Source organism: Paenibacillus shirakamiensis (assembly GCF_017874255.1).
GTDB classification, from domain to species: Bacteria; Bacillota; Bacilli; order Paenibacillales; family Paenibacillaceae; genus Fontibacillus; species Fontibacillus shirakamiensis.
In genome coordinates, this window is record NZ_JAGGLD010000005.1 from 230,687 (window position 1) to 323,470 (window position 92,784).

85 protein-coding genes (1 of these 85 running past the window's edge) are annotated in these 92,784 nt (G+C 44.5%); 24 read left to right on the plus strand and 61 right to left on the minus strand.

Annotated elements, in window-relative coordinates; translation table 11 throughout:
- The 6 genes from J2Z69_RS14550 to infC all read right to left on the minus strand — a co-directional run.
- On the minus strand, positions 1-890 hold the 5' portion of the coding sequence (locus tag J2Z69_RS14550; RefSeq protein WP_209864118.1) for a LacI family DNA-binding transcriptional regulator. The gene continues 121 nt to the left of window position 1, outside the view; 890 of the gene's 1,011 nt are visible here — the first part of the coding sequence; its start codon is at positions 888-890; the stop codon falls past the left edge of the window.
- Positions 891-910: 20 nt separating this feature from the next.
- On the minus strand, positions 911-1,729 hold the full coding sequence (locus J2Z69_RS14555; RefSeq protein ID WP_209864120.1) for a carbohydrate ABC transporter permease: 819 nt from the start codon (positions 1,727-1,729) through the stop codon (positions 911-913).
- Positions 1,730-1,776: 47 nt separating this feature from the next.
- Complete coding sequence (locus J2Z69_RS14560) at positions 1,777-2,676, minus strand: carbohydrate ABC transporter permease (RefSeq protein ID WP_209864123.1); 900 nt, start codon at positions 2,674-2,676, stop codon at positions 1,777-1,779.
- A gap of 102 nt (positions 2,677-2,778) precedes the next feature.
- A complete protein-coding gene (locus J2Z69_RS14565; protein ID WP_342591599.1) occupies positions 2,779-4,023 on the minus strand; it encodes an extracellular solute-binding protein in 1,245 nt (414 codons plus the stop codon).
- A 499-nt stretch (positions 4,024-4,522) separates the two neighbouring features.
- Positions 4,523-4,726 carry a cold-shock protein gene (locus tag J2Z69_RS14570; protein WP_209864126.1) on the minus strand — a complete coding sequence of 68 codons (204 nt, stop codon included), beginning with the start codon at positions 4,724-4,726 and terminating at the stop codon, positions 4,523-4,525.
- Between the two features lie 193 nt (positions 4,727-4,919).
- A complete protein-coding gene (gene infC, locus J2Z69_RS14575; RefSeq protein WP_209864369.1) occupies positions 4,920-5,393 on the minus strand; it encodes a translation initiation factor IF-3 in 474 nt (157 codons plus the stop codon).
- 63 nt (positions 5,394-5,456) lie between these two features.
- Between infC and J2Z69_RS14580 the strand changes: the two genes are divergently transcribed.
- Positions 5,457-5,771 carry a hypothetical protein gene (locus J2Z69_RS14580; protein WP_209864128.1) on the plus strand — a complete coding sequence of 105 codons (315 nt, stop codon included), beginning with the start codon at positions 5,457-5,459 and terminating at the stop codon, positions 5,769-5,771.
- Here J2Z69_RS14580 and J2Z69_RS14585 read toward each other — a convergent pair.
- The 4 genes from J2Z69_RS14585 to J2Z69_RS14600 form a co-directional block, all read right to left on the minus strand.
- Positions 5,768-6,244: a hypothetical protein gene (locus J2Z69_RS14585; RefSeq protein ID WP_209864132.1), complete on the minus strand. Its 477-nt coding sequence runs from the start codon at positions 6,242-6,244 to the stop codon at positions 5,768-5,770. The genes J2Z69_RS14580 and J2Z69_RS14585 overlap by 4 nt on opposite strands.
- 166 nt (positions 6,245-6,410) lie before the next feature.
- Positions 6,411-7,592, minus strand: a complete 1,182-nt coding sequence (locus J2Z69_RS14590) for an NAD(P)/FAD-dependent oxidoreductase (RefSeq protein ID WP_209864136.1) — start codon at positions 7,590-7,592, stop codon at positions 6,411-6,413.
- A 27-nt stretch (positions 7,593-7,619) separates the two neighbouring features.
- The gene (locus J2Z69_RS14595) at positions 7,620-8,066 is read right to left on the minus strand and encodes a DUF1641 domain-containing protein (RefSeq protein WP_209864138.1); all 447 of its coding nucleotides are present in this window, start codon (positions 8,064-8,066) and stop codon (positions 7,620-7,622) included.
- Positions 8,067-8,638: 572 nt separating this feature from the next.
- Positions 8,639-8,848 (minus strand): DUF378 domain-containing protein, encoded by a 210-nt coding sequence (locus tag J2Z69_RS14600; protein ID WP_209864140.1) that lies wholly within the window; start codon positions 8,846-8,848, stop codon positions 8,639-8,641.
- Between the two features lie 112 nt (positions 8,849-8,960).
- On the opposite strand from J2Z69_RS14600, the gene J2Z69_RS14605 reads away from it, so the two are divergent.
- The gene (locus tag J2Z69_RS14605; protein ID WP_245339312.1) at positions 8,961-9,473 is read left to right on the plus strand and encodes a cupin domain-containing protein; all 513 of its coding nucleotides are present in this window, start codon (positions 8,961-8,963) and stop codon (positions 9,471-9,473) included.
- A gap of 75 nt (positions 9,474-9,548) precedes the next feature.
- Here J2Z69_RS14605 and J2Z69_RS14610 read toward each other — a convergent pair whose 3' ends face one another.
- The 18 genes from J2Z69_RS14610 to J2Z69_RS14695 form a co-directional block, all read right to left on the minus strand.
- Positions 9,549-10,067, minus strand: a complete 519-nt coding sequence (locus J2Z69_RS14610; protein WP_209864144.1) for a hypothetical protein — start codon at positions 10,065-10,067, stop codon at positions 9,549-9,551.
- 183 nt (positions 10,068-10,250) lie between these two features.
- Positions 10,251-10,955: a Na-translocating system protein MpsC family protein gene (locus J2Z69_RS14615; protein WP_209864146.1), complete on the minus strand. Its 705-nt coding sequence runs from the start codon at positions 10,953-10,955 to the stop codon at positions 10,251-10,253.
- 362 nt (positions 10,956-11,317) lie between these two features.
- Complete coding sequence (locus tag J2Z69_RS14620; protein ID WP_209864149.1) at positions 11,318-12,268, minus strand: NAD-dependent epimerase/dehydratase family protein; 951 nt, start codon at positions 12,266-12,268, stop codon at positions 11,318-11,320.
- An 88-nt stretch (positions 12,269-12,356) separates the two neighbouring features.
- Positions 12,357-13,343 carry an LCP family protein gene (locus tag J2Z69_RS14625; protein WP_245339313.1) on the minus strand — a complete coding sequence of 329 codons (987 nt, stop codon included), beginning with the start codon at positions 13,341-13,343 and terminating at the stop codon, positions 12,357-12,359.
- Positions 13,344-13,388: 45 nt separating this feature from the next.
- Positions 13,389-14,768: a sugar transferase gene (locus J2Z69_RS14630; RefSeq protein ID WP_209864152.1), complete on the minus strand. Its 1,380-nt coding sequence runs from the start codon at positions 14,766-14,768 to the stop codon at positions 13,389-13,391.
- A complete protein-coding gene (locus J2Z69_RS14635) occupies positions 14,765-15,937 on the minus strand; it encodes a glycosyltransferase family 4 protein (RefSeq protein ID WP_209864156.1) in 1,173 nt (390 codons plus the stop codon). Before J2Z69_RS14635 ends, J2Z69_RS14630 begins: the two co-directional genes overlap by 4 nt.
- The gene (locus tag J2Z69_RS14640; RefSeq protein WP_209864159.1) at positions 15,903-17,024 is read right to left on the minus strand and encodes a glycosyltransferase; all 1,122 of its coding nucleotides are present in this window, start codon (positions 17,022-17,024) and stop codon (positions 15,903-15,905) included. Before J2Z69_RS14640 ends, J2Z69_RS14635 begins: the two co-directional genes overlap by 35 nt.
- On the minus strand, positions 16,990-18,267 hold the full coding sequence (locus J2Z69_RS14645; protein WP_209864162.1) for an O-antigen ligase family protein: 1,278 nt from the start codon (positions 18,265-18,267) through the stop codon (positions 16,990-16,992). The genes J2Z69_RS14640 and J2Z69_RS14645 overlap by 35 nt, the downstream gene beginning before the upstream one ends.
- Complete coding sequence (locus J2Z69_RS14650) at positions 18,264-19,508, minus strand: glycosyltransferase (protein WP_209864164.1); 1,245 nt, start codon at positions 19,506-19,508, stop codon at positions 18,264-18,266. Before J2Z69_RS14650 ends, J2Z69_RS14645 begins: the two co-directional genes overlap by 4 nt.
- A complete protein-coding gene (locus tag J2Z69_RS14655; protein ID WP_209864166.1) occupies positions 19,505-20,917 on the minus strand; it encodes a polysaccharide deacetylase family protein in 1,413 nt (470 codons plus the stop codon). The genes J2Z69_RS14650 and J2Z69_RS14655 overlap by 4 nt, the downstream gene beginning before the upstream one ends.
- Positions 20,918-20,924: 7 nt before the next feature.
- The gene (locus J2Z69_RS14660) at positions 20,925-22,271 is read right to left on the minus strand and encodes a lipopolysaccharide biosynthesis protein (protein WP_209864169.1); all 1,347 of its coding nucleotides are present in this window, start codon (positions 22,269-22,271) and stop codon (positions 20,925-20,927) included.
- Positions 22,243-23,364 carry a DegT/DnrJ/EryC1/StrS family aminotransferase gene (locus tag J2Z69_RS14665; protein ID WP_245339314.1) on the minus strand — a complete coding sequence of 374 codons (1,122 nt, stop codon included), beginning with the start codon at positions 23,362-23,364 and terminating at the stop codon, positions 22,243-22,245. The genes J2Z69_RS14660 and J2Z69_RS14665 overlap by 29 nt, the downstream gene beginning before the upstream one ends.
- A 2-nt stretch (positions 23,365-23,366) precedes the next feature.
- Positions 23,367-23,960, minus strand: coding sequence for an acyltransferase (locus J2Z69_RS14670; RefSeq protein WP_209864172.1), 594 nt, complete (start codon positions 23,958-23,960; stop codon positions 23,367-23,369).
- Positions 23,961-23,975: 15 nt separating this feature from the next.
- Positions 23,976-25,313: a nucleotide sugar dehydrogenase gene (locus J2Z69_RS14675; RefSeq protein ID WP_209864175.1), complete on the minus strand. Its 1,338-nt coding sequence runs from the start codon at positions 25,311-25,313 to the stop codon at positions 23,976-23,978.
- Positions 25,314-25,335: 22 nt separating this feature from the next.
- Positions 25,336-26,349 carry a Gfo/Idh/MocA family protein gene (locus tag J2Z69_RS14680; protein ID WP_209864177.1) on the minus strand — a complete coding sequence of 338 codons (1,014 nt, stop codon included), beginning with the start codon at positions 26,347-26,349 and terminating at the stop codon, positions 25,336-25,338.
- 52 nt (positions 26,350-26,401) lie between these two features.
- Entirely contained in the window at positions 26,402-27,034 is a 633-nt protein-coding gene (locus J2Z69_RS14685; RefSeq protein ID WP_209864180.1) for a YveK family protein, read from the minus strand.
- Between the two features lie 7 nt (positions 27,035-27,041).
- A complete protein-coding gene (locus J2Z69_RS14690; RefSeq protein WP_209864182.1) occupies positions 27,042-28,064 on the minus strand; it encodes a polysaccharide deacetylase family protein in 1,023 nt (340 codons plus the stop codon).
- 140 nt (positions 28,065-28,204) lie between these two features.
- The gene (locus J2Z69_RS14695; RefSeq protein ID WP_209864185.1) at positions 28,205-29,584 is read right to left on the minus strand and encodes a glycosyl hydrolase family 28-related protein; all 1,380 of its coding nucleotides are present in this window, start codon (positions 29,582-29,584) and stop codon (positions 28,205-28,207) included.
- A gap of 286 nt (positions 29,585-29,870) precedes the next feature.
- Between J2Z69_RS14695 and J2Z69_RS14700 the strand changes: the two genes are divergently transcribed.
- The gene (locus J2Z69_RS14700; RefSeq protein WP_209864188.1) at positions 29,871-30,812 is read left to right on the plus strand and encodes a hypothetical protein; all 942 of its coding nucleotides are present in this window, start codon (positions 29,871-29,873) and stop codon (positions 30,810-30,812) included.
- Positions 30,813-30,852: 40 nt separating this feature from the next.
- Here J2Z69_RS14700 and J2Z69_RS14705 read toward each other — a convergent pair whose 3' ends face one another.
- On the minus strand, positions 30,853-31,446 hold the full coding sequence (locus J2Z69_RS14705; protein ID WP_245339315.1) for an HNH endonuclease: 594 nt from the start codon (positions 31,444-31,446) through the stop codon (positions 30,853-30,855).
- Positions 31,447-31,882: 436 nt separating this feature from the next.
- Here J2Z69_RS14705 and J2Z69_RS14710 point away from each other — a divergent pair, with 436 nt between their 5' ends.
- Both J2Z69_RS14710 and J2Z69_RS14715 read left to right on the plus strand, forming a co-directional pair.
- A complete protein-coding gene (locus tag J2Z69_RS14710) occupies positions 31,883-33,394 on the plus strand; it encodes an alpha-amylase (RefSeq protein WP_209864194.1) in 1,512 nt (503 codons plus the stop codon).
- Between the two features lie 83 nt (positions 33,395-33,477).
- On the plus strand, positions 33,478-33,669 hold the full coding sequence (locus tag J2Z69_RS14715) for a CsbD family protein (RefSeq protein ID WP_209864197.1): 192 nt from the start codon (positions 33,478-33,480) through the stop codon (positions 33,667-33,669).
- A gap of 273 nt (positions 33,670-33,942) precedes the next feature.
- Here the strand turns inward: J2Z69_RS14715 and J2Z69_RS14720 are convergent, their stop codons facing one another.
- Positions 33,943-34,941, minus strand: a complete 999-nt coding sequence (locus J2Z69_RS14720) for an ABC transporter substrate-binding protein (protein WP_209864200.1) — start codon at positions 34,939-34,941, stop codon at positions 33,943-33,945.
- A gap of 318 nt (positions 34,942-35,259) precedes the next feature.
- Between J2Z69_RS14720 and J2Z69_RS14725 the strand changes: the two genes are divergently transcribed.
- Entirely contained in the window at positions 35,260-35,691 is a 432-nt protein-coding gene (locus J2Z69_RS14725; protein WP_209864203.1) for a hypothetical protein, read from the plus strand.
- A 186-nt stretch (positions 35,692-35,877) separates the two neighbouring features.
- On the opposite strand, the gene J2Z69_RS14730 is transcribed toward J2Z69_RS14725, so the two are convergent.
- The 5 genes from J2Z69_RS14730 to J2Z69_RS14750 form a co-directional block, all read right to left on the minus strand.
- A complete protein-coding gene (locus J2Z69_RS14730) occupies positions 35,878-36,999 on the minus strand; it encodes an ROK family transcriptional regulator (RefSeq protein ID WP_209864206.1) in 1,122 nt (373 codons plus the stop codon).
- On the minus strand, positions 36,968-38,200 hold the full coding sequence (locus J2Z69_RS14735) for an MFS transporter (protein ID WP_209864209.1): 1,233 nt from the start codon (positions 38,198-38,200) through the stop codon (positions 36,968-36,970). The genes J2Z69_RS14730 and J2Z69_RS14735 overlap by 32 nt, the downstream gene beginning before the upstream one ends.
- 42 nt (positions 38,201-38,242) lie before the next feature.
- Positions 38,243-39,370 (minus strand): Gfo/Idh/MocA family protein, encoded by a 1,128-nt coding sequence (locus J2Z69_RS14740; protein WP_209864212.1) that lies wholly within the window; start codon positions 39,368-39,370, stop codon positions 38,243-38,245.
- Positions 39,358-40,197 carry a sugar phosphate isomerase/epimerase family protein gene (locus tag J2Z69_RS14745; protein ID WP_209864214.1) on the minus strand — a complete coding sequence of 280 codons (840 nt, stop codon included), beginning with the start codon at positions 40,195-40,197 and terminating at the stop codon, positions 39,358-39,360. Before J2Z69_RS14745 ends, J2Z69_RS14740 begins: the two co-directional genes overlap by 13 nt.
- 708 nt (positions 40,198-40,905) lie before the next feature.
- Positions 40,906-41,208 carry an MGMT family protein gene (locus J2Z69_RS14750; RefSeq protein ID WP_209864218.1) on the minus strand — a complete coding sequence of 101 codons (303 nt, stop codon included), beginning with the start codon at positions 41,206-41,208 and terminating at the stop codon, positions 40,906-40,908.
- 86 nt (positions 41,209-41,294) lie between these two features.
- Here J2Z69_RS14750 and pepT point away from each other — a divergent pair, with 86 nt between their 5' ends.
- The gene (gene pepT / locus J2Z69_RS14755; protein ID WP_209864221.1) at positions 41,295-42,524 is read left to right on the plus strand and encodes a peptidase T; all 1,230 of its coding nucleotides are present in this window, start codon (positions 41,295-41,297) and stop codon (positions 42,522-42,524) included.
- A 245-nt stretch (positions 42,525-42,769) separates the two neighbouring features.
- On the opposite strand, the gene J2Z69_RS14760 is transcribed toward pepT, so the two are convergent.
- Positions 42,770-43,912, minus strand: coding sequence for a GGDEF domain-containing protein (locus J2Z69_RS14760; RefSeq protein ID WP_209864224.1), 1,143 nt, complete (start codon positions 43,910-43,912; stop codon positions 42,770-42,772).
- 185 nt (positions 43,913-44,097) lie between these two features.
- Between J2Z69_RS14760 and J2Z69_RS14765 the strand changes: the two genes are divergently transcribed.
- From J2Z69_RS14765 to J2Z69_RS14775, 3 genes are all read left to right on the plus strand, one after another.
- Positions 44,098-45,111 (plus strand): LLM class flavin-dependent oxidoreductase, encoded by a 1,014-nt coding sequence (locus J2Z69_RS14765; RefSeq protein ID WP_209864226.1) that lies wholly within the window; start codon positions 44,098-44,100, stop codon positions 45,109-45,111.
- A gap of 97 nt (positions 45,112-45,208) precedes the next feature.
- A complete protein-coding gene (locus J2Z69_RS14770) occupies positions 45,209-45,880 on the plus strand; it encodes a DUF4937 domain-containing protein (RefSeq protein WP_209864228.1) in 672 nt (223 codons plus the stop codon).
- A gap of 134 nt (positions 45,881-46,014) precedes the next feature.
- Positions 46,015-46,758, plus strand: a complete 744-nt coding sequence (locus tag J2Z69_RS14775; RefSeq protein ID WP_209864230.1) for an SDR family NAD(P)-dependent oxidoreductase — start codon at positions 46,015-46,017, stop codon at positions 46,756-46,758.
- 41 nt (positions 46,759-46,799) lie between these two features.
- Here J2Z69_RS14775 and J2Z69_RS14780 read toward each other — a convergent pair whose 3' ends face one another.
- Both J2Z69_RS14780 and J2Z69_RS14785 read right to left on the minus strand, forming a co-directional pair.
- The gene (locus tag J2Z69_RS14780; RefSeq protein ID WP_209864232.1) at positions 46,800-47,354 is read right to left on the minus strand and encodes a hypothetical protein; all 555 of its coding nucleotides are present in this window, start codon (positions 47,352-47,354) and stop codon (positions 46,800-46,802) included.
- An 88-nt stretch (positions 47,355-47,442) separates the two neighbouring features.
- Positions 47,443-47,778, minus strand: a complete 336-nt coding sequence (locus J2Z69_RS14785; protein ID WP_209864234.1) for a hypothetical protein — start codon at positions 47,776-47,778, stop codon at positions 47,443-47,445.
- 190 nt (positions 47,779-47,968) lie between these two features.
- On the opposite strand from J2Z69_RS14785, the gene J2Z69_RS14790 reads away from it, so the two are divergent.
- A complete protein-coding gene (locus J2Z69_RS14790; protein WP_209864237.1) occupies positions 47,969-48,940 on the plus strand; it encodes a TRM11 family SAM-dependent methyltransferase in 972 nt (323 codons plus the stop codon).
- Positions 48,941-49,095: 155 nt separating this feature from the next.
- Here the strand turns inward: J2Z69_RS14790 and J2Z69_RS14795 are convergent, their stop codons facing one another.
- The 3 genes from J2Z69_RS14795 to J2Z69_RS14805 form a co-directional block, all read right to left on the minus strand.
- Positions 49,096-50,874: an ABC transporter ATP-binding protein gene (locus J2Z69_RS14795; protein ID WP_209864240.1), complete on the minus strand. Its 1,779-nt coding sequence runs from the start codon at positions 50,872-50,874 to the stop codon at positions 49,096-49,098.
- Complete coding sequence (locus J2Z69_RS14800; RefSeq protein ID WP_209864380.1) at positions 50,867-52,612, minus strand: ABC transporter ATP-binding protein; 1,746 nt, start codon at positions 52,610-52,612, stop codon at positions 50,867-50,869. The genes J2Z69_RS14795 and J2Z69_RS14800 overlap by 8 nt, the downstream gene beginning before the upstream one ends.
- Positions 52,613-52,772: 160 nt before the next feature.
- On the minus strand, positions 52,773-54,218 hold the full coding sequence (locus tag J2Z69_RS14805) for a DEAD/DEAH box helicase (RefSeq protein ID WP_209864244.1): 1,446 nt from the start codon (positions 54,216-54,218) through the stop codon (positions 52,773-52,775).
- A 188-nt stretch (positions 54,219-54,406) separates the two neighbouring features.
- Between J2Z69_RS14805 and J2Z69_RS14810 the strand changes: the two genes are divergently transcribed.
- Entirely contained in the window at positions 54,407-56,419 is a 2,013-nt protein-coding gene (locus J2Z69_RS14810) for a methyl-accepting chemotaxis protein (protein ID WP_209864247.1), read from the plus strand.
- A gap of 64 nt (positions 56,420-56,483) precedes the next feature.
- On the opposite strand, the gene J2Z69_RS14815 is transcribed toward J2Z69_RS14810, so the two are convergent.
- Positions 56,484-57,323 carry an aminoglycoside adenylyltransferase domain-containing protein gene (locus J2Z69_RS14815; protein ID WP_209864250.1) on the minus strand — a complete coding sequence of 280 codons (840 nt, stop codon included), beginning with the start codon at positions 57,321-57,323 and terminating at the stop codon, positions 56,484-56,486.
- A 172-nt stretch (positions 57,324-57,495) separates the two neighbouring features.
- On the opposite strand from J2Z69_RS14815, the gene J2Z69_RS14820 reads away from it, so the two are divergent.
- Entirely contained in the window at positions 57,496-57,858 is a 363-nt protein-coding gene (locus tag J2Z69_RS14820) for a DUF948 domain-containing protein (RefSeq protein ID WP_209864251.1), read from the plus strand.
- A 92-nt stretch (positions 57,859-57,950) separates the two neighbouring features.
- On the opposite strand, the gene J2Z69_RS14825 is transcribed toward J2Z69_RS14820, so the two are convergent.
- From J2Z69_RS14825 to J2Z69_RS14860, 8 genes are all read right to left on the minus strand, one after another.
- On the minus strand, positions 57,951-59,072 hold the full coding sequence (locus J2Z69_RS14825; protein WP_209864254.1) for an MBL fold metallo-hydrolase: 1,122 nt from the start codon (positions 59,070-59,072) through the stop codon (positions 57,951-57,953).
- A gap of 177 nt (positions 59,073-59,249) precedes the next feature.
- On the minus strand, positions 59,250-60,002 hold the full coding sequence (locus tag J2Z69_RS14830; protein ID WP_209864257.1) for an SDR family NAD(P)-dependent oxidoreductase: 753 nt from the start codon (positions 60,000-60,002) through the stop codon (positions 59,250-59,252).
- Between the two features lie 544 nt (positions 60,003-60,546).
- Positions 60,547-61,017, minus strand: a complete 471-nt coding sequence (gene greA / locus J2Z69_RS14835) for a transcription elongation factor GreA (protein WP_209864259.1) — start codon at positions 61,015-61,017, stop codon at positions 60,547-60,549.
- A gap of 259 nt (positions 61,018-61,276) precedes the next feature.
- Complete coding sequence (rlmN, locus tag J2Z69_RS14840; RefSeq protein ID WP_209864260.1) at positions 61,277-62,368, minus strand: dual-specificity RNA methyltransferase RlmN; 1,092 nt, start codon at positions 62,366-62,368, stop codon at positions 61,277-61,279.
- A gap of 146 nt (positions 62,369-62,514) precedes the next feature.
- On the minus strand, positions 62,515-63,816 hold the full coding sequence (locus J2Z69_RS14845; RefSeq protein WP_209864262.1) for a glycosyltransferase family 2 protein: 1,302 nt from the start codon (positions 63,814-63,816) through the stop codon (positions 62,515-62,517).
- Positions 63,809-63,952, minus strand: coding sequence for a hypothetical protein (locus J2Z69_RS14850; RefSeq protein ID WP_209864264.1), 144 nt, complete (start codon positions 63,950-63,952; stop codon positions 63,809-63,811). The genes J2Z69_RS14845 and J2Z69_RS14850 overlap by 8 nt, the downstream gene beginning before the upstream one ends.
- 29 nt (positions 63,953-63,981) lie before the next feature.
- Positions 63,982-64,857 carry a GGDEF domain-containing protein gene (locus tag J2Z69_RS14855; RefSeq protein WP_209864266.1) on the minus strand — a complete coding sequence of 292 codons (876 nt, stop codon included), beginning with the start codon at positions 64,855-64,857 and terminating at the stop codon, positions 63,982-63,984.
- 414 nt (positions 64,858-65,271) lie between these two features.
- Positions 65,272-66,012 carry a Bax inhibitor-1/YccA family protein gene (locus tag J2Z69_RS14860; RefSeq protein ID WP_209864268.1) on the minus strand — a complete coding sequence of 247 codons (741 nt, stop codon included), beginning with the start codon at positions 66,010-66,012 and terminating at the stop codon, positions 65,272-65,274.
- A 255-nt stretch (positions 66,013-66,267) separates the two neighbouring features.
- Here J2Z69_RS14860 and J2Z69_RS14865 point away from each other — a divergent pair, with 255 nt between their 5' ends.
- Complete coding sequence (locus tag J2Z69_RS14865) at positions 66,268-67,770, plus strand: MDR family MFS transporter (protein WP_209864271.1); 1,503 nt, start codon at positions 66,268-66,270, stop codon at positions 67,768-67,770.
- 68 nt (positions 67,771-67,838) lie between these two features.
- On the plus strand, positions 67,839-68,777 hold the full coding sequence (locus tag J2Z69_RS14870; protein ID WP_209864274.1) for an aldo/keto reductase family protein: 939 nt from the start codon (positions 67,839-67,841) through the stop codon (positions 68,775-68,777).
- Between the two features lie 227 nt (positions 68,778-69,004).
- Here the strand turns inward: J2Z69_RS14870 and J2Z69_RS14875 are convergent, their stop codons facing one another.
- Positions 69,005-70,054 (minus strand): NAD(P)/FAD-dependent oxidoreductase, encoded by a 1,050-nt coding sequence (locus tag J2Z69_RS14875; protein WP_209864277.1) that lies wholly within the window; start codon positions 70,052-70,054, stop codon positions 69,005-69,007.
- A gap of 410 nt (positions 70,055-70,464) precedes the next feature.
- Here J2Z69_RS14875 and J2Z69_RS14880 point away from each other — a divergent pair, with 410 nt between their 5' ends.
- The 6 genes from J2Z69_RS14880 to J2Z69_RS14905 all read left to right on the plus strand — a co-directional run bounded on the left by J2Z69_RS14880 (position 70,465) and on the right by J2Z69_RS14905 (position 75,868).
- Positions 70,465-70,890: a MarR family winged helix-turn-helix transcriptional regulator gene (locus J2Z69_RS14880; RefSeq protein WP_209864280.1), complete on the plus strand. Its 426-nt coding sequence runs from the start codon at positions 70,465-70,467 to the stop codon at positions 70,888-70,890.
- A 29-nt stretch (positions 70,891-70,919) separates the two neighbouring features.
- Entirely contained in the window at positions 70,920-71,729 is an 810-nt protein-coding gene (locus J2Z69_RS14885) for an SDR family NAD(P)-dependent oxidoreductase (RefSeq protein WP_209864283.1), read from the plus strand.
- 226 nt (positions 71,730-71,955) lie between these two features.
- Complete coding sequence (gene udk / locus J2Z69_RS14890) at positions 71,956-72,591, plus strand: uridine kinase (protein ID WP_209864286.1); 636 nt, start codon at positions 71,956-71,958, stop codon at positions 72,589-72,591.
- A gap of 362 nt (positions 72,592-72,953) precedes the next feature.
- Positions 72,954-73,295 carry a DUF485 domain-containing protein gene (locus tag J2Z69_RS14895; RefSeq protein WP_209864289.1) on the plus strand — a complete coding sequence of 114 codons (342 nt, stop codon included), beginning with the start codon at positions 72,954-72,956 and terminating at the stop codon, positions 73,293-73,295.
- Positions 73,296-73,298: 3 nt separating this feature from the next.
- Positions 73,299-74,846: a solute symporter family protein gene (locus tag J2Z69_RS14900; protein WP_209864291.1), complete on the plus strand. Its 1,548-nt coding sequence runs from the start codon at positions 73,299-73,301 to the stop codon at positions 74,844-74,846.
- Positions 74,847-75,130: 284 nt separating this feature from the next.
- Positions 75,131-75,868, plus strand: a complete 738-nt coding sequence (locus J2Z69_RS14905) for a hypothetical protein (protein ID WP_209864293.1) — start codon at positions 75,131-75,133, stop codon at positions 75,866-75,868.
- A gap of 126 nt (positions 75,869-75,994) precedes the next feature.
- Here J2Z69_RS14905 and J2Z69_RS14910 read toward each other — a convergent pair whose 3' ends face one another.
- The 3 genes from J2Z69_RS14910 to J2Z69_RS14920 form a co-directional block, all read right to left on the minus strand.
- Entirely contained in the window at positions 75,995-77,632 is a 1,638-nt protein-coding gene (locus J2Z69_RS14910; protein WP_209864295.1) for a thiamine pyrophosphate-binding protein, read from the minus strand.
- A gap of 21 nt (positions 77,633-77,653) precedes the next feature.
- Positions 77,654-80,452, minus strand: a complete 2,799-nt coding sequence (locus J2Z69_RS14915; RefSeq protein ID WP_209864297.1) for a sensor domain-containing phosphodiesterase — start codon at positions 80,450-80,452, stop codon at positions 77,654-77,656.
- A gap of 334 nt (positions 80,453-80,786) precedes the next feature.
- Complete coding sequence (locus J2Z69_RS14920) at positions 80,787-81,377, minus strand: NAD(P)H-dependent oxidoreductase (RefSeq protein ID WP_209864299.1); 591 nt, start codon at positions 81,375-81,377, stop codon at positions 80,787-80,789.
- 121 nt (positions 81,378-81,498) lie between these two features.
- On the opposite strand from J2Z69_RS14920, the gene J2Z69_RS14925 reads away from it, so the two are divergent.
- Positions 81,499-81,933 carry a MarR family winged helix-turn-helix transcriptional regulator gene (locus J2Z69_RS14925; RefSeq protein ID WP_209864301.1) on the plus strand — a complete coding sequence of 145 codons (435 nt, stop codon included), beginning with the start codon at positions 81,499-81,501 and terminating at the stop codon, positions 81,931-81,933.
- Positions 81,934-82,028: 95 nt separating this feature from the next.
- Here the strand turns inward: J2Z69_RS14925 and J2Z69_RS14930 are convergent, their stop codons facing one another.
- Positions 82,029-82,721, minus strand: a complete 693-nt coding sequence (locus J2Z69_RS14930; protein WP_209864304.1) for a cupin domain-containing protein — start codon at positions 82,719-82,721, stop codon at positions 82,029-82,031.
- A 176-nt stretch (positions 82,722-82,897) separates the two neighbouring features.
- On the opposite strand from J2Z69_RS14930, the gene J2Z69_RS14935 reads away from it, so the two are divergent.
- A complete protein-coding gene (locus tag J2Z69_RS14935; RefSeq protein WP_209864308.1) occupies positions 82,898-84,484 on the plus strand; it encodes a catalase in 1,587 nt (528 codons plus the stop codon).
- Between the two features lie 258 nt (positions 84,485-84,742).
- Here the strand turns inward: J2Z69_RS14935 and J2Z69_RS14940 are convergent, their stop codons facing one another.
- The 3 genes from J2Z69_RS14940 to J2Z69_RS14950 all read right to left on the minus strand — a co-directional run bounded on the left by J2Z69_RS14940 (position 84,743) and on the right by J2Z69_RS14950 (position 87,345).
- On the minus strand, positions 84,743-85,099 hold the full coding sequence (locus J2Z69_RS14940; protein WP_209864311.1) for a nucleotide excision repair endonuclease: 357 nt from the start codon (positions 85,097-85,099) through the stop codon (positions 84,743-84,745).
- Positions 85,100-85,167: 68 nt separating this feature from the next.
- Positions 85,168-86,238 carry a glycosyltransferase WbsX family protein gene (locus tag J2Z69_RS14945; RefSeq protein WP_209864314.1) on the minus strand — a complete coding sequence of 357 codons (1,071 nt, stop codon included), beginning with the start codon at positions 86,236-86,238 and terminating at the stop codon, positions 85,168-85,170.
- An 18-nt stretch (positions 86,239-86,256) separates the two neighbouring features.
- A complete protein-coding gene (locus tag J2Z69_RS14950) occupies positions 86,257-87,345 on the minus strand; it encodes a glycosyltransferase family protein (protein WP_209864317.1) in 1,089 nt (362 codons plus the stop codon).
- Positions 87,346-87,561: 216 nt separating this feature from the next.
- On the opposite strand from J2Z69_RS14950, the gene J2Z69_RS14955 reads away from it, so the two are divergent.
- Positions 87,562-87,957 carry a hypothetical protein gene (locus tag J2Z69_RS14955; protein ID WP_209864319.1) on the plus strand — a complete coding sequence of 132 codons (396 nt, stop codon included), beginning with the start codon at positions 87,562-87,564 and terminating at the stop codon, positions 87,955-87,957.
- 217 nt (positions 87,958-88,174) lie between these two features.
- Here the strand turns inward: J2Z69_RS14955 and J2Z69_RS14960 are convergent, their stop codons facing one another.
- The 3 genes from J2Z69_RS14960 to J2Z69_RS14970 all read right to left on the minus strand — a co-directional run.
- Positions 88,175-88,651 (minus strand): GyrI-like domain-containing protein, encoded by a 477-nt coding sequence (locus J2Z69_RS14960; protein ID WP_209864322.1) that lies wholly within the window; start codon positions 88,649-88,651, stop codon positions 88,175-88,177.
- 62 nt (positions 88,652-88,713) lie between these two features.
- Positions 88,714-89,655: a helix-turn-helix transcriptional regulator gene (locus tag J2Z69_RS14965; protein WP_209864325.1), complete on the minus strand. Its 942-nt coding sequence runs from the start codon at positions 89,653-89,655 to the stop codon at positions 88,714-88,716.
- 213 nt (positions 89,656-89,868) lie between these two features.
- A partial coding sequence (locus tag J2Z69_RS14970; RefSeq protein ID WP_209864328.1) for an S-layer homology domain-containing protein occupies positions 89,869-92,784 on the minus strand: 2,916 nt, incomplete at its 5' end.

The following is a 92,784-nucleotide window of genomic DNA, read 5'->3' on the forward strand; positions in this document are numbered from 1 at the left end:
GCTAGGGAACCCGATTCATGCTTGGGCTGACGCACTGTAGTCAGGGGTGGAGTCAGGTATTCAGCTAGTTGGATATCGTCAAAACCTATAATGGAAATATCATTTGGTACAGAAATATTACCTTCTTCCAGCGCCTTCAATCCACCTATCGCCATCTCATCATTTCCATAAAATATAGCGGAAGGCATATCGCCCTGCATCATCATCATCTTGGTAGCACTGTATCCTCCTTCACGGACAAAGTTACCACCTAGGCGCCATTTTGCCTTTTCCTCCAAGTTAGCTTCATGCATTGCTCGAAGGTAACCTTGATAACGCAGCGCATTATCACTAGAATTTGAGGGACCACTGATATAAGCGATGGTCTGATGACCCGCATCAATTAAATATTTGGTAGCCGTGTAGCCCCCATGCTCAGAGTCTACACGTACATTAATAAGACCTGATCCCGTCAACTCCCGATCCATCACTACGATGGGGAACCTATCACCGGCAGATTCTAGTAATGTGTCATCCGTGATATTTTGTGCTAGCACAATGGCTCCGTCTACTCGCTTTTCTCTTAGGAACCGCACCGCCGTAGAATCCTGTCCGCCCATTGAGCTGCAAGCGATCATGTCATATCCATTCGTTAAGGCTACATCCTGAATACTGCGAATAAGTTCCGAATAGTACGGACCGGACAAATCCGTTAAAATGAGTGCAATGGTATTGGTACGGCTTCGCTTTAAGTCCATGGCAAAACCGTTTTTGCGGTAGTTCAGCTGCCGGGCAGCTTCCAGAACTTTATCTTTTGTCTTCGTGCTTACCTTAGAATCTCCACTTAACGCATAAGATGCTGTCGATAGAGCTACCCCCGCCAGTTTCGCCACGTCTTTGATCGTTGCCATGCAATAATTCCGCCCTTCTTCTATTTCATTCCTGAAATAGTATAACCTTCAATAATATGTTTTTGGAAGAATGTGAAAATAATAATGATAGGAACGACCATAAATGCGGCCCCGGCCATCTGGAGACCGAAATTCGTTCCATATTGACCTTTAAGTAGGGATAATCCTACGGATAACGTGTATAGACTTTCATCATTTGCGATAATCAGAGGCCATAAGAAACTATTCCAAGCCCCAATAAAGGTCAAGATCCCTTGAACAGCAAATACAGGTTTGACTATAGGTAATATTAAACGGAAGAAAATGAGTAATTCCCCTGCTCCATCCAACCTCGCCGCTTCCATTAAGTCATCCGGGATTGTTGTCATGAATTGACGGAATAAGAAAATTCCGAAGGCACCGACGAGACTCGGAAGCACAATACCCGCCATCGTGTTCGTAAGTCCCATTTCATTGATAATCAAATATGTTGGGATCATCGTCACCTGACTCGGAATCATCATCGTAGCCAGAATGATATAGAAGAATTTATTTTTACCAGGGAACTCAAATTTGGCAAAGGCATACCCTGCGATCGCATTTAGGAACAATCCAACGAAGGACCAAATTACAATCACCAGCGTATTTTTCAAATAGATAAGGAAATTCATCTCTACAAAAAGCTTTTTATAATGCTCTAATGTGGGAGCCTTCGGGAAAACCGTGGGTGGAATCGCTGTGAATTCACTTTCTGGCTTGAACGAAGAGCCTAGCATCCAGATAAAAGGGATCATCATCAGGACCCCTACAACAATAAGCAGCACAATCATTACTGTTTTCTCTATTCTTTTAGCTGCCAAAAGATTTCGCCTCCTTCACTACAGTTGCGGCACGAGGCCTAAGTATCCTAGTACTCTACATCTTTTTTCTTCACTACGAACTGTATGAGAGTCGCGATAATAATAATGACGAACAGTACAAATGAACCCGAAGCCGCATAACCGAAATTACGCAATTGGAACCCATTATTATAGATGAATAAAGCCATCGAAATCGTCTCATTCAGAGGTCCACCCTTAGTCATAACGAGTGGTTCTTCGAAGAATTGAATCCAGCCAATCAACGTCGTGATTGTAACGAAGAAGGTGGCAAAGGCAAGCAATGGTACGGTGATAAAGCGTAGCTTCTTCCAGCCTGTAGCTCCATCAATCTCCGCGGCTTCGTAATAAGTACGTGGAATACCTTGTAGGGCAGCGAGGAAAATAATCATATTCAGACCTACAGCCTTCCAGACCGCAAGTAGAATTAGGGATAATTTCGCTAGAGTAGGATCCTGTAGCCACTGCTGGGCAGGTAAGCCGAACCAAGATAGAACATAGTTGAACAGACCGTAAGAGCTGTTGTACAGATATCCCCAGACCACAGCTACCGCTACAATATTCGTAATTGAAGGCATGTAATAAATGACTCGGAACGTTTTGAACAACCAACTCGTGCCGTAATTAAGGAGCAGGGCCATTCCCATGGAGACGATTACTACTAAGGGTACACCGATGATGACATAGATGAATGTATTATAAATGGATTTCAAGAACACCGGATCTTCAAATAACTTCAGGTAATTCGTAAACCCGGTTCCTTTAATGGCTGAGTAATCGGCAAGCCCGATCAGATCCATATTCGTGAAGCTTATGATTAGCGCAATAATGATCGGAACAATTGAGAAGAGAAGCAGCAGAAGGACTGCCGGCGCAATGAAAAAATAGGGATACCTATGTTTCTTCCATAGATCCTGAATGTACTGCATGGTCACTCACCTCCAGTGTATTCATCTAACGTTAGAAATAAGTAGAGCCGGGTCCCATGTTCAAGCAGCCCGGCATCCATTTATGCTGACGAAAGAAATTAATTATTTATTCCCTAGTATTTCATTTGCTTTTGCATTCAATTTATCTAGTTCTGTCTGGGTATCTGCGCCACCGATCGTAATTTGCTCAAATGAAGCAATAGCAGCCTGAGCGATGGTCTCCCACTCTTTGATCGCAGGAGTTGAACGTGTATGCTCTAACTGTCTACCGTAAGCCGCAATCATAGGATCTTTGAATTTAGCATCTGTCCAAGCTGTCTTCACAGCAGGAAGTGCTTTGGAAATGTCATACCATTTCACTTGGTTATCTTTATCAGACATGAATGAAATGAACTTGACGGCTTCATCTACATTTTTGGAATAACTGAATACGGACAAGTCTGCTCCACCGATGGAAGAGGTATTCGTTTTCTTCGTAGGCACTTCTTTTACTGCCCACTTGCCATCAATCTCAGGAGCCTTATCTTTGATGCTCTGGATCATCCACGGACCACTGATGAACATAGGAATCGTTCCATCTTTGAAGGCTGCAAAAATATCCATATCAGTGCCTGTAGGTGTTAACTTCTTAGTATAGAAGTCCTTTAGGAAATTAACCGCTTCTACATATTCAGGTTTATTGAACTGCGGCTGACGGTTGCTATCAATCAAGTCACTGCCATTCTGCCAAGCATAAAGTGCAGTATAGACTTGGTCTTTAGCATCTATGGACATCGCAAATTTCCCAGGATTTTTGGCTACATATTTTTCACTCGCATCTTTCAGTTCATCCCAGGTTTTAGGACCTTCTGGATATCCTACACTTGCAAGTAAATCCGTACGGTAATACATAGCGCGAGTCTCTACATACCAAGGTATACCGACCGTTTTCTTATCATATTTCGTAGTCTCAACTGCACCATCAAAGAAGTTGTCAGCTTTGAGATTTGGATATTTATCAATATATGAGGTTAGATCTAACAAGGCATTAGCACTGGCGAATTCAGGTACCCATGTGGTTCCCATTTGGACAACGTCTGGGCCACTCTTGGAAGCTACTGCTGTAACCAGCTTGTCATGTGCGGTATCCCAAGGAATGGCTTGAACCTCGACTTTGATACCCGGATTTTTCTCTTCGTAGATCTTGGTCATTTGTGAAAGAACTTTACCTTCTCCGCCCATAGCCCATACTTTAAGCACTTTCTTACCATCACTGCTTGCGTCATCCTTAGATCCGCCACATCCTGCCAAAATCAATGAAAACGTAAGTAGTGTTGCCAGTGATACCATTCCTGTTTTTTTCTTCACATTAATCACCCCATAATTAGTATGATCTAACGATAAAAACTAAACCTGAAAGCACTTACATCGAAACGTTTCGATTTTTACCGAAAAAAAATCGATAGTTCCGCATGAGCTTTCATCCTTATAAACACATAAATAATAACAATAATCGATATATTACCGTAAAATTATGGTAAGTATAAAGATGTGCTCGATTTTTGTATCCTGTTATCAAGGGAGAAATCTAACCTTATTCTGATGTTATTTGAAACGTTTCAATAATCACATTATAATCCTCCATGATAGCGATTACAAGTGCCTTTTTTTAAAATTCTGGAATGATCTCCTGCTTTCCCAAAAGCATCCATTACTAAGAATGTTAGTTATAAAGGCTGCAGATTATAAGTATGAATACATATTATTCTCTAGTAACCATATAGCGAACAGCGAACCATCTACCAACCTAAAAACACGCAAAAAAACGTCCCTAACCGAAGTTAGGAACGTTTTTTGTTTGTTTATATTACAGTTTTACAACGTTCTCAGCTTGTGGACCACGGTTGCCTTGAACTACGTTGAACTCAACGCGTTGGCCTTCGTCCAAAGTTTTGAAACCGTCGCCAGTGATTGCGGAGAAATGTACGAATACATCGTCGCCACCTTCAACTTCGATGAAACCGAAACCTTTGTCTGCGTTAAACCATTTAACTGTACCTTGTTGTGCCATTTGTATTACCTCCAATAAATTATTAACATGTTTCTTTTTATTCTTTAAAATAAAAGATTCACACATTGTAAAAGGATCCATATCATTTTGCTTTCGATGATGACAACCCTTTACAATGTGTAAATGACTGCGCTTTACAACTAAGATCATTATAGCCTATCCATTTTTAAAAAGCAAACCCATCTTCAAAATATTATTTAGGATTGAGTTGTACCGCGGCCTGCTTACCACTGATCTGAATTCCGGAATTTGGCGAAGCTACTGCCTTCAGGTCATTCATGAAACTCTCTAATAATTGTTTGGCTTTGGGCCCTTCTTTACCAGAAATTCGAACCACTAACTGGATCGCATCGCCACTTTGTAGCAAGCGCTCTGCTTGATTTAACTTGGTCTCATAATCATGAGATTCGATCTGAGGTGTAAGACGAATTTCCTTTATCTTGGATGGCTGATTTTTCTTTCGCTCTTGGGAAGCACGTTGCTTCGCTGTACCTGCTCCCATAAGCACGCAGGGAGGTGGGCTGCTCATCAAAGACGTACAGACCAGATCTACTTTGAGTTGTTTGGCCATGGCTAGCGCTTCGGCTTTGTCCATAATACCAAGATCTTCACCGTCTAGGCCTGTTAAATGAACCTCGGAAGCTTTGATCTTCTCATTTAGGATCATTTGTGATTCCACAGCCTTTCGCTATAATCTTAATTATGACTCATTATAAAGGGAGATATACTTATGGACCCAAAAGAAATTGAAAAACAAGTGATTGCCCAGTATCAACAGGAAGAAAATATGATGATCCTTATTTTTGCCCAGTGGTGTGTGAATCATGATCTAGACCCCAATACCTTATATGCTAGGGCTTACCCGCAGCAACAAGAGAACGTCGCACTTGAACAGGGCATCGCTCTCACCGTATCCAAAGAAGAAGCTGGTGACATTGATGACGATACCCTGCTATCCGTGCTGTCCTTGTTCGGCAATGAAGACTTAGCTTTTGTCGTTACGGAGGAAATTCAACGTAGAGAAAAAAACAACGCCTCTCGTTAATCTCGCTCAACTAAATATCGATTCGTCATATAGTGAGCATCGCCCTTGTTCGTTTTGACAGGGGGCTTCTTCTTATCTAAGAAGACGATCTCTTTGCATTTCGTACAATACCACTTGGTTCTAAAATAAGGCGACTCTGTTGTATAGGCAGTTCCGCATTTGCAGTCAATGTGAATCCAGACAGAGTTCTTCTTGAACTCTTCGGACAATCTGTTATAAGAGACTTCTTGTTGTTTAGGCAATATAACTTCACGATAGCTTGAGAATATATTCTGTACTTTAAAATCTGCGACAAGCTCCGGGTTTAGCCCAAAGTATTCTTTACCAATCTCGGTTACGAACTTAGCATTGCTCTTGTAGCTTTCCATCCATTCCACGATCTGACGGGCGGACAACGGCACTGTTCCTTTAACTCCGCTGTTTAAAGTGTAGGTCATGATATGTAGTGTCTCATCATGTTTGTTGGTATACATTCTATTAGTCAACCTCCTTACCCTTACTTCCTAATGTACCACTAAGTGGAGACGAATCAAAGTATGTTCTGGATGGTAATATCATACTTTCTTCTGAAAATACAAAAAAAGACTGGGCATGATGCCCAGTCTTTAGTTCAATATAGAACAATTCCGATCTGTTCTATTAATAAGCTAGAGCGAACAAACCATGGATATGTCCAAGGTAACGGATGTTACTTGCTTCTTTCATCATGGAAGCAGGCATTCCTTTTAGACGCGTTTGGTTGGCACCTAACATGGCAATTCCGTCTTTACGTCCCAGACTTCCGAGTGTACCGGAGAATACAGGTGTAAATGTGGATAGCTTCGCGCCTCTGAAGAGTGCAGACAAGTTGTAACCAACAGTCTCACCCATTTGCCAAGCCAATTGTGCTGTAGGTGGGTAAGGACGTGCGCCCTCACTTGGAATAACCACAGCGCTATCGCCAGCAAGGAATACTTCAGGGTGCGAAGTGGATTGCAATGTTTCCGTAACGCTTGCGCGACCACGATTCACTTCAATTCCACAATCCGCAACAACCGAGTTCCCTTGAACGCCACCCGTCCAGACAAGTGTAGAAGTCTCAATGGTGCGGCCATCTTTGAGGATGACAGAAGTTGGCTTCATTTCCGTAATCGGCACGCCTGTTACGAACTGAACGCCACGCTTCTCCAGACTTGTTGTAGCCCGCTCCACCAATTCAGGTGGGAAGCCCGCCAAGATGGAAGGACCTGCTTCTACGCAATATAAGGATACTTCGCTGAAGTCGATTCCTTTTTTACGGCAGATCTCAGGAAGTTCGTCAGCAAATTCACCAACAAGTTCAACTCCTGTTAAGCCGCCGCCACCGATAACAAAGGTTGCGTCTGCTGGGTTTTTAGTTTGTTTGTAGCTGTTAAGGCGCTCTTCCACGTGATTACGAACTTTGTTCGCATCTGCTACGGATTTGAGCGTGAAGCTATACTCTTGCAGACCTGGGATGCCAAAGAATGCAGTCTCACTACCTAAAGCAATAACCAAAGCATCATATTTCAATGTGTTGCCATTACCTAATTGCACTTGTTTTTCGTTCGGCTTAATTTGTTGAACCGTATCTACAATCAGGTTCACATTTTTGCCTTTCAACAATTTCTCAAGTGGAAGGGCTACAGCCTTTTCACTCAAATTCCCTGCTGCTAGACGGTGAAGTTCCGTAATAATTTGATGAGTAGGAAAACGATTCACAACTGTGATCGTTGCTTCATTCGCATCAAGATAATTACGTGCAGTAAGTGCGCTAAGCAATCCGCCATATCCGCCGCCCAAGATCAAAATTTGTTTTGACATATCCGTTCCTCCGTTCTGATTTCTATATTAACGCAATTTTTGACGGTCATTCAGCGTATCTAGGAAAGCTTGGCTGAAACGTAGTGTTTTTTGTACGTTAGGATCTTTAAGAATTTTGAGCAAACCAAAGACGCCAATCGTGCTCGTATCTGCTTGGGCACGCTCATTTGCTTCCATAGCTGCGGAAGCAACACCCTTAGCTTTAGCAATAACAGGAGTGGCAAATTCGGAGATACCATGCTTCATATCATTGACAAACACCGGATCTTTCGCTACGCTTTGCGCCAAATCATAAGCACCAGACAATGCATTAACCATCTCTGTGATTTTTGGCAAATGATTAATAAGAACGGTAAGAGAATGTTGTACCTCAGGCTTCAACAACTGATCTAGCAGCTCTTGGGTAGATTCTGGTGATACGGATTGAGCATTTGTTGCCTCTTGAGCAACTTGTTCATTAGAAGTTTGTGACATTTGGAACTTCCTCCTTTACATTGAATTAGCAGTCCGTTGATGGTGGCATACCTGCAAAGAATCTTGCCATTACGTCCACTACTTGACCGCCTCGCTGAATCCATGGGAAAACTCATGTCCCTTCGCATACGAAAAAGCCCTGATAAACGGGCTGCTCCAGTAATGGACCATGCCGCTGCCTGTAGTGAAAGAATGAACAAGACACCTTGTCTTGACGTTTGACGTGAAGTTAAACAGGCCGAAACGGAACTCTATACACTCTATATTACACCTTTTGGACTCGAACTGAAAAAGAAAATTTAAAACTTTGTGAATTTTTGAGCGATACTGTATATTTCCCTTACTTACTTCTACCTATTCGTTCCTGAGAAAAAAGGAGATCATTTCCTAAATAAAGGTTACCAAGCTAAAAATTACGATAGATGAAGCGCTCCTTTTCTGAGAAGCCCACAAAAGTTCTATTTACTTATTTCCCCTGCCATTGAGTGGCATAGTATTCTCCACATATCTTTGTAAAATAAAAAGAGCCGCACAAAAGCGGCTCTTCAGGGATAATCATTTGTGTATATCTACTATGCTCTGTTGCGCTCAGTAATTCCAGCGATAAATTTAATGGAGTAAAGGGCACACAATCCGACAAGCACATAAACTACACGGGACATGCCGGCGTCTTGTCCGCCGAAAATACTTGCTACAAGATCATATTGGAATAATCCTACGAGCAACCAGTTCAGTCCGCCCACGATCAACAACACTAGAGCAACTACATCTAAAGTTTTCATGTTTATAGCCTCCTATTCCGGGGGATTGAAAATACGTCTTCAATCCTTATCTTAACCCGATGGGAAAGGTTTTAAACTACACATCTTGATTTTTTGAAACGGAGGAGTAGAGTTGACTGACTTTTTAGTGGAAGCACTATATTTTCAAGCCTGTGGAGACATTCCGAATCACCCTACGTTGCCTGTATTATGGGTCCGGGGAGTTTTTGGCGAATGTCCGGCCCAGATCGAATCTATATTTAACCAAAATGGATGGCTCAATAGCTGGACGAATGGAGTATTTAGTTATCATCATTATCATAGCAATAGCCACGAAGTGCTCGGTGTACTTTCGGGTAGGGCCGAGCTGATGTTAGGCGGCGTAAAAGGGAAGAAGCTTAATGTTGAAACCGGAGATGTAATACTTTTACCCGCGGGTACAGGTCACAAAAAATGCTGGGCTTCTCCAGACTTCCGTGTGGTAGGAGCCTACCCAAATGGACAGACCTACGATACTTGTAGTGGGGGTACGGAAAAGGAAGTTCAAGCTGCTATGCAGCGAATCAAGCAGGTACCCTTGCCCCTTCAAGATCCCATGTTCGGCAGGAGTGGACCTGTTTTTGAATTTTGGAAAAATTCGCGCTAGAAGAGAAGCGCGATATTGCGAAAATAAAAAAAGGAAGCTGCAAAGAGCAGCTTCCTTTTTTTATTATAACTACAATTAAGGAATAAATTGTTGAGTTAGTTTAGTAATTTTTCCATCCTTAATCGTGATGTGATAAGGAAAAGTTTTTACATCCATTAACTTATTGTTATGGTATATCGATTTGAATTTGTTAAAGGTTACATGTTCATTCCATTGTATCTGAATATCCGCGGGCTTACCCGTGTGATCATAGATTTGCATCATGACTTTCACATTCGAGGCTACAGGATAACGTACCGTTTTGGTACTGTCATTGGTAATGTAATATCCATCTAACGCGCCGCCCAATTCTTTGAAGCCTCTAGGATCACGCTCTTTGAATTTGCGGTCTGCGGCTTTGCCCATGTACCATCCAATCGGATCTACTGTAAGATAAGTCGTCCCGTTAGAAGCAGTCATTTTGTGAATATACACCGTTCTTGTCTGTGCTTTCGACGGTTCACTGCCTTGCGCTGCCGCGACTTGAGACATCGTAAAAACGGAGATAAGGATTAGACTTAAAAAAGTGAATAAAGACGAATTAAATTTCTTCATAACGCACCCCTGCCTGTTTCTTTATTAAGTAAAGGAATATACACATACTGTTGAATAACCAACTGACATTTTTTCAAACGCTTTATGGCTATTTCCCCTAAATTATATGTGCTCAACTCAGGAATTGAATCTCAATAATGTTACAGACGATGAAGATAATGTTACTAAAAAAAAGCCACCGTGCTAAATACACGGCGGCTGAGTAATCAATACAATCATACTAGTATCCTGTACATAATCCCAATCGATGAAACATTCTAACAGCGGCCTTCGGAGGGCATGTTCTGCGGAGACTCCATTAACTAACAGTCCTTTTTCTAAATTCCTTTTCACACTTTTTAACAGGTCACCCAATTCCATATGGATCAGCTCCTGCTCAAGTTCCGTAAGTACACCCGTGCGTACTATAAGCAGGGTTCTTGGATTCAGCTCATAGGAAGCAATACTACGAGGTGCCCGTTGAACTTGCTCACTTACACGTATAACTTCTTGCTCCAACTCATGCTGTCCCAAAAAAGTAGTTCCCGAGGCTAATTCAATATTTCGAGTCGGAAACACTATGATTAACATGCCTGTCTTGTTCGAGAGATTCCAATCATAGTAGATTGCTTCGGGTGTAATATCTGTCGTCCCCCGAATGTATTCGGACAGTTCAGGAATGACATTCTTCATGATAGCAGCTCTCATCTGGTGGATGATGAGATCTTGATTCTGGGATAGTAACACCCGCTCTGAAGAGGTCAGGAAATTCTTCAGAAGTACAGTTGCATATCTATCCTGAGCCGATACGATCACGGATTCGGGACCTTTGCCAAAATGTTCTCTAAGGAGCTTCCCTATGAAGCTCGCGATTACTTGATTCGTCTGCTGACCTTGTAGTTGTTCCATTCGTAGTTGACTCCATTACCTGCTGCATGCCTGGCATGCCGCGAGTTCACGGAGCTCTCCTATCCCTCCCTTAGTTCTAAGCTGAACTAACATTACCTACCTGCTTCCTCGGATCAAAATCGCAAAACAAAAAGGCCTAACATCCCTATAAAAAGAGAAGCTAGGCCATGAAATTGACTTTTATCCTAAGATAGATTCATTCATTTACCTGACACTTTATAATATGAATTCGTGCATGATGTATAGTTGATGCCTTCCACCGTCTACCTCGGAAATTGCAGGCTATTTGGTCAGATATCGACATCCACCATTACCTGCAATCTACTATATTATAGCACAATCCCATACGTAAAAAAAGAGAGTCAACCGTTCAGTCCCACGCCTAACACGGCGACGGGATCCTGCGCTATACTCACATCGACAGTCTCTTTAAGGCCTTCATAAATAGAGTACATCGGACTCCATTTTAAGGAAGACTTTGCCAGGCTTGCATCTAGGAGACTGTGCTGAATGTCACCTTCTTTTGACTTTTGATAAGTAGGAGTAAGGCTTGAATTACATATCTCACTTACCATGCGATGTAAGTCCTGAATGGTTAATGGTTGTCTGGTACTAATATTCATCGTCTGACCGGACCCCGAAGTTAGGGCAGCCACATTCGCTGCTGCTACATCTTTCACATAAATAAAATCCCGAGTATTCAGACCATCCCCAAAAATGACTGGACGTTCCCCAGCCCCAAGGCGACTCACAAAGGAAGCCACTACTGCGCCTTCACCCTTGATGGTCTGCCCCGGTCCATATACATTAGCATATCTAAGAATAGTATAATCCAGCTCATATTGAGCAGCGAAAGACTGAATATACATTTCAGACACAAGCTTAGACACCCCGTAGAAGGATAAAGGATCAACGGGATGCTGTTCATCAATAGGAAGTCTTTGGGGATTGCCGTATACTGCCGCCGAAGAGGAAAAAATGATCTTTCTCACATGGTTATCTACACACTGCTTCAACAAATGAATGGTGTTCATAATGTTGTGTGTGGCATCTAATAAGGGATCTTGCTGAGCCGTCTGAACGCTGACTTGTGCCGCCAAATGGATAACGCATTCTGGCTTTTCCTTTGCAATAATGACCCCGATTTTCTCTGAACCCAATTCTGCTGGATAAAAACGAACACGTCGATCTTCATAGGTTTTTCGGCCTTCATCTAGCCAGTCAATGACAATAACTTCGTGCTGCTGTTCTAGCAGTCTATCTACAGTATGCCTTCCTATGAATCCTGCTCCACCTGTGACTACGATTTTCATGGAATCTTCGCTCCCATTCTCTCTTATACTTTTACGATTAAATGTATGAAGATGTCCATGAAAATATGACACGACCCTACCATCGTCCTTACAGGTCCTTCGACCGAATTTCAGCCCATGCAGCGGCGTTAGGAATCCAATAATAGAGTTCTTTGTGAACTAGAGGATCCATGAATTTGCCACTATGACCAGGAATCTGAACATATTGAATGCTCTGCGCATTCATATTCTTGGCTAAGAGAGACAGACTGATGATATCGGCATCCGTCAAATTCGTGTCGAGAAGATCCTGCTTAGCTTGCTGAACTAACCAAGGGAAGCGGGCTATATTTGACGGTTGCAGAAGACTATGGACTATACTTTTTAGCATCAGAGCCTGATTCTCTTGCCTTCCATTGTCGCCTTCCCCTAATGAATGCCGCTCTTGCACAAGCTTTAAGGCCAAATCTCCGTTCAGCTTTTGATCTCCAGCGGGCAGTGTGATATGCGCATAAGTAAGTTTGACTGGGGCGGGCAACGTGACATTAATGCCACCTAAAGTATTGATAAAATGCTCAAATCCTACAAAATTCGTCTTCACATAATAGTTAATTGTGCAGTTACACAAATTACTAACGGCTTGCAGGGAAGCCTGCGTCCCTGCTTGATTGCCCCCCTGTATTTCACCTAACACATGCGCATGATTGATCTTGGTATAGCCCACTTGAGGAAGCTTCACCCGTGTATCTCTGGGAATAGAGATTAAATGAACGGTACTTTGTGCTATATCCACATGAGCTAACATAATGACGTCTGTTCTCGAATTCTCTGTATCTCTTGCATCAATACCTAGGATAAGTAGGTTAAAAGCCGAACCTTTCAAAGTTGATGTAGCACCGCTTCCACTCAGCGATGAATCAGGCACACTCGGAGAAGGTTCAGAATCTGCATCGTGATTAGGCTTGACCAGAATAGGCAGTGGAGCAGTACTGAAATGATGTATAGGCTGAAGTTTATAGTAGATCAAGTAGCCCGTAGCGATAAATAAAATGAAGACCGAGGAGAGAATAAGCAAGATTTTGCGAGAACGACGCAAGAGTATCTAGTCTCCTTTCTGCCGTTAGGGGAATGGGATTTCTCATCACATTTGCTCCATTTCCACTGAGTTGGTCTTTGCAGATGATTGCAGGCCTCGGGACGATTCTCGGCTAAGCACGACCATAATGGTCTGGAATAGAATGCGAAGATCTAGTAAGGGTGAATAATTATTGATATACATAAGGTCATATCTAAGTTTATCTGCGGCAGAAGTTGCGTACCCTGCTTTTACTTGAGCTAATCCCGTTAGACCCGGCTTCACCATCAAGCGATAAGCATAATGCGGTAACTCCATCTGGAATTGGTTAATGAAGAATTCACGCTCTGGGCGTGGGCCTACTAAGCTCATATGACCGGTGAGCACATTGAAGAGCTGAGGCAGTTCATCCAATCGAGTGGTTCGAATAAATTGGCCTAGTCGTGTCACTCTCGTGTCTTTGGCTGAGGCAAGAATCGGTCCGGTCTTAAGTTCTGCCTGATCGATCATGCTTCGAAATTTCATAACACGAAAGGGTTTGCCATGCAGACCAATACGCTCTTGATAGAAAAGAGCTTTTCCTTTGGAAGTGAGAGGGATGCAAATCCACATGAAGAAGAGCAAAGGCGAAGTTACAAGGAGTAATAAGCTGGATATCGCTAGGTCTAGCATCCTCTTCATTATCCGCTCCAGCAGAGTCAGATGCGGCGGCATGATGGAATAGACTAGAAGATCAGCAACCTGTTGAGGCTCTGCATTGGCAAGTGATAACTCATAAAAATCTGGAATGAGAAGGACCTCCATTCCTCGTCTTCCTGCCCAGTAGAGAATATCTGTTTTTTCTGTGGCAGAGAGGCTCGGGGACAGAATTACGACATCCAACTTCTCATCCTCAGGGATCGTAGATTGCCAGGTCTGACCAGCCAGCGTGAGAATTCGCTGAATGGTGAACCAACCTTTTCCCTGCTCGCGAAAAGGTTCTAGCATCCGAAGGTCGGGTTCATTTCCTCCAAGTATAAAGATAGCCTTCTTGCGACCAAGTCCTCTAGACTGAACATAAAACATTAACAAGCGTAAGCCGAATGTAAGAGCTAACTGCAATCCAAAAGCAATAAGTACCACACTTCTAGGGAGCATAAAAATACGAAGCCAATAATTAAGGAAGATGAGTTCCGCAACGAAAGCGACATGAGCTAAGATCAAATTTTGAAAAAAGACCGCAGGTTTACGTCTCCCTGCAAAATCATACAAGCAAAACAAATAATAGGTGATGACGGTCAGTATACCCAGCCAAGGTCCATCCTCTAAAAATGAGCTCCATTCCTGCGCAGGAATTAAGCCCTGAAAGTAGATTCGATAAGCTGCATAATAGCTCGAATATACAAAAAGGCAGTCCAGTAGCAAAACGGCCGCTTTCCAGCCTCTCAATCGAAATAATTTGATCATGGGTTGCCTGCATCTCCTCTTTCCCTCGCAGAGAACCCCACGAGTTCGTTATACAGTGCTTGCATTCGGCTTCGCATGGATTGAAGATTGTATGCCTCTGCTCTTTCTCTACTGCTGTGTCCCATACGCTTGCGTAATGAAATGTCTGCGTACAAAATCTGTAATGCTGCGGTTGTAGCCTGCACATCATCCTTCGGAACAACCCAGCCGTTCTCGCCACTAGTAACAAGGTCCCGGCTTCCACGGACATCGGTCACTACTAGAGGTTTGCCCGCGCTTAATCCCTCTAACAGAACCTTAGGCAGTCCTTCCCGGTGAGAGACAAGGGCAAGACAGTCCGCAGCCGCCAAAAGCTTGGGAATATCATGGCGAAATCCTAGAAAATCGACGTGATCTTCTACACCAAGTTCTATGGCCAATCTCCGGTAATTGTCTTCCTCTGGCCCAGTTCCAGCTAACTGAAGGCGCGCGGGGATATTCATGGTATGGATCAACTCATGCAGACTGCGAATAAGCTGCTGCTGATTCTTATTGCAATTCAGTTCAGCGGCGCACAAGATAGTAAATGTGCTTGTAGCCCAACGATCTTCATCTCCTAGCGTCTCAGCAAAAGCATGCGTATCTACTCCAACTCCGCCCGGCATATAGACGCATCGACCACGGACCGGGAACCGCTTAGCCTGCTGATCATCTTCACTATTAATCGTAATTAAGCGGTCGGTACAGAGTGCCATCATCCATTCGACCGGATAGTAGATCAGCCAACCTAGCAGCGACCCGCCCCGCTGAAAATGAAAGCCGTGCGCTGTATACACGACGTTCTTAGCTCCAGCTAAGCAGGCCGCGATTCGGGTAATCACTCCTGCATTAGGAGTATGCACATGAATAAGCTGATAGGGTTCCTTTCGGAATACTCGCACCAGCTGGATAAGAGCTTTCATATTTCCAAGAGCAAAAGGTCTACGACTGAACGAGAGGTCTCTACATTCAAATCCTGCTTCTTGCACAGCAGCTTTGCGCTCATCCTGCCCTGCATAGGCATGCACGACATATCCAGAATGCTTTAAGTCCTCCATAAAGGGAAGATGGAAAGCCGCCAGATGTGAATAGACCGTGGCAATATAGGCTACTTGTTCAGGAACTGAGCGGTCGGATGTCTTCTTGCTCATATATTCGCTCCCATCGTTCAACAATGGTATTTATATTATAAGTACGGCTTACATATTCCCTGCCTGCACGCCCCATCTCGGCTAAGGTACTAGAAGAATGGGCCATCATTCTAAGCATACATACCGCTAGACTTTCAGGATGACCTGCCGGCGCCAAGTATCCGTTAATTCCTTCCCTTACCACCTCTCTATTGCCCCCGACATCGGTAGCTACTATGGGTAGACTGCTTGCTGATGCTTCTAGTAGTACCATAGGCAGCCCCTCCCATTTAGAAGACAGTACATAAGCATCGGCTACGCTCATTAGTCTGGAGATATCGGAACGGATACCTAAAAATCTCACCGAGGGCGCAATCTCTAGGATATGACATAGTTCCTCTAGAGCTCCACGTAAAGGGCCTATGCCTGCAATAAGTAGTTTGCTGTCTGGGAACTTCAGAAGTACCTGTGCAAAAGCTTTTAACATCGTCTCATAATCTTTCTCCGGAGCTAGACGGCCCGCCGCGGTCCAGATGAACCCCTCTCCAAGCTGCAACTCTTCTCGAATCGATTGTCCATCTTCTTCGCTCCGAATAAACCGCTCCATGTTGATACCATTAGGCATATATACAATTTTGTGCTCGGGCGCTGCTTTAATTTCAATATAACGATTCACAGCCTCTTGACTCACATTAGTGGTTAGATCACAGAATGGATCGGTCATCCGATATAAAAGATTCCGTAATACGCCCCCCTCATTAATACTATGTGCAGTACAAATCAGAAGGGGGATGTGCACGAATACCCGCGTCAGACGTGCGAGGAGATTAGCATGCACCATATGGCTATGAATCACATCGGGTCTATAATCTACAATCATTCGCTTTAAGCGAAAGATGGCTCGGGGATCGGCAATTCCTTTGCGCATGTGTAGAGTCTGTATGTTCACATCCATTTCTTCTAGCTCATCGATATAGGCTGAAGGACGGACCATGCTAATGAGATGAACGGTATAATTCCTTGCTCTAAGCGCTCTACACAACTGGACCACCTGATTTTCTGCCCCTGCATAATCAAGCCCTGTTAAGAGAAATAGAATTTTTTTCACGGCGTCCGCCTCCTTCCTTTCTTCTCTTCGGTACAAAGACCAGCGCCACGAACGCAAGCAACATGTATTCGAAGTTGTAGCCAAAATCACCGCTAATCATGGCACAGCCGACAGTCTGAAGGAGTAGAACCAGAAGAACTCCTTGCTTCCGAACGGTCCATAAGGTATACAACAAGGCCAATAACCACAGGAAGAGACCCATAATCCCAAGTTCGCTACCGAGCTCCAGCAGGATATTATGAGGGAATTCACTCTTTACAGGAGGAGTAATCCCGCCGATACCCAGTCCGAAAAACGGATGTTGCTGAAATTCATCTATAGCCTTCATTTGTAAATCTACACGCCCTAGAAAATTATCGTCCCCTTGAAGCTGATTCGCGCTGAACAACACGGTAAATCGGCTCCCCGCTACCGCATCTTGGAGTGGACCTGTGAATAGTGCCACAGCCGTACCCATCAACACGACGACTACAATACCTAGCGGAAGATAACGTTTGAACGGCTGGATCCCCGCCTTGCGGTATAGCTTCCATAGATGAAGAAGAGCTACACTCAACGTAGCTATGAGAAATGCAGCCACTGGACCTCTAGACTGGGTAGCGAGCGCGGAATATAATCCCACCCCAATCACGGGAATGCGTACATACCAAGGGATTTTGCGGCCCCATAAGGCTATCGTAACGGCAATCAGAGAAAGCCTCGCATTAAAAATAGGATTATCGCCCGGTAAAGTTAATCTTCCTGGATACTCGTCGGGATAAATCCCAAAGGTCAGATGAATCACTGCATAGATAAGCCCGAATATAGCTACGATTGTCCAGGACAGACGATAGTATTTTTTGTAGACAATATACGTATAAATGCCAGGAATGACGGCTCTCGCTATTAGCATCATTTCTTGAGACAGCCCCGCAGAAGCTACAGAAGCCCAAGAGAAGGACAACATGACGTAAGCGAAGAAAGCAGCCCATAGCCATATGCCTCCATTGCTGAACAAGTCCAGTGCGCGTGTTGGCTTCTGAAAAAAAGCTATCAGTACAATTAGAATGGGTGCGACTACTAAGAGAATGAGAGTGTATCCCGGGATGAATTGCCGAAAGAAAAATCCAAAAGCATCAAAAAAAACACTGTATCCTAGCACAAAACCAGCATCTACTTTTAGGCCAAGTTGAAGTACACACTGCGCGGCAAATACCAACATGATGACAGCAAGGATCAAAAGTAGCAGTACTTCGGGGTTCATCGCCGCACCTCAAGCTCTCGGATATACGCCATATACTGGAGTCGTTCCTCTTCTTTGACACGGGTATCCAAGTGATGGATAAGGGAACGGTCCACCTTGTATCCTTTCCATTGCTTCACGAAGGCTTCAATACGTTCAAGGCCTAAGCGAGTATTGCCAGGTCCATTCGGCAGCGTAAGTATAAAAGGCACGGGGCGAGGAAAATCCGTATCCTCGTAAGCCGTAATAACAGGCAGACCATTCGCCAAATACTCACGTACTTTGAGGGGAGAGGCCTCTTTCATCTGTTTGCGATATAGAGCTAAAGTTCCTATAGCAATATCTGCTCGGGACAATAAAGGTTGATATTCCGATCGAGACAGGAGCCCATGAAAGTGCATATTGGAAGGTGGGGGCCCTTTCATCTCACGAGCATCGGTACCAATAATATCAAAGTACCATTCTGGTTTGGCCTGAGCTAAGGCGCCAATAGAATCAATGCCGTGCCAGGACTGGCCGGGCGTTCCAATAAATACGAATCGGATCGTCGGTGTGTTGGCATTCGAATGAAGGGTAGTTGTTGTAGACTCAGATTCTTCTGAGATTATGTTAAAAGGTCCTGTGGGTATGGGTGTGGTAGTCGTGTTCTCTTCCGCATAAATGGGTTGTTCTGTGGCTTGTTCTATGGGATTTAGATCTGTGGAACTTGGCAGCGGTGAACTATGCACCCTCAGGAACTGCCGCAAGCTAATCCCATTACCAATCACCTTCCGATCTTTCACATAACGGCTGAACTGCTTCTCGTGCGCAAGTTCACGACTGACAAAGACAACTCCCTTGGCTGCCTTAAGCACGTATCCTCTAGTCCAGCGATGATATAGATATCCGAGGCGCCTCTCCATCTTCATTTCTGTGAGATCATTGGTGTTGATTTCTAGCACAGAAGGAAACTGCTTCAGCAGAGTAGGGAGACCGAAGTAATATAGATCGAATCGATGGTATACCACGTCCGGGGTCCAAGCCCGGATTTGATCGGCGAGTCTACGGAACTGCAGCAACCTTGCGACACCGCTCGTATAGGTCTGAACCTTCACTTGGACATCCCCTATAGCATGGCTCCAATCTGATCCGTCCGTATGCGTGAATACGAACAGTCCGACCTCATGTCCACAGCGGTGCCATTCCTCTACTTGATGCACAACCTTTTTGAATACTCCACTACTCTCGCCTTCATTCCAGTGAATTAAATATGCGATCTTCACAATATATCCACCTTCTCATTGGGAGAGTGTAGCTGTTCTAGACAGGAACGATATAGGGAGCGATCGGCCGATCGCACAAGCTGACTGTTATGCCATAGTAAGGTGAAATCCCCTTGATATTGCTCACAGACTTGATATAACCGCTGAATCATCTGCCATGCTTCATCTCCGGCAAGCCCCATATATTGTGGATGGAGGATGGATTGTTCCATCACAATTAACGGTCTTTCTCTCAGCTTCAAGGTCTGTCGAGTCTGCAAGTTAAATACCGGGAATTCATAGCATACGCCGCAGCGGAAACCTGCCCATTCTGCATAAGCCAAGGAGCTATCATATTGCAGCCCCGCATCTTCCCAGTGCTGCCATGTTGCGGGCTTCCATCTTAGATAATGCTGACGTCCACCCCAGACAGACTGGTGAATTTGCTCCTCTTCTGCCACTTTCAAGAGCTGCTTGAACTGACTAGCAATGCTTTCCGAATTTAGATAAGCATGATAGGTGGGATGCAGTCCAATTTCGTGACCTCGCGCATGAATTCTCCTCATTAATTGACGGATGTGAGGGTCCTCTAGACTGTAATTCCCATCGATGCCCGACTGAGTCTGTTCTGTAATGAAATAAAATGCGCTCTGGAGACCTTGTTGTTCACTAAGATCCATCAACCAATCATAAGTATCGAAAGGATCGCCCGTCACCTCTAGACGGGACCGTGTCATCACGCCCGCCTTCTTCCACCCTGCTTGTGCATCATGTCGGCGCAGCACATCGCCCGCAATCTCCTTTACTATCTGAAGGCGGCTACGGCCATAGTGATAATAAGCAGAGTCTACGTCATGACTCACAAGCCGCCGCATGAGTCGGGTACGCATCGGAATCTGTGGCCAACATCTGTGAATGAGAAATTTTAGCAACTCGGTGTATTCATTCACTATCGGACGCATCAGAATTCCTGCTCGACTTGCTATAGATGCCCTAGCCGGGAACCGTCCATGCGAATCCCGATCGGGCAGCACCTCCTCCTCATACCGAGTTAGCATAAAAAATGAGCTTCCGAATAGGTCCACTCCGCAATATAAGGACCCTTCACTTTCGTTCAGATCCATATAGACTCCCTCTGTATTTTTGCATCCAAAAAGTACGGGAAGATCTTCCCCCTTGTGATCTTGGACGGTGTCCAGCGGAAGCGCGGGAAGGGATCGCCGAGTAAGCCAATCCTCCGTAGGCTGGCTTAGGAATATATCACTAAGGATAAGCTCGACATCCATAGAGCAGCCCACTTGCATGAGCTGAATATCCTCGCGATCTTCGAACTGAATGTCGAATTCAATACCGATAAATTCCTCCAACAACACTCGGTAAATATATTCTCGTTCTGCTCTGCGCACCAAGGGGGATTTCAATATCAACATGGCCCATTTAACCCCGTTCCTCTACAAATTTGGCTGGTGCATCCGTATACTTGCGCACAGACCACCAAGATAAGCCTAAATGAAGTCCATAACCTGCAGTGGAGGCCAGACTGAACCAAAGCATCGCTGTATGTGCTGACTGTCCGGTGTACCAAGCAGCAAATAAAGCCCCGATAACAATTAGAGTTCTGATTACCTCACGATAGAGATGCAGATCTTGTCTTTCCATAACATCAATCGTAGTTCCCACCGCATTGGCTACAAATTGAGCTAGATACATGACAGCTAGAATACGAATGATCTCTCCGGATTCACGCCATGCGTCCCCGAAAAAGAAGGCGAATGCCATCGGACCCAATATGAAAAAGATCGCCATGATGATAAGCCCCAGCAAAAATACATGGATTACCGTCTTACGAAAGAGCGGAAATAACTTCGCTGGCGACTGAATCATAAGTTCTGATGATTCCGCTAGATATACATTTCGTATGGAACTCATGATTAAAGTCATCGGTGAACCGAGGATACGCTGCCCTAAGGCGAACCAACCTGCCACATGCACGCCATACGCATAAGCCAGCCAAAGGGTAGGCACATAAATGGCGATGCTATTTAGTAGATTCGATGCCATGGAGAGTAGCGGAAATCTCCGATATCGATAAGCACTCTCCCGCAGATCCGTCCACTTGAGCTGGGTGGAAGTCTCTTTCATGTCCTTTTTCCACTGCGTCCATTGGGAGATCAGCCCCCCGTATTTGCCAATGACATCTCCAATCATGAGGCCAAGCGGTCCGAGGTGAACAAAGCTGAGCGCGATCTGGGAGGACACTTGCCCTATACTTTGTGAATATCTAGTTCTAGAGAGTCTGCGAAAATGTTTTTTGCGAATAAGCCAGTAATTCAGGATCTGGTAACACCCCGCACCAAAAAGGCTTAACGCAAACAGAAGCGAATAATGAGGTAAATTTCGATCTTGGAGCCATATCGATAAGGGCTGCTGGAAAATAAAGATAGCAAGCCCACTAACGATACTCACCCCTGAACAGATCAGCAGGCATAAGCCCAGCACACTGGAAGCTGTAGAATCATCTTCTGGCAAGGTGATGGCATTCTCATAAGACAAGGAGACCAGCATCAGCAGCATGCCCATGATGGACAAATAGATTGAATAAGATCCATATTCCGCAGGCGTATAAAGGCGGGTTATCCAAGGGAGCGTAGCAAGTATGATGATCTGGCTAAATAACGTCCCCCCCGTCAATACCAGCACATTACGGAGGAATTTATCCAGAACCAGCTTCCTCAAGTACTCTTTCATGCGATGTTTACCGAAGAGCTTCAATAATAGATTCACATACATACTCCTGTACTTCGTTATCTAAATAGGGACCCATCGGCAAGGATAAAACCTCACTGGACAATTGCTCGGACACAGGCAGCACGAGATTCAAATGGGCATACACAGGAAGCTTGTGAACGGGCAAAGGATAATAGATAACGGTGCTAATTCCCTTCTGGTCCAGTGCTGTCTTCAGCTCATCGCGTCTTCCTTCCTGAACGCGAAGCGTGAACTGATGATATACATGCATGGTATCCTTGTTCTCTTGGGGTAGAAGTAGGCCAGATATTCCCTTAAGTTGCTGCTGATACACATCAGCCACTCGCCGCCGTGCTTCATTCCAACCTGTAACATAAGGTAACTTCACTCTGAGTATAGCCGCTTGCATCTCATCCAGACGTGAATTGTATCCGACCATTTCATTGAAGTATTTCTTGGTAGAGCCGTGTGCTCGAAGCTTACGAACCTTGTCTGCATAATCTGCCCTATTCGTAACGAGCATTCCGCCATCCCCGTATGTCCCAAGATTTTTGGATGGAAAAAAGGATAGCGTACCGATGTCTCCCAACCCGCTAACTTTCTGTCCTTTGTATTCCGCACCAAAGGCCTGCGCCGTATCTTCAATGATGAGAAGCTGATGCGCATCGGCAAGGCGGCGTAGGTCATCCAGATCGGCCGGTTGACCGAATAAATGAACGGGAATGATAGCCTTGGTTCTAGCTGAGATATGTTCCTCTATAGAGGCTATATTGATATTGAAATCATGGGCATTCACATCAGCAAAGACAGGCGTAGCTCCAACTTGACTAACCGCTTCTGCTGTTGCAAAAAAGGTAAATGGAGGCACGATGACTTCGTCCCCGGGCCCAACACCTACGGCAAGCAAAGCCAGAACCAAAGCATCTGTTCCTGAATTCAGAGCAACGGCATGCCTAACGCCTAAGTAAGAAGCAGCTTCCTCTTCGAAGCGAGTGACATTCTCTCCCATGATGAATGCACCTTTATCGAGGACTTCCGTGAGGGCAGATAGGATCTGAGGTTTAAGCTCTTCCACTTCTTTCCCTAGATCCAATACGGGAATACGATTGAAAATTACAGGCTGTTCCAAAATTAAAATACCTCCTTTGTAATCCACCGACGAATGATCTGTGATCCTTGCTTTTCATACGTTCTCGTACAATCCCTGCACTCCGCTGTTTCGTTCACAATCTGTAGTGTTGCGCCGCATTCGCAGACCCATCCGATTTGCCGCGCCGGTACACCTGCCATGAGGGCATAAGGCGCAACATCCCGGTGCACCACAGCACCAGCCGCAATCATAGCCCACGGTCCAATCGTAACCCCGCATACAATCGTGGCGTTAGCGCCGATAGATGCTCCATGCTGAACTAATGTTTTATGATAGTCTGCACTTGTATTTCTAGGAAAAGCAGATCTAGGCGTGCGTACGTTAGTGAATACCATGCTGGGACCGCAGAACACTTCATCCTCTAACTCGACCCCTTCATACACAGATACATTGTTCTGAATTTTCACTCGGCTTCCAATCTGCACATCATTAGCAATAAATACGTTCTGACCTAGACTACAGCCTTCACCAATGACAGCTCTTCCTGAAATGTGAGCAAAATGCCAAATTTTCGTTCCCTTTCCGATCCTTGCGCCTACATCAACAATGGCCGAAGGATGAGCTTCATAATTCATGATCATTCCCCCTGATTAGAGCAAATAATAATGCTGTGGTTTCTCCAAGTGCCGCAATGCGTTTCGCGTATCGAATACATAAGAGCAATATTTAGAGATCATGGCATAATTAAAGGCAGTATGATCTGTAGTAATGACGGTCAGGTCTGCTTTGTCTAAGCGCTCTACAGATAGGTCCACACTCTCGTAATCTTGGCCTTTGCTCCGAAAATTCGGGATGTGAGGATCACTAATCCATACTTGTGCACCCCGATCCTCAAGGTACTTAATGATTTGCAGTACGGGAGATTCCCGGTAATCATCAATATCTTTTTTGTAGGCTACGCCAAGCAAATAAATTATTGATCCTCGAATCGGTAGCCCGCGGTCATTCAAAATATCACTCATCCGCTGGACTACATATTCAGGCATGCTATTGTTAATCTCTCCGGCAAGTTCAATTAGCCTTGTATGGTAGTTATATTCTCTGGCCTTCCAAGTCAAATAGAAGGGATCGATGGGAATACAGTGACCCCCAAGTCCTGGACCTGGGTAGAACGCCATGAATCCATAAGGCTTGGTCTTCGCTGCATCGATCACTTCCCATACGTCAATGCCCATACGACTACATAAGATGGCCATTTCATTAGCTAGGGCGATGTTAATATGGCGGAACGTATTCTCATAGATTTTCTCCATCTCTGCAATCGAGGGACTAGAGACTGCATGGACGCGTCCATCCAAAACTTCCGAATAGAGCGTCTGGGCTACCAATGAACAATTCGGCGTCACCCCGCCAACAACTTTAGGTGTATTCTTCGTGTTGTACTGCTTGTTGCCAGGATCTACTCGCTCTGGGGAATAGGCCAAAAAGTATTCCGTTCCACAGGATAGCCCCGTTGACTCCAGAATAGGTCTCACTAATTCCTCAGTCGTCCCCGGATACGTTGTACTTTCCAATACAACGAGCATGCCCGCATGAAGATATTTAGCAATCTCTTGCGTTGAGGCTTCCACATAACTTGTGTCGGGCTGCTGATAGGTATCTAACGGGGTAGGTACACAGATCGTGACTGCATCTACCTCAGACAAACAAGAATAATCCGTAGTTGCCCTAAGCTGACCTCTATCTACAATGTCCCGTAAATCTTCGTCTACTACATCACCGATATAATTGAAGCCTTGGTTCACCATATCTGTTCGGCTAGTCTGCACATCCAGTCCAATAACTTTGAACCCTGCCTTGGCTTTCTCTACCGCAAGCGGCAAGCCCACATAACCTAGCCCAATGACGCCTATGACGGCGGTTCGGTTGAGCATTTTCTCCATAAGTTCTGTTTTATAATCCCGAATGGTAAGCGATTCTCTCGGCATCCGTATCCCCCATTTCCTCGGTCTATATTTGCGACTGTTCCGCTCTAGAAGACAACAGCATCTGATCAATTAAACGTACGGCATGCATACCATCTGCTGCTGTGATTGCAGGAGATCGATCTTCACGAATGGCCGTAACCATATCTTGAATAATGCGTTGATGACCAGGTATGCCTAAGGGGTCCTGTTCTACCTTTGCTCGTAGCTGTGCGATTTCACCCTCGGTCATGCTGGAGCATTTCCACTGCTTAATCCACTGCGCAGTAGGTCCACCAATCACCGCATATCCATGTTCACCGAATACGCTGATGGATTCCTCTAGATTTCGTTCATACACCGTAGTCGCTGCTTCCACCACTCCAAGCACACCACTGTGAAATCTTACTGTAGCTATAGCCACATCTTCGCATTCCATATGCCTGAGCCTTGTATCTGCCATGGCTTGCACATCTTGAACAGGACCGAATAGCCACAGTAATAAATCCAGATTGTGAATCGCCTGATTCATAAGCACCCCGCCATCCATCGCCCGAGTTCCACGCCAAGGAGCCTGATCATAGTAAGCTTGATTTCGATTCCAGCGCACCGTAGCATTGACATGGCTGATTCGTCCAAATTTTCCACTATCCAGCGCCCATTTCAGATAACGTACCGCCGGGCGGTAGCGATTCGGATGTACGGCAGCCGCCTTGACCCCGTATCGCTGAACAGCTCTAAGGATGGCATCGCCATCTTCTATCGTTAGAGCGACGGGCTTCTCAATGATAAGATGCCTGCCTGCTTGGGCCGCCTTGACCGCAAGCGGCGCATGAAGTCCACTAGGTGTACAGATACAGATAACAGAGATCTCTGGCATACGAAGTAACATCTCTTCTAGATCTATAAATGTAGCCGCACCCGTTCTGGCCCCCCACTCCTCCAGCCGCAGCACATTCGTATCACACACAGCCGCGAGCTGTGCGCCCTCCACTTGAAGGATAGCTTCGAGATGCTTATCCGCAATGTGTCCACAGCCTACAATGGCAAATTGAATCATAAATCCCCCTGCGAGCCCATTCTTTAGAATGGCTCTTCATAAAATGTGATCCTTAAGCGGACAAGTCCATCTCATTCGCCTTTTGGTGCTCTTTTCGTAGAATAGACCTACGTTTTTCTAGCAAAAGAGACAGGCTCAATGCAGCGAAAATACCAATTAGAATAGATAAAGCTATATTAAATAACTTCTTCGGACTAACGGGAACGGAGGCTTGCTCCAAATCGGCATAATCCAGCACCGTAACCTTCGCGCTCTGCACGTATTGTTTTGATTTATGAATGAATACATCTGCGAATGCATTGGCCTCAGCTACCGCTTTTTTCGCATTGCCATCTGTTACATAGAGATGAACAACAAGCGTTCCAGGGTCTGTTCGCACATTGATTTTCTGCAAAAGCTGAGTCACAGTCTCGGTTAGCCCAAGCTGTGTCTTAACCTCACTAGCCACACTTCGGCTTTGAATTGCATCTTCATAGGTCTTAGTCAGCATCTGACTCGCAAGAAATTCGTTATACAGGCCAGAATCGCTCCCCGATGCGATGTTAGCCATAAGGCTTGCCGCTGCTTGATACTGCGGGGCTACAAAGAAATTGATCGTATACGCCCCGCCTACACATATGGCCAAGGTGATGAGTGTAGCTATGTAATGCCGAACTACACATTTCAATAGAAATACGATATTCAAACTCTTTTCACACCCTTTCCGCATTTAACTTTTGAGTTCTGTCCTTCCGGGCAACGCGTTCGCATAACTCCTCCATGTTCAAGCTCTCCATACCGAATGTTGTCCTCAGCTTCTTGTAATGTTCCACAATATCTACCAGAACCTGATAACATCTCCCTTGGTTGTCCACCAAGTTATATGGATGACACCATAAATGATAGGCCTCTCCGCGTTCGGCGGCCTGAGTCATCCCTTTCAAGATGCGCCTTAGCCGCAAGGGCTCCAATAAGCGGACATTGTGGGAATAGGACCTTAGAAAATGGCTAGCCGGCAAGTTCATAGGATACTTCGAATCAATCTCCTCTTCCGAATACGTATGATATCCGGTCAAATTAAGGTAAGCATCCAAAAGTCGAAAGGCTCGTTTGAACCAAGAATCATGCCGACTGTACCCTGCTCGGTATAAGGCATGCTTAGGATTCCCCCGATATGCTCTTATCCCGACTTGTCCTAATAGAGGCAGATAATCAGACCGAACCTGATTTCTAGGAAAGACCATCGTATCTAGCGACACTCCCTCCTCTTCGGCAATCTTTACTGCTGCCTGCATGTCCGCAAGGAAATCCTCAGATTGCTGCCCTGCTTCCTGACAGTAATAATGAGAGAAGGTATGGGAAGCTATACGCTGCCCCGCCGTACCCTGAATTTGTCGAATCAGGCCTAGTGCATAGTGGTTAGGATCCGACTTTTCATCCCATCCTACTTGTCCATCCGCCAAATGAGGATAGGGGGAGAGTGCTTCCTCTTGATACTGCGGTTGTTCCCTAGGCAGATGTCCCTCTAGATGATCTCGATTCCTAGCGAAAAGCATGCCTACCGTTGCCCATGTGGCATGAATGCCATTACACTCAAAAAGCTTAAGCACCTGCGGAATCTGTCCTCTTTCCCCAGCAAAAACATTCTGGTAATGCGTCAGCGGCCATACATCACGAAGTCCCCAATACAACTCGAAATCAAGAGAAATCACGAACAGGCTGTTGTTTTTCGGCATGATTTGTTCCATTCCTTTGACATTATTGAGCCTTCTGTAGATTCCAGCGGAACCCATAGTTCATGGATATACAGCAAGGGCAGCTTTTATTCCGAAAAGATTACTTCGGAATAAAGCTGCCCTGTATAGATTATTCGATTTTAAGCTCGGATTACTGTGACATTTTTATTCGTGGAAGCCAGCATAATATCAAAGGTACCAGCCATGATGACGTTTCCACGAAGTGCGATATTGGTCTGCGTGTATCCGCTTAAATAGGTAGATAAATCGATCCCACCTTTTTTCATCGTAATCTGATTATCCTTAATGACACCAAAGTCCGTATCCTGCCAAGCCCATATGCCGCGCTCACCGTTCATCAGCACATTATTTTTAATGGTAAAGTTATGAATATTCCCTAGACGTATCGCCGTTGTGCCTTGTGTGTTGCTCTTACTTCCCATCGTGATTTTGTTGTTAGAAATAATCGTGTTATTCACCGTATCTACCGCGGTGACTTCAATCGCGGCGTAAAAACTACCCGGACCATCAATAACATTGTTGAACACGATGTTGTTACTGCCGTAGATACTTATGGCAGAATACATATCCGGAGCAAGCGTTCCCTTTTGCGTACCTTGATAAATATTGTTATTCAAATAGGAATTGATTATATGGTTTCCGTTGATTTTGATACCCTGTGCATAGATTTTCATAGCCCGTTTGGCGCAGTTCTCCAGCAGGTTACCTGATATCACACTGTTCACATTTACGCCGTTCTGCATATCCATAGCCGGATCTTCATAATAAATGCCATCCCCGTCATCTGCTGGTCCCACCTGGTGAATATATGAATTCGTAATGGAGACCTGCTGAGCTACTGTCTCATTCGACTGCCAAGATGTCGTAATATATATACCTCGCGCAATCATACTGCCGTTTGGAGAATGTATAGCGACAATATCACGAACTTCACTCCGATCAATCGTAATTCGATTCGTACTGCCATTGATTACGATTCCACAGACAATCTCTGCATATCCTTCTTGCGTTGGATCACTCGCTTGGGAAGCACTTTCAGCAATAACGGCGGTAATCTTCACATCCTGCACGCCGCCCCCGACCACCAATACCCGATTCACTTGATGATTCCCATCCAGACGAAGACTGCTGACCATCGCTCCGCTTCCTGTAATCCGCATAAGTTCCCAACCAAAGTTCTGCGTAGAAGCCCGGATAATAGAATCCTTTCCTTCGCCGAAGACCCGCGTTCCCGCCTGTACCAGCAAAGTTTGTGCAGGATCGATCATGTACGTACCCTTGGGGAAATATACCGAGGACTGCGTGGAGGCCGCCAGATCTAGAGCCCTCTGCACTGCCGCGGTATCGTCATCCTGTCCATTGCCCATGGCTCCAACCGTTGTCACATTGATGATGTTCTCGGATATTCGAATTTTATGCGGAACCATCTGCTCTATACCGTTACTTGTATTGGCAACTGCCAAAATCGCCAACACCACACCTCTTATCCACTTCTTCATTCAACACCCCTCCAGGCCTTCTCGGCGGTAAGTCTCCCCCTTTTTGGTTGAACCTTTCTCCCTGCACAAAAAAGAAAGGGTGTTCGTTCGGCCTTTGACTCTGCCGCAATTGTTGTAATCCAAATTGTAGCACCTTGGGACGGTGAACCCTATCAGTATTGGCCTATTTACAAGCCTTTAAGCAGGCTATAGCCTAAGTTGAAGGCATAAAAGGGCGCATGCTGAATATATATGCACTACAGCTAGACAAGCGTGAACATTTAGAGACAGGAGTTGTGTATTCAGGATGTATGAGCCAAGTCTGCTTGAGCGCTGGGCAGCCTTTAATCGAGAGAAATGGGGCTGCAGCACAACCATTCATCGTTTTCAACAAGAAGGCTCCGATAGTTATTGTGAAAGCTTATTTTTTCTAAATAAAAAAGGGAAGCTATATTTGCCTCCCCTAAATTCCTATCATCCTACTCTATTCCACCCTACCAATACAGCTAAATCTTATAAAATTAGTACCCAGTGGCACGAAGCGGCTGAGCTCCTGATGAGAAAAATAGGAAGTACCGCCGGTACGGCTGGATTCTGTCTCCCTCCTGAATTCTCGGACATCCGTCCCTTTCTATGGGAAGGTTATCAAATCGGGGTGAAATATACTTATTATTTGGACTTCCCCTATGCCCCTGAGACAATTAGTGGAGATATTCGCAGCCGAATTCGTAGAGCGGAATCTGAAGGATATACCACCCGGCGTACCACTCACATGGGGGACGTATATCCTTGCTTATTAGGTACAGAAGCTCGTCAAGGTTTCACGCATCAATTGCTTCTACAAGACTTAGAACGCGCTCAAGAGATGCTTGGTGCGGAAGCCTTCCGTTGCTATGTCTGCTATAGTCCACATGGTCAACCGGTAAGCACCAACATTGTACTCTTACTAGATTCAGATCGCGCCCAGAGCTGGGTTGCAGGAAGTCTGCCCGAGCATCTTAGCAAGGGCGTAGTCCAGCAACTTCAACATGTCTTGCTCCAAGATATATCTTCACTCGCCATCAAAGGTATCGACTTGGCAGGAGCTAATATCCGATCTGTCGCTAAAGCCAAGGCGGCTTGGGGTGCCTACCTCATTCCCTACTTCGTCATTCAAAAGCGAGGCTGGAAAGATATGCTCCGATCAGGCTGGAAGTGGTGGCAATTCTACCGCAATATGCGTCAGGATATCGTGAGTAAGAAGCTCTAAAAAAACACCTCTCTAATTAAAGAATGGTGTTCTCTTAACATCATATATTTGTTATTCCTTCTCTTGTTCTTGACCTCATTTCGTCGATCTCCCGCAAAAACTCATGCAAATCACGGTCAGCCTTAATTTGATTACATACATTGCATGCGCATACACAGTTAACCGGGGTGGTATGTCCTCCCTTAGCACGTGGGTGGAGGTGATCAATCGTGTCTCCAAAGTTCCCACAGAACCAGCAGGTATGATCATCCCGCGATAATATGAATTGCTTAAAATCCTTGTTACTGAATAATCGCCGTATCGTATGCCGATTCACGACAACAGCGGCATGTTGCTCCACCAGAATCGTTGCGAGTGTCGGGTCTATCTCTTGCTGCCAACGCCGCCCTTGATCTGTGAATCCAAGCATACGTATCGTCCCTTGCCGGGTCGGACGGAGCTGCCCGGGGTCGCTGGGGTCCGTCCGATTCCTTGGCGGATGCTGATATATACGTCGCTGAGCATGAGGTGATACGAATTTTTCCTGAACTACACAACTCATCTCCGCTATACCTTGCGAAGTCCCTCGGCTAGACACTTGATGAACTGACTTCATTATAGGCTCAGTAGCTTCATCCGTACGTTTCTTGTTCATATGGAGAGAATTTGTCCTTCGGCAGGCGGCACAAACGCCTCTTCTCGCTTCGGGAGCGCTCCCTTTACCCGAACGCCTACGGAAATCAGTTAACGGTTTATCTTGGTTACATAATGCACACCTCTTCAATAGTTGTTGTTCAAATCTATCCATGGAAGAACTGGTCTCACAACGGCTGACCAGCTATATTCACCTCACAATTTAGACATAAATTAGGAAATGCATTTATCTATTATATAACCTTAATTCCTATACCTCGTAACAATCTTTTCTGTGGCTAAATGGCTAACTTTATGAGAATTTCAAGAGCCCCTATTTAAATTGTTTTCATTCCTAACCAGCTAAGTAGTTTAGACCGCCCTGTGAATTGGGTAATGCAGTAATAAGAGACGTTTCTGCCTTTGGCAGACCGGACGGATGGAGGAGGAGTTAGATCATGAAAAGAAATCATACCATGATGCAATTTTTTGAGTGGCATGTAGAAGCCGATGCTTCCCATTGGAAAAGATTAGCGCAAAGAGCTCCTGAACTAAAAGCTATGGGTATTGATTCAGTATGGGTACCCCCCGTTACGAAAGCTAACAACAATCAAGATACAGGGTACGGCATTTACGATCTATATGATCTAGGAGAATTCGATCAAAAAGGTGGTATTGCCACCAAATATGGAACGAAAGATGAGCTAAAAGAAGCGATTGCCATCTGTCAGCAAAATGGTATTCTCGTCTATGTCGATCTAGTTATGAATCATAAGGCTGGCGCCGATGAGACGGAGACCTTCAAAGTCATTGAAGTAGATCCGAATAATCGGACCGAAGAGATCTCTGAACCTTTCGAAATTGAAGGCTGGACCAAATTCACCTTCCCAGGACGTGGTGATACGTATTCCTCCTTCAAGTGGAACTATACGCATTTTAACGGCACCGATTTTGATGCTAGAACAAATAATAACGGCGTCTACCGCATCTATGGAGAGAACAAGCAGTGGAACGAGAATGTCGATGATGAGTTCGGCAACTATGACTATCTCATGTTTGCCAACATTGATTACAGTCAGCCTGAGGTACGCAATGAAATGTTAGAGTGGGGCAAATGGTTGGTAGATAATCTTCAGTGTGGTGGCTATCGTCTGGATGCCATCAAACATATCAATCATGACTTCGTACGTGAATTCGCTACGGAGATGAAAAAGAAACGCGGCGAGGATTTCTATATCGTCGGAGAATTCTGGAAAACAGATCTCAAAACCTGCCAAGAATTTTTGAATACGGTGGATCATGGCATTGATCTATTTGATGTTACGCTGCACTACAAGCTTCATGAAGCCTCCAATTCAGGTAATTCCTTTGATTTACGTACTATTTTTGATGATACGCTAGTAGGTTCGCATCCAAGTAACTCCGTTACTTTTGTGGACAACCATGATTCTCAGCCCAATGAAGCTCTGGAATCTTGGATTGAGGACTGGTTCAAGCAAATCGCTTACAGCCTGATCTTACTGCGCCAAGACGGCTATCCGGTTGTCTTTTATGGAGATTACTATGGCATCGGTGGCGAGAATCCTGTAGAAGGTAAAAAGGCGGCTATCGATCCCCTACTGTATGCACGATATAACAAAGCTTATGGAGATCAAGAAGACTACTTCGATCATCCGAACACCATCGGATGGGTTCGCTACGGTGTTAAAGAGTTCGATCGCTCAGGGTGTGCTGTAGTCATCTCGAACGGGGACGATGGAGACAAGCATATGCGAGTTGGAGAAGAACGTGCAGGCGAAGTGTGGGTAGATCTGACCGGTACACGTGATGACCTCATCACCATTGGTGAAGATGGCTATGCTACCTTCCCAGTCAAGGGCGGAAGTGTATCCGTATGGGCTTTACCTGAACTGGACGTAGAACCAGACGAGGAAGTAGAACCGAACAAAGAGGAACCCACAGCCGAGTAACAAAGAAAGTTGTACACTCTGATTAATCTCGCTAAATACGGGTAAATATATAACATACTACTACGGAAAAGGAGATGTTAACTATGAACGAACACAATCACGATCATGATGGATTGAGCGACAAAATTAAAGGTGGCGTATCGAAAGCCAAAGGTGAAATCAAAGATCAGATCGGTAATGCAACCGGTGATGCATCCCTTCAAGCTGAAGGCAAAGCAGACAAAGTAAAAGGTAGCATTCAACAAAAAATCGGTGAAGTTAAAGATCGCGACTAGTCACGATTCTCCACTTCTACGGACACCCCCGCTTAAGCGGGGGTGTCTTTTTGTCTAACTTATACTATCCACTTAGAATGCCGTTAGAAAGTCAGGAAGGACCGTGTCATCCAAACATGCTCATTCCGTGCATGGAACACCCAGAAAAGCAGTACGATTCATGTACGACTTATTCACCCAAAAAGGCTATCTTCACGCTAATATATCAGCATGAAGATAGCCTTCGTTGAGGTTGGTAACACTATGGAACCTGTATCAAATACAGGATATACCTTATTTAACTAACGCTTTTAATGCATCCTCCATAACCATTTGACCCGCAACAGCGCCATTATACAACCAGCTGCTAGACTTGCTCAATTCGATAACTTGGCCTGCTTTTACAGCCGGAATCCCTTTCCAGATCGCACTGTTTAATGTTTCTTCACTACCTTGACCTTTGTCACTGTTGACTAGGAAAATGTAATCTGCTTTGAGATCAGCCAACTTCTCCATCGTAACTGGGTTCCAGCTTGCACGTTTATCTGCTGGAATTTCGGTTACCAGATTGGGAGGCGTAATACCCAAGTCATGATAGAGAACGGTTCCGCTAGAAGTAGTCTCATCCACAAGGAAGAAATTCTTCCCAGTTAACCACAAAATTGCCGCAGATTTTCCATTCATTACAGTTTGAATTTTAGCTTTGGTCTCTGTTGCTTTGGCATCATAGTCGCTAATCACTTTCTGAGCTTCCGGTGTTTTGTTCAGAATTTCACCAATTTTTAATAGCGTTTGGCGCCAATCTTTGCTAACTGCATCGCCTAATACATAAGTCGGTGCAATTTTGTTGTACTGATCATAGAGCCCCTTCTGAACTTGAGATTCTGATCCAACAATGATGAGGTCCGGGCTAGCTTTCAGCACAGCTTCTGGCGGAAGATCGTAGGAAATGGTAGGAACGCCTTGTAAATTCGATGCTTGAAGATAATCTTGAATTCCGTTAGGTACAGACCACTGCGCGACGGGCTTCACGCCAAGAGCCGTTAATGGATCTTCCAAATAAGAAGCTAACACGTGTTGTGGATTAGCTGGAATCGTCACTTCATGACCCATGCCATCCTTCAACACCTTCTCCTTGGCTTCTTGCTTTGTATCTGAGGTTGTCGGAGACTCCGAGGTTGTATTTTTTTCTTCTGATTTACTACCGCAAGCTGCTAACATCAAGGACAATACGAGTAGACCTATGAGAACGACTCCGAATTTACCCTTTTTCTGTCTAGTTAAGTGAGACATGACTTCCTCCTAAGGACTACTTCATAGTTAGTTTATGGTTCATCTAATGATAATAATTATCATTATCATTGTCAACTGTCAATTCATATCCCTTTAGCTTATCCTGTCCTTCTTAACAATAATCTGCTGGACCCATCAAGCTCCAACTAAACCTTTACAGAACATTTACGAAAATTTCATCTCTTCCTAAGGTTTAAGGGGTACAGTATAAATACAAGGATACTTTGTAACCTTCTGGCATCTCATGCGTAGTACTAGAGAGGTGACCGGAGTCATATACATAAAGTCCCTTATTTTTACTTAGAAAGAGGTTAGAGTATGCATCCCAAACGTTTGATGGTCAGCGGTACAATTGCCGTAGTGATTTCGATGGGAACAGCACTTCATACAGACCATGCCATTGCTAGTCCCCTTCTCAAGTCACTGAGTATCTGTGTAGATAAAATCAAACCCGATAAGGCAAGCAAGCTGAATGAGGCTAGCATGCAAGATCCCTTGCTCTCGGCCCTTGGAGCCACTTCCCATGAAGAGCTCTACGATGCTGTCTACAGCGGCCAATCCCTTGCAACTGTCGCGGTGAACAACAAGAAAGATGTTCAGTCTATTATCGACCTTCAGACAAATGAGCTTGCCCAGCAGTTGCAAGCCCGATATTTAAGTGGAAGTCTCTCGCTTGAACAGTACCTTGTCCATCAGCAAGAACTTCCTGAACTTATTCGCAGCAGTGTACACGGCGAACGTTATAGCTGAATTTCATCGGCATCTCTTAGACATGAATACAATTAGTGACGTTTCCTTCTAAGAGGATTTAAGAGATCAAAAACCCAAGCCATGCAAGCTAAATTTAGCTGCTGCTTGGGTCTTTTCATGTTCTGACTTCATGTTTCGATACTAATCGGAGTTCATCTCTAGTATTGAAGTTGCATCATAATTCCGCTAATCAATGGTTACCGCTTTGAAAGTCTCATGAAGACCTAGAGTTGCTGCTCCGATGGCTGGTCCTTTTTTGCCCCAATGTGCAATTTTTACAGGAGTCGGCTCGACATGTGAATCCTCGCAGTGGGCAATTTTCTCTTTCAGACGATCGAAGACAAGAGAATTTCGAATAATCCAACCATCAAAAATAAGTTGTTGTGGATTGAGTAGCTGAAGAATCCCACCGCAGTAGGTGGCAATCCCCTCCAGAATGCCCTCCATTTCCTCATAAGCTATAGATAATTTTTGCTCCCACAGTTCTCCAAGCCTAGACAACGTATCTTCTGGGGAGAGGCTGCTCTCAAACATATCGGGATACGAAGTTTGAAGACGCTTAGCTAACGGCTCCATAGCAAAGGGACGGAATGCATCCACTTTACCTGCTCTTCCGCGGCTCCCTCTATAGACTTGATTCCCTATAACCAGTCCCCCACCTACATTACGATCCACTAACAAATAGATGAGAGAATGAATACCTTGCGCAGCTCCATTGTTCCGTTCAGCGAAGCCGGCAGCATCCAAGTCATTCATTAGTTTTACAGGAATTCCATAGTCCTCCTCATACCTTTTGCCTAGCGGCAATTGCTCTACAAGAAGAGGGCTTGCACTGATTATCTTATGCTTACTCTCATCTACAAGACCTGGTATCGAAATTCCTATGCGGCGAATCTTAGACCAAGACAATCCACAACGCTGCACAAAAGACTCCATCTCTCGTGGAAGCTGATCCGTCAGATCTTTTTCGCCACTTAGTCGGGTTATCGCTTCTTCCTGAATAATGGCCCCACTCAAATCAAGCAGCGCACAGCGGAAATGCGTGAGATCTACGCCAAGCACATATCCGCCATCCGGTCTAACTTTTAACATGGTCATGCGGCGGCCGGCTCCTGAGCTAACCGTACCCATTTCATGGATTAATTCATCATCGATCAGTTCTTCAATAAGTATAGAGACCGTGGAGGGGCTAAGACGACTTAAGCGAGATAGTTCGACCCTTGAGATGGGTCCCTGCTTGTGCACAAGGTGAAGCACCTGTGCTTTATTTATTTTTTTAGATACTTGCTGATTTCCGGTTGGTATCATGTTCTCGCTCCTGACCTGCTCGTGCATAACTTTTCATCATGAACACAAATCCTACAGCTCCTACTAAAGTGAGGACTGCACTATATTGATACAGCACCTGAGGTCCTAACTTATTATATAAGGAGCCGCCAGCTATCCCGGCAATCAGGCCAGAAAGACCACCCCAACTAATACCATAGATAGCCTGACCTGTTGAACGATAGTGTATTGGAACGAGCCGCATAGTTAATTGTGTCCCAATATAATAATAACCGCCAAAGGTAATGCAGTGAAGTAGCTGAATCCAAATTACCGTTACGGGACTCTCTGCCATGCCCATAAGGAGCCATCGCACGGAGTAAAGAGCACTTACAACCACTAGACAGCCCATCATGGCTTTAGGTCGGGTAGGCATATATCGATCAAGCAAAAGATACACAGGCGCTTCTAAGATGGCTGTCGCAAATATCGACCAACCCACGGCACTAGAGGAACCTCCAAGCTCCTGAATATAGATACCGTTATAGGTATTATTAAAAGAGTTAGGAACCGATACCACCACTCCTAGACATAAGAGGAACAAGAACGACCGCTTCATCAGCACTTGGCGAAAACCTCCCATTGCTGACAGGTCTGAGATCCCCTTATCCTTAACATGAACTCGTTCTTTACCTTTGGGTAATAGAAAACCAAACCCTATGGCTGCAATCATCATGGCATCAAATACAATCCAAAGCTGATGGATTCCAAGGACACCAATTATAGGTCCAGCTCCGGCCGCTGTGAAGGCCCATCCCAAGGAACCCCACATACGTATTGATCCGAACTTTAGCTTTGTACCTTCAATTACATTGAGTATCAGACTGTTATTTTGAGTGAACAACGGACTCTGAAAAATAAAGAACACCAGCAAAGCCGCATAAATGTATACAGGTTCATGGAGGGCAAAAATGATCTGCATGGCAATAAAATTCCCTACAAGTGCCATAATCAGAATACGCCGATTGTCTCCAAGACGATCCGCCCAATACCCCCAGATAGGATTCGCGATAATAGCTATCACAGGACCACCTGCAAGTAAGGTGCCAATCTCTAGTTCACTATAATTCATCTGCTTCAAATACAAAGCAAAAAAGGTGCTGTATACAGCGATGGAACCATACATCATGAAACTGAATGCCTTCAGCAGTCGCTGCGTTGCAGGTTGAATTTCGGTCTCCATCAAAGCGCCTTCCCTTCTGATGTTCCTTGGCTTAGTTGTCCCTTATAAGGATACGGAACGAGATAAGGAATGCTCTATAACTTCCTCCCGAGTGACTTCTCTGCCCCATTCATGAGACAAATAGAGTCCTTCGCTAATTAACATCGTGCTAAGTGCAATCTCTGCTGTAGGCAAAAGGGCTACTTCTCCGCGCAGTGCAGCTATCCAGTGATGCTCAGAGGATTCATAAGCATCGGGATAGGCACTGAGACGACGGCGCCGAAGATCGGCTAGTTCCAAGTCAATCGAGCCATCGATATCCAGGTCCGCAATCGTGGTATGGAACGAAAACTCATGTGTATTTCCTTCGGACATGGAACCTGGGAAGCGGACTCCTCCTTCAGAACCTACGATGGAGCTCCCCTCAAATCCACCGAGATGAATCGACCAAGACTCTGCAATATCTAATGTAATTCCTCCAGCCAGCTTCACGAAGCCAGCGGCGAATTCTTCTACGTTAAAACCAGAGGATGTTCGGCGCTCCTCATGCATCGCCATCTCCTGATAGATCTGACCCGAAATCCGTTCAGGAGCGGGATTGCCCAGTAAATACAGCATACGTGAGATGTGGTAGACCCCCATATCCAGCAGCGCTCCACCGCCCGCAGTCTCTTTTTGCGTAAAGGCTGGCGTGCCGTATCCATCAACATAAGGACGATTCCTACGCCGAAAGCCCATCGAACGAGCATGGTAGAGTCGGCCAAGCTTGTCTGCATCAATCAGCTGTTTGGCGGTCTTAGTCTCTCGTGTGTAGAGCTGACTAAGCTGAATATGGAGCATTCGGCCTGCAGCCGCGGCTGCTTGCACCATACTTAGACCGTCTATATAAGAACCTGCAATGGGTTTTTCGCAATACACATGCTTGCCTGCGGCGAGAGCAGCCATAGTAGCAGGTTCATGGAAGTTATTATGGAGACAGATATCTACGGCTTGAATTTCAGGCACTGCTAACAGTTCGCGTAAATCGGTAAAAACTTGGGAAATCCCATATCGTTGAGCTACTCTCTGAGCTTCCGCTGCATACACATCACACACAGCCACGACTTCTACCCCAGGAATCTGTTGATAGCGATCTAGATGAAGCTTGCCAATCTGTCCTGTCCCGATGATGCCAATCTTTACAGGTTGCATACGCTTTCCACTCCTTTTGTGGTCTGCCTAAGTAAATCTGCATCCGCTAAGTGTTTTTTGATGCGAGAGAGTAAGTACTCTGTCTCTATATATGATCTGTCCGCCGGGGCATTGTGTTCTAGACTCCAGTAACCCTCATATCCTGCATCCTTAAGCATATTCACTTTGTTAGCTGCATCATCTAGCACTGCTGTTTTGGCATCAAAATGTACATGATATACCCAAGGCGCAATAGATTCATCTCCGCATTCTCGATCTTCCGACCAGCGATTCATATGCAGTAGCACTCCAAAGTTGGGCTCATCAACTGCCTTGGCCAACCGGACAAGTTCAGAGGGGACAAGGGAAGGACCCATATGATTCTCCGGTCCAAGTCTCATCCCATGTTCAGCAGCAAAAGCACAGTACTCCCGGTACCGCCCAGCAATGAAATCAAAAGCCTCATCAGAGAACTCGCTATCCCCGTGAGCACCCGTGTCAATTCGAACGGACTGCGCTCCTAACAATACAGAGGCTCTCAGATGTGCTAAGGCATTCTGATGCAAGCGTTCACGAACCTCTGGATTGGGGTCCCAGATATGAGCTGTATCTACAGCTATATTGAGCAAAGGAAGCTCTCTCTCCTCCAGAGCTAGGCGTATAAGACGAAGCTTCTGGTCATCAAACAAAGTCAGAAAGGGAAGCGTACGCTCAGCTATCTGAGCGTTCCATAGATCTACCGCGTCTAATCTATAGCGATATTTTACCGTCTCCAAGTACCCGAATATATCCATACTGCCTTCCAAGAACAGATGATTAAATGAATATCCGCCTATAGCTACCTTCATCACATAGGGCCTCCCAATACAGTTATTTCGATCGACAAAATAATTGATTACATAGAATATAAAAGGGCTGGGCAAAGTTGTCAATTGTTTTTTGTATGCGTTCCAACTTGTCTACATGCCGTCCTAACTCAGGGCCTACTATGGGACAAAGTCCTCCTTGGGACGGAGGCATGATTCCATCCTTAGCCTGTTAAGATTAGCTTCATTCCTTTATATAATTACAATTATAACCAGGTGCATCGTGCCTAGTGTTCTACATAAGATATTTTAGGCGAGGAGGAGTTCATACGTGCTTCAGCTATCCATTAGATTTCTGAATAAATCGGCTATTATCGGGCTTCTTATGTTGTTATGTGTACTCGTCATTGCGATAGCCTATTACTCTCCCTAACACACCTCTGCGCTCTGAATCTGAATTCCCGTATGGTTCTGGGTATAATGGTACGAATGGTACGTGCAGTTGTACGTGCTAAAATAGTATGTGGCTAATAATTCTTTTATCATCTACATAGCTTCGTGCTCATTCTCTTCATCTGTCTTCTCCTTTTTACTCATAGGACTCTACCTTTATGTCATATCCATGAGGTAACTATGACTCCCCTTTCAATTCAACTACCAGCTAAAATAAGCAAAGGAACAGCTGCCTATAAGCTGTTCCTTTGCGAATACACTATCTAACTTTGGCATACTCATTTCTCATCCCAAAGGTTATCTTAAGCCAAATGTATTCAGATCCACTCGACCTTGGAGAGTGAACTCTACGCCTTCGCTCTCTAGCAACAAACGCTGCATGGATTGTCCTTCATCATTCTGGATCACAATTTCCCCCAATCGATTGACTACCCGATGCCATGGAAGTTGATGAATCTTGCTCTGTGTATGTAAAATTCGCACGACCTGTCTGGCTCCACGGGGTGATCCTGCGAAAGAAGCCACTTGACCATACGTCATGACCTGACCTTCAGGAATGGCCTGAATCACACGTATGACTTCTGCTGTAAAAGGCTGCATAATTTTCTTACCTCCATTTGATTTTTTGATCCACACGTCGTTCATGCTAATATAACCATTAGATAGGCTCGAAGGAGATGAAGGAAATGAAAGAAGAGATCATTCAACGTTTTACCTCATATGTAACCCTCGATACGCAGTCCAATGAAGATAGTAAGACCTGCCCTTCCACACCGGGCCAGACTGTGCTTGCCCAGCAACTGGTAGACGAACTTCAGCTGATTGGCATGACCGAAGTGACGCTCGATGAAAATGGCTATGTCATGGCCACTTTGCCGTCTAATGTCAGCATTCCTGTTCCAACGATTGGATTTCTGGCCCATCTAGATACCGCTACAGACTTCACTGGAACGAATGTAAGACCTCAGATTCACGAGAATTATGATGGTCTACCTATCCTTTTAAATGAAAACCTTCAGATTGTACTCTCCCCCTCGGAATCCCCGCAGTTAGCTAACTATATAGGGCATACGCTTATTACTTCCGATGGGACAACCCTCTTAGGTGCAGATGATAAGGCAGGGATTGCCGAGATTATGACGGCTATGCATCATTTGATTCAGCACCCCGAAATTCCGCATGGCCGGATACGTATTGCTTTTACACCGGATGAAGAGATCGGGCGCGGACCTGAGCGCTTTGATGTAGCTGCATTTGACGCTACCTATGCATACACCGTAGATGGCGGTTCATTAGGAGAACTAGAGTACGAAAGTTTCAACGCCGCCGCAGCCAAAATTACTTTTTTGGGCAATAACATTCATCCCGGCTCTGCTAAAGGAAAAATGGTCCATGCTGCTAAAATCGCTATGGAATTCAACCGTCGTCTTCCTGTAGATGAAGCAGCTGAATTCACAGAAGGATATGAAGGCTTCTATCACTTGTTATCCATTCAAGGTGATGTAGAATCTACTCAACTAGACTATATTATCCGCGACTTCGATCGCAATCAGTTCGAGGAACGCAAGGCTACGCTGGAATCCATCGTGAATGAATTCCGTCAGACCTATGGTGAGCAGGGCGTGCTTCTCGAACTGAGAGATCAATATTACAACATGCGGGAGAAAATTGAACCTGTGCGCGAGATTGTGGATTTAGCCCATCAGGCGATGCTTGACCTAGGGATTACCCCTGATGTGAAGCCGATACGCGGTGGGACGGATGGTTCTCAGCTCTCCTATATGGGACTACCTACCCCAAATATTTTTACCGGTGCTGAAAATTATCATGGGAAATACGAATTCGTATCTGTAGATGTCATGCAGCAGGCGGTTCACGTCATTGTGGAAATCGCTAAGCGATTTGCGTTAAGATAATGCCCACTTCTCCTGCGGTAATGTATTACTCTCAAGTAATTTTCTTGAGTATTTCAAGTATGTACTGGTGGTAAATATTTTTGATAACTACTGCTCTTAGGTATACCTAGTAAATACTGACGTTACGCATTTCTTTCTAAAATTGTTCAAATGTAATTTCCTATCAGAAGGGGCTACCAATTATACGGTAGCCCCTTCTGTATGCTAATTCTTTGTATGCTCTAGTGCAGGTGACCCGACCTGCCCTATAGCTGGTTCTCTACCACCTGGTTGCGACCCTTTCGCTTTGCCTCATAAAGTGCAATGTCACTCAGGTGGTAGAGACGATTAAGATGAATCGAATCTGTAGCTACCGTTGTCACCAATCCCATACTTACGGTGGGATGAACAGGCATATCTTCAAAAGGTGTAGCCTCTACGTTATTCCTAAATTGTTCCGCAAACTGCCTAGCCTCGATGTCACACATATTGGGAAGAAGAATAGCGAATTCATCTCCCCCATAACGACTTATGTATCCCCGACTATTTAACATCTGGATGCAACGACTACTTAATATCCTTAACACTTCATCGCCCACGCTATGACCATATGTATCATTAATCATTTTGAAGTGGTCGATGTCGAACAGAATGAATGCTACAGGCTTACGCTGCGCCGCCAACTTCTGTAGAGACTTTTCTGCTTGCTCAATGAATGTGCGCCGATTCAGCACTTGGGTGAGATCATCATAGGTAGCCCAGCGAGTGATTCGCTGATCCGCTTCTTCTTTGGACAATAAGATGAAACCCATATTCCCTAACAGCATAATGAAATATATGTTGAGATAAGATAAGGTCTGATACAAGCTTTGATTGAACAGGCTTAATGATGTATGAATGCGAAGAGTAAGGAGAATCCGAACTAATAGACATATTAGAACTATACTATATAGACTTCCCATCACTCGGGTGAGCCTAGAGTTCGCTGAGCCCCGGAGCATGCGGTAGGCCGGGTATGCAAGGAATGAGGCTAAGAAAATGGAACCCCAGATAATTCTTATATTTTCCTGATTATGTAGAATGTAAATGGCATTGAACCCTAAGATGCTACAAGCAATAAGAAATTTATACAGCTTACGAACCTTTATGCTATAAGCATTTTGCACCTTCAGAACGGCGATCGTCTCAAAAGCTGATCCTGCAAGAAGCAATGAATTCACTAGAGGAATATTGATGATAGAGGGCAGGATCTCACGAAATATTAGCGTTCCCCATGCTGCCGCTTGCAGCCAGCGTGAAGCATAGAACCAATTCACAGCCGAATTCCTTGGATCTCGATGTCGATAGGCCGCAATCAAAATAACAGAGAAGATATGACCTATGACGATGAAGACAAATACGGTTTTCATGTCCAAAAAAATACTCATTCTTGTAAATTCACCAACCACCTATAATTTTCCTCGACTCTATTTTGATTATATCAGACAAATTGTGACGGGTGAGCAAAGTATCTAATTTAGGTTTATAATATAAGAACAAAGGAAAGTAGCTTACCATTCCTTTGTTAAAATGAATACTCGAGGAGGTTCACCTTATGTCTAAAGCCATCCGTCTGTCGGTGCTGGACTTAGCACCTATTCTTGTTGGAGGAACAGCCTCCGATTCTTTGCGTAACACACGCGATCTTGCCCAGCATGCAGAAGCATGGGGGTATCATAGATATTGGCTTGCGGAGCATCATAATATGCCCGGTATTGCCAGCTCCGCCACATCTCTAGTCATCAGTCACGTCGCTTCGGCAACGAACCGCATTCGCGTTGGATCTGGAGGCATTATGCTGCCAAACCATGCTCCACTGATTATTGCTGAACAATTCGGCACCTTGGAGTCACTATATCCGGGCCGAATTGATCTGGGACTTGGCAGAGCCCCAGGTTCAGATCAACCGGCATCCCGTGCCATTCGCCGCGGTGCAGGCAATGACGGCCAGGATTTCCCGGATCGTCTAGCTGAACTTCGTTCTTATTTCCATCCTGCCCCAGGCTCCACACCCTCTGTACGTGCATTCCCAGGGGAAGGCCTGGATGTACCGATTTGGCTTCTAGGATCTAGTGGATTCAGTGCACAACTAGCGGGCCAGCTCGGTTTACCTTTTGCTTTTGCTAGTCATTTTGCACCAGACTACTTGCTGCCCGCACTGCAAATTTATCATGCTAACTTCCAGCCTTCGACTAGCCTCAGCGAACCTTATATCATGGTTGGCGTTGGAGCCGTAGTTGCGGATACAGACGAGGAAGCTCGCTACCTCGCAACATCTCAGCAGCAGCAATTCCTGAACATCATTCGGGGGCGTACAGGGCAATTAAATCCGCCTGTGGAGGATATGGAGCCGCTATGGAGTCCGCAAGAGAAAGCACTCCTTCAAGGCAAGAGCAGCCATTCTCTAACAGGGACACCTAGCAAGGTTCAGGCTCGGCTGGAGGAGATTCTTCAAGAGACTCAGGCCGATGAAATTATAGCCACTTCTCAGATTTTTGACCATCAGGCACGCCTGAAATCCTATCAATTACTTAGTGAGGCGGCAGCGCCATTTGTTAAAGTAAATTGATTTTATGTAATATAACTTCCTCAGATTGCTCATGCTGAGGAAGTTTTTTTATTTTCCATAATTTATAGGATTATAATAGATGAGGAGGGAGTACAAGATGATCATCAAATGGATTACATGTCATGTAGAAGAACAGAATAGATCTGCATTTGCCTACGCCCAAGAACAGTGGAATGGCCTTGAGACAAGTGAGGGTTTCCATTGGCAGATCGGAGGCTGGGATTTGAAGCATCCTTCTGAAGCCGCAATCCTGTCATGTTGGGACAATATCAATGTTTACAGAACCTTTATGCAGCATCAACATGATGCCATGTTCTTGCAGACGAACCAAAGAGATACGTATGAAAGAATTCAGATTTCTATTTTTGAAGACTGCTTTCCAATTAACTCAATGAATGGTACAGAGAATCTAATGAATCGACATATTCTTCGTATAGCGGAGTGTGAGGTAAGGCCCATTCACCAAGCTTCTTTTGAACAAGCACAGCATGAAGTTTGGAATTATGAAATGTCACAATCAGAAGGGATGTTGGGAGGGATGTTCTGTCGTCAAGGACAGCAGACAGCTCAACATACACATAGTCAGAACCAGCAGGATGTGAGGTATTTAATTGCCTCTATTTGGGATAGCCGCGATTCCCATCAGCATTATGTAGACTTTACCCTGTCTAATTTACTAAAGCAGACAGGAGCAAGAAGGAGTGCGCATATAATTAAGGGTAGACTTATTGAGTTAGATCCCCTGTGGACTGTAGAATTTAAAAACTAACCATATATTTTGGTGATATCTTCTTATTTTGTTAGTTTACTATGTATTGATGCATATGCACCCAAATATTTATTGGGAGGTTTTTCTTAGATTAGCTCATCCTATTTTCATCTAATCACAAGGGAGACGATTTCATGAACAACAAAGTAGCCATTGTTACTGGAGGAAGCCGAGGAATCGGGGCGGCCACTGCCAAAATTTTAGCTGAGCGGGGCGCAAAAGTCATCGTAAACTATATGCAAAATCGAGGTGCTGCTCAAGAAGTCGTAGACACCATTCAATTAGCTGGTGGAAAAGCTATTGCTCTACAAGCAGATGCAAGAGACAGCTATCAGATGCAGCAGTTGGTAGAAGAAGCGCTTCGCATGTATGGCACGGTAGATATCTTGGTACACAATGCTGGCATGAGCTTTGTCAAAAAGTCTTTTGAAGACATGACCTGGGAAGAATTCTCCCAAAAAGTAAATGATGAGCTTCAAGCCGCCTTCGTTTCTACCAAGGTTGTCGTACCGCAGATGAAACAACAGCAATATGGTCGATTAATCTATATATCAAGTGGTCTGAGCCATCAGCCCACACCGAATTTTATCGCTCATGGTTCCTCAAAGGGTGGACTTAACAGCTTCGTTAAATATATTGCGAAGGAATTCGCTAGCTACCATATTACAGCTAATGTAGTATCCCCGGGATTGGTAGAGACCGATGCTACCTCAGACCTGCCCCCCACCTTCAAACAACATATGGAGGCTATGCTGCCTTTAGGTAGATTAGGTAGACCAGAGGATATCGCCAAAGCTGTGGCCTTTTATGCTAGCGATGATAGCGCCTACCTTACAGGAAGCTATATGCCCGTTAGTGGCGGCGGTGAAATGAATTAAGTGAATAAAAAGACCGCAGCCCGTAAGCTGCGGTCTTATGTTCAACCCACTTGGGTATGGTCTTCTTCCCACGTTACAAATTCCTCAGGATGACTTCGAATATAGCTCATAATGCGCTGTAAAGTATTCTTTACGGCAATCTGAAAGGGTTCTTCCACGGTTTCTATCGCTTTGAGTAGCTTTGGACGCTGATGCAGTTGATCTCTAGATATATTGAAATCATCCAGAGTAACAGGATGGCCAAACTCCAAAAGAATCTGCTCTACCTGCTGAAGAATCTGAACCAGTTCATCTTCACCAAAGTAATTCAATCCAGATAAAAGTCCTTTCCAACGACCCCGTTCTGCCACGTAATATACACTCCACCAGTAGAATTCTGTTAATGAACTGGAAGCGTGGATATAATACGTCTGAAAAACAAAGAAAGCCTGCTGCCCCTTCGTCATCTGTTGATATATATCCATAAAGTCATGTCCCAGAAGCTGTTCTTCCTTGTACCTATGAATCATCGGACCGAATAGCGCTTGCGTAAGCTCCTCATCACTTAGCTCTTGGAACCTCTGCTTATTCATGGCTACCTTAAAAATAAAAATCACTCCTTCAGAGTGATTATACATCAGCACTCAACCAAATAGTTATATTATTGTAAAAATTATCTATAACTAGAATTAGAATCTATCTAGCTTATTTCTTCCCTTTTAATACCGATACTGCTACATTTATGGCCTCTACCACTTCACGAACAAAAGCCACATTTTCTTTCTCCCATGCCCCCGGATTGTCCATTTCGTACTCTTCTACCCAATCTACTAATTGGTCAGCCGCGTCCTTCAGTTGGGCTGGGCGAGGGGTTCCACCCTTACCACGCAGGATTTGCGAAGCGAATTGCATCGCTTTGCAGGTATCCTTAACGAAACCATATTCATCACGCTCCCACGCTTGCGGGTTATTCATATCATAGAAAGCCACCCATTTATCCAATAGCCCTGCTGCCTTGTGCGCATCCATCTTCTGTGCCATATATTTCGCTCCCGTTCTTTATAGATCTAGCTCTAGCTTGTCCGATGAACTAAGCTTCAGCCTCTTCCCTGCAACTAAATTCTAGTGTACCATTTCAGGCACAGAAAATTCTTGGTTTTTTGCTTTTGCGAAAGCATCTAAGTTCGTTGTGTGGTAGACTTTCGTAAGACCTATGAAAAGGATGATCTAGATGACTTATGTAGCTGTTGAAGCTTCTGAATTTATATATACGTATGCCTACCCCGAGGAGGAAGAATCGCTTTGCCGATTGGAAGCACGCTGTCTGTTCGGTTCGGAACCCCATCCTTATCTGCTTAAGAGTAGCGTAGGTCTGGATCCTAGCCGAAGTCCGTTCATTCGGGAACGAATTGATATTATGTATGAAGGCGATACGCTTGAAGATATATATCGTCAGGTAGAAGCCATTAATATGGGGGAGGAGACCTTTAAAGTTCTTTTTGTTAAGATTAATGACCTCACCGATACGAACAAAATAGAATACGACGAGCGCCGCGCGATTGAACGTGAAATGGGGCTGCATATTGAAGGTGAGGCTGATGTGAATCGGCCGGACCATTGGTTCGGACTCATTGCCCTCGGAGGCAAATGGTACTTTGGACCGTACCAGCGGAACAAGTCTCTATGGCTTCTGCATATGAAAAAGCCTCGCAGTTACTCCATCGCACTGAGCACTCGCGTAGCCAGAGCAGCGGCGAATATCGCTGTGCCAGAGATCAATGGCAAGCATGCCATTGATCCTTGCTGTGGTATTGGTACGGTATTGGTAGAAGCCTTATCTATGGGTATATCGATCACAGGCCGTGATATTAATCCACATATTGCTCAAGGGGCCCGCGATAATATTGTGCATTTTGGCTATGAAGCTGAAGTGACCCTTGGTGATATTGCCGAAATTACGGACCATTATGACGCAGCTATTGTAGACATGCCCTACAACCATTTCTCCCGTACGACGCCTGAGGCGCAATTCTCTATCCTAGAACATGCCGCACGCATTGCGGATCGAGTCGTTGTCATTAGTGTTGATTCCCCGGATGAAATGCTGACCCGCGCAGGACTGAGCGTGATCGACCGCGGTAAAGTCCGTAAAGCCGGGTTCTCACGTCAAGTGATTGTATGTGCGTCTAATCGGGTAGATTAGCTCCAGTAAAATCTGTATTAAGCCGTTCATTTTAGATACAAAGAAACCAAGAGGGGCTTACTTCTCTTGGTTCTTTGCTTTGGCGTATTCAAGTCTTACATTTGCAGAAATTATTTCAAATTGTAAAGTCTTAAGCATATTTATTAGTTCACCTATCAGACTCTAACAACTTGCTCTCCGACTTGCAGCTGATACATTTTGAAATACCTTCCGCCCAGCCTCATCAATTCCTCATGATTGCCGCGCTCGACTATGGAACCCCGGTGTAATACAAGAATCTGATTCGCGTCCCGTATCGTGGACAAGCGATGTGCAATAATTAGGGTTGTTCTACCGGAACTGACCACCTTGAGCGCTTCCTGAATCAAACTTTCGGTCTCACTATCCACGCTAGCCGTAGCTTCATCCAGAATGAGAATAGATGGATCGAAGGCTAAGGCACGAGCAAAAGAAATAAGTTGACGCTGCCCAGAAGACAGTGTACTTCCCCGCTCCACGACCTGTTCATCATAACCGTGAGGAAGCTGTTCAATAAAGGAGGAGGCACCAACGTCCGCTAAGGCCTGCTTGACCCGCTCTGGGGTTATATCTGGATGATACATACTGACATTGAATTTAATATCCCCTGCAAAAAGGAATGGATCTTGTAAAACAATGCCCATATGTTTACGCAGCTCTTGTTTGGAGAAAGACTGAATATCACGTCCATCGATAGAAATCTTCCCTTGTTGCGGTTCATAGAATCCGAGCAGTAAGTTCATAATAGAGCTTTTTCCCGATCCTGTATGACCTACTAGCGCCACGGTCTCCCCTTTGCGAACTTCGAATGAAATATGCTTCAGCACATCGTCGCCCTCATTATAGGCAAATGTCACATCCTCGAATCGGACACTTCCTTCAGGTCTTTTCACATTCACGTTAGATTCTACATCTTGGCCAGGGATATCCATTAAGGCGAATACCTTCTCGGCAGATACAAAAGCCCGCTGTGCGTTGGTTAGCTGATCAAAAATTCCGATAATCGGCATAAAGAGTCGGCCCAAATAATCAATAAAAGCGTAAAATACCCCAAAAGAAATCGCAGTCTGCAGCGAGTTGTGGCCAAAATACCAGATGAACCCAGCGGTGACTAAACTTCCGCCCGTGCCTATAATATTTCGGGAAGAGAGAGCGAAGACGCGGAACTGCTTGAGTTGGTTCACATAACGATCTTGGTTCAGCGTCTCGAACTCATCTAAAGTTCGCTTCTCTCTACGAAAAGCTTGGATAATTGGCATGGTCACAATCGATTCATTGATCATTGCATTCATATCACTTAGTCTTGCTCGCATAATTGTAATAAAAATTTTGGAATATTTCAGATGAATTCGCATAACTACGACGCAGAAAGGAAGCAAAATCAAGCAAAATAGAGCCAGTCTTACATCTAATATAAATAGCGCTGTAAAAATTCCAGTAAGCTGCACCATACTTACCACAAAGGTAGCCATAAAGCTCATGAATAAGTCGCGAACCGACTCTGTATCATTGGCAACTCGTGATACGACTTGCCCGATAGGCGTATTATCGAAGTAACGCAGCGGAATTCGCTGTATATGTCGCATTAGATCCATTCGCATGTTTTTAATAATTTGAAGGGCTGTCGATTGCAAAATATAACTCTGCACGAACGTACCTAAGCTCGCTAAAAAAAGCAGCCCCAGATATAACCCAAGCAGCGTAAGCACCGGATGAATATCTATCGATCCTGTGGACAAGTGCTTGTCGATAATGGTCTTCGTGATATACGGTCCTCCAAGTTCCGCCCCTACTGCGGCGCAGAGAATCAACAATGCACCTATGATCCTGAATTTATAGACCCAGGCATAAGAAATTAGTCTTTTGCCTGTAGAAGTCCGCGGATCAGTATGTTCGTACTTGTTCTCCTCACTCATCTAGACTCGCCTCCATCTGCTGACGATCCCACTGCTGTTTGTACCAGCCACCTAGCATCATAAGCTGTTCATGTGTTCCTTCTTCGGCAATGTGACCTTGATCTAAGACGAGTATCCAGTTGGCATGGCTTACCGCAGATAGGCGGTGGGTAGTAATCATCGTCGTGCGTCCTGCACGTTCCTCACGAATATGTTGAAGAATACGACTCTCTGTTCGAGCATCGACGGCGGATAAGGAGTCATCCATCAACAAAATTTCCGAATTCATTAGCAGTGCTCTCGCAATAGCCAAGCGCTGCTTCTGCCCACCAGAGAGCATGACACCATTTTCACCTACAATAGTGGCTAGACCTTGCGGCATCTGCTCCACATCACTAGTAAATGAAGCCATCTTCACTGCTTTGGCGATCTCTTCATCCGTAGCCTCCGGTTTACCTAGTGCAATATTATCCCGAATCGATTTGGATAGTAGCAAATGCTCTTGGGGTACATAGGCAATCCAGCTTTTGAGGTGATCAAGCGCAATCTGTTCAATAGGCACGCCAGAGATCCACAGTTGCTGCGGCTCAAGCGGATACTGCCTTAACAACTGTTTGAGTAACGTGCTTTTGCCACTTCCCGTTCTGCCGACAATACCGAGCGTCTCTCCTCGTTCTACTCCGAAGGAAAGATTGACTAAGCTTGGTTGCTGTGCCGATGGATATGTAAAAGTAAGATTACGCATAGCTAAAGTGTTCGGAAGTTCGGGTCTCACGGGCTCGTAGGCTTCCTGAATATCCGACTGCTGAACCATCATGTCCTCCAGACGGTCAGCGGATGCACTTCCTCGCTGAAGTACATTGATGAATTCTCCAAAAGAAATCATGGGCCAGATCAACATTCCCAAGTAAATATTAAAAGAAATCAACTGTCCTAAAGTAATTTCACTATGTATAACTAGATAAGCACCATACCCAATCCCAATAGCATAACTTACACCCACAATGAAAGATATCAGGGGCTGGAACATGGCATTAAGTACAGAGACCTTTCGGTTCTTGAGCATGACTTCTGTAGTCACTTGATTAAAAGCCTGAAGGTCTGCATCTTCTTGAACATATGAACGAATCACGCGAATACCCGAAATCGATTCAAGTGCATGATCATTCATTTTGCCAAACGATTGTTGCGCTGATAGAAATCGCGTACGTACTCTTTTGCCGATTACACTGATGACTACAGCTAGTAAGGGTAATGGAATGAGCGCGGCAAGCATCAGCTTAAAGCTAATCAATGAGACCATCGTCACAATGACTACGGAAGCCCCGACCAGCGTATTGACGAGCGTCATTACCCCGTATCCTGCTGTCTGCCCAATGGCCTGCACATCATTCGTCGCTATAGCCATAAGTTGTCCCGTACTATTGCGCTGGAAAAAGGGCGGTGCCATCTTGGTCATATGCGTGAGCAGACGTCCCCGTAACCATTTTTCCAACAATACAGAGTTTCCGTATAGTGTCGTAATCCACAAAAACGTTACTACATACAGAATTACGGCTAATAAAATAAGCAGGAACACAGTTTGCGTAAGCTCCGCTGAAGTTAGGCTTCCTTTTCGAATATGGTCGACCGTATTGCCTATCATGCGCGGAGGCACAATGGCCAGCAAGCTCGAACAAGCCATTAGAGCTATGGCCAGCGCATATGGAGACCATCGACTTCGAAAGAACCAACTTAATTTCGTCACAAAAGACACCAGTTACACCTCTTTTCTGTCAGGTAGACTCGTTCATATATTGTACCTTTGAAACTGCATTGCAGTCTACGCGAACAGTCAAAATTTATGAAATCCAGCTCTCTCTATCCATGAAAAAAAAAGCCTAGCCGTGCATCTTGCACGGTTAGACTTTAAGAGCACCTTATTTGTTTGCGATGTGTACTTTTAATTGTTTGCCTTTAATGGTGGTATCCTTCATGGCTTGTAATACTTGCATCCCTTTGCCATTGAGTATCTCGACATATGTGGTCGTATCTTGAATAGTGATAATGCCGATATCTCCCGCTTCGACGCCCTCGATTCGAGCGATAGTCCCCACGAAATCCACAGCTCTCAGCTTCTTTTTCTTGCCTCCGTTGAAGTACAGCTTGATGATATCCTGACTGAGTTGGTCGCTCTTCAGCACTTTCTGGACATGCCGAGCATGAATCTTTTGGTCAAATTCGAATTTGGCTTGAAGCACCTCTTGTTGGGTGGGTGCCTCTTCTAATTGGAAGGCTCTTCCCGTATAGCTCTCGATCGAATCCAGATACTTCAATTCCTGCGGAGAGACCAAGGTAATTGCTTCCCCACTTTTCCCAGCGCGGCCTGTACGTCCTGCACGATGCACATAACTTTCTGCATCCTGTGGAACATCATAGTTAATGACATGGGTCATATGCTCCACATCAATGCCCCGTGCTGCTACATCGGTAGCTACAAGATAACGGAACTGACCACGCCGAAATGCGTTCATCACTTCGAATCGTTCCTCTTGCTCCATCCCCCCGTGAATACGATCACATGGATAGCTCAGATCTACAAGTTGACGGAAAACTTGATTCACGCGCTCTTGGGTTCGGCAGAAGATAACGCAGCTATCCGGATTTTTCGTAATCAGTAGGTTAGCCAAAACTCGGGGCTTGTCCTCTTCTTTGGCAGCTATCCTTAGATGGGTAATGTCTGGCTCGGGTTGACCTGATGATTCGGCCTCAATAAGAATAGGATTCTTCATGTATTTAGAAGAAAGGGCATCTACATCCTCTGGCAAAGTAGCCGACAGCAAGACCGTAACACGCTCCGTCGGAAGCTCCTTAATAATAGCCTCTACCTGTTCAATAAAACCCATATTGAGCATTTCATCCGCTTCGTCAATAATCAGGAATCGAATCTTATTTAGCGCAAGGGAACCTTTTTGAATATGATCCAACACTCGGCCTGGAGTACCCGCCACGATATGATTTTTCTGCTTCAGCTCTTGTTTTTGGAATGCAAACGGGTGCTTGCCGAACACCGCAGCGACCTTGATCCGCTCATAACGCCCGATATTCATCAAGTCTTCCTTCACTTGCACGGCAAGCTCCCGAGTAGGTGTTAATACAAGCGCTTGGGGTTTGTTCTCTTCCCACTCGACTAGTTCACATAAGGGAATACCATAAGCTGCCGTCTTTCCACTTCCGGTCTGAGATTTAACCACCAAGTCTTTCTGATCTAGCAACTGAGGAATAACCTCATCTTGTACAGCTGTTGGCTGCGTATAGCCTAAATCCCGCAGTGCCTTTTGAATCGGCTCGCGAATGGCATAGTGCTCAAACGATAGTTCACTCATAATTAACGTTCAACCTCATTTTCCTCAATTTCGTCCCTTCATTCTATCACACTTTACATACATGCCCTGTGCGATGCGTTTTTCAAGCTATTGCTAAAAATTTATATAATTCTATAAAAAACACTAAACAAATTGTCTTAAATTGTCGAAAAAGGTAGTAAACACACAAACACCCTGGGGGAAGTCATATGAAAAAATTAAGCTTCAACAGCTCTATTCGTACTAAAATTACTGTGTTCTTACTCTTGATCACAATCGTACCCCTGCTTGCATCTAGCCTCTGGCTTACAAGCGACTTCACCAAGGTCTTAAGTCATACCACGGAGAACAATCAAATTGCACTTACTACTGTAAATGCGAATTCTCTTAATGATTGGATTAAAGATAAAGTCGATTCCACACAGCGAGTCATCCAAGCCAACCCTGCCTTTCAGTCTGGCGATGCTAAGCTCATTATGCCTATTTTAGACATCTTAATGCAGAACGATTCCGATATGTCCTATATTGCGTTCGTAGATCAGAACGGCCATTCTTTGAACACAAAGAGAGAAACCGGGGATCTAGCTGCATTTAAAAACTTCAAGGCAGCCAAGCAGAGCAAAAAAGTAGCAATCTCTGATATTCTGCTGGATGTAAATACACGTAAGAATATGATTCTTATCGATATTCCGTTAAAGGACAGTCAAGACCAGTTCAAAGGCTTGATCCAGACGGCTCTTGATCCCACCAATCTCATCTCTATTGTGAATCAAATTAAAGTAGGTGCGTCAGGATTTGGTTATCTTATGTCGAAGGATGGACATTATCTTATACATAAAGACAAGAGTCTAATTGGCAAAAAAATCACGGAAGTCCTCCCTGCCGATGAATCCTCAGCATTAATGCAACAGGTCTCGCAAAATTCTAGCGGACATCTCGTCTATGAGGATCCGAGTGGCGCGGCTTATTCTGCCTCCTACAGCACCATACCGACAACAGGCTGGAAGTTGATCCTTGTAGCTAAGGATGCCGAAGTATTCAAGGAAGTGAACCAGTCTAAAGAGTTCGCTTGGTCGCTAATCGGCGCAGCTACACTCATCGTTGCCGTCCTGTCTATCTTTATATCCCGGTTCGTAGGTCGCATGTTACTTCGAATCTCCACGCTTATGGGCAAAGCTGCCGCTGGTGATCTGACAGAGCGCCTCCCTGTAAAAGGAAAAGATGAGCTCGAAATGCTCAAACAACATATTAATAATATGTTGGATTCTTTTAGTGAACTGATCTCTAAAATTATGGAATCGGCTGAATATGTAGCGGCTTCTTCCGAAGAACTCACTGCCTCTGCGCAAGAAATGAGAGCGAATTCCGAAGAGATTGCATCAGCAGCGACGGATATGGTAGGCAGTTCTCAGAGCCAATATGAGAATTCGTCCCAGACTTCATCCACGATGAATGAAATGGCTTCTGGCGTGTCCCGTATTGCAGAATCTTCCTCCTTGGTATCGGATTCCACGACTTCTGTCGTTAACGAAATACGTCAAGGTTATCAAAACATTCAAGAAGCCACACAGCAGATGCAGCAGACCGGGGCCTCCATTGAGAAGACAGCATTATCGATGCATGAGTTGGAGAATCACTCCCAGATGATTGGCGGGATTGTTGACGTAATCAGCGGTATCGCGAAGCAGACGAATCTACTGTCCCTAAATGCTTCCATAGAAGCCGCCCGAGCTGGGGAGCATGGACGAGGTTTCGCTGTTGTTGCAGCGGAGGTCAAAAAACTCGCCGAACAAACGGCGCAAGAAACTCAACAGATTGGAATCATTGCAAACGACATTATGGATCGAACTCGCGAAGTATCCGAACGTGTTCAAGATGGTGTAGATCAGATGAGTATTAGCACGGAACAAGTCACACACCTTGGCGAAGTCTTCGCTACGATCATGGAAGCCATTCAGAAGGTGAACGACCAGATTCAAGAGACATCCGCAGCGGCTGAACAACTATCAGCTGGGACAGAACAAGTAGCTGCTTCTATGGATGAGAATCTAATCGTTACACAGCACGTGCTTAATCACCTCACAGATGTTCAGCGAGGAGCCAAAGACTCACTGATCTCCATGGATGAAGTCTCTTCCTCCTCCGAAGCTCTAAGTGAGATGTCCATGGAACTCCGTGACCTTGTCCATCGCTTCAAAATTGATATGACGAACAAACTTTAAGCAGCTTAGTTGAAAGCAGCAACCTCCTTAGCATTTGCTAAGGAGGTTGCTGCTTTTCATAAGGTTAGTATTGTTCCACATGCTTGGAATCATAAAATATCCGGTTGGCCTCAGAATGTATATACCGAAGTAACTCTACTAAATCCTTTAGACGTGCCTCATTTGAATTATAATAGCGCTCAGTCTCTAACCTTTTAATATGAATGGCTTCATGAATTAGAGAATGCCACGAATTTGGAATGATTGCCAAACCGTAGAGCCCCGCCTCTACTTTACTCTTGACGGCTTGCTCCTTTAACGTATACAGCTGTCTTAACATCCCTAGCGTGCACCATTCTACGGCTTCATCCATTTTCTTCTTCATGCTCTCTTCATCAGAAATGAAGGACGAACGCAACTGCTCCTCTAATCGCTCGATCCAGTTTATCCAATACGTATTTAAGTTTCCTACCACATAGTCCATCAAGGCCTTGACTCGTATCTCGAAGTGAAAAGAATGACTCAAGCCATATAATCTAATACCATAATGTTGAAGTATCCACCACGTGACGGGATTTATATCAGCAGCATATCCATCCGAGTGAACCTTCTTATCATAGTAAGTCCAAAAGGCATTCATTTCATCCTGTGATTTTCCAACATCATCTACGTGAATATAAGCTCCCATCATCTCCAAATCCGGAAACTCTTGGTCAATCTCTGCATGGATGTTGGATAGGATATGGATATCCGTATTGCTTGGCAGCTCTCTGAGCAGCGTAATGAAATCAATGTCACTAGAGCCTTCGATATAATCCCCTAATGCAACTGAACCATAAATGTATACCGCCTCAACATTGAAATTATTCATAACTAAAGAGGTGCACAATTTACGCATACTTCGCTCTACTACGTCGGGTAACATAGCTATCTCCCTTCAAGTCCTCATTCTCCAAGTTCGTCGACATGGTTTTATAATACAACGCTACAGGACAATCAAAGTTTCTCAACTCTTATACATTGTCTTTTAGGTATCTGACAGGCTATTAGCATATTCCCCTAACTTGTACATATCGTATTATAAAGGGGGAATGGGTATGGATTTTCAGACTAGTGTCACGTTAATTGCTGTGGCCTTCGCGGCCTTAGTCCTTTTTGGTATCCTTACACTACGTAAATTAATGGCTTCCTTAGATGAGACGAACAAGACGCTTGGCGAGGTGCGGGGGGCCGTACATGGACTCACTAGCGAAGCGCAGCGCTTAATTCGCAACGCTAATCAGGTCACTGCGGATGTCAAAGGGAAAATGCGCGCGGTGGATCCCATCGTTGAGACAGCGCAAGATGTAGGTGAAGTGTTACACTCCGTGACTGATTCTGTAAAACAAGCCGTCTCCGTCATTGGACAGAAGGTGCAGGAGCAGCGGCAACAAAAAGTAAATCTCCGTGTCAAAAAGTAATCATTACTTGATACACAAATGCACCAAAACTCCCCAGCATGAGGGTGCCGGGGAGTTTTGGTGTGCCTATATATTTCCTTATGATGCTTTCTTCACTCGCTTACCCACCATCGAGATTTGGGGTACTCTTCGCTCCCCGACAGTACGGCTTCCCCTATACGAGGCGTACAGACAACGACCTGATTCTTGTTGGCTTCTGCAATCACGCGTTCCACAGGATCCGTCCAATCATGCATAGCCAAGGTAAAGGCTCCCCAGTGAATGGGAATCATCCGCTTTCCTTGAATATCAAGCTGTGCTTGTACCGTCTCCTCAGGCTTCATATGGATATAGGGCCACCTATAATCGTATTGGCCACATTCCATGAGGGTCAGATCAAAGGGCCCAAAGCGCTCCCCGATCTCTCTAAAGTGCGGGCCGTAGCCACTATCTCCACTGAAGAACAGCTTTGTTCCTTCGCCTTGAATGACCCAAGAAGCCCATAGCGTGTGCTGTCTATCATTTAAGCTCCGACCCGAAAAATGTCTAGCCGGGGTGCAGGCGAACTTTAGTCCCGCCCATTCCGTCTCTTCCCACCAGTCATGCTCTTCTACTCGGTCGGGATGCACTCCCCACCGAATCAAGTGAGCTGAGACCCCGAGCGGAACGATAAATCTTGCTACCTTATCCTTGATCTTGATGATCGTTCCATAATCTAAATGATCATAGTGATCATGAGAGAGCAGGACCACATCAATCGTAGGCAAATCCTCTGCTTCAATGGGCAAGTGTGAGCTGTAACGTTTGCCCCCGATGAAAGGAAACGGCGATGGAGACGTACCCAACATAGGATCAAGCAGTATCCGTTTTCCATCTAATTCTACTAGAAGTGCGGAGTGTCCAAACCAAGTTACTCGAGCGCCAGTCGAAGCGGAATCAGCTTGTACAGCTGGGGCTATGTCATAAGAGACGACATCCAGCTTCCCATTGGGCTTGCCAAACGGATTTCCTTTGACGAAATCCATTAAAATAGAGAGGTTCGCCTTTAGTCCCATGTTCATGGTTGTAGGTAGTGTATTATGAAATTTTCCATTGTTATATTCCGGTGAACTTACTATTCTTCGCATCTGATCCGGCGTGGGTCTACCTCCTAGAGGGGGATATATTTTCAAAAAAATCAGAACGGCTACCCAAAGAATTACAACGATTACAATAAGCGTGATGAAGACAGACATACGATAAGTTCCTCCCTTGCTATTAGATAACGCGAATACCCAATTCCTGTCTTTAGCATACCCGAATCCTGACTGAACAATCAAAAAAAACAAAGTATCATGGAAGATACTTTGCCTTCTATCTAGCTAATTTCTAACCTTTATTATAAAAAAATCTTAATACCTAATATGTCTCACTTAAAGGGTAAGGCCACCATCTACCGTAAGAATGGAACCCGTCATATAACTTGAGCCTTCGGAAGCTAAAAATGCTACCATGGAAGCTATCTCCTCCGCCTCAGCAGGACGACCCATACGCATATTGGAGAATTCCTCAGGAATATATCCACCAGAAGCAAACTGTGCCTGCACACCAGCTACAAGCGCCGTATTGACTCCTCCTGGGCAGATCGCATTAACACGAATTCCTTTTTTCACATATTCAAGGGCGGCCCCTTTGGTGATTCCAATGACTGCATGCTTCGTAGCTGAATAGACGCTGGCACTATGTTCGCTGCGGAGTCCAGCTGTGGAAGCTGTGTTCACGATATGACCCTCACCTTGCTTATGCATAACTTTAAGCACGTATTTCATGCCAAGGAATACACCTTTAATATTGACTCCCGATAGACGATCGAATTCGTCCTCCGACACATCTTCTAACAAAGCAAACTTCTGTATAATCCCTGCATTGTTAAAGAAGAAGTCAATTCGTCCATATGTCTCCACAGCTTGGTTCACATAATTCTGCACATCTTCACTAATGGCTACATTTGCTTGAACGAATATACCTTCCCCGCCTGCTTCCTTAATAAGTCCTAGGGTCTCCTCACCTGTCTGTGCGTTAAAGTCTACAAGCACTACCTTAAATCCACTCTGAGCTAGCTTAATACTACTCGCTCGTCCAATTCCGCTTCCTGCTCCTGTAATAATAGCTACTTGCTCTGACATGTCCTATCCCCTCCAAATATGTAAATCACACCTTTGCCACTTCCATCTAATGTATGCGGTTACAATCTATCTTAGTTGCTCTTAATATCTTATATCAATGAACCATAATATACAAAGTTTACTATAGGTGTGTGCTACTCCTCCCTAATCGCCTCATCGTCTTATGGGCACCTATACCTTTATAGACTCACGACCATCATAATTATAATTATTACGCCCATCGGTATATATTCCATTCTTTTAACCCTCCCCTTAAAATTTAGGCCTGGCCATTCAGAATAGAGATCGTAAAGCCAGAATCATAAACACCCCAAAAATCAACATCATAGAAATGAGAACTACCATAAAAATTTTGAGAAACTTCCGATTGTCTTGCACGATATTTATCCACTCCAATCCGCAAACCTCTCGCAAAATACCACCTAATTATACAGGAATAGGAAATGAATACATACCCCCGTGCCTCTACTCTCTACATTTACAATTAAAAAAGACCAGCCGCTATATAAGCAGTCTGGTCTACGCTAAACATTCAGGCGATGAACTAACCCTTTATCTCAATCAATTCATACTGAAGTACGCCGATCGGCGCAGTCACTTCAATTTTGTCCCCTACAGTTTTGCCCATAAGAGCGCTACCTAGTGGACTTTGATAAGAGATCTTGAAATCAGCAGCATCCGCTTCGGCTGGACCCACGATCCGGTATTCATTTTGTTCTGCAAACTCTACGTCATTCAGAACAACAATGGATCCGACTTGCACTTTTGAAGTATCCACATTTTCTACAACGCGTGCGCGTTTGAGCATTTTTTCAATGCTAAGAATGCGGGTCTCCATGAACGCCTGATCATCCTTAGCTGAATGATATTCACTATTTTCCTTCAAGTCCCCGTAGCTAATCGCCGTCTTCAAACGACTGGCAAGTTCCTTACGCTTTACGGTTGTCAATTCTTCCAATTCTTGCTCAAGCTGTGTATATCCCTCACGGGTTAAAATAACTTCTTCACTGGCCATGTATTCACAGCTCCATATCCTATTATATTATTGTCTACCCTCATTATAGTCTCAAATCAACCCAAGCAGTCAACCCACCACACAACCAATATATGCCTACCGGTTAATTTGTAGACACTGCGCCCTCTATATATAACCTTCACATAAGGCTAAACAAAAGCAATATGTTCAGAGCCATTAAACGAAAAATATAGGCTGGAAGCAATAGGCATACCCCTGAAGGATACGCCTCAATATATATAGCTCTACAAATTCTTTACTATTCGCCAGATGCCATTTTCTCCGGATCGGTCGACACATTTTTGATCTGCTTACTGCGAAGTTGTCCGCAAGCGGCATCAATATCCGTGCCATGTTCTAACCGAACACTGCAACTAATGCCTTGTTTTTTTAGCGTATCATAGAAAGCTCTAACCGTCTCCCGATCCGTTCTTTGATACTGACTATGCTCATCCACGGGATTATAGGGAATCAAGTTCACATTTGCAAGGTTCTTACGATGACCTACAAGCTCGGCGAGCTCAAGGGCATGTTCGTGCTGATCATTGATATCTTTTAGCAAAATATATTCCAGTGTAATCCGGCGATTCGTGCGCTCTAGATAATAATCAATGGCCTCCATTAACTGTTCAATGGGAATAGCGCGATTGATCTTCATAATTCGTGTACGTAGCTCATTATTCGGCGCATGAAGGGAAATCGCCAAGTTTACTTTCAGATCGCTATCGGCGAATTCTTTGATTTTGCCCGCTAGTCCGCTAGTCGATACGGTAATATGACGTGCCGCTAAAGCGAGCCCCTTCTGATCCTTAACAATATGGATGAAATCCGTCAAATTCTCAAAGTTATCGAACGGCTCACCGATACCCATGACCACGACGTGACTCACCAAATCTCCTTGGCCTGCACGATCTAAATGATGTTGAACATTCATAATCTGCTCTACAATTTCACCGCCAATCAAATCCCGGCTTTTCTTCAACAGACCGCTTGCGCAGAAGCTGCACCCAATATTACAGCCCACCTGTGTAGTGACACATACCGATAAACCAAATTTGTGGCGCATCAATACGGTCTCAATCAGGTTGCCATCGTCCAGTTTGAATAGGAACTTAATCGTGCCATCTGCAGATTCTTGCTTCACGTTCTCTTCGAGCGTCTGAATCACATAGTTCTCAGTAATAAGTTCCATACAGGCTGGATTTACATCGGTCATGTCCGCAAAATCCGTCACCCGCTTGCGATAAAGCCAGTCCCATACTTGTAATGCGCGAAACTTCTTATGTCCATGCTCGGCGAGCCAAGCTTCCAATTGCTTAAAAGTTAATCCATAGATGGATGGTTTATTCATGTTGACCTCTTTTCAAAATGACATCAAATTCAGGACTTGACGCATGTTCTGTCTCTTCCTTAAAGCCCTATCCCCCATTTTCCCAAAAATCCGCCGTTAAAACAAGAGGAGAACCTGCCCAGTCTCGCTGGTCAAGTCCTCCATACTTAGTTAAATCGTTCTGTTTTATACCATTTGCTCTCTCTTTTCGTAATTTTGTCAATAAGCAAGGAGACGAAGGCTTTCATCGAAATGACAATGAACAATTGCGCATACGTAAAATAAGAGATACACGATAACACGAAATTTCCTGTATGGCTTTGACCGAAATCTGTAGCCAGCGCAAGATTAATCTGTAGGACATATAAGTAATACATCAAGGCCCATGCAATCACAAGATACACATAGACGTCTGCGGAGAACTGAAAGGGTGAGATAATAGTAGGATAGAACCACCCTATTATTCGGTAGATCAGATTCACCACAAACACGATATCCGAGATTACAATCGCCATCATGAACCAGAAGTAACTTGCTGCAAAATAGAGGACCTCGAGCTTGATTCGCCAAGGACTTGCACGAAATAGTAGCGGTAAGTTCTCAATCACGACATAAAAATTCCCCTTTGCCCAACGTTGTCGCTGCTTCATGTACACACTAAGCTGTTCGGGTTCTTGCTGATAAGCTTCCGCCTGCGCTGCAAGTGCAATCAACTGCCCACGCTTCAGGATCTCAATGGAGATCGCCGTATCTTCTGTAATCGCATGCACATCCCAGCCGCCTAATTCTTGCATCAGGTTAGTTCGGACAATAAAATTCGTCCCCGGAATGGTGCCGAGCTTGAGTAATTCCCACATTCCTGTGTGATAAATACGCTGCATAGTGACAATCTCCAGATTAATACAGCGGGTCAGGAAATTCTGTCCACGGTTGCGCACTTTGTTACGCCCAAATACAGCACCATAGCGTTCAGGATCTTCTAGGGCTTTGCGCACTAAGAACATTAAGGCATTGCGTTCCGGCGCTGCATCTGCATCGTATACACAGATCCACTCACTTGTAGTGAGCTTGAGTGCATCATTTAACGCGCCCGATTTGCCTCCTGTTCCCGTTCTCTCCAAAATGACAAAATCCCGATCTACATATTCCGGCTTAGCCTTAATTGTTCGTAACTTATCGGCTGTACTATCGGTACAGTTATCAGCAATCACGATAATTTGTATTTTGTTAGCGGGGTAGTGTAGCTTAAGGATGTGTTCCACGGTATTTGCAATAACAATCGCTTCATTATGCGCAGGAACCATGACCGTTACGGTAGGGAATTCAAGCATCTGTTCGGTCTGCAAAATCTCTAGCGGGACACTACTCTGTTTGCGAATAAAACGAATCGCTCCGATCATAATGATAATCGCCTCAAGAACAGCAAACCAGATACTGATAATAGATACAATGAGCAGGAGATCAGCCATGGAAGTTCCCCCGGTCATACTTTTGGTAGATTTTTGCTCGAAAACGTAGTGTGACCCATGTAAGCCATACGATGACCAAGCTAAATAATAGACTAACCCCGACGCATAGAGGAATGAACCAGCTGGTATAACCCACGAAAGATCTCCCTCCTTAATAGAAAAATATTAGATATATTCACCGATCAGATCCGTTTCGGTATTTCGATCGAGTGCAGCAATTACAGCATCCACGTCCTCATATCTCTCGAATTGATCCCTCTGGAATACCAATGCCCCGCCGCGAATAATGAGCTGGAGCTCTCGCCCTCTTTGATCTAGGAAGGAGCCTTGCATCATCGCATTGCGAATTCGGTTACGCAGTGTCTGCAAATAACTAGGGTCCGTCATAGGACAAAGAATAACAAATCTACCGTCACCCATATAGAACTTGTAGTCCTCGTAGCGAATTTGCTGCTGAATGATACCGGATAAATGCCGAAGGAGAAGGGAAAATCTTACGGAGCCTGTATATTCCTGTACTAGGGGCAGAAAATCGATTTTGAACATGGCCATACAGAAGCCATATTGATCACTGTATCGTTTGGCAAGATTAATCTGCTTAGTTAATGTATCGGCAAATGCCTCCTTATTCCCAAGCGTTGTATCTAGATCCAACTCCGGTTGTCTGTCTTTCACTTCTTCAAGGCGCTCTAACATTCTACGGCTTCCGATCAGACTGGATTTTATAAAGGAAGCCAAAAGAATATTAGCAGGCAAGATGAGCAACCAGGTTAGCGAGATTACATGAATCGGTGCATACGTGACCAACCAGACAAAATACGTAACGAGAAAAATAAATACTAACACCACAGCCATGCCACCTGAGACGGTGAATCCTAAGAGTAATGCAGCGAGAGTGGAAAGACCGAAATATAGCTTGGTAATAGTGAACGTATCATCGCCATAAAGATCAACTAAGATTAAGAACTGTTGCAACATACATAGTCCGATTAGAAGTATGTATCCAAGCTCCAAACGTTTTATGGATAGCTTACGATTCATCAAAGATTCCCTCCATGTTCCTAAGTGGGATAACTCTATGATATACAACTACAGAACTAGAATTCACTAGATATTTATACAAATATTGTTTAAAAATCTATAAATATATAGATTAAGACTTAATATCCAAAATATACTAGAGATCTTGAATATTTTGTCGAACATTGTCGTTTATCTTCCATTTTAACTATTCATTATGTAATTATCAAAAAACTTATAGACGCTACAAAAAAGAGCCCTCTTCGTGTACAGAATCCCTTTCAGAATGAAAAGAATGATGTCCCTCGAAGCGGCTCTCCGCTTAATTTTTCTTGTTTTCTTATTTTCTTAAAATTTCTTGTTTCTGATTTCTTATTTCTTGTTTTCGTAGTAATAAAGTTCTTATAGTCATATGAATTGAAAGATGCGGAGTTTTTAATCTCGGCTCCATACTTTGGAGAGCAACCGAAGCATCTCCACATATAACCAGACCAGCGTCACCATTAAGCCGAACGCGCCATACCATTCCATGTACTTAGGCGCATCCCGCTGGACACCCTTCTCAATAAAGTCGAAATCCAAAATCAGATTCAGTGCAGCTACAATGACAATGACAATTGAAATCACTATGCCGATCGGCCCGTTACTATGCAAATAAGGAATCGTAACTCCAAATAATTGTAAAATAATATTCAGTAAGTATACTAAAGCAATGCCTGCCGTAGCAGCAAAAACACCCATTTTAAAATTCTCAGTGGCTTGGATGATGCGTGTCTTATAAGCAAAGAGCAAAGCCAGTGCTACGCCCAGCGTCAGTAGTGCAGCTTGTAAAGTAATTCCATGGTATAAATTCTCGTAGATGGCCGATAAACCGCCAATCATCAGGCCTTCCGCCAGTGCATACAGAGGCACGAGATAGGGAGCAAATGTAGGTACAAAGCTAATGACGAGAGCCAGAACCAACCCAATAATGGCGCCGCCTGCCATATAAGGAACTATATTTTGACCACTGTAATACAGGGACCATATACCAAACGCTCCCCCTAACAAAATAACTAGCGTAATCAACGTTTTGTTCAAGGTTCCATCCAGCGTCATGGATTGATAGCCCGGATAAGATCCTGTTTTTCGGAACGTCTGATCCTTTAATGTAGGATTACCACTGCGCCCTAACATGTGCACCACTCCCTTTCACCCATTTTACATCTTGTCCTCTAGCTTAACCAAACCTATCTTTTACAATCATCTTCCTCTACTGATGGATGTCCCTCCTATATAAATACAAACCTGTCCCAACATCCATTTATGTATATGAATCGGAATTAGAGTTCATGAACTTTAATCCCGTGAATCTCAGTTTATATTCAGTTGATCTTGAGCAGATACGATGTAGCCTGAGATTGGAATTTCAGAACATGAGGTGACTAAGAAATGCAGAAGAAAAATAACAAAACGATGGTACTCGCTGCGCTCATGATTGGACTCATTTTTGCAGAATTAGATGAGACCATTGTATCCACGGCCATGCCGACGATTATTCGAGATTTACACGGCCTAGCTCTCTATGGCTGGGTAGCAGGTATATACATGCTTGCCTTGACGTTGTTCATGCCAATCATCGGCAAACTCGCGGATTTATATGGCCGCAAACGGCTTTACCTAAGCTGTATGGCTTTGTTCATTATTGGGTCCATTGTGAGTGGGGCAGCCGGGTCCATGACGATGCTTCTCGTAGGTCGCGGAATTCAAGGTATCGGCGCAGGTGGCCTCATGCCTCTTGCTCTCGTCATCCTTGGCGAGACCTACCCGCTGGAACAACGCGCCAAAATTCAAGCCATTTTCGGCCCGATGATGATCATACCTCAGCTCATTGGACCTGTAGCAGGAGGCTATATCGTTGGCCACTGGGCTTGGCACTGGGTATTCTTCATTAACATTCCTGTCGGTATCTTAGCTGCCATCCTTCTATCCATGGGACTAAGTGAATCCCGAAGTAATGAGAAACGTTCAATCGACTGGAAAGGTGCTACTACATTGATGCTCGGGTTACTGTCATTATTGATGGCTCCTGTGCTGATTGATAATGAGGGATATTCCTGGTCTTCTCCTATTATTATCGGTCTGCTTGTACTTGCAGGACTGTTATTCACACTGTTGGTGCGTATTGAATCGCGTGCCGCAGAGCCGATCCTACCGTTACATCTATTCCGTAATCGAAATGTAGTCGTTCTCTGCTCCCTCGTCTTTGTCCTGATGATCGGTATTATGGGAGGATTTGCAGCCTTCCCGTTCTTTGCTCAAAATGTCATGGGCCTTACACCGACAGCATCTGGGTATCTGTCCCTAGCGTTCATGGCTGGAGCGATGCCATTCAGTATACTCGTTGGATTCCTAATTACCCGAGTGAAGTACCGTACGCTATTCATCGCCTCCTTCACACTGCCGTTAGTTGGATTATATTTATTGTCCCGCCTTCAAGTGGATGTAAGCGTCATGTATGTGTTGGTTAGTTTCTTCATCTTAGGCATTGGGCTTGGTGCCTTATTTGGCGGGGATAATCTTATCGTCCAAGAGTCTGTGGATGCCAAAGATAGCGGGATCGCACTCTCTACCGTGCAGCTCTTCCAATCCCTAGGCGCAACCATTGGGCTTAGCGTATTCGGTAGCTTGCTATCCCGTAACATAAGCACGGGAATCAATGGAATTCGTGATCAGCTCCCTGAAGGAAGCGCTGATAAGATAGCGACTGGAGGAATTCCAGCTGGGTTGTCGCCTAATCTCTTGCATCAAATCCGGCTCATATTTACGGATTCATTCCAACAAATTTTCGCTATTTCGCTCGTCTTCGCCGTCATTGCATTCATTTTATGTTGGTTCTTGAAGAGCGAAGTACTGACTAGTAAAGAGAAGACAAGTGAAGAGAACGCTGCTTAGACATAGCTTGACCCAACGTATACAATACAAAGTGAAATCTAATTGTATCTTGGGGAGGAATGAAGAGGATGAAGTATCGTAGATTAGGTGCAAGTGGTGTAAAGGTAAGTGAGATTAGTCTAGGAAGCTGGCTAACTTATGGAGGGTATGTTGAACGAGAGAATGCCGTGAAAGCTATCTATACAGCTTATGATCAAGGCATTAACTTTTTTGATACAGCTAACGTTTATGAACAAGGCGCTGCAGAGACCCTACTTGGCGAGACGATTCAGGCATTCCCTCGTTCCACCTATGTACTTGCTACCAAAGCTTTTGGCAAAATGGGGGATGGCCCGAATGATAAAGGTCTATCCCGTAAGCATCTAACTGACCAATTCCATGCTAGCTTAAAAAGGCTTGCTGTGGATTATGTAGATATCATGTACTGCCATCGGCACGACCCCGAGACGCCGCTGTATGAGACGCTGAGAACGTTGGATGATCTCGTTCGCCAAGGTAAAGTGCTCTATGTAGGCGTTAGCGAATGGACACCATCGCAGATCGCTGAAGCCCATGCCATCGCAGACCGCTATCTGCTGGATCGAATCGTTGTCAATCAACCTGTATACAATATGTTCAATCGCTATATCGAACAGGAAATAATCCCTTACAGTGAGCGAAGTGGCGTAGGCCAGGTTGTCTTCTCCCCCCTTGCACAAGGACTTCTAACGGGTAAATATAATTCCGTGACCGATTTCCCGCAGGATAGCCGCGCGGCTAAGCTAGAAGGCGTTCGCAAAGGCATTACGGAAAGCAATATTGCCAAAGTACAACAACTCTCAAAGATCGCCGCAGAACTGAATCTGAGTGTAGGCCAGCTCGCATTGGCTTGGATTCTTAGACAACCGAACGTATCCAGTGCTCTCGTTGGGGCTAGTCGACCTGAGCAAGTGACCCAGAACGTGCAAGCCTCCGGCGTCACAATTCCAGAAGATGTACTTATACGTATTGAAGAAATTTTGGCCTAAATTATAAACTGAACTTTAGATGGACCATCCCTGGGCCAGCGCCGTACTACAAAAAAAATCACCTGTGGATAGCGCGAACGCTTTCGCTGTGAGCATGAACGTCGTTACTACACATGACTCATGTTTTGCGAATTACGTTCACGCCAACTCAGGTGGTTTTTTTCATAATGAAATATATCTTATTATTCAGCTATTACATGCTTGATTAGCTAACTCAGCTACACGATCTACTTCATCAGCTGCTTCACAAGCTCCCGATTCCGTTCTTTAAATACCTCGTTATGGGATGATACCATAGCCCATTTGCTAGCGTCTGGCTGAATGTACTGCTTTGCTCGGTTCACAGCATTCGCCGCATCTTGAAAGGCTCCCGCAATCAGATGGAGCTTTCCTTCGTGATTTAGAATATCTCCTGCTGCATATAATCCCTCAATCGACGATTCACTTGCAGGATTGCCGGCAATATAGTAATTGTCAATGATGTCAATTTTTACTTCACTATTCTGTAGGAGCGTCATATCGTGTTCATAGCCATGGTTGATAATCACTTCGTCTATGGCTAGATACGTAACCTCTCCTGTCTCTTGATGAGTAATCGCTACATGTTCAATGACTTCATGGCGATCACAGGCCACAAGCTTAGTAATGGAAGTATTGAAGAAGCATTCCACTGAACTGTTCATCAGCTGATTCGCCTGTGCTTCATGTCCGTTCAAATTCGCCTTACGGTAGGTTAGATAGACCTTCTTAGCAATAGGTTCTAGCTCATTAGCCCAATCGATGGCTGAATTTCCACCACCCGAGATAACCACGGTCTTGTCCTTGAATCGCTTAAGCGATTTAACGGTATAGTTCAGATTCGAGACTTCATACCGCTCTGCTCCTTCTATATCCAGTCGTTGTGGATTCAGAATACCCCCGCCTACTGCAACAATGACCGTTTTGGAATAATGCTTTTCTCCCGAGGCTGTATGTAATACGAAAATTCCCTGCTCATCCCGTGTAATGGAATCCACTTTCTCATTGAGGACAACCTCTGGATTAAAGGTTAACCCCTGCTCCACCAATTTCTCAATCAGCTGCGCTCCAGGAAGCGGGGTATGCCCGCCTACATCCCAGATCATCTTCTCAGGATAGACATGGATTTTCCCTCCAAGTTGGGGTTGATATTCTATAATCTTGGTTCTCATTTCGCGTAGCCCACTATAAAAAGCAGAGTATAGCCCAGCCGGACCTCCTCCAATGACAGTTACATCATACAAATCGATTTCTTGCATTCTAAGTTCACTCCTTCGAGCTTGATGCTATTGATTATCATTCTCATTTAAATATATATCTTATGAACCCTTTTAGCAATACGAATTGCCTCTTTCCAACCTGATTGGCGGTTAGTTGTTGCTCTTTGCAGACTCAATCGGGCATAATTTAGTAGAACCCGGTAGGTAGCATGGATGCAGATATTATGGTGCCTTTATCGGCGCACCGAATTTTTTTATTGTTAAAGAAAGGATTAGTTATGGAAGAATATTACCGGGCATATTGGGACACGCTAAACCCCTATGGACATGCATACCCACTGGGTAATTATGCATAGCTCTATAATGTTTACAATTAAAATATATAATGTTAAAATATTTAGCGAACGTTCCACTATGACCCGTACTTTTTTGATGATGGAGGTATCCTTTTGGAGAACACCGATGTTTTCAAATTAATTCATGCGGTCGAACTTTTTACTAATGAAGCTATCATTCGCTGGACGAAGGCTTTTTCTTACAACATTGGCATCTCGCCCGTTATTATACTAGGCGAATTGAAGCAGCATGGCCCGCAAAAGCAGACCATACTTGCCAACAAACTTGGGTATACACCAGGAGCGATGACCAACATTGCTGGAAGGCTGATCGCACAGGGAATGGCCAAGCGCAAGTATAACGAGAATGATCGTAGGCATGTTTTGCTGGAAATTACAGACAAGGGCCTAGATGTTCTCAAAGAAGCACAGCAACACGGAAATGCCTTCCGTGCTGAACTGTTCCAGCTTCTAGATGAAGAGGAAATTCGGCAGCTCTTGCGGATTTATGAGAAACTGCTTAAGAATTTCAAAGAATAACCACATACAACTTTAGGAGGCATCACGAAATGGGAAGAGTTCAAGGGAAAGTGGCATTAGTAACAGGAGCAGCATCAGGAATTGGTCTGTCAACAGCACATTTGCTAGCTAAAGAAGGCGCAAAAGTCGTCTTGGCTGACTTCAACGTTGAAGGCGCTAATGAAGCCGCACAACAAATTCGGGATGCAGGCGGGGACGCTGTAGGGATGTTCCTTGATGCAAGTGTTGAATCTTCTATAAAAGAAGCTGTGGATTTCACAGTGAAGCAATATGGAACTATCACTGTTCTCTTCAATAACGTGGGCCTTACGAATCTTAAAAAGGATCTAGACGTAGTCAACATGGACCTCGAAGAATGGGACAAATTGATGAATGTCAATGTGAAGAGTGTATTGCTGGGTAGCCGCTTTGCTATTCCTCACATGATTGAAGCAGGTGGAGGTTCCATCATTAACACAGCTTCCATGGCTGGATTCGAGGCAGACGCTGTTCGTTCCGCTTATGGTGCTTCCAAAGCTGCTGTAGTGAACCTTACTCGTTACATCGCAACTCAATATGGTAAAGATAACATTCGTTGTAATGGTGTGGCTCCGGGCCTTATTCTTACACCTGCCGCGAAGAATAACTTACCACCAGCTATACTTGATATTTTCTCCAAATATAATGCTCTTCCTTATCATGGCGAAGCTGACGATATCGGATACACCGTTCTCTTCCTAGCTTCTGATGAATCCAAATTCATCACAGGTCAGACGATTCAAGTAGAAGGTGGCCATTATATCGCCAACCCTACCGTGCCTGATTTCAGAGCTTTGCAGGCTCAAGCCAACAAAGCCTAAGTTGTATTCAATCAACTTAGCTGAGCATATGGACATAAAACAGCGATCTTCTTTATGAAGATTCGCTGTTTTTTTCTAGATATTAGGAGGATTATACTGAAAGTTCAACACCTATTCACAGCCACCATAAATACTATGCATGGGTTCACTCTTACAAGGTGAAAAAGTATGTCCGCTGTGCTACAATACAGGAATTGCAATATCTAGGGAGGTTTATTGAAACACCATGCTTATTATTGGAATTGCCGGGGGGACCGGTTCCGGAAAATCCACCGTGGCGCGTTCGGTCATAGACCGCCTGGGTTCGGATAAAGTAACATTTGTATCACAGGACAATTATTACAAAGACCACTCTCATCTTAGCATAGAAGAACGTGCGTCCATTAATTATGATCACCCGTTTGCTTTTGATAACGAGCTTCTAATTGAACACCTCACATGCCTCAAATCCGGTGAGCCTGCGTTCGCGCCCGTCTATGATTTCACCGTCCATGCCCGTTCCGAAGAGCATACGGTTGATCTCAAGCCCAACAACATCATTATTTTAGAAGGTCTTCATGTACTGTCCGATGAGAACGTACGTGAACTACTGGATATCAAAGTATTCGTAGATACAGACCCTGATGTACGTATTCTGCGCCGAGTACTGCGCGATATTGAAGAACGTGGCCGGACTATCCAGTCCATCCATCATCAATATTTAAGTACGGTAAAGCCGATGCATGAAGCTTTTATCGAGCCTTCTAAAAAGTATGCCGATCTGATCATTCCTGAGGGCGGCCATAACGAGGTGGGCATTCAATTGTTATCTATTTTAACGGAAAAATTTCTAACAGAAGAACGCAATTGGGGCGAAATATAACCATGTCCTCAGTGCTGCATCATATAGTATAACTATAGCTGTATAGAAGAATTTAAGAGGGCCATTTGGCTCTCTTTTTTGCGTAGCACGCCGTAAGCACTATACGCATCCAACACCACTATGGATATCACCCGCTATACCCTCCTCTAAATAGAGAATCTAAATACTTAATACCTAAGCGATCTAAGACTAAAGATATACATTTAATTTATATATTTACAAATATTAACTTTATACTATAATGGACACTAGCTGCATACAATGCATGTACAGGGATCAGACGTAAAGGTGGGATGAATGCGGAGTATACATACGTTTCTTTTTAAAAGCGCTTACATTCAAAAGAATGAGAGGGATGACTTATGCAAAGCAACTTACAGACCCCTGATCGAAACGGGCCTAAACGAACCCCTGAAGAGTACTCGGCCATCGCAGAATCCGCTTATTTCCAAAAATTAATCCGCGAAAAGAAAAAATTCATTATTCCGTTCACTGTGTTTTTCTTTTGCTTTTATTTCGCCTTACCCATTCTTACTTCATACACTACCATCCTCAACCAGCCTTTTATCGGGAGCATCACTTGGGCATGGGTTCTTGCATTTCTACAGTTTGTGATGACCTGGGCCTTCTGCATGATCTATTACAAGAAAGCCGCTTCATTCGATAAGCTATCTGAACAAATTCTAGCGAAGAAGGGACGATAGATTATGAATACGGCTGCCTTTTCCATGTTCCTCGTCATTGTAGCCTTTACTTTATTGATCACTTACTGGGCTTCCAAAAAGAACAAATCAGCTAGTGACTTCTACACAGCGGGTGGCGGATTAACCGGATGGCAGAATGGGATGGCGATCGCAGGAGATTATATGTCCGCTGCTTCTTTTCTCGGCATTGCCGGTTCCATTGCTCTAGCAGGATTTGATGGATTCTTCTATAGTATTGGATTCCTAGTCGCCTATCTCGTCGTACTCTTCCTCGTGGCGGAACCTCTACGGAACTTAGGCAGGTATACATTTGCCGATATGATTGCCGTTCGGTTCAGTGCTAAGAAAATCCGAGGCTTCGCGGCCTTCAACACAATCACTATCTCCATTTTCTATATGATTGCTCAATTGGTAGGTGCAGGTGCCCTCATTAAATTATTACTCGGTATCGATTTTACAACGTCCGTCATTATTGTGGGGATATTGATGACCGTATACGTCATCTTCGGTGGAATGCATGCCACCAGCTGGGTGCAGATTATTAAAGCAATACTGCTTATGGGCGGAACATTAGTCATTTCTATTATCGTGCTCTACAAATTCAATTTCAGCATCACAAATATGTACGATCAGATGAAAACAGCGACGCCACTAAAAGAAGCTTTCTTGAACCCTGGCGTCAAATATAAGCATGGACTCGACACGATCTCGCTTACCATGGGGCTAGTACTAGGAACGGCGGGGCTCCCCCATATTCTCGTTCGTTTCTTCACCGTTCGTGACGCGAAGACCGCACGCAGTTCTGTAGTCTATGCAACTTGGATCATTGGGCTTTTCTACGTCATGACCATCTTTCTTGGCTTTGGAGCTGCTGCATTCGTAGGCAATAAGGATATCATTGCGGCGGATAAAGCCGGCAACATGGCTGCTCCTTTACTGGCTCAGGCTCTTGGCGGCAATATGCTATTTGCCTTTATCTCAGCTGTAGCCTTTGCAACCATTCTAGCTGTTGTAGCGGGCCTAGTCCTGACAGCCGCCTCTGCCTTCTCGCATGACTTCTACAACCAGATTCTGCGTAAAGGTCAAGCTACAGAGAAGCAACAACTGAACATGGCAAGATATGCATCGGTCGGTATCTCCATTCTCTCCATTGTACTTGCCCTGTTTGCAAGAAATTTGAACGTGGCCTTCTTGGTATCCCTGGCCTTTGCTGTAGCAGCAAGCGCTAACCTGCCTGTCATATTGTATACGATCTACTGGAAAAAATTTAATACAAATGGCGCCATCTGGGCCATGGTCGTAGGCCTCGTTACTTCCATCGGCCTCGTCATTATAGGTCCAAATGTATTCAGTCCCATCGCAGGTAAAGCCATCTTCGTGGGTGAGCCGTTATTTCCTTTAACTACACCTGGACTCATCTCTATTCCTATGGGCTTCCTCGCTGGATATGTAGGTACACTTGTGTCTCGCAAGACTGCCGCTGAAGATAATCAGGTAGATTTCGATGAAATTCTCGTGCGTTCTAACACAGGACTAGATACCACTTGCTAATAACAATCTTTGCTACACGCCTGCTCTTTGGACTTCCTATTGGAAAGCAATCTGAAACTAATGGCCAAGTCAAAAATATTGAAAGCCCAAATTCACCTCATCGGAGGGATTTCGGGCTTTTTCAGTAGTCGTTAACGAAAGAACAGCTAGGTGTTGTTTCTAGTACAATATAGCTCTATAGAGTCCACAACTATTAACATTTTCTCTTAGATAAATAGAAGAATAATGTATACTATATGCACACTATAATTTACTAAATATTACATTAGGAGTTGTTCACTATTATGCAGTCAGCATCCACTTTATATGCTCCAGCAATCCAACAAGCCGTGTATTCTATGCTATCAGCGCAATCTAGTACGCCCTTATCATCCTCCGAACTCGAGCAGAGTCTTGCTGAGATGAGCAAGGTTCAAGTGATGGATGCTTTCCTAGCCTCCTCGGGAGACCCCCTTACTCGGGAAGCCATATGGAATGCGGTCTATCACTTGTTTGGCTTTGATTTGAATAAAGCACCTATTTTATCCACATACAGCCGTCCAAAATCCGTGAGTACTCAGCAAAATAATGTGTCCTCCTCTTTAACCTTTGCAACAGAGATGGAGCAACGTCTGAACGAGCATAACCATAAAATGAGTGGAGCTGACATTCGCGGTTTCATTAACGAATTATTTGGTATTAATCTAGACGGCTTATCCGCTTTGCAACAAGCGAGAATCTCCATCTACTCCAAAGGCCAATGGGTAATTCATCAAGATACGGATTTGATTGTTATCCGTACAGGCGAAGGCGATCTCTTTGCGGAGGTGTTCCCTACTGACTATTTCAAACAGAAGACAGGACAATCGGAACTTCCTCTAGCGCTGCAGCAGGCACTATCGCAGCTGGGCTATCAACGACATCAAGATTCAAGTATCTATTCATTCCAAAGTGAAACGGGTACGCCGATTCCCGATGCTTTCAAGGGCCAGACGATAGGGGCAATTGTTAAAGTGATTCAGCAGGAGTATGCTCAGTTATAACATGGATGGAAAGTATTCACCTCCTTATCCCAGCCAACCTCTACATCCAATAAAAAAAGAGGAGCTCTCTGCTCCTCTCCTCTTCAATCCAGACTTATTCTCTATCCCTCTATACTTAAGGCGACCCTATTTTCCAAATGAAGACAGGAATTTCACACGATCCCCCATCGGAGGTACATTATTATCTACCAATGCCACCTCTAACACAGCTGGTCCTCCTTGATTAAGCAGGCCCTGAATCACGTCCTCATTCACATCTTCCAATTGGCTCACCCGGTAACTCGGAATATTGAGCGCCGCGGCCATCGCTGCAATATGAATCTCTTCCTGTTCAAATGAAGCATGGGAACGCTTATACTGCAAGGAATGTCCATGATACACCATGCCTAGACGAGCGTTATTCATAACTACGAACAAGATCGGCAACTTGTATTCTTTTGCGGTCAAAATCTCCATTCCATGCATGAAGAAACATCCATCTCCCGTAATACTAACAACGGGACGCGCTGGATCAGCTAGACTAGAACCAATCGCTGATGAAATTCCACTTCCCATGGCTCCAAAGTGCACGTTAATATCGAAGCTATCCCTAGCAACCACATCCATATAATGAATGGCATACGACATAAATTCTCCTATGTCTACGGTATATCGCGTATTCGAAGGGAGATTCTTCTGAAGTTGAAGCAGCACATTTTGAGTATTATATTCATCCTTCTGAATATATTCTGCCTTTTTCTGAACTGCCGTAACATCTCGCTTCACTACACCTTGAGCACGTAATTCTTCTAACAAGAATAGTAGACTGAGGTTAATATCGCCTAACACTGGAATATCTACGTTATATTTTCTGTTAAATACGGTCTCGTCAAAATCCATTTGAATCGTGAATCGATTTCGGTTAAGGTTGGCATTCCAGTTATTCGTTGCCGTCTCCCCTAGGCTAGAACCCAAAATTAACAAGGTCTCTCCGTCACCTTCAGCAATCAAATTCGAGACATTCTCATGACCTGCAAAACCGAATATGCCGGCTAACAAGGGGTGGCTTTCCGGGATGAATCCTTTGGCTTGAGGGCTAGTTAAGATAGGCCAGTTCAATAGCTCAGCTAGTTCAATCACTTGATCTACCGAGTTCCGAATACCTTGTCCTACAAAGATATAACCCTGATCTCTCTTGAGGAGGGCTGTAGCCACTTCTCGAATGGTGTCCGCATTAGGAATTAATGGGGCTCTTTGGGCTGGTGCAGGAGTAATTACACCCTCTACCACACCCGCTTGAACATCAACGGGCATCGCTACATGCACGGGGCCGGGAACGCCCGAATTCGCAATTTCCACAGCTTTGACCACTTCGGCCAGCAAATCTTGGGCACGGTTCACACGAACACTATATTTGGTAACTGAACGGAAGACCGGCTCCGCATCCAGTTCCTGAGAAGCATTTAGACCTACCGTACTTACGGGAACGGCACCTGTAATGAAAAGAACGGGTAGATGTTCACGCATGGCATTCGCAGCACCTGTGACTAAGTTCGTTCCCCCTGGTCCGCTGCAACCAATGCAGACGCTCATCTGCTTGGCATACTTAGCATACGAAGCGGCCATATAAGCTGCGGCGCCCTCATGTTTGGTAACGACGGGCGTAATCTCAGGCATATCAAACAGTTCATCAAAAATGACATTGACCGACCCTGCCGGGATACCAAAAATATGCTTAACTCCATTACCCTTCAAATACTCTAATACGGCACGTGCTGCTCTCAAACTAAAAACCTCCCATAAATGTTAGTGTTCTAATTTACGCACAGCCAAGAATTTCTCCGCGATATCCTCCGCCTTCATCGGGCGGCTGAAATAATAGCCTTGCATCAATTGGCAATCCCGTGCAGACAGGAACTCTGCCTGCTCTTTTGTCTCCACACCTTCAGCAATGACATTCAGATTCAAATTCTGAGCCAATGTAATAATCGTATTGGTAATGGCTGCATCATCATCGTCTTTGGTAATGTCCTGAACAAAAGATTTATCGATCTTCAACGTGTTAATCGGGAAATTCTTGAGATACCCTAGAGAGGAGTATCCTGTACCAAAATCATCAATAGCAATGCTAATACCGAGATCCTTGAGCTGCTCCATCGTTTTAAGGGTGAGGTCCGTATTTTTGATGATCTGATTCTCCGTCAGTTCCAAGTGCAGAAATTTCGGGTCTAAATCAGCTTTCCTCAGGATGTTTTTGACCATAGTAAATAAATGATTTTGCTCGAACTGACGCACCGACAAGTTCACCGACACACTGATTTCTGGGTAGCCTAGATTATGCCAAGCTTTCAACTGTTTGCATGCATTTTTTAAGATCCACTCCCCAATCGGAACGATGAGTCCGGTAGCCTCCGCAATGGGGATGAATTCATCCGGGGATATCATTCCTTCCGTGGAGTGGTTCCATCTTAATAACGCTTCTACGCCGACAATAGTATTGGTCTGATAATGAATTTGTGGCTGATAATAGATGATCAATTCATTCTGATCTAGAGCCTTGTATAGTGCGTTCTCAAATTTAACAATTTGGAATGTACGCTTGTCCATCCCTGCACTGAAAAAATGGAAGCTGTTACCTGATATTTCCTTCGATTTGTACATAGCGGTGTCCGCATTCTTAATCAAAATCTCTGTTGTCTCCCCGTTCTCCGGGTAGAGGCTGACGCCAATGCTTGTTTTCATGTACACTTCGTTATCTCTCACATAAAAGGGCTTAGAAAAAGAGTCGATGACCTGCTCTACGACTTTGAGTACTTCTTTTTTATTCTTCACATTGGGTAAGAAAATCGTGAACTCATCGCCGCCTTGTCTAGATACCGTCGCTCCTTTGGGAATGCATGCACTAAGACGAAGAGCAACATCTCTCAGAAGTAAGTCACCATAACTGTGTCCAAGTGTATCATTGATGAACTTGAATCGATCCAAATCCAGGTAGAGGAGCGCGACCTTGCCCCCATTAACTTGGGCATTCTCGATGCCTTGGTTGAGACGATCTTGTAAGAGCACACGATTCGGCAGATCTGTAACACTATCGAAGTACGCGTGATACTTGATCTCTTCCTCCATCTGCTTACGAACGGTGATATCCTTGAAAGTAACAACATCTCCAACGATTTCGTCCCCTTCTCGAATCGATGAAATAACAAATTCAACAGGAATACTAGAACCATCTTTTCTATAAAAAGATTCGTCGTTTTGTTGATAACTCCATTTGCGCTGAGATGCGGTTGTCCCTTGCTTGACCATATTTCTACTGAAAATCAGACTATAGGGCTGACCGATTAATTCTCCTCTTCGTTCATACCCTAACATCGACTCCGCCGCAGGATTACAGAAGGTGATAAGTCCCTCCAGATCAAGACCGAAGATTCCATCGCCCGCAGAGTTCAATATGAGTTCTCGCTCCCGGCTGAGCTGCTGTAATTCCGTAATCACCTTCTCAAGCTCTTGATTCTTCACCGTAATCTCAGAGGTACGCTCCTCGATAATCACTTCTTGCTTCTCCATATATAGAAGGTTAGACAATGTTGATGCAGTAGCATCCACAATCGACTGTGCTAACTGGATATTGGCTTCGGTATAAAGCACACTCTTCTCACCTAAAGTAGGCACAGCAATAACGCCCAGCACTTCACCCATCGACACCAGTGGAAGCAGAAACAGCCCCTTAATGCCAAAATTTAGACAGGCTTCATGATTAGGGCGATCATCTTGAAGTACATCTGGGATGACAATAGCCTTCTTGGTACGAATAACTTCTTGGAATACTCTGTCGCTATTCGGATCAATAACAATCTGATTATGTGCATCCATCCAGTCCTCTTCTGACCAGTCGCTTTCTCTATTCAGCTTGGCTGGCTTAATATTGCGACCTGCCAAAGGATCAAGCAAATGCGCACCCGTGTTCTTGGTATTTAGTACTTTTCCAATATAGAAAAAGCATCGCTCCAAACCTTGCTGCATCGTGGAACATAATGATAAATCTCGGGTCACATCCAGCAAAAGTTGTTTCTCCGCTAATAAGTTCTCTTTGTATGTAAGATTATTCGCATTCTGAATAGCAACAGCTGCCATGTTCACATAAGCTTCTACTGTCTGGATTTCCGACTCTGTAAGATTCATTGGAATACCATAGTCGAACAGAAATACTAGTCCATATAACTCCTCCTTGTAGGAAATCGGTAGAACCAGCAGGGATTTAATTTGAAATCCAATGACGGATCTAGGATCAGGTCGGGTATCTTTGGATGTATCCGGAATATAGATGGTCCGCTGCGTCTCAATGACCTCTTTGGCAAGCAGATCAATATCGGTATCAATCACCTGCATATCGAGTGTCATCCCATTAATAAGCTCCGGCTTTCCTACATATCCACGGAATGTGCCATCCTTCTGCGGTAAATATATTCCGACTGAATCACATTGTACAATCTCTTCCGAGATCGCAGTCGTGACTTGTTGCAGCACCTCACGAAGATCTAACTTCGTATTAATCATCTTAGTGATATGCGCAAGTCTAGAATACCTCGTCTGTTCTTTCATCATTCCACGCCCTCTCCCTTTAAAATTCGCTCTTCTTCGTTGTAGGATCTGTACATAATCATTAGCTGATCATTATATGAAGGCGTAAGGCTGCCTGTCCTTTCACAATTACCTGTAATATATATTTTCGACACCGGGGGGCTATTATCCTTATATCCTCCCTATTTATTTTAAAAAAATCATAGCACTAGATAATATACGTTCCAAGCTCAGTTTAGGCTTGCCCAGACATGTCGAAATAGGCGATTACCCCATTGCCTCAGCTTAAGGGAATCGCCTTTCACTTGTATATACATATTTTATAAATAGTTCGCCCCGTATACTTAGTGGATTAAGTTCATCCTGTGGTTACATGTTGCATGTAGCGATGAACACGGCCCAGTTTCTTTTGATGTTGTCCTTTAGGGCTCTCCATGTTGCCAAATTCGAAGAACTTCACTTTTTTAATGCCTACATAAGAGAATAGTGCTCTACGCATCAATACTTTATGTGCGTTATTTAGCCATAATAATGGATAAAAAGTCGGTCCTTTCATGGATGATATACATACGACGGATTTACCTTGGAGCAGACCTCCAGGCAGGTGGCCTCCTGTATCTCGGTATGCAAATCCGGCAGCGAACATCTGATCGATATATCCAAGCAACATAGCGGGTGGACGTCCCCACCAGATCGGATAGATGAAAACAATGTGATCCGCCCACAGTAATTGTTGTCGATATTTATCCAAGGCTGGATCTTTGTGCATATCTCTTCTACGCTTCGTCTCATCGAACACGAGGAGAGGATCGAACTGTTCTTTATAGAGATCTAGAAGCTGAATGTCTGCAATGTTGTTATTCTTCTTACTTCCCTCCAGCACTTGCTTCAAAAAGGCATAACTTAAGCTTTGATGATTCGGATGTGTGTAGATCACCAATACATTCATAAAACACGCTCCTTCTTACTTATCATTTGACAACTAAGATATAACACGGGACTAATTAGTTGTCAAATGATAATTGTAATATGATAATTAATTTGATATCGTGTCTACGGAGGTGAGTTCTATGGATACACATGCTTTATTTCAACAATTTGTAACCTTCACAGATGCGGTTCATCAAGCTACACATGACTTTACAAGAGATGTTCGCGATGCATCTATTACGCCTGTACAGTATCATATCCTTGAATATATTGCTCTTCATCAGCCTGTGACACTTAGCCAGATCAGCGAATGTCAGCAGATGTCTATGCCAAATACTAGCCGTGAAATCCGAAAGCTAAGTGAGAAATATTTATGCGAAAAAGTTATCGCGGATGAGGATCGTCGAAAACAATATATTCGGCTCTCCCCCCAAGGGGAGAACATGATGCATGAAGCTTTTGCACGCATTGAGGAACGCTTCCTAGCAAGATTGGGTCGTATATCTGCTTCGGAGAAGGAAGAAATGGAGCAGGCGATGGATCTACTTGCTAAGAAAATATTTAAGCATAAATAATCGGGTATACGCTCTATAACACAGCCCCCATTCTTAGCCAAAGAGGCGATGTTCTCCAATTATGGAGGACATCGCCTCTTTACTCTGTATATATGTTAGTAGGATGTATTATTCTGCCCATACCCGTAATTTATATAGGAATTCGGCATACCCGACTGTGCACCATAAGATGGATAGCCAGAGTAATTCGGGTACCCTGACATGACAGATGTTATAGGTACAGGCTGCGGATAGCTTGATCCTACTTCATCAGGTACACGAATACAGCCTGGTGGTGGGCCCAAGATTACAGATTCCTGAATAGGAGCTACCGCTTTGGCATACTCTTCTTCATTTACACAATAAGCTAAATTCAAGATTTCTTTGGGGATGAATCTCAAGAAGTCCGATCCGTAGACAATATCCGGCGTTGGTACATCAAAAATGGTTAGGATATGCGTGTAATCTGTAAGTGCTACAATCCAGTGGAACCACCCCTTAGGGAACTGAGACACTTGACCTGGCTTCAATCGGTAACTCAACAATTTCTGTGTAAACGGATCAAAGACAGAGGTAATAACTTCACCGCTAATCACAAATACAAGCTCTGTCGCATTTGTATGCCAATGCGGCTGGACAATCACATCTTTGCTGAGATGAGCATTGAAAAAACCCGTTTGGATAGCAGGAAGCTGTGCAGCAAAGACCTGAGTGATGAAATTCCTATCATCCTTTTTATAGTTCAGAGTGACATTAGAATCCCCACTGAGATTAAGGGACGGAGACTTCAAATCTACATTCACGCGCATGTACCTCCTCGTTAAGTTCTTCTATAGTGCTATCTATATGTGCGAATGCCTATATAGGTGCTTGCATACATTTCTATATGCCGTATTCTGATACGCAACATCAGGTTTAAAATACGAGTCCAAGGATATACAAGAAAAGGATGCATCACTTTTGACTATGAAAGGGGCAAAATCTTGTGACCGATGATAAAAAAAATCCAGAGGAGCCAGACCATCAGACATTAACCACTCGCCAAGGCCATCCCATTACGGATAATCAGAATATCAGAACCGTCGGCAGCCGAGGCCCAAGCACGTTGGAGAACTATCAATTTCTTGAGAAAATCACGCATTTTGATCGGGAACGCACGCCTGAACGGGTAGTTCATGCCCGGGGCGCTGGTGCTCATGGAACCTTCACGGCCTATGGCAAGTTAGGAGATGAACCCATTGCGAAATACACCCGAGCCAAGCTGTTCCAGCAATCAGGCAAAGAGACTCCTGTATTTGTAAGATTCTCTACGGTCATTCATGGGGGGCATTCTCCTGAGACGCTGCGCGACCCTAGAGGGTTCGCTACCAAATTCTACACAGAAGATGGGAATTGGGATTTGGTCGGCAACAACCTTAAGGTGTTTTTCATTCGCGATCCTTTGAAATTCCCTGACATGGTTCATGCCTTCAAACCAGATCCGTTGACTAATGTGCAAGATATGGGGCGCTTCTTCGACTTCGTATCGCTAAGCCCAGAAGCTACGCATATGATCACATTTCTCTTCTCCCCTTGGGGGATACCTGCCAACTATCGGCAGATGCAAGGTTCAGGCGTGAATACGTACAAATGGGTGAATCAAGCCGGCGAAGCTGTCTTGGTCAAATATCACTGGGAGCCCATGTCTCAAGGCATTAAGAACTTAACTCAGCAAGATGCCAATGCCATTCAGTCCAAAAGCTTTAACCACGCTACGCAAGATCTGTACGAAGCCATTGAACAAGGAAATTACCCAGAGTGGGAACTGTGTGTACAGATCATGAGTGATGATGAGCATACCGAACTTGATTTCGATCCACTGGACGATACGAAGCTGTGGCCTCCGGAACAATTTCCATTCCTGCCTGTAGGCAAAATGACGCTGAACCGCAACCCCATCGATTATTTTACCGAGGTAGAACAAGTAGCATTTGGTACGGGCGTGTTAGTAGATGGACTTGACTTCTCCGATGATAAAATGCTCCAAGGACGCACCTTCTCCTATTCGGATACACAGCGTCACCGGGTAGGGGCTAACTATTTGCAATTGCCCATCAATGCACCACAGACCCATGTCGCTACGAATCAAAGCGGGGGACAAATGCAGTATAAAGTGGACCGTGCTCCAGGACAAAATCCACATGTGAACTACGAACCCTCTTCCTTGGGTGGACTCCATGAAGCTCCAAAGACAGGTCAAGATCATGAACCCGAGGTCCATGCTAGGCTGGTCCGGGCCCCGATCGAACGGCAAAACAACTTTGGTCAAGCGGGCGATACGTTCCGCGCCTTCGAAGCATGGGAGCAAGAAGAACTGATCGCGAACCTTGTAGATGCCTTTAGCCAGTGCACACCAGATATCCAAGATCGCATGATCCAGCACCTTGCAGAGGCAGATGCTGATTATGGTAGACGAGTAGCTGAGGGTCTGAAAAATCATGTTAGCGGACATCCGGCACTGAGCGGTCAGATCGATCCCGAGCAAGGTGTGGAACTTTCAAAGGAACTCGGCGAAAAAGCCGACCCTTATTGAGACCCTCTGCCCTAGATAAATTCGGCTTTATTAATAAAAGCTGGAACCCCCATCTTCGGATTCAGAAGATGGGAGTTCCAGCCTTTTTATCTGATCATAGGCAACACTACACTATATTCACATCTGTCTTTCACATTTTCCAGATAAGTAATTGGTAGTCAATGTAATTCTATTCTGATTCCAACTTCTCAAAACACGCAAAAAAACCGCGATTTCCGCGGCTGTGTATACCCTTGTTAAATGTCTATCTCCATTAGCTTATTTGTAGAATACTTTCTCGACATTGTATTTCGCTCGATATTCGTGAATAAGATAGGTTTCGTAAATTTCGCGCTCATACGGATCTTCGATGTTACATACTTCGATCTTGGTTACTTCATTGCGGTGATCTTTCATCACAGACACGCTATCTTCGAAATGCTTCTTAATTCTAGGTCTAATCTTTCTTGCCTTGCCTACAAACAGCAGTTCATCTCGGTCATTGTAGAACATGAAGATCCCGCCGACTTCTCTAGAAATCAAGTGAAAATCAGTAAACCCGTAGATATGGCTTAATTGTGGCGACTCCTGCTTGGTAATCGTAACATCCGGTGATGGAACAGTAATATTGATCATTCTGGATTCACTTCCTCATTGTCTATATAGGAGTAAATATTATCATACATCACCGGACGTTACCTAATCTAATTAAGTAGGTGGCTATGCTCATATTGGTGAAGCGCATATTTAACAGCCTGCAAATACTGATAATTATATTGATTATCCGGCTCCAAATAGGCTCCCTCCGCCCATTCATTCCATGCATTGATGAAGACGTAGTCGCTTCCATAAGCCGTTTTGGCCCTTAGCAGTTGGCGCGATAAATAATGGCTGAATTTTTGCGGAGTCATGCCTAGACAGCTCTGCCCATCCACCCCGCGACGCGGTGTGTTATCCCAATTCACATAGGCTCCCGGGTAAATGGGCTCTCCATTACGATGTGGGGTACGCTCCAGAATCGAATTCCACACTTTATCATAATCGACTACTAAGTGTTCCTTGCCATTTACCTCGATGCGGCTCCAAATCTGATGCAGATTGCCATGGGCAAATGTATAGTGCGGCTCAAATTCCACACTCGCGTCAAAACCCTTCACTGTCTGTACTGGAAATCCTCCAAGTGTCTGCACAAGGTGAAGACCTTCTAAGCCGTTTCTTTGAGCCAGCCGCTTCCAATGCATTAACATTTCGTCACACCTAGGAATACTTGAAGGACGATAAATGATAAAAAGAGGCTTGCCATCTATACGAATATATCGTTTATCTTGAAATGCCTCGAGCAAATTATAAAAATGATGACTCCAATCCGCTTCATCTCCATACGACTGTGGCATCAAGACATCCTGATCATTACCATCCCATTTGCGTGTCCAAGGTTCATTAGCCCAAGATAGACAGAATGGAAAATCGGGCGCCTTGCTCTCCAGTACCGCCTGAATTGGCTTCTCGAGTAGCCGCTTACCTTTGAACCAATAGTGATAATAGCAAAAACCATAGATTCCATAAGCCTCAGCTGTTCTCGCCTGCCATTCCCTAGCGGCCGCTTCCGTGAGATTGTAGTAATTGTTGTCCATAGGCAGCTTAGGCTGCAAATGCCCTTGATACAAAGGAACAGCCTTCCTCACATTCGTCCACTCCGTAAAGCCTTCTCCCCACCAACGATTGTTCTCAGCGATAGGATGGAATTGCGGTAATAGAAAGGCAATCAGCTTCAATGACACATCCTCCTTACATCATAGACCTCTGGATTTAAGCTTGGTGAACACGATATCAAGCAACTGTATTCCCTTTTGTAAAAAGGAGTGGTTATATTTCTGATCGGATAACGCCCTCGACGCCATACCTCTTTTTTCATCGACATGCAGCTCGTAATAAGCTACCTTCTCCGTAAGATCTTCTAAGGTATAGAAGAACAATAGCGAGTCTAGTGACTCTTTGGGAAATGGGTGAGAGGGCTCATACTGCACTAGCTGAAACGTACCGCATGCCGCAACTTCCAGCCAGCACTGCATGCTCCCACTACTGTTAATCACAAGATTAGCCCCATTATAGTAGTCCTCGATTGGAACAGTTGGGTCTACGACCTTAGCTCCTTCGAGTGCGAACCCACTTCCTTCCGATACGCGAACTTTACTTCCCTTGCTAATAGCATCCAGCATATAGGCTTCTAATAAAGGATTAGCTTCCATTCCAGCTCTGCCTAAAATTAGAATATCTGAGTAATTTTCATTCCCCACCACTCTCGGGTAGTACGTACGAGAACGTGCACCAAACGGCATAACGTGAACTTGCTCGCAGGACATTGCTTGATACACTGCACTATTGTTTTCATTCTGAGTGAATACATAGTCAAATAGAGGGGCTAATTGTCTATCCGTATCTGTAACGCCCTTCTCATCGGCCAGCCAAATAACCTTGGGGACGGAAGTAAGCTGAAGAGCTTCTATATTGTGAGGAGAGAGTTGCTCTGCTCCGCCAATAACTATGATGAGATCTATCCGATGCTCTGAAAGGCTGGCGCGGAGAGGATGCGCATATTTGTTAACGGTAACCTCTTTAACCAAATGCCTGAGCGGTTCCTCCCATTGAAAATCATTGGCTGATGGCACAAGTAATAATAGGCTAATTTGTTTGTAGATTATAGGATGATGTTCTTCAGCAGTGGGCAGCTTTCTCTGCTCCATCTGGAACTGTACCGATTTAAGAAGATCCATGACCGGAAGAAGCTTTCGATCCATGACTTTGGTGACTTGCCTCGTAATGAGTTTTCCTTGTGCTGGAGGCGAAAGTCGAGTGCTTGAGGTTTTGACCTTTTTTTTCATAAGCCTCCTCTTTCTTTTGCGGTTTCACCCGGGTTCGACCCTGCTTTTGATCACTATATGCACTCGCCTTGACTTGGCGTGGGTATCCGACCATGCACTCATGGTTCTACCATCATCTATTATCTCTTAATCTCTTATATTTTTGCCGTCGCACCCTGTCCAATCTTCTAAACGCAGAATACACTATAGTATTCCAAGCAGAAAGGATGATTTCAATTGCCAACATTTGATAGTATTCAAGTGACCGGTAATGCGACAGTGAACCAGGCTTTGAATGTTCTAGGGAATGAGACCATTAGCCAGAATTTAAATGTTATGGGGAGCGAGACAGTAGCTCAAAATCTGCAAGTCAACGGCAGTGAATCCGTAGCAGGAACTCTGAATGTTACAGGAATGGCTACAGGAGGCAGTGTAAGTGCAACATACCAACTATCTGCAGCTAGTCAACCTACTCTTCCTTCGGGAACCCTAACTTTGCAACAAGTCAGATACTATAATCCGGGGGCTGTTAATCAACCAGGTCTCGTGCTTACAGGAACCGATGGTGTACGCTATGTTATTTTTGTGGATGTAAGTAGCGGCACACCAAGCTTAGCTATACAAAGAGCGTAATATATCTTATGTACGAATTCGTCTAACTCTATGTTGTGAGACGAATACATCACCTTCAAGTGAAAGAAACCCTATCGTAAGATAGGGCGACAACCTTGGAGGTGTTTTTGCGTTAGCAACAAGAGTAAATTGCCCCAAGGACATGAAAAAGCCCCCTGCATCTAAGGAGGCCGTACTAGGTAGATGAAAATATAAATATAATTTTACTTCTTATAATCTACTTAATCGCAATATATATCTTAATTTCAGTCTGATTCTCGTCATTCGCTTCATATATCTCAAAATCTCCAGTGTATGCTCTTTGTTCTGACGAGTGCTCGTAATACGACCAAATCTCTCCCCACGTGCGAGCAACAACTTCAGACACAGGCCCCGGAGGACAAGTAAACACTCGGTATGTACTGGCTGGTACTTTGGCTTGCTCTAGAAGAATGCTCCGTTCAGATTGCTCCTTGGTGGGTTCATGTCCAATAAGAACGGTATAAGCCCCCTTATGATCACTTTCATACCGGGTATATAAGGCATATGTCCGCCGCGGGTTCCTGATATCCATCTGGGCAGCCAGATTACTTTGGAAAAACGTCTGCCAAAGTCCAGGTAATCGTCCGTGTGGGCTCATTTCCTCTGCATTCGTTGTACGAGTGGTAACCCCATAAAGCGTCATCGCTGGATAGTTAATAATTTCCTGAATCATGTCTTATTCTCTCCTTCCGGTATTGAAATAAGTATACTTGGTACATCTGGACACCTGTATGTCTAGTTAGAATATCGCTTTATAATTTGATGCGCTCTACGTACAAGCTCATCGGCTATACTCGCCGGGGACTCGACAATGACGTATTCACCGTAACTTAAAAGCATGCTGTACAGCCATTCGTCTATTACAAAAGTCTCTTTGACCTCAATCCACCCATCCATACGTTCCGTTATCGAGTCAGGAGCGAACCGATCTTCCGCCAGATAGCGCACCTCAGGATGAAAATGGAGACTTAGGGCTACCTGTTGATGTGCATTCCACTGCGTGTTCCAATCAAATGTCTCTAAAGAAGGAACTTCAACGTGATCATAACGCTCCGCAAGAACATCTACGGTCTGAATTCGAGATAAACGAAATACTCTGAAATCCTTTCTCGTAGTGCAGTAAGCATGAAGATACCAGACATTTCCCTTAAGTAGTAACGATATCGGCTCCAACCTGCGTACGCTAGCGATACCTTGCCGATCTACATAGGCAACTTCTACCCTACTTCGCTCTTCGATCGCCTGATGTAATGTAGTTATCTTGAGTTTAGCCTTTTCCCCCAGTCCCCAAGGATTAAAATCAAATATCATACCTTGACCTACCTGCTTCACCTGTGCACGATCGCCTGTATGGTGCAGAAGTGCCGTCACCTTTTCTACTAATCCCTCATGCTTAGGACTTGTAACTGCACTGTTCATTCCTTTGACAGCAGCAAGAAGTGATGCCATTTCCTGCAAAGTTAAAAATTGACGTCTTAATGTGAACTGCTGCATCATTTCGAATCCTCCAGATGTACCTTGCTGTGCACTAATCGGGATTCCCGCTTGATTAAGCGTCTCCATATCTCGATATATAGTTTTCGTGGACACCTCAAATCTCTCAGCTAGTTCCTTAGCGCTTACTCGCTCACGATTCAAGAGTAAGATAGTTATGCCGAGCAGACGATCTATTTTCATATGCAATCACCCTTAGCACCATAATCTTTATCCTTCTGAGAACAGTTATGTAACAAATAAATTATATTCTTCATGTAACTTAAATACCTCATTATAGCTTATATGGTAGTATTCGTGATTCCCATCTCGCAATCCTACATTAAGAAGAAGCCCTCCTTTAGGAAGGGCTTCTCTTAAGTATTCGTCTATTCGTCGTGTCTCAAAGTCTTAAGACTATTTAAGTAAAGACATTAGAACCGTTACCGCCTCAGCCCGAGTAGCCGTGGCAGAAGGAAGGAACTGATTGTTATCTGATCCCTTAAAGTATCCAGCCTTCATCGCAGCATCAATGGAAGGAACCGCCCAAGCTGGAACTTTGGCTGCATCCGCAAAGCTTAACTTAGCTGATGTATTCAGCGTTAGACCCTTAGCGCGTGCGACCATAACTGCAAGTTCCGCTCTTGTAATCTCCTGATCTGGACGGAAAGCACCATTTGCATATCCCTCAATCCATCCTGCTTGAACGGCCTGTGTAACTGAATCTTTAGCCCATGCAGGAATTTTTTGTTGATCAGAAAAGGGCTTACTTGTTGTAACAGCCTTAGGCGTGATAGCACGAGTTAAGAGGGAAATCCATTCCGCTCTGCTAATCTTCTTCTCTGGTTGGAACGAGTTATCCCCATATCCCTTAATTAACCCTTTGGTTGTAGCAGCTTCAATGGCTTCTTTAGCCCAATGTGTATCTACATCTTTAAATGATACGGGTACCACTGAACCTGTTCCAGGTGTGGTTGTACCACCTGTATTCGGTTTTGTGGTGGTTCCTGTGCCTGGGTTTGGCGTTGTTGTAGTTCCTGTATCACTAGGTGTACTTTCAGTACTGGATCCACCTCCATTACTAGCGGAAGGTGTTACCATTACTGCTGTTGAACTATCCTTATTACTAATTGTTTTGATTGCAAATTGATAATTAGTACCCGCAGTCAATCCTTGAATAACGTAACTATACGCCGTCTTACCTGTTACTGCATCTACTTTTGCCGTCCAGTTGGTACCCAGTGCACTGTTCACTTCATAGATTCGATAGGCTGTTGGCGTTGATCCCGTTGTAGGGGCATTCCATGTAAGTGTTGCTTTTCCACTTTGAACGGAACTTAACTTAGCCTGCTGTACTGGATTCGGCTTAGCTACCGTTTTCTTGATGCTGAATTGATCAAAGACATCTGTCGTTCCTGCTTCTGTAGTGGTATACACTTGGAAATTAATTTTATCATCACTTACTGTAATACCTGTGAACATTTCTTTGTTAGGTTGACTCTTTACTTCTGCAAATGGATAATCAAATTTAGTATTCTCATTATACCGCTTATCTCCAGCAGCATTACTTACTAGATACATCGTGCCTTTGGGATTAAGCAAGCTACCGTCTGTATCCTTAGGCGTATTTTCCTGAGGTACATTTCCATACATCGGAAATGTTCTTGTATACATGTGGTCATGTCCGCTTAGGACAACATCTACGCCAATCTCATCAAATAATGCAGTTAGGTTGCTACGGAAATAAATTACATCTGGATCATTGGTGTGATTAGCTACAGAATACGGTGATTTATGGAACAATACAATTTTCCATTTTTTATCTGTCTTTGCAGCTTCTGTTCTTAACCAATCAGCTTGTTTCTGATACACAACATCAGATTTCCCACTATATTCGGTATTAATAATCATGAAATGCGCAGCACCATAATCAAAGGAGTATACAGATCCATCCGGCTTCGCATCTGTACTGGAAATGTTAGGTAAGTTGAAGTGGTATGCAAAATTATTGTTAGATTTACTTTCATGGTTTCCTAGCGCTGGGACAAGCGGTGTACTCCCGAACAGAGATTGCGGCTTATTAAGCAACCACATCCACTGGTCCTCTACATTCCCGTTATCTACTAAATCGCCTGTAATCGAGACAAAGCGGCTGGTAGGAAATTTCTTAAATGCTTCCTGCAACGTGTGATTCCATGTTACGTATTCAGCATCTGAAGTACCCTGCGGATCTGTTGTAGATATAAATGTAAAAGCGCTAGTGTTGTTAGAAGCTGTCTTAAAAGTACGAATATCCGTCCAATGCCCCGCCTGGCCATCTCCCAAACGATAACTATATTGCGTATCAGGCTTCAGACTAGAAGCACTTACTTTATGACTATTATAAGAGGTTAATTTATTAGTTGATTTCATATCATTTAATGTTTGAAAAACCTGAACAGGAAGCGATGTTCCTTGGAATGTCACCGTGCTTCCGGCAGGTAACGTACTACCAGTAACCTTGGAAGTCTCAGCAAGTTCAAGGACGGTCTTAGACACAGTGGGGTCCGTGTAATAAGCAAAAGCTTGAGCTGTTGCAGGATCGCCATTATAGGTTAGTGCAACCGCAGTAGGTGTGACTTGATTTGTAGGTGTCGTCGTAGGTGGTGTTGTCGTCTGCTCATCAGGGTTACCAATGAGCTGCATATCCCAGTAGAGATCGGAACTGTCATCACTACGTTGATGAACCTCCACTGCCAATTGATTGGCGCCTTCTTTGAGTACACCTTTTAAAGCCTGTGTTAGATCTGCGCTCACTGTAACCGGAGAACCAATCGTATCTGTGGTGAGAGTATCGTATTTCACATCACCCGCAGTCAGGTTATAACGGTATACTTCGGTTCCGTTCACATATAGAACGACTCCATCATCTATACCAAATTTGCCTGCAATTTTTGTATATGCTGTTAAATTCGTCACATTTAAAGAAGTACGGAAATAAGAAGTGCGGAATTTTTTAGCGCTATCCGCACCAAAGCTAATAATTTGTTGTAAAGCTCCAAAATCTGTGGCTGTCTTACCTGTAGGGTACCCTAGGGGTGCCTTGCCAGCGCTCCAGCTTGAGTCATTAAAGCCAGCACTTCGCCACGCCACACCTTGATCCGAGCCATTGTCTAGATATTTCCATGTACTGTTTTTAGATAATAAAGTTACGTTATTAGTACTTGCGGATGGAGTACTCGTACTTGTATCTGTTCCAGTTCCAGTTCCAGTTCCAGTTCCAGTTCCAGTTCCAGTTCCAGTTCCAGTTCCAGTTCCAGTTCCAGTTCCAGTTCCAGTTCCAGTTCCAGTTCC

Bases quoted from the DNA above. Each gene is read 5' to 3' on its own strand.
- J2Z69_RS14560 (WP_209864123.1), bottom strand. From the start codon at position 2,676: ATGCAGTACATTCAGGATCTATGGAAGAAACATAGGTATCCCTATTTT.
- J2Z69_RS14570 (WP_209864126.1), bottom strand. From the start codon at position 4,726: ATGGCACAACAAGGTACAGTTAAATGGTTTAACGCAGACAAAGGTTTC.
- infC (WP_209864369.1), bottom strand. From the start codon at position 5,393: ATGATCCTAAATGAGAAGATCAAAGCTTCCGAGGTTCATTTAACAGGC.
- J2Z69_RS14580 (WP_209864128.1), top strand. From the start codon at position 5,457: ATGGACCCAAAAGAAATTGAAAAACAAGTGATTGCCCAGTATCAACAG.
- J2Z69_RS14585 (WP_209864132.1), bottom strand. From the start codon at position 6,244: ATGTATACCAACAAACATGATGAGACACTACATATCATGACCTACACT.
- J2Z69_RS14590 (WP_209864136.1), bottom strand. From the start codon at position 7,592: ATGTCAAAACAAATTTTGATCTTGGGCGGCGGATATGGCGGATTGCTT.
- J2Z69_RS14595 (WP_209864138.1), bottom strand. From the start codon at position 8,066: ATGTCACAAACTTCTAATGAACAAGTTGCTCAAGAGGCAACAAATGCT.
- J2Z69_RS14600 (WP_209864140.1), bottom strand. From the start codon at position 8,848: ATGAAAACTTTAGATGTAGTTGCTCTAGTGTTGTTGATCGTGGGCGGA.
- J2Z69_RS14610 (WP_209864144.1), bottom strand. From the start codon at position 10,067: ATGAAGAAATTTAATTCGTCTTTATTCACTTTTTTAAGTCTAATCCTT.
- J2Z69_RS14615 (WP_209864146.1), bottom strand. From the start codon at position 10,955: ATGGAACAACTACAAGGTCAGCAGACGAATCAAGTAATCGCGAGCTTC.
- J2Z69_RS14620 (WP_209864149.1), bottom strand. From the start codon at position 12,268: ATGAAAATCGTAGTCACAGGTGGAGCAGGATTCATAGGAAGGCATACT.
- J2Z69_RS14630 (WP_209864152.1), bottom strand. From the start codon at position 14,768: ATGATCAAATTATTTCGATTGAGAGGCTGGAAAGCGGCCGTTTTGCTA.
- J2Z69_RS14635 (WP_209864156.1), bottom strand. From the start codon at position 15,937: ATGAGCAAGAAGACATCCGACCGCTCAGTTCCTGAACAAGTAGCCTAT.
- J2Z69_RS14645 (WP_209864162.1), bottom strand. From the start codon at position 18,267: ATGAACCCCGAAGTACTGCTACTTTTGATCCTTGCTGTCATCATGTTG.
- J2Z69_RS14655 (WP_209864166.1), bottom strand. From the start codon at position 20,917: ATGTTGATATTGAAATCCCCCTTGGTGCGCAGAGCAGAACGAGAATAT.
- J2Z69_RS14670 (WP_209864172.1), bottom strand. From the start codon at position 23,960: ATGAATTATGAAGCTCATCCTTCGGCCATTGTTGATGTAGGCGCAAGG.
- J2Z69_RS14675 (WP_209864175.1), bottom strand. From the start codon at position 25,313: ATGCCGAGAGAATCGCTTACCATTCGGGATTATAAAACAGAACTTATG.
- J2Z69_RS14680 (WP_209864177.1), bottom strand. From the start codon at position 26,349: ATGATTCAATTTGCCATTGTAGGCTGTGGACACATTGCGGATAAGCAT.
- J2Z69_RS14690 (WP_209864182.1), bottom strand. From the start codon at position 28,064: ATGCCGAAAAACAACAGCCTGTTCGTGATTTCTCTTGATTTCGAGTTG.
- J2Z69_RS14695 (WP_209864185.1), bottom strand. From the start codon at position 29,584: ATGAAGAAGTGGATAAGAGGTGTGGTGTTGGCGATTTTGGCAGTTGCC.
- J2Z69_RS14700 (WP_209864188.1), top strand. From the start codon at position 29,871: ATGTATGAGCCAAGTCTGCTTGAGCGCTGGGCAGCCTTTAATCGAGAG.
- J2Z69_RS14705 (WP_245339315.1), bottom strand. From the start codon at position 31,446: ATGAACAAGAAACGTACGGATGAAGCTACTGAGCCTATAATGAAGTCA.
- J2Z69_RS14710 (WP_209864194.1), top strand. From the start codon at position 31,883: ATGAAAAGAAATCATACCATGATGCAATTTTTTGAGTGGCATGTAGAA.
- J2Z69_RS14715 (WP_209864197.1), top strand. From the start codon at position 33,478: ATGAACGAACACAATCACGATCATGATGGATTGAGCGACAAAATTAAA.
- J2Z69_RS14720 (WP_209864200.1), bottom strand. From the start codon at position 34,941: ATGTCTCACTTAACTAGACAGAAAAAGGGTAAATTCGGAGTCGTTCTC.
- J2Z69_RS14725 (WP_209864203.1), top strand. From the start codon at position 35,260: ATGCATCCCAAACGTTTGATGGTCAGCGGTACAATTGCCGTAGTGATT.
- J2Z69_RS14730 (WP_209864206.1), bottom strand. From the start codon at position 36,999: ATGATACCAACCGGAAATCAGCAAGTATCTAAAAAAATAAATAAAGCA.
- J2Z69_RS14735 (WP_209864209.1), bottom strand. From the start codon at position 38,200: ATGGAGACCGAAATTCAACCTGCAACGCAGCGACTGCTGAAGGCATTC.
- J2Z69_RS14740 (WP_209864212.1), bottom strand. From the start codon at position 39,370: ATGCAACCTGTAAAGATTGGCATCATCGGGACAGGACAGATTGGCAAG.
- J2Z69_RS14745 (WP_209864214.1), bottom strand. From the start codon at position 40,197: ATGAAGGTAGCTATAGGCGGATATTCATTTAATCATCTGTTCTTGGAA.
- J2Z69_RS14750 (WP_209864218.1), bottom strand. From the start codon at position 41,208: ATGCAGCCTTTTACAGCAGAAGTCATACGTGTGATTCAGGCCATTCCT.
- pepT (WP_209864221.1), top strand. From the start codon at position 41,295: ATGAAAGAAGAGATCATTCAACGTTTTACCTCATATGTAACCCTCGAT.
- J2Z69_RS14760 (WP_209864224.1), bottom strand. From the start codon at position 43,912: ATGAAAACCGTATTTGTCTTCATCGTCATAGGTCATATCTTCTCTGTT.
- J2Z69_RS14765 (WP_209864226.1), top strand. From the start codon at position 44,098: ATGTCTAAAGCCATCCGTCTGTCGGTGCTGGACTTAGCACCTATTCTT.
- J2Z69_RS14770 (WP_209864228.1), top strand. From the start codon at position 45,209: ATGATCATCAAATGGATTACATGTCATGTAGAAGAACAGAATAGATCT.
- J2Z69_RS14775 (WP_209864230.1), top strand. From the start codon at position 46,015: ATGAACAACAAAGTAGCCATTGTTACTGGAGGAAGCCGAGGAATCGGG.
- J2Z69_RS14785 (WP_209864234.1), bottom strand. From the start codon at position 47,778: ATGGCACAGAAGATGGATGCGCACAAGGCAGCAGGGCTATTGGATAAA.
- J2Z69_RS14790 (WP_209864237.1), top strand. From the start codon at position 47,969: ATGACTTATGTAGCTGTTGAAGCTTCTGAATTTATATATACGTATGCC.
- J2Z69_RS14795 (WP_209864240.1), bottom strand. From the start codon at position 50,874: ATGAGTGAGGAGAACAAGTACGAACATACTGATCCGCGGACTTCTACA.
- J2Z69_RS14805 (WP_209864244.1), bottom strand. From the start codon at position 54,218: ATGAGTGAACTATCGTTTGAGCACTATGCCATTCGCGAGCCGATTCAA.
- J2Z69_RS14810 (WP_209864247.1), top strand. From the start codon at position 54,407: ATGAAAAAATTAAGCTTCAACAGCTCTATTCGTACTAAAATTACTGTG.
- J2Z69_RS14815 (WP_209864250.1), bottom strand. From the start codon at position 57,323: ATGTTACCCGACGTAGTAGAGCGAAGTATGCGTAAATTGTGCACCTCT.
- J2Z69_RS14820 (WP_209864251.1), top strand. From the start codon at position 57,496: ATGGATTTTCAGACTAGTGTCACGTTAATTGCTGTGGCCTTCGCGGCC.
- J2Z69_RS14825 (WP_209864254.1), bottom strand. From the start codon at position 59,072: ATGTCTGTCTTCATCACGCTTATTGTAATCGTTGTAATTCTTTGGGTA.
- J2Z69_RS14830 (WP_209864257.1), bottom strand. From the start codon at position 60,002: ATGTCAGAGCAAGTAGCTATTATTACAGGAGCAGGAAGCGGAATTGGA.
- greA (WP_209864259.1), bottom strand. From the start codon at position 61,017: ATGGCCAGTGAAGAAGTTATTTTAACCCGTGAGGGATATACACAGCTT.
- rlmN (WP_209864260.1), bottom strand. From the start codon at position 62,368: ATGAATAAACCATCCATCTATGGATTAACTTTTAAGCAATTGGAAGCT.
- J2Z69_RS14845 (WP_209864262.1), bottom strand. From the start codon at position 63,816: ATGGCTGATCTCCTGCTCATTGTATCTATTATCAGTATCTGGTTTGCT.
- J2Z69_RS14855 (WP_209864266.1), bottom strand. From the start codon at position 64,857: ATGAATCGTAAGCTATCCATAAAACGTTTGGAGCTTGGATACATACTT.
- J2Z69_RS14860 (WP_209864268.1), bottom strand. From the start codon at position 66,012: ATGTTAGGGCGCAGTGGTAATCCTACATTAAAGGATCAGACGTTCCGA.
- J2Z69_RS14865 (WP_209864271.1), top strand. From the start codon at position 66,268: ATGCAGAAGAAAAATAACAAAACGATGGTACTCGCTGCGCTCATGATT.
- J2Z69_RS14870 (WP_209864274.1), top strand. From the start codon at position 67,839: ATGAAGTATCGTAGATTAGGTGCAAGTGGTGTAAAGGTAAGTGAGATT.
- J2Z69_RS14875 (WP_209864277.1), bottom strand. From the start codon at position 70,054: ATGCAAGAAATCGATTTGTATGATGTAACTGTCATTGGAGGAGGTCCG.
- J2Z69_RS14885 (WP_209864283.1), top strand. From the start codon at position 70,920: ATGGGAAGAGTTCAAGGGAAAGTGGCATTAGTAACAGGAGCAGCATCA.
- udk (WP_209864286.1), top strand. From the start codon at position 71,956: ATGCTTATTATTGGAATTGCCGGGGGGACCGGTTCCGGAAAATCCACC.
- J2Z69_RS14895 (WP_209864289.1), top strand. From the start codon at position 72,954: ATGCAAAGCAACTTACAGACCCCTGATCGAAACGGGCCTAAACGAACC.
- J2Z69_RS14900 (WP_209864291.1), top strand. From the start codon at position 73,299: ATGAATACGGCTGCCTTTTCCATGTTCCTCGTCATTGTAGCCTTTACT.
- J2Z69_RS14905 (WP_209864293.1), top strand. From the start codon at position 75,131: ATGCAGTCAGCATCCACTTTATATGCTCCAGCAATCCAACAAGCCGTG.
- J2Z69_RS14915 (WP_209864297.1), bottom strand. From the start codon at position 80,452: ATGATGAAAGAACAGACGAGGTATTCTAGACTTGCGCATATCACTAAG.
- J2Z69_RS14920 (WP_209864299.1), bottom strand. From the start codon at position 81,377: ATGAATGTATTGGTGATCTACACACATCCGAATCATCAAAGCTTAAGT.
- J2Z69_RS14925 (WP_209864301.1), top strand. From the start codon at position 81,499: ATGGATACACATGCTTTATTTCAACAATTTGTAACCTTCACAGATGCG.
- J2Z69_RS14930 (WP_209864304.1), bottom strand. From the start codon at position 82,721: ATGCGCGTGAATGTAGATTTGAAGTCTCCGTCCCTTAATCTCAGTGGG.
- J2Z69_RS14940 (WP_209864311.1), bottom strand. From the start codon at position 85,099: ATGATCAATATTACTGTTCCATCACCGGATGTTACGATTACCAAGCAG.
- J2Z69_RS14950 (WP_209864317.1), bottom strand. From the start codon at position 87,345: ATGAAAAAAAAGGTCAAAACCTCAAGCACTCGACTTTCGCCTCCAGCA.
- J2Z69_RS14960 (WP_209864322.1), bottom strand. From the start codon at position 88,651: ATGATTCAGGAAATTATTAACTATCCAGCGATGACGCTTTATGGGGTT.
- J2Z69_RS14965 (WP_209864325.1), bottom strand. From the start codon at position 89,655: ATGAAAATAGATCGTCTGCTCGGCATAACTATCTTACTCTTGAATCGT.